A 115,343-nucleotide genomic window follows, 5' to 3' on the forward strand; every position below is an offset into this window, starting at 1 on the left:
GGCTCTGGCTCTGGCTCTGGCTCTGGCTCCGGTTCTGGGGTCGGTGTGCCGCCACCACCTCCACCGCCCCCTGTGCTTGGAGGACTGGTTACATTGAGAGTTATGGTATTAGGTGTACTATCTGTTTCATTGGTTGTACTGTCATCTTCTACTGTAAAGGTGAAAGTATCAGTACCTGTTCCACTTGGGGTGTAAACCAGATTACCGATATCAGCCAGAGCAATCCAGTCGCCGTCACTAACAGCGTTACCATTCAGTTTCAGAGCACCATTATCAATGCTCTGAACATTCACCTGTACCCGATTCAACGTGTCACCAGTGTCCACATCGGTAAAGCCAAAATCACTGGCACTAAAGGTATGGGTTTGACTGGTATTAATAGAGACAGTTTTATCCGTGCCTTCCGGGGTATCTGAAGTATTAGTCAGATTCAGTGTGTAGGTTGCTTCAGGTGATATATGACCACCTGCATCCGTTACAGTCCATTTAAAGCTGGCAGCCCCCGTGCCAGCAAGGTTCGCTGTTGGCGTGAAATCCAGTTTGCTGATATCGTCAATATTAATATGTACGGTGCCAGTGAGATTACCTGCTGTTGTGTCATAGCTGATGCTGCCAACAGTGGATGTACCTGTCGTGCCGGTAGAATCCAGCGATAAAACACCACCCGTCACCGTTGAAGTGTCTATGGTAATATACTCAATATCATCTACAGGTCCTACGTCCTGCTCAGTGGGCAGCTCAGTTGCCGATAGATCAACTTTAGCTTCCTCATTACCAGTATCCGTATAACTGGTTGCAGTTGGTTTAGTTCCATCGACAACAGTCACCGTTGAAGTAATACCTCCGGTAGACCAGGTATCGTCACCACTGTTAGCAACACCTCCAGTATCCTGCACCGAGGTAATGGTCACAACACGGGCACCTTCAGTGAAGCCAGCTGCGGTATTTTGATAGGTCATCGCATCCAACAAACCTTCAATGGTCGCTTCTGCTATGCCTGCATGGGTAATAGTTACCGTCGCGGTGCCGGATGAGACAGCCACGCTGTAGCCAAGACTACTGCCACCAGTTGTGCCATTAGTACCATCTGTCAGTACGATTGCCGTGCTATCAAGATTGATCTTCTCATCTGCACCATCCTGCAGACCACTGATGGTAAAGGTCACGGTTTTGACCTGATCACCTGTATCAGGACTGGCCACATCAATCGCCGTACTGTTAAACAGATCGGTTGCAGCACCATTAACAGAGTTTCCACCCGTTCCGGTAGCACTGACGACAGGCTCATCGTTAACCGCTGTAATATTCACTGTAATGGTTGTCGCATTGGCTTCGGTACCACCTTCACCATCATTTACAGAGATTACAGCAGTGTCCGTTGCTGTACTATTAGCAGCCCCTTTGTAGGTCACATTAGAAGCGGTATCCAGAAAAGTATTAATAGCAGCTGCCGTACCCGTCAAAGTAATCGCATTGGTACCGCTATTACCTACCACAACGCCACCGGAGTCAGAAGCAGTCAAAACGGCGGAGCCATTGGTTGCAGTCAGAGTCGCAACCACATTACCTGTAGTATCCACATCAGCAAATACAGGTGAACCGGTCACCAGATTGGTTGCGGTATCTTCCACTGCGGTAATCGTTGAGGTTACACCAGTCAGTGTTGGTGCATCTTCAACAGCAGCCAGATTGATGGTCAAAGTAGCCGATGTCGAGGCATCACCGCCTGCATCGGTCACCGTGTAAAGTACAGAGCCAGGCGTGGTGCTATTAGCCGTCGGTGTAAACTGGATATTAGCAATGTTATCAACATGAATATGCTGCCCTGCCGTAAGTGCAGCCGGCTCATCGACCAAGGTAACGCTACCAGATCCGACACTTGATGTAGTACCTGATGTAGCTGCCGTACCAGTAAAGGCAAGCGTTCCGCCAGTAATAGTGCCAAGGGTGATAAACTCTAACACATCAGTTGCATTAGCCTCTTGCACCAGCACAATCTCTGATGCAGTCATGTTGAAAGGCGTGTCTTCGGTAGCAGATTTAGTGGCATTGGTCGCCGTTGGCGTATCGCCGTTAACCACATTAATTGTCGAGGCTATCGATGCCGTAAGCGTATCATCACCTCCGTTAGCCGTCCCCCCTTCATCCTGCACCTGAGTGAGGGTAAAGACACGATTCCCCGTTGTTACTGCACCCAAAGTATTCTGATATGTCATGCCATCTAAGGCAGTTTGGAAAACGGTGTTGGCGACAGCCGCGCCCGCAGGCCCTGTAATAACAACGGTCGCAGTACCAGCATTGTGGGTAACCTGATAAGCAATATTGTTGCCTGTCGCAGTTGTCTGACCGACAGTTGTCATAAGATCAACAGTGGAACTATCAATGATCAGCTTTTCGTTGCCGGTATCCACCAGACCACTGACCGTAAAGGTTACGCTGGCAATATTTTCGGCTGTATCTACCGCACTGATCGCCGTACTGGAAAAGACAGAAACCGCCGAGCCACCACCCGCTGCCAAGCTATTATCACCAGTCGCAGAGGCTGTAGGTTCTTCATTAACATTGTCAACCGTGACTGCTAATATATCACTCTTGGTATTGCCCGCATTATCGGTCGCTAATACAGTAATGTTATGGCTTGTATTATTTTCTCTGTTTAACAGGCTGCCATCTGCTACCGTGACATTACCGGAGGAATCAATTGCAAATCGACCTCCCGCATCATCAGTTAATGAATAGCTAATGCCATCAGAACCACCACCCGAAACAGTACCGACGGCAGTTGTATTAGCGCTATTTTCATAAATAGAGAGAGACCCTGTTAATGTGCCTGGAGAGTCATTATCAACCGCCGCATTCGTGGTATCAGCGGCCATTGTGGCATTACCGGCATTATCCGTGGCAGTCACCGAAACATTGAGACTAGTACCGTCAATACTGTTGCCGCTGCCACCGTCTTCGGTAATAGTATAAGTGGCAGTCCAAGTACCACTGCTTTCACTGGCAGCGACTGCAGAGCCGCCACCAAAAGCAGAGAAATCCACCATTGCGCTGGAAATAGTATCGCCGTTATTGTCACCGCCAGCGGTATTGTTCCAGGTCACTGTGACCGTATCACCGACCTTAAAGACACCCGCAGTACCGGAGGCACCGGAAATACTGATATTGCCATCTGAGACCACAGGGGAGTCATTATCAAAGGTTGCATTGCTGGTATCAGCCGTCGTCGTAGCATTACCGGAGTTATCAGTAGCAGTCACCGAGACATTGAGGTTGGTACTATCAAGACTGCCGCCGCCATCTTCGGTGATAACATAAGTAGCAGTCCAAATACCACTGCTGTCACTGGCTGCTACCGCAGCACCACCACCAAAGGCTGAGAAATCAACTGTAGCACTGGAAATATCACCGTTATTATCGCCACTACCGGTATTGTCCCAAGTAACAGTAACGGTATCGCCTACTTTGTACGCACCAGCTGTACCAGAGGCACCGGAAATACTGATATTACCATCAGTGATTGTTGGAGGTTGGTTGTCAAGCGTCAGATTCGAGGTATCACTTGTCGTTGTTGTGTTACCGGCATTATCGGTAGCCGTCGCCGATACATTTAAACTGGTGCCATCAGTATTGCCTGCAACCACACTATAACTTGCAGTCCAAACACCACCACTTTCGGTCGCAGCCACAGCAGCACCGCCACCAAAGGCAGAAAAGTCGAAGGTTACCCCTGAGATTGTGTCAGTATTATTATCACCAGTACCGCTGTTATCCCAGGTTGCAGTGATGATATCGCCAACCACATAACTACCAGCATTAGTACCAACAGAAGTAATCGCGATATGAGAATCACTCACCACAGGGGATTGGTTATCTACCTTAGCATTCGTTGTATCAGCCGTGGTGGTCGTATTACCAGCATTATCAGTCGCCGTTAGTGATACATTCTTACCGGTGCCATCAATAGATCCTTCTTGTATCGTATACGATGCAGTCCAAGTGCCGCTACTGTTACTGGCCGCAACCGCTGCACCACCACCAAATTCAGTAAAATCAACGGTAGCCGAAGAGATGTCACTATTGTTATCGCCACCTGCGGTGTTGTTCCAGGTCACGGTAATCGTATCGCCTACTATATAGGCACCACCCGTACCGCTGGCACCGGAAATACTGATATTGCCATCCGTCACAGTTGGTACCACATTATCAGCGGTTAAATTGGTAGTGTCCGCCGTAGTTGTCGTATCACTGCCTGTAGCGCTGATAGAAACATTTAAACTGTCGCTATCAATGGAACCGCTGGTCAGCGTGTAAGACGCTGTCCACTTATCACCACTATTAATCGCAGTAACAGCCGCCCCACCACCGAATGCGGAAAAATCAGCAGTAACTCCCGTGATACCGGAATTATTATCACCAGTAGCCGAAGTATTGTCCCATTCTACCGTAACGGTATCGCCAATCTTATAGATACCACCGGCGCCAGAACCAGTTGATGTTATTGAAATATTGCCATCGGTGACGGTGGGGGCGCTGGTTGGGCTGACAAAATTCGTGATCTCCAATCCTGTCACGCCGAAGTCACTGGCGGAAATTGGGCCATTCGACGTATCAATAGCACCTGACAGTGTCAGTTCTATTGATGCCACACCCGATGTGCCGCTAAAATCACTGTTTAATTTTGATGATAAATCGACACCACCTTCAGTGGAAAGATCGTCAGCTGTATAAGTGCTAATCGTTCCCCCGTCTGTATTTTTTAATACCAAGGAAATATCGATCGTAGTGGTGCTCGAATTCAGTGTCCAAGACCGTATGGATATTTCATCTAATGTAAACGATTCTGCATTTGTACCGTCTGCTTTAATAATGTGTGTAAAGGTTGATAGATTAACTGCTGATGCATAAACAGCACCACCACCACTACTAAAAGCCTCCGCATTATTTACATATTCAAGTTGGTTACTTGTTCCTGATATGGTCTGGTAGCCGGATGTAGCTGTATCATTGCCACCAAGGTTCAAACTGGCCATATTATAAGTGGCCAACAGATGGTTATAGTGAAAGTCAGCTGCATAAAGTTTCTCGCCATCTTTTTGCCCAATCTGGCCGGATTGTACTTCTAAATCCCAGTCTCCGCCCTTATCCACAGCACCGGTTAAATCGTCGGATGCAGCTACATCCGCGCCAGTAGCTTGCGCGAGTTTGCCGATAAAAGCGGTACCGGTTTGATTGGCCGCGGCATTACAGCCATAGAGCAAAATATCACCGTCTTCAGCCAGAGCAGAACCTATCTGACTAAGTTGGACCTGGTACTGACTAAGGTTATCAGAAGAGAGCGTGGCGCTGCCCAACTGCTGAGTACTGTCTGCACCATGTCCAAGCACATGGATGGCATCATAATCGGTGTGAGACATGGCCCAATCGGCCATTACCTGAACACCATCCTGGTCCGGTGCGACCAGCACCACTGCCATGCCCTGCGGTAGAGCATCAATGAGCGTCTGGTAATCCGGCAGGCCGGTATCGATAAAGGTAACTTGTTTATGGTTTTGCGGATAAACGGGAGACATAGGGAGCCGCTCTATTAAATATTATGTAAGGTGTGTGGGCTTTAAGGCAGATTAAAAAGCATTAGAATTATCTTCTAAGCTTCTTTCACCGCAAAACAACCTGATGGTGGCTGCCATTTCTTTGGATGAGTTTATCATTACTGTAGGGGGGGAAAAATCTGAAAGTCCGGTATAAATCAGACAGAAAAAAGTGAATGAGCCTGAGATAGCTTGCAATAGGGGTATTTCACTCCACCGGTTGATTCACTATGACGCAGCTCATTAACCATGCTAGATGACTATTGCATGCGACGGTCAATCGAAATACTGTAAAAAGAGAGGGTTTAACCTGGAGGAGAAAGGCTTGCGGGATATACAGGGAGTGGAACGACTGTTTGCAGTGGTTGTGCTGAGCTTTTGCTGGCGCCACCATATAGGCTGCTTAAAATACTGAAACATGGGAGGGCAACAAATCAATCACCTTATTGCCCTCATCTACCGCAAGAAGCCTAGAGTCTGTGCCACTTCCGGCTATTTCTGAGAATTGTCCCCCTACAGAGAGACAGGTATTGTGTGTCTGTTAGCCTTGTCAGGCAAGAGCCTCAGTGTCAAAAGCTTATGTTGGATAGGTTTCATAAAATACTAAAATTAGTGGCTAATATAAGGGTTTAGAGTCTGCCATTACGATTGGAAAAAAATCCATCTATTCTGCTGCGTGGTGATCTAATGTCTTTGGCCTGTAGTGTGCTTTCCGCCTTAAAAACGGGTCAGAGAATACCCAGGTTTGTGCTATCCTTGCGTCAATTACACTTTCTTTTTATCGGGGCTTGAGCTGTTATTTCAGCCGTTATTCTTCAGGTCTTTGATTCCATTCTGTTTTTGAGGTGCACTTCTTTGTTTACCGAGCTTTCTTTGCATGAACGCCTGTTAAAGGCGTTGGATAAACTTGAATTTACCGAGCCGACACCTGCTCAGGCGGAGACTATTCCGGCTGCTATGGCGCAAAAGGACCTGTTGGTAAGTGCGGAGACCGGTAGTGGTAAAACAGCAGCGTTCTTGTTGCCGATACTGCACCATTTCTTGCAGAACCCGTCTCCAAACACCGGTGCCCGTGCGCTGATTCTAGCGCCGACCCGTGAGCTGGTGCGTCAGATCTACAAGCACTTTACCGAGCTGGCGGCTTTCACCCATGTAAAAGCGACCTGGATTATCGGTGGTGATGGCTTTAAATATCAAAAAGCCATGCTGCGTAAAAATCCTGAGATTATTATCGCCACTCCGGGCCGTCTGGCGGAGCACCTGGAGAAAGAGTCCCTTGATCTGAGTGATCTTGAATATCTGGTGTTGGATGAAGCGGACCGCATGTTGGACATGGGCTTTAAAGAGGAGCTGGAGACCATTACGGCCAGCTGTCGCCCTGAGCGCCAGACCATGTTGTTCTCTGCGACCATCAGTCATCCGGGTGTACGTAAGGTGGCTGAGGCGACCCTGAAAGAACCTGAAGTGATTATGATCAACACCGTACGTGATCAACACTCGGGTATTACCCAGAAATATCTGTTGGCCGATGACAGCAAACATAAAGATGCCATGCTGGTACGTCTGCTTAATGATCAGTCCTATGAAAAAGCGCTGATCTTTGTTAACAAGAAGACCGAGGCGGATCGCCTGGGCGGCTTCCTGCGCTATAAAGATGTGCGCTCCGTGGTACTGCATGGGGATATGGATCAGGATACCCGTAATCATGTGATGAATCTGATGCGTCGCGGCCATATCAATGTCATGGTAGCCACCGATGTGGCTGCCCGAGGTCTGGATGTGTCCGGTATTGAGCTGGTCATCAACTACGATATGGCCCGTAAAGGTGATGACTATGTGCACCGTATTGGCCGTACTGGTCGTGCGGGTGCTACAGGTATCGCGATCTCTATGATTATGCCTCAGGAGTGGAACCTGAAAGCGGCCATTGAGCGCTATCTGCAGGTAGATTTCGAACAGACTCGTGTCAAAGGCCTGGAGGGCAAATATAAAGGCCCTAAGAATGTGAAGGCCAGCGGCAAGGCAGCGGGTAAGAAGAAGCCTAAAACAGCTGCAGAGAAGAAGGCTCAGAAGGATAAAAAGAAAGGTCAGGAGAAAAAAGCAGCTAAGCGCTCTGCTCGCCGTAATGTGGAGGCTCTTGGGGATGGACCAGCCCGTCGCCGTCCGGCACCTGTTGAGCGCAAGAGTGTTGGTTTTGGCACGATTAAGAAAAGAAGCAACGAAACTTATAAGCCAGACAGTGATGAAGAGTAATCTTCTGGATGCTCTGATCTGGACTGTTTAGTCGTTAGCTGAGCAGGTGTTCAGTTCAGCTTGACTGGTTTCTTGATAAAGCCTCTTCTGGTGAAAACTGGAGGAGGTTTTTTTATGCCTGATTCGTTTATCTATCGCTCTCACGTCTTAGTGATTGGGCAAAAAAAATGCCCGATAGGAGGGGACCTATCGGGCTAGACCGTGATTAGCTTGATGAGGAGATAAACCAAAAGTAGGAAACCTGAACCCTTTAAACTTGGCTTACTCAATGCTTCTTTCAAAGCATGATCAAATGATAGTGATTATCGTTTGCTGTGTAAAGCATTATTTGAGAATTATTCTCAAATAATTTACAGATAATATTCTGCGTGACCCGTGTTGAGTGATATGGCTTCAGGATTTGGCTGTTATGGCTTGCGGTGTGGTGCTATGTGAATAGACCATGTGGTGCTATTGCTAAAGCTTGTCCATGAGGATAGGGATTCTCGCAGCAGAGAGTAAAAGTGACAGGCAAAAAAATGCCCGATAGGAGGGGACCTATCGGGCGAGACCGTGATTAGCTTGATGAGGAGATAAACCAAAACTGACGGGAACCTGAACCCTTTCTGGTTTAAATCGTGCTTAATCTCTTAAGCATGGTTAGATGTTAATGGTTCTCATTAATGATGTAAAGGGTTTTGAGAATTATTTCCATTAAGTGTTTATTTGATATAAGAATCAGTGAGTTAGCATTGCAACTAAGATTAAACCCAGTCGACAAAGTGATAGGCTTAAATAGCAGGCACTAAAAAAGCCGACTCACATCATAAGTCGGCTTTTAGTCCTGCGCTGGTCTGATTGAGTACCCCGGCTTCGTCAGGGTACCCGAATCAGGACAGCCATCGGCTTAGGCTTTAACTGCCTCCGGCATTGGCAAGCCTGGCAGGTTGTAACCGGCCAGATCAAGACAATACTGGTAGTATTCCTGGCTCTTTGCTGTATTGCCCATACTGGCATACAGACGGCTTAGTTCAGCCGCAGTGGTAGCCAGAGGGTTCTTACGGAAGCTCTGCTCCAGGTAGTCAGCGCCTTTGTCCCAATCCTGATTACGCAGGCTCAGGCGACCTGCGGTCAGTAGCAGGCTGGCGCTCTCTGGGTACTGCTCCAGCCACTTCTGAGTTTGTTTCAGGCGATGATCGTTATCACCCTTGCTGATCAGACCAAATATGACCACCAGCTCATCGGACCAGTGTTTACGCAGTCGATCTTGCAGGAAGCGCTCCAGTACCAGTTCAGCACCGCATGCCAGCAGGCTGCGGGCATAGGCTTCAGCCAGCTTATTGTTATACTTCAGTTCGCCAGGCGTCTTCTTCCAGATCGCCTGAACGGCTTCCCGACGACTGTCGTCATCCATCTCCTGAGTGTTTTTAAACATGGAGATATGCAGGGAAGTCAGCAGCTCTTTGCCTTCATCGTCACTGACGATATTGTTTTTCAGCAGCTGAGGGTACAGCTCGCTCAGACTCTGCCAGTCTTCCAGCTTGCGATACACCTTCATCAGGGTTTTCAGCACCCAGCGATGACGAGGATTCTTTTTCTGCAGGCGTAGCAGAGAAGCCAGGCACTGTTCGTACTGACCTCGCTCATACTGAATCTCTGCTTGAGAGATAGATACCGCAGTTTCGGCACTGGGTGTGCTTTCCAGTGCTTTTTGCAGCAGCTGATCGGTCTGTTCGTTACGACCCTGAGCATGTGCCGCACGGGCGGCGGCCAGATAGTTGATCAGAGGCGTACCGGAACGACCCGCACTCTTATCCAGCAGACGCTCCGCTTTACGCCACTGACCTTCGGCCAGCAGTAAGAGGCCACGTACAGTAGAGCGTAGCGCACGCTTGTCACGGTTATCACCGGACAGCAGGTTCAGCGTACGGATCGGGTGACGTACACCAGCCAGCATGCGCATCAGAATATGGAAACCGACGACCATGGCCAGAATTAGGATCAGAGCGACCCACAGGGACATCTCAACTGTGGTTTGCCCCCAGCTAAACAGCACATAACCCGGGTCTTTACGCATAATCAGGCCGGCAAACATACCGGCTGCCAGTGCGAGAACCCCAGCGATATAAAGGCGTTTCATGATTAAGACTCCTTCTTAGCTGCCGGCTTAAAGCGCTCTTGCTGCAGTTCACGCAGCAGCTGCAGAGAACCGGAGATCTCAGGTTTATCCAGCTCAATTGTCGCTTTAGACAGTTTGTCTAACTCGGCAACAACCGCCTGGGATTTATGCTGAGTCATATCGAAGTGATCTTTAATCCACTGTGAAGCCTGGGTCAGCAGGCTGGTGTACAGTTTGGTTTCACCCTTCACCATAGCGATTTGAGCCTGTTGAATGGTCAGGCGCAGGTTATGACGCAGGTACATGCTTTCTTCTGGTGGCAACAGTGGGGTAATCGCTTCGTCACGGTGACGGATAATCACCAGGCTCTTCGCTTCCTGCCAGACCGCTTTCCAAACCGGAACTTCGTCGTTGAGGGTCATATCAAAGCCATTTTTGATCTGGCTGTGGTTGCCTGGCTCCATTGGCAGAGGCAGTTGGTCCACCTGATTTTCCAGTGCGGCCAGGGCAAAGAACAGACCGCTGGTATCTACAGGGGTTACGGTCGAAACTTTCAGGCGCTCATCAGCGATCGCTTCACGTACTGCGAACAGGCTAGGGTTATCTGCTTCCATCAGACGCTTATCGGCGCTGGCCAGCAGTTTTTCTGCACCCTTGATATCGCCTTCCAGTTGCAGTCTGTGGTTCGCCAGACGCAGCAGGTATTCCGCTTCTGCTTGCAACCAGTCGCTTGGTTTAGGTGCTTGAGACTTCGCCAGTTCACCGGCCAGGTCGATCATCTGCTGGCGTTGCTTGCTCTGCTCGCTGGCCAGTTTCTGAGTCTGGGATGGCAGCTGCTTCAGGCTGTTCAGAGCGCTGATCTGCTGACCCTGCTGTTCCAGTTGGCTACGCAGCTGCTCATTGGCGTCCGCCAGTGCTTGCATCTGCTGTACGGTTTTCTCTTTCTGCAGCCAGACGGTGTAACCCGCCGCGGAAGCCGCACCCAGAGACAGAATAATAGCGATAGTGGCCAGAGTCTTAGACCCCTTACCACCGGATTGCTGTTCATTGTTTGCCTCAGGAGCAGCTGGGGCTACTGGAGCCGCTGCTTGAGGCGCTTCGGCAGGCTTTTCTGCTGCTGGCTCACTAGCCTCTTCTGCACTTTGAGCAGATTGCTGATTAGCCGGAGCTTTATTTTGTGAACGGCCTTTTTTGCCACGAGCAGGCTTTTTATTCGCAGTCGGTGTGTTATCTGCGGCTTGCTCTGGCTTGTTCTCTTCCTGCGCGGGCTCTTCGTTAGCTTGCGCTTCTTGAGCTTTCACTTCCTGAGCTTGCGCTTCTGGAGCCTGTTGCTCTTGAGGTTGAGTGTCCTGAGCCTTTTCCTGAGAAGGGGCGTCAGAGGTCTTGCTTTGTTCAGTGTTGTTCTGTGGTTCAGGATTGTTTTGCTTATCGCTCATAGCATAGCCTCATGCTTAGCTTTGACTGGCGATGGATTCCAGTGCAGCTAATTGCCAGTGAATACCCGCTCCTTTGGCCTGGACAATCTTTTTGAAACCCAAAACTCGGGCCTCTTGTCGCAGACGAGGGCTGGAAACCAGCACTATTTTTTCCAACAGCGGGCCGGTGCTGCCTGCCAGCTGTACCAAATTATTTAACGCCTCTGAACTGCTGATCATCAGCACGTCCAGTTCGGCAAATTGTAAAACGTCCCGTTCTGCGCTCAGCAGATTAGGCAGTGTTCTACGGTAAAGCAGTAGCTCTGTCAGCGATGCTCCCCGTGCAGTCAGAGTGTCGAACAGCATTGAGCGACCTCCCTCACCTTTGCAGAGCAGAATCTTGTCGCCAGAGACCTGTTGCAGCTCCGGCAGGTCCAATAATGCTTCGCTATTATCCCCATGTTTGGGGCAGAGCACAGGTAGACCAAAGGCGGCAAGGATATCCGCTGAGCCGGAACCTGGGGTAAACCAATACACCTCAACCGGAGGTTGAGGCCAGTACATATCCATGCGTTCAACAAATAGACGGGCTGCGTTGGGACTGATGCAGATCACCTTGTTGAAATGATCCAGGTTGAGCAAATGAGTGCGCTCAACCGGACTTTCTTCCCGCTCCTCAATCGCCAGCAGGGGAATATGCAATACTTCGGCACCTGCCTGCAACAGAGTCGTACGTAGTTTTTCACCCTGACCTTCGGGTCGGGTAATCACAACGCGCAGTGGCATCTGGTCAGATCGGCGCACCAGTGTATCAGGACGGAGCGGCTGATCAGGCACGATTATAGACCCGATCCAGAATCGCTTTGGCACCCTGGGCGACGAGATCTTCCGCCACGGCGACGCCTAAGGCTTCAGGATCGTTGGCCGGGCCAATCTGCTCGGCACGCAGTAGCTGGCTGCCATCCGGCTCACCCACTAATGCACGCAGACGGATATTAGCACCGTTATCGATCAGTTCGGCATAGCCACCAATAGGTACCTGACAGCCGCCTTCCAGATGACGGTTCATGGCACGCTCGGCGCGTACGGTGTTCCAGGTATCTTCATCTTTCAGTGGTGTGATCAGATCAATGATGGCCTGATCACCGGCACGGGTTTCGATGCCCAGCGCACCCTGGCCTACTGCAGGCAGGCTCAGTTCAGCAGACATCTCCTGTTTGATGCGGTCATCCATTTCCATACGCTTCAGACCCGATGTGGCCAGAATGATGGCATCAAACTCACCGGCATCCAGCTTACCCAGACGGGTCTGCACATTACCGCGCAGGCTTTTCACTACCAGGTCGGGGCGATTGGCGCGGGCCTGCAGCTCGCGACGCAGACTGGACGTGCCCAGCACTGCACCTTCCGGCAGCTCCTCAAAGCTGTTGTACTTATTGGACACAAAAGCATCCGTTGGCGCATGGCGCTGACAGATCACCGGCAGATCAAAGCCTTCCGGCAGTACCATAGGTACATCTTTCATGGAGTGCACGGCGATATCCGCACGGCCTTCCTGCATCGCCAGCTCCAGCTCTTTAACAAACAGCCCCTTACCGCCAATCTTGGCCAGAGGCGTGTCCAAGATTTTGTCACCCTGAGTGCTCATCGGCACCAGTTCAACGGTCAGATCGGGATGCAGGGCTTGCAGGCGGGCCTGAATATGCTCAGCCTGCCACATAGCCAACGGGCTTTTGCGGGTGGCGATACGGACTACTTGTGTGCTCATGAAATCAGAAACTCGGCCTAATTCAGGGCGGATCTGAGGTCAGTTTACCGAACCGCCAAACATAAGTGTGAAAAACAGGAGGGCTGATTCTATCAAAGCCGGGGCATTTAAACACCGATACTAGTGGGTAAGATAAATTTTTTGTCGGCGTCTTGCCTGAATGGGTGTCTTAATGTGCCTGTATTTGTCCATATTTCGCCATAAATGAAAGCGATGCTTATCGCTTCGGCTCTATGGGGATCAGGCAATCATGCTGTTATAATGCGCTCAACAGTGAATACGTGACGTGGTCCCGATAAAAAGATCAGCACGTAAGCTAATTTTATCAATCCAGGCAGTGTTTGCCGGGGCGATTTAAGTTTATGAGGATATGCAATGAGTGATACTAACGGTCAGGCAGAAAACACCAACCAGCAGTGGGGTGGACGTTTCAGCGAGCCTGTGGATGCTTTTGTCGCACGCTTTACCGCATCCGTTGATTTTGATCAGCGTATGGCGAACCAGGATATCCAGGGTTCCATTGCCCACGCGACCATGCTGGCTAAAGTCGATGTACTGACCGAGGAAGAGCGTGATCAGATTATTCAGGGGCTGACCGAAATCCGCGAAGAGATCGCCAAGGGTGAATTCCAGTGGTCGGTTGAGCTGGAAGATGTGCATATGAATATCGAAGCGCGTCTGACCCAGAAGATCGGTATCACAGGTAAGAAACTGCACACCGGTCGTTCCCGTAACGATCAGGTGGCGACGGATATCCGTCTTTATCTGCGTGATGAGATCGATCATATCAGCTCAGAGCTGACCCGCCTGCAGCAAGGCCTGCTGGATCTGTCGGAAAAAGAAGCCGATACCATTATGCCGGGCTTCACTCACCTGCAAACTGCACAGCCGGTGACTTTTGGTCACCACCTGATGGCGTGGTTTGAGATGCTGAGCCGTGACTATGAGCGTCTGCAGGATTGCCGTAAGCGCATCAATATTCTGCCTCTGGGTGCGGCAGCGCTGGCAGGTACGACGTATCCGATCGACCGTCATATGACCGCTGAGCTGCTGGGCTTTGAGCGTCCAACAGAGAACTCACTGGATTCCGTATCCGACCGTGATTTTGCTATCGAGTTTACCTCCGCGGCCAGTCTGATCATGATGCACCTGTCCCGTATGTCGGAAGAGCTGGTGCTGTGGACCTCGGCGCAGTTTAACTTTATCAATCTGCCGGACCGCTTCTGTACCGGTTCTTCCATTATGCCGCAGAAGAAAAACCCGGATGTGCCTGAGCTGGTGCGTGGTAAGAGTGGTCGTGTATTTGGTCACCTGTTCTCACTGCTGACCCTGATGAAGTCTCAGCCGCTGGCTTACAACAAAGATAACCAGGAAGATAAAGAGCCGCTGTTTGATACCGTGGATACGCTGCAAGGTTCTCTGCGTGCCTTTGCCGATATGATTCCGGCCATTGAGTCCCGTAAAGAAGAGATGCGTGAAGCCGCGCTGCGTGGTTTCTCTACCGCAACGGATCTGGCAGATTACCTGGTACGTAAAGGTATTCCATTCCGTGACTCTCACGAAATTGTTGGTAAATCTGTGGCTTACGGTGTTGAGACCGGTAAAGATCTGGGTGAGATGAGCCTGGAAGAGCTGCAGCAGTTCTCCGATGAGATCACTCAGGATGTGTTTGATGTCCTGACGCTGGAAGGTTCTGTTAGTGCCCGTAACCATATCGGTGGTACGGCTCCGGATCAGGTGCGTGCAGCGGTTCAGCGCGGCCGCGATGTGCTGGCACAGCGTTAAGATGATGGCTCAGATTAAAAAGGCCTTAGGCGTCGGTTTAATGGCCGGTTTCCTACTGGCTGGTTGCGGACAGAAGGGACCTTTATATCATCCTGAGGCCAAGCTTTCGGAAGCCAACACCGCTGAAGCTAAGGTCTCAGAAGCTAAGACTTCAGAAACTAAGGCTTCAGAAACTAAGGCTTCAGAAGCCGCAAGTGCTGAGTAAGCACAGCAGAATCTATACCCTATTTTGCAAGCGATCTGTGCGCAGATCGCTTGGTCTACATAAGAGCAGACAACAGCATGGATTTTTTTAATTATCAGGGTTCCAGCCTGTACGCTGAAGGTGTCGCTGTCTCCCAACTGGCAGAACAGTACGGCACCCCGCTTTACGTCTATTCACGCAAAACTCTGGAGCGTCACTACCGCGCTTATGACGATGCCCTAGCCGCACAAGATCACCTGATCTGTTATGCGGTAAAAGCCAACTCCAATCTGGCGGTACTGAATGTTCTGGCTCGCCTGGGTGCCGGTTTTGATATCGTGTCTGTCGGTGAACTGGAGCGAGTTCTGACCGCCGGTGGTGATCCGGCGAAAGTGATCTTCTCTGGTGTTGGCAAGCAGCCCGCTGAGATGCGTCGTGCATTAGAAGTGGGTATTAAGTGTTTTAACGTTGAGTCTGAAGCTGAGCTGGAACGCTTGAGCGAAGTTGCCTCTGCGATGGGCGTACAAGCCCCGGTTTCCCTGCGTGTGAACCCGGATGTGGACGCACAGACTCACCCGTATATCTCCACTGGTCTGAAAGAGAACAAGTTTGGTATCTCAATCGATCGTGCGGAAGAGGTGTACCGGAAGGCGGCGTCTCTGCCGAATCTGGATGTAAAAGGTGTGGACTGCCATATCGGTTCTCAGCTGACTCAGAGCGAACCTTTCCTTGATGCACTGGATCGTCTGCTGGTGTTGATTGATCGTTTGGCAGAGAACAATATTCAGATCACTCACCTGGATCTGGGTGGTGGTCTGGGTGTGCGTTACGATAACGAGACACCGCCAGAGCCAAGTGACTACGCGCATCTGGTTCTGGAGCGCCTGGGTGATCGTGCCTTGACGCTGATTATGGAGCCGGGGCGTTCTATTGCTGCCAATGCCGGTATCTTGCTGACCCGTGTAGAGTATCTGAAGCCAACAGAAGCGAAGAACTTTGCGATTGTGGATGCAGCTATGAACGATCTGCTGCGCCCATCACTGTACAGCGCCTGGCAGGCCATTATTCCTGCTGAGCAGCCAGCCGATGATGTGGCGGTAGAAGAGTACGATCTGGTAGGTCCTATCTGTGAGACTGGCGACTTTATCGGTAAAAATCGTAAGCTGGCGCTGAAACAGGGTGATCTGCTGGCGGTACGTTCTGCCGGTGCTTATGGTTTTGCTATGTCTTCCAACTACAACAGCCGTAACCGAGCAGCTGAGGTGATGGTGGATGAGGAACAGAGCTTCCTGGTACGCCGTCGCGAGACCTTTGAACAACAGATTGCCGGTGAGAGTGTAATTCCGGGTTAAGTACTTATGAGCGCTTAACCATTCCTGATAAGTTTCTTGGTATTAGAGTAGATTGGATAAGCGAAGCGTCATCCGACATCGTTCTCTGATACCGAGTTATTGTCGGAAGGCGCCTTGCGGCTTTTCCGACCTACAAAAATTATCTGGATAAGCTTGTGCTTGGGAACAAACATTTTTACCCGATAGAAAAGATAACCAGGCCGGTGCGCCGGTCTGGAGGAGAAAGGCAATGCTGCTGAAATTTACCAAGATGCATGGCTTGGGCAACGACTTTATGGTGGTTGACCTGGTCTCCCAACGGGCGCGCATCTTTCCTGATCAGGTGCGCAGTTTGGCTGACCGTAACTTTGGTATCGGTTTTGACCAGCTGTTGATCGTGGAGCCCCCGGGTGATCCTGATATGGATTTTCGCTACCGCATCTACAATGCCGATGGCAGCGAAGTGGAGCAATGCGGTAACGGTGCCCGCTGTTTTGCCCGTTTTGTTTATGACAAACGTCTGACCAGCAAAAAGGCCATCAAGGTGGAAACCTCCGGTGGCAATATCGAACTGCGCCTGACCGATGATGGCTGGGTGACCGTCGATATGGGCGAGCCGCGCCTGATCCCAAATCAGATTCCGTTTGATGCAGATCTGCAAGCCAGTTGTTATCCTATTCTTGTGAATGGCCAATCCTACGATATTGGTGCGGTGTCTATGGGTAATCCTCATAGCGTACTGGTGGTGGATGATGTGGATACGGCTCCGGTAGAAACGCTGGGGCCGGCCATTGAAAGCCACAAGCGTTTCCCGAATCGCGTCAACGCCGGTTTTATGCAGGTGATCAGCCGGAATGAGATCAAGCTCAGAGTCTATGAGCGCGGTGCCGGTGAAACCCTGGCCTGTGGTACCGGTGCTTGTGCAGCGGTTGTGGCAGGTCGTGTGCAAGGTTTGTTGGATGATGAGGTGAAGGTTCATCTGCCAGGTGGTACTCTAAAAATTCAATGGCAGGGCGAAGGTTATCCTGTTTTGATGACAGGCCCCGCCACCCGGGTATTTGAAGGACAAATTTATCTATGATCGACGCTCAGGCAGTAGCGGAATATCTGCAACAACACCCAGAATTTTTTCAGCAGCATGAGCACTTGCTGTTGGAGCTGACGCTCCCCCACCCCAGTGGGCGGGCGGTGTCTTTGCTGGAGCGGCAGTTAGAACTACTGCGTGATCGCCTGTCCGAGCGGGAAAGCCATCTGGACAACTTGCTGGATACTGCCCGTCATAACGATGGGCAGTTGGCCCGGGTCAGACGCCTGGTGCTGGCGTTGCTGGATAGTGAGGATCTGAATGAGCTGGCATCTACTCTGGCGGAACAGCTGAGAAATAGCTTTGGTACGGACCATTGCCGTTTGGTACTGACTAATTTACCAGACAGTGATTATATCAATACATCCCAGCTGGTTGTGCAACCGCCTAATGCCCTGGTGGCTTTGATACAAGCCCTGATGCCGGATGGCGATAAGTATTGTGGTGCGGTCTCTGCTGAACAGCTGGAGCAGCTGTTTGAATTAGGGATGGTCGCCAATGGTTCAGCGGTACTGATTGCCTTGAGCCAAGGTGCGGTTAAAGGTTACCTGTTACTGGGTAGCGAAAAGTCCGATTACTTCCAGAATGAGATGGGTACCGATTTTGCCCAATATGTGGGTGATGTGATTGCCCGTTTGCTGAATCTGCTAACGAGCTGACCCATTTCTGGTTGTGACCGCTGACATCCTCTCGAGCTGCTTGCGGGCTGTTTCTTTCTATGCTTTTTATCTTTGATTTACGGTGAGCCTTTATGTCTGTCGAGCTCTTATGGCCCTCCGTTGAGGCGTATCTGCAGGAGCTGGCCCAGCTGCGTCAGGCGTCTGTGCATACTGTCAGTAATTACCAACGGGACCTGCGTCAGTTGGTGCTGTATCTGGAGCACGAGAGTGATGTTGAGCATTGGACGGCGCTAAACCGTCAGCACCTACGTCGCTATCTGGTCTATCGTCATCAAAAGGGGATGGCCCCCCGTTCTCTGCAGCGACAATTGTCCTGTATTCGCGCCTTTCTGTTTTTCCTACAGCAGCAAAATATGATCACCGATAACCCCGCTGACGGCCTTAAAGCCCCCAAATCAGGGCAGCTATTGCCTAAGCCCGTGGATATTGATCAGCTGCACCATGCGTTGGATCATGTCGCAGATAAACAAGATGACGTAGCTGTGAGAGATAAAGCGATACTGGAGTTGTTGTATGCTACGGGGATACGACTGGCAGAGTTGGTCTCTTTGAACCTGGATCAGGTGGATTTCTCACAACGGCAAGTGAGAGTGCTGGGTAAGGGGAATAAGGAACGCATAGTACCTTTTGGCGCTAAGGCTGAAGACGCGTTGCGAGCTTGGCTAAGAGTTCGTTCCTGTTGGTTAACGCCGGTTGATGCTGGCGGGACATTAGAATATTCCGCTCTGTTTTTAGGCGTGCGCGGCAAACGCATTAATCGCGGTACCGTGCAGCAGCGTTTGGCTGAGATCGGTGTTGAACAGGGCATTCAGGATCGTTTGCACCCGCACCGTTTAAGGCATTCCTTTGCCAGTCATCTGTTGGAATCCAGTGGTGATCTCAGAGCCGTACAAGAGCTGATGGGACACGCGGACATTAGCAGCACTCAGATTTATACCCGACTGGATTATCAACATCTGGCTCAGGTTTATGATAAAGCTCATCCCAGAGCAAAACGAAAAAAACAGGGGTAGAACATAATGGCGATTAAAGCAGTAGTATTTGATCTGGACGATACCCTTTGGGATGTGAACCCTGTGATTCGACGGGCGGAGCAGGTGCATTATCAGTGGTTAAACAATCGCGCCCCTAAACTGACCGCACGTTTTACCATCCGTGAGCTAAAGGGCTATCGCATCAGTCTGGCCCAACGTCATCCCGAGTTAAGCCACTTTGTTACCCGCTCCCGTATGAAGGCGCTGCATGAGTGTTTATTGTTGTCCGGTTATAGTGAGAGCGAAACTCAGCAGATCTCAGAACAAGCCTTTGCAGTGTTCTGGCAGGCGCGTAACCAGATTGAGCCTTTCCCTTATGCTATAGAGGCGTTAGAAGGCCTAAAACGGGATTATCTGGTGGGTGCGCTGAGTAACGGTAATGCGGATGTATTCCAGACGCCTCTGGGGGAGTGGTTCGATTTTGCCTTTAGTGCGGAAGGTTTGTCTGTGGCGAAACCAGATGCCCGTGCTTTCCAGGCGGTGTTGGATCACTTGGATTGCCAACCGGATGAGATCGCTTTTGTGGGTGATAACCCCGAGCATGATATTGAAGGTGCGAAAGCGATGGGGATGAAGACCATCTGGGTGCAGGTAAAACCCTGGCTGAAACTAAAGCAGCCGGTGGAGTGTGATCAGCAGGTGGATGATCTCCAGCATCTGCATCAGGCGGTTCGAGCGCTGGATCAGGCTGTGGTTTAATTTCTTTTTATAGCGGGTAGGTTGGAAAAGCCGTAGGCGCCTTCCAACAATGGAGGCGCTGATCGATGTCGGATGACGCTTCGCTTATCCAACCTACTTCTATTACATCAGCATGTTTGTACCAGTCGCTGATATTTTTAACGGAGCTATTGATAACATAGAAGAGGGAGCAAGGCTTAAAATGAAGCCTGACTATCCCTCTTCATCCAGATCATCAAACTCTGCCAGCAGTACCGGATTGGCCAGCCACTGGTCGATCTTCTGGCGCAGCTGATCGACCCCGTCTTTTTTCAGTGATGAGAACATCTGTACGCTGACCAGATCTTCCCACTCTTTAAGAGCATTACGCACACGTATCAGCTCATTTTTGGCCGCACCACGTTTTAGCTTATCGGATTTGGTCAGCAGGATGTGTACGGGCTTACCCACTTCATCGGCCCACTCCAGCATCATCTGGTCAAATTCGGTCAGTGGATGACGGATATCCATCACCAAAACAATACCGCGCAGGCTGTTACGGGCCAGTAGGTATTCCGACAGATGACGCTGCCACTCCAGTTTGACCTTCTCTGGTACCTTGGCGAAGCCATAACCGGGTAGATCCACTAAGCGTTGATCTGTGCCGTTGTGTAGACCAAAAAAGTTGATAAGCTGCGTTCGCCCAGGGGTTTTACTGGTCCGGGCGAGACGGGAGTTGACCGTTAGGGTATTAATCGAACTGGATTTACCCGCATTGGAACGTCCAGCAAAAGCCACCTCGGCACCATCGTCACGGGGACATTGGGCCAAAGTAGGTGCGCTGATCATAAATTTAGCGGTTTGATAGTTAAGCTTGGGCGTTGCACTGGTGTCGGTCATAATTTATTCAACTAATGGGGCAAAAGATCGAATTGTATGGGGCGTTCACGTTTCGCTACGGATTAGTATATAATGCCACCACTTTTTTAATGGTAGTGTACCATCGCGCGCAATCTGGCAGAACCGGAAACCCGATTCTGGGCGTAATAAAGCGATTAGTGTGCAATGCCAGGGCTTTTCCGGCGGGAGCCTCGTCGACGGTTTCGGCTACTGAGGCAATAACAAGGTCTTTCGGTAAGCCTTAAGAAAACAACAGTAATCAATTTTAATATTAGCAAGATTGGATTAGCGATGAAGAAATTACTGGTAGGTCTGACAGTTTCTCTAAGCCTGGTAAGCTTTGCACACGCCGCTGGCAATGCAAGCGCAGGACAAGCAAAAGCTGCAGTATGTGCAGGTTGTCACGGTGTTGAAGGCATTGCGATGATTCCTAATTATCCTAGCCTGGCAGGTCAGCACGAAAGCTTCCTGGCCAAGCAGATTATGGAAATCCGTGACGGTGTACGTAAAGTGCCTGAAATGACAGGTATGGTTGCAAGCTTCTCTGATCAGGATGCTCAAGACGTAGCGGCATACTTCGCTGCCAAGCCTAAGAACCTGGGCCAGGCTGATCCTGCTCTGGTAGCGCGTGGTCAGGAACTGTACCGTGCCGGTGATATGGCTAAAGGCATTCCTGCATGTACCGCTTGTCACTCACCAAATGGTATGGGCAACGCTCAGGCGAAATACCCTGTGCTGAGTGGTCAGAACCCGGCTTACACCGAAGCGGCGCTGAAGAAGTTCCGTTCTGGTGAGCGTGCTAACGATCCAAACAACATGATGCGTGCAATCGCGGCTAAGATGAGCGACAAAGATATCCAGGCCGTATCTAACTACGTGTTTGGCCTGAACTAAGCCGAAGGCTCTGGTTCAACGCATTAAGAAAAGGGGGCCTTTGGGTCCCCTTTTCTGTTTTTATCGGGTATATCGCCGATCTTTTTATTAGCGAACCGAATAGCCCGGGGAACTTTTCCCTTTTTCCGGCGTATTGTTAGTATTAAGCAAATTTCTGTTCGAGAGACACAAGGACTTTTCTATATGTTCATGCGTACGGCAAAACGTATCAGCCAAGTGCTGGTACTGGCCCTGTTCAGCACGTTAGCGCTGGCAGAAGATTTTATTGAAGGTAAGCACTACGTTAAGCTGGCCAGCCCTGTTCCTGTATCCCAGCCGGGTAAAATCGAAGTAGCGGAGCTGTTCTGGTATGGCTGCCCGCACTGTTTTGATTTTGAGCCTTACATTGAGCCATGGAGCCACCAGTTACCGGACGATGTGCGTTTTGAACGCGTACCTGCGACTTTCAGTAAACTGTGGAAAACTCATGCTACGGCGTTCTATGCTGCTCAGGCCCTGGGTATTGGCGAGAAGCTGCACTCAGACTTCTTTAACCGTATTCATCTGAAAAATGAACGTTTATCTGATGATAACAGCATCGCTCAGTTCTTCTCGGAGTATGGTGTGACAGAAGATGAGGCGAAAAAAGCGCTGAAATCCTTTGGTGTGAAATCCAAAGTTCAGCAGGCGGGAGCCCGTGTACGTGGTTATCAATCCATGGGTGTGCCAGGCTTAGTTGTGAATGGTAAGTACCGTATTGATACCGGGAGCGCGCCGGGTGGCTGGCCGGGAATGCTGAAAGTGGCTGAATACCTGATTGAGAAAGAACGTCAGGCTCAGTAATACTACGGATTGCTTTTTAAAGCGATAAAGAAACCGGCAACTAAGCCGGTTTTTTTGTGTCTCAATGGCCGATGAAAACTTTTCTCATATTGGATACTGAAGGTATCATTAGTTCAGCTATTCTAAAGTCTGAGGTTTCCATGGTTTGGAGCCAACGAATTAAGATCTGGGCTAACAACCTGAAATAAAACTCAATAAATAATAAAAGAGGTCAACCATGACAAATGGTTCAGGCACTCTGGGACAGGTCATTAACAAAATTGATGCCCTGACAGAGTTTGTCGGACGCTCGATCGCATGGCTTACCCTAGTCATGATGGTTGTAATGTTCGCCGTTGTTGTACTGCGCTATCTATTTAATATCGGCTTTATTGCCATGCAGGAATCTGTGATGTACCTGCATGCCGCCATCTTTATGATGGCCGCCGGTTATACCCTGAAACACGATGGCCATGTGCGTGTGGATATCTTTTATAGGGAGATGTCTGAGAAAAACAAAGCACTTGTTGATCTGGTGGGTACGGTCTGTTTGCTGGTTCCTGTGATGCTATTCATGGGGTCGATCAGCCTGGACTATGTGATTAACTCCTGGCATGTGATGGAAGGTTCGCCGGAAGCGGGCGGTATTCCTGCTGTATTCCTGTTAAAAACCCTGATCCTCCTGATGGTGGGCTTACTGCTGCTGCAGGGCATCGCAGAAGGTTTACGTAATCTGTTGGTGCTATTAGGTCAGTCTGGTGGTGTAGAGCATCACATCAATGAGGAGAAAGTGTAGTGGTTGAGTTTCTTCCCCTGATTCTGTTTGCTGTTGTATGTGCGGTACTGATGCTGGGTTATCCGGTTGCTTTGTCTCTGGCGGGAACTGCATTGGTTTTTGCCTTTGGCGGGGCCGCCTTCGACGTCTTTGATATGGCCTATCTGCAGGCGTTCCCAAATCGTCTGTATGGCATTATGACCAACCAGACCTTGATTGCCGTACCTCTATTCGTCTTGATGGGGGTATTGCTGGAGAAGTCCAAAGTTGCCGAAACCCTGCTTGATGCGATGGCGCTCTTGTTTGGCTCTATTCGCGGTGGTCTGGGTATCTCCGTAGTCGTAGTGGGTATGCTGCTGGCAGCCAGTACGGGTATTGTGGGGGCGACCGTAGTGACCATGGGCCTGATTTCCCTGCCGACGATGCTAAAGCGAGGTTACTCGCCATCATTGGCGACCGGTGCGATCTGTGCTACGGGTACATTAGGTCAGATTATTCCGCCGTCTATCGCATTGGTTCTGCTGGGTGATGTACTGTCCAGTGCTTATCAGCAGGCGCAGCTGAATATGGGCGTCTTCAGTCCTAAGACTGTTTCTGTGGGTGATCTGTTTGTTGGTGCGATGATTCCAGGCTTGCTACTGGTGCTGGCGTATATTATCTATATGGCGACAGTGGCCTTCCTGAAACCTGAGTCGGCCCCTGCGGTAAGCCGTGAGCAGATCCAGGCCGACCGTCATGTGCAAGAGCCTCTGGCAGTGATCCTGCTGAAAGGCTTAGTGCCTCCAGTGGCTCTTATTGTGGCAGTGCTGGGTTCTATTCTGACCGGTGCGGCAACGCCGACGGAAGCGGCGGGTGTCGGTGCCTTTGGTGCGGCGATTCTGGCTGCGGTACAGCGTCAGCTGAGTATGAAGATGCTGGCTGAGGTGGTGCGTTCCACCACTAACGTTACCGCCATGGTGTTTATGATCCTGATTGGTGCTTCTATCTTCTCTCTGGTATTCCGGGGTTTTGGTGGTGAAGAACTGATCCACCACTGGTTCGAACAGATGCCAGGTGGTGTGGTGGGTGCCATGATCATCGTGATGCTGGTCATGTTCCTGTTGGGCTTTATTCTGGACTTTATCGAGATCACCTTCGTTGTGGTGCCGATTGTTGCGCCGATACTGATGATGATGGGGCTGGACCCCATCTGGTTAGGTATCATGATGGCGATCAACCTGCAGACCTCCTTCCTGACACCACCGTTTGGTTTTGCCCTCTTCTATCTACGAGGGGTTGCGCCACCGTCGGTGCCGACATCGGCGATCTATCGCGGTGTGATTCCGTTTATCCTGATTCAGGTGGGTATGCTGCTGGCGCTGACTATATGGCCTGAACTGGCAACCTGGTTACCAACGGTCGTTTATGGTGAGTAAGCAGCTGTGTTTAGTCACTGAGCCAGAGCGCCCGATAAGAGGGTGTGGATAAGTTATCTTTTTACCGCACTCTTATTTGGCTTGAAAGCAAAACCCCAGTCGTATGGCTGGGGTTTTGCTTTTTTGGGGTTAGCAACCCGTGTGGTATTCGAAGATGTGCTGGCTTTTGCTCTGGCTGAATCCCAGTGCCTGATAAAATAGATGGCTTTCATGACGTTTACTGTTGCAGCGTACTCGCCAGGTACCGATATGCTGTCTGATTGCGTATTCAACAAGCTGCCTGCCGATACCCTGTTGACGTTGTGTGGGGCATACGACTAGGCCTCCTATCTCATAGAAACTGGCTGAAGCCAGGCGTAGTGCTTTAAAGCAGTGAATCCAGCCGATAAGCTGTTCCTGTTGTTCCGCGACATAAACCGCTTCTCGGTCTGATTCGAGCAGGGCGGTGAGTTGTTGTTGAGTGGATGTCATTTCGATCTGACCGTAACCAAGATGCATTGACAGGCCGTTAATTTGTTTCGCGTCACCAAGTACAGCAGGACGAAAAATCAGTGTTGGGTGTGTATCGGGTTTATTGCCTTTCATCGCACTTCTCCATTGTTTCCTTGACCGTACTTTTGACACACTATACCTGCATTGCAGTGAGAGTAAGATTGTCAGGAATATCGAATAGTCTACGGGGTAAATTCCTGCTGGAGCAACTCGGTTAATTACATCACTATAGAAGTTGAACCAATTTTCTGTCTTTGTGATCAAAGTACGAGCACTTAAACCTTCCTCAGCTGGATGACAGAATGAAAAAAATACTGTTAGGTTCATCACTATTGACGCTTTTCTTTACCACGGTTCAATCTGTACAGGCCGCAGATCCGGTTTGGCTGGAAGGTAAAACTGAGCAAAGCTATGAGATTCAGGTTTATCACAGCCCTACTTGTGGCTGTTGCAAAGGCTGGGTGGATCATCTGAAGGATCACAACTTTAAGGTGGAATCCATAGAGATGCATGATGTGACGCCAATTAAGCAAAAGCTTGGCGTTCCCCAACAAGGGGCGTCCTGCCATACCGCTGTAGTGAACGGCAAAGTGATTGAAGGTCATGTGCCTGCGCAGGATATTAAACAGTTATTAAGTGCTGAATCAGATATACGCTTGTTGACCGTGCCAGGTATGCCATCCGGCGGACCGGGTATGGACTATGAGGGTGCCAGAAAAGATGCTTTTAAGGTCTTCGCGGTAACAGAGCAGGGTAAGGTCAGTACGTTTAATAAGTATCAGGACTATTAAAGGGTGACTGAGTGACTGCATAAGTCAGGTTGAACAGGTCAAAAAAGCAAAAAGCACGGGCAGAACCAGCGCTTTTTGTTTGCAGCAGGATTAATCCCGATAACAGTAGTATCGGGATTAATAGCATTAAGCGTCGATACGCTTGTACTTCACACGCTTAGGCACATCGGTGCCGACACGCTTATGGTAGTCTTCTTCATACTCGGTGTAGTTACCGGTGAAGAACTCCACTTTGGAGTCGCCTTCGTACGCCAGGATATGTGTGGCGATACGGTCCAGGAACCAACGATCGTGGGAGATCACGAACGCACAGCCCGGGAAGTTCAGCAGGGCTTCTTCCAGTGCACGCAGGGTTTCAATATCCAAGTCGTTTGACGGTTCATCCAACAGCAGTACGTTAGCGCCCTGCTTCAGGGTTTGCGCCAGGTGCAGACGACCACGCTCACCACCAGACAGGTCTTTTACGAACTTCTGCTGATCGTTGCCTTTAAAGTTAAAACGACCGGCATAGGCACGGGAAGGCACCTGGTAGCTGCCAATCGTCAGAATGTCCTGGCCATCAGAGATCTCTTCCCAAACGGTTTTGGTGCCGTCCAGATTTTCACGGCTCTGATTTACAAACGCCAGCTTAACAGTTTCACCGATTTCAACCGTACCGGAATCCGGTTGCTCTTCACCTGCAATCATCTTGAACAGGGTCGATTTACCGGCACCGTTACCACCGACGATACCCACGATAGCACCCTGAGGGATACTGAAGTCCAGGTTGTCGATCAGCAGCTTGTCGCCAAAGGATTTGGTTACGCCGTTAAAATTAACCACCTTGTCACCCAGACGTGGTCCAGGTGGAATGTAGATCTCGTTGGTTTCGTTACGAGACTGGAAGTCCTGGGACTGCATCTCTTCAAAGCGAGCCAGACGCGCCTTGCTCTTGGCATGACGGCCTTTGGCGTTTGAGCGCACCCACTCCAGCTCAGACTTCATGGACTTCTGACGGGAGGCTTCCTGCTTGGCTTCCTGCTCTAAACGGGCTTCTTTCTGCTCCAACCAGCTGGAGTAGTTGCCTTCCCATGGAATACCGTGACCACGGTCCAGTTCCAGAATCCAACCGGCTACGTTATCCAGGAAGTAACGGTCGTGGGTAATGGCCACTACAGTTCCGCTGTATTCGTGCAGGAAGCGTTCCAGCCAAGCCACGGACTCCGCATCCAGGTGGTTGGTTGGTTCGTCGAGCAGCAGCATATCCGGGCTGGACAGCAGCAGACGACACAGGGCCACACGACGACGCTCACCACCGGACAGATGTTCTACTTTGGCATCCCAGTCTGGCAAGCGCAGCGCTTCAGCGGCTACTTCGAGCTTACGCTCAAGGTTGTGGGCATCAGACGCTTCGATGATGTTTTCCAGACGCGCCTGCTCAGCGGCCAGCTTGTCAAAGTCTGCATCCGGCTCAGCATAAGCGGCATATACCAGATCCAGTTTTGCCTGTGCCTCTTTGATCTCAGACAGGGCTTCTTCAACCACTTCACGCACATTCTTGCTGTTATCCAGCTCAGGTTCCTGTGGCAGGTAGCCGACGTTGATACCCGGCTGTGCACGGGCTTCACCATTATATTCGGTGTCCACACCGGCCATAATGCGAAGTAGGGTGGATTTACCTGCACCGTTCAGACCCAGAACACCAATTTTGGCACCTGGGAAGAAAGACAGGGAGATATCTTTCAGAATTTCACGTTTCGGTGGGACAACTTTACCCACGCGATTCATGGTATAGACAAACTGAGCCATGGCAGCAGTGTGCTCCTAAGAGTTAGCGTTTAAAAATGGATAGCCAGCCGACAAAAAGCAGCTGTATTAAAGATAGGCGTAATCATACATCAGGGGGGGAAGATCACTAAGTGGTGATTGAAGACCACTTAGTGATTTTTGGAATTTTATCAGTACAGGTTAGGCTCGCCTTCCGGACGTGTTTTAAAACGGCGGTGCATCCACATATATTGATCGGGATGCAGACGAATAATCTTTTCCAATACCTCGTTAACCTGAGTGGCATCGGCCAGATCGTCACCAGTTGGATAGTTTTCCAGCGGAGGGAAAAACTCCAGCTGATATTTGTTGTCGGGTGTGCGACTGATACTTACCGGCAGAGGCACACTGCCGGTCATCTTAGCTAAGCGACTGGTGATGCTGACGGTCGCGGCTTCCACGCCAAAGAAAGGTGCAAAAATACTGACCTTGGGGCCAAAATCCTGATCCGGAGTATACCAGAGGATATTGCCTTTTCTCAGGGTGCGAATCGCTTTTTTCAAATCCTTTTTATCGATGGTATCGCGATAGATCTTCTCGCGGCAGCGAGTCATAATATGCTCAAACAATGGATTGTTGTGTTTGCGATAGAAAATATCGATATCGTAAAATAGGCTGCTGACCGCACCTGCTAAGTCCAGAGTACTGACATGAGTACCTAAAATAATGACACCTTTACCGCTATCGATCGCATCCTGCATGTAATGGCCATTTTTCACCACGGTAATATTGCGCAGAATGCTGGCCGGGCGGAACCAGGCCGTAGCGGTTTCAAACAGGCCTATCCCGTTCTGAATAAAGACATCCCGTACCAGCTGTTGTTGTGCCTGTGGGCTGAGCTCAGGGAAGCACAGCTCTATATTGCGTTCAGTAATCTTACGTCGACTCTTGGCAAAGCGACAGATCAATAGACCGACCCAAGCTCCGAGTTTATATTTTACTGACCAGGGCAGATAGGCACAAAGCCAGATGATGGCAAAGCCCAGCCAGGTCGGCCAGAAAACAGGGTGCCAGAAACTTGAGGGATAATTTTTACGGGCCATGGTTATTCCAGGTTAATGCTATGGCCACTATTTTAATCGTCATAACAGTACGAGCAAAGCGCTCGGTCAGAAAAAACGTTATTTTGCTGACAGGAGAAATAGACAAGTAGGCATACTGGATCGCCATGGGCCAGTGACGTCTTATTTGGCTCAGGTAGTCTGGTGACGTAATGCCTGAACTCTCGACGTGTAATGACGTGTAATATTTATTCTCTTGTCAGGTCGCTAAGCTATGTTATGTGATCCAATTCTTCGCCTGTAAAACAGTTGGAGTGATTCAGCTGTTAGAGACACATGTTGTCTGCAGGTAGTATGGCTACTGAGATTCTGATGGACCAGAGAATTTTTGTGGATGTTGGCTGCATAACCTGGCAGGCGACTGTATAAGGTATATAAAACAATGCAAACCTCTATCTCTATCCGTGTCTGGTCCCTATTATTGATGTTTATCCTGGGTCTGGGAGTCAATACTTACCTTGAGCAGGCCAATTCCCGTAAGGAGATTCAGGCCTGCTATGAATCCAATGTTGTTCATATGGTGGATTCTGGAAAAAGCATTCTGAGCTACTACCAACAAAAAGCAGAGCGGGGCGAGCTGCCTGAGCAGGAGGCAAAAGCCCGGGCTTTAGAGGCTATTTCTGCTATTCGCTATGATGGTGGTAACTATATCTTTATGGGCAATGCCGAAGGCGTATCGATCAGCAACGGTATTAAGGAGCTGGAAGGTACTAATATTATGGGAATGCAGGATCCGACTGGTTTGCCATTAGTAAAACGCCTGTATGAAATGGCAGCAGCCGGTGGTGGTTTTGTACATTATCAATGGCCTGATGCTACCAATAAAAGCGAGTTATTACCCAAGACCAGTTATGCCGATCTGTTCGAGCCTTGGCAGTGGACTCTGGGCACCGGGTTGAATATGGAGATGCTGCAACAGGATTTCCTGCGTGCCAAAGAAACCGGTCTAATCAATTTGACATTGGTTGTAATCAGCGTAGGTGTTGTGATTTTCTTCTTTGTGCGCCAATTGATCAGCCAAATGTCTCTGGTTGTTCGTGCGATGTCTCAGCTGGCAAAAGGGGAACATGATCTGCAGTTCCGCTTGAAGCCTAAAGGCAGTAAAGAGCTTATTGAGCTTGCTAATAGCTATAACCAGTTGGTTGAAACTTTGCAGCAACTGGCTCAGAGTGTGTACTCTGATGGTGAACGTTTACGTAAGGCTTCACAAGGTTTAGGTACTACCCAATATTCTGAGTTTCCTGATAAGCCTGCGGAGAATATTCAGGACCTGCTTCATGCTATAAAGCGAATAGCAGATCAGAACGAGCAGTTGCAGCATGCCCATATCAATTTGCGCCAGCTGGCGGAAAAAGACTCCATAACGTCATTACTCTCTATATCTGCCTTTGAGCAACAGGTGGTCTCAGGGTTGCAACAGGTAAATAATAATGTGCCTCATAGCCTCTATCTACTGGCGTTTGATCAGGATCTTGAGTTATCTACTTATGGCGCAGACTTGCTATCAGAACGCTTGAAATCAGTTGCCGCTGAACTGAAACAGCTTTTACCTCTGCATATGCGCATTTGTCGCAGCGGTGATAGCCGTTTTATGTTTTGGGGTACTCACACTGACTTCAGTGAAGGTATGAAGCTGGCGGTTAAGGTTCATCAGAAGCTACAGCAGATGATGCAGGATACTTCGATGAGTTTAGGCATAAGCTCGGTGATTGGCGAAAGCAAGCGTTATGAATTGATGCATAGTGAAGCTGAGCGAGCCTTGCTGCGAGCTCAGGCTGATGGCGGCTCTAAGGTGTATGAATACTAATAATGGCATGTTTTCGTCCTGTGGGCCTTGCGTCGGGTACAAGACGTTATAATAAGGATTCTCTGCTGAGAGTCTGCGAATCGTTGCCGTTGGGATAAAAAAGCCGGGCATTAGCCCGGCAAAATAAGTATTCAGAAGACGATAAAGAAGATGTTACGCCATGATGTGGTGGCCCGCGTCCACGTAGTGAACGCCACCAGTAATGGCTGAAGACATAGGGCTGACCAGGAAGGCAGTCATGTTGCCCACTTCATCCGGGGTACCCAGGCGGTGTAGTGGGGAATGACTTGCCGCTTCGTTCAGCAGCTCGTCAAAGTGATCAATACCAGAACCGGCACGGGTCATCATAGGGCCTGGTGATACACTGTTTACACGAATATTCTTCTCACCCAGTTCAGCGGCCAGGTAGCGCACAGAGCTTTCCAGTGCTGACTTGATTGGGCCCATCATATTGTAGTGGTCTACAACTTTCTCAGAACCGTAGTAGCTCATAGTGATGATAGAACCGCCGTTCTTCATCAGCGGCTCAGCACGTTTTGCCATACGAATCAGAGAGTGACAGGAGATATCCATCGCACGTGCAAAGCCTTCGCTGGTGGAGTCCACAACGCGGCCATGTAACTCATCCAGAGGAGACCAGGCGATCGAGTGAACCAAAAAGTCAATCTCGCCCCACTCTTCTTCAATGGTTTGGAAAACAGCGTCCAGCTCTTCCTGGCTTTCCACATTCATTGGCAGGAGCAAGCGAGCATCTAGCTCCTCAGCCAGAGGTTCAACATACTTACGGGACTTTTCGTTCAGGTAGGTCACTGCCAGCTCTGCACCAGCGGCTTTCAGCGCCTTGGCACAGCCGTAAGCAATACTGCTTTCATTAGCAATACCTACGACCAGGCCTTTTTTTCCTTCCAAAGACAGCGTCATTACATTTCTCCATTAAAATAGGTCTGTAGATTCAGACAAACAAAGATATCATTCAGTCAATGATAGTTGATGCAGTGCAGTATATCGAAGGGAATATGCCACCGCGTTGACAGATTAGAGACGGTTTAATGACAGCGTTTGTAGGGTTTTTACTTAAGAAACAAGAGCGTAAGCATAAAGAGCCGACTCCCAAGCACGATAATTAAATCAGCTGCGAGTAGGCTCTATCGATAAGGTTTGGCGCTACGACCATAGCCTGATCAGTGAGATTACGACACTGATAGCGAGTGGTCTGTCTGAAGATTGATCACTTGTATATTGCCGTTGCTGTCTGTCGGTATTTGGGCTCCTGCCCCCAGACCGTTATGGATATAGCGCTCTTTCTTGCGCTCTTTCACCTTTTCCAGGTCCACCAGAATAAAACCATCAATACAGTAGCCAAAATCCGCATCGACACTGAAATCCATAAACTGGATACCGCCTTCTTCACACAGTTCTGTATACTGCTTGTACAGGGTGGGTACTGTGACTCCCAAATGATCCAGCTGTTCCCTCAGGATCAGAAAATCCCCCTGAGCATCGTCACCGGAGAAGAGCTGATACATCTCTTTTTGTACTTCAGGTGAGAGTTGGTAAGGGGCATTGGCTTTCGCCAGACTATGCTCTGAGCCATGATAGTGGCTGTAGTAATACACAATCATATCCTTGGCAGCCTGAGGGTAACTATTACTCAGACTCACCGGGCCAAACATATAGCGAATTTCCGGGTTGTGGCGCAGATAAGCCCCAATGCCAAACCAGAGATAATCCAGGCTGCGTTTGCCCCAGTATTTGGGCTGGACAAAGCTGCGTCCCAGCTCAATCCCCTTGGTCAACTTATCTTCCAGCATCGGTGAGATGGAAAACAGTTCGTTGCAGTAGAGCGCATCCAGGCCTTCTGCCGTGATCAAGGGCCCGGCTTCGGCAATACGGTAGGCTCCGACAATCTCCAGCTCATCCTCATCCCACAGCACGATATGGCGATAGTAGCGATCATAGTTGTCCAGATCCCGTTTTTCGCCACTGCCCTCACCGACACGGCGGAATGAGATCTCGCGCAAACGCCCCAGCTCCTTCATCACAATGGAGTTTTTAGGCGCATCAAACAGGTAGATCTGTTTACCGTCCCGGGTTTCGCCCAGCAGCTGTGATTGCTTCAGTTCCCTGCGCAGAATGCGGCGATCTTCCGGGTGCGCGATACTTTTTTCGGTCTGAAAGATTGGCTTACCATTTTTGCTGAGGCGATAAACATGCTTCTTCAGTAGTTTGGCTTTATCCCGGTTTGATAAGTTATCGATATCCAGCTGAGACATCGGAATACTTTGGCCGATACGCACCGGTAAGCGCACCTGACGCTGTTTAAACATCTCCCGCAGCAGCATCAAGGTGCCCAGTGGTTTGGCCAGCGTTGACATGCTGTAAAACAAGGAGGAGTTACGCCCGCCCACATGGATCGGCAAGATAGGATTGTTGGTCTTGCGGGCAAAATGCAGGAAGCCCGCCTGCCAGCGACCATCTTTAATACCTGCAGGTCCCGCGCGGGAGACTTCTCCAGCCGGGAATACAATCACCGCTTCATCATTTTTCAGGGCATCAAGAATACGCGTCGTACTCTGCTTGTAGCCCCTTTGCGTCATATTATCCACAGGCAGTAGCAAAGGCTGCAGAGGTGCAAACTGCATCAGCACATCATTGGCTACAATACGCACATCACGACGCACGCTACGGACCAGCTTTAGCAAGGCAAGACCATCCAGAGTGCCAATCGGGTGGTTAGCAATAATCACAACCCGGCCTTCTGTCGGAATGTTTTCCCGCTCACTGTCACTGACGACCAGGCTGAAATCAAAGTAGTCTAAGACCAAATCGACAAACTCAGCGGCGTCCACATCCTGATGCTTATCGAGAAAACGGTTGATCTCCTGTTCCCGGCACAACCAACGCAGGAAACGGAATAAACCGTTTTTAACGATAGGGTTGCGACGGGAGATGGCAGGAAACTTATCATTGACCACTTGTTCGATATTTACCACGAGATCACCTGTTACTGAATGGATAGGTGTTACAACTGCACTTTTATGGCAACTCTAGGCAGTCGCCGTGACAGAAAACTGACACAGGGGTGTCAGTTTGGTGACATAAGATGATCAAGAACCCGCTTTGAACGCGGCAGGAGTACCGGTGGGGAAGAGGTATGAGGTTTGTGCGAGTGATGGATTAATCGTTAGATTAAAGGCTTTTCAGTGAGTTAGCATACAGGCCTTAGGCGAGTGTATGGCATAACAATAGGATAAAAAGGAGTCGATAAGATGAAGCAAGCGCACTTCAGCAAACTGGAAAATATGTATCTGGCAGGACGCTGTAATGACCTTTACCAGCCGACAATTCTGGTTGAAAAGGGACAGGCCACCATCAGTTTTGCAGTACAAGAGAGTTTCTTCCATGCCGCTGGGGCTGTTCACGGTTCGGTCTATTTTAAAGCCTTGGATGATGCAGCTTACTTTGCCTCAAACTCACTAGAGCCACGCTTTTTTATGGTTACTTCCAGTTTTACCACTTATTTTCTGCGCCCTGTGACTCAGGGACAGCTTAAAGCCGTAGGCAAGGTGATCAGCCGCAGTAAATCCCAGATGATTGCCGAGGCCATTGTCTATGATGACAGGGGCAAAGAGGTTGCTCGTGGCAGTGGCACCTTTATGCGCAGCACCACTGAGCTGAGTGAAGAGATCGGTTATTGCTAAAACACTCGCTATGAGGCTACAGCGGTTTTCTGAACAGCACCACATCGTTATCGACAATCTCCAGCTCAAGGCCATAGTGCCGTGCCAACCAGTGAAAGCTGGCGTCGGAGAAAAAAGTGATATGGGTCTGATCATTTTTATAATGCCAACGGGCAAAAGCGGCTTGATTAAGCACCCGCTTGGTCATAATCCCCAGGTAGCCACCGGGGTTAAGAATATTCAGTAAGCGCTCCAGTTCGGTTTTGGGGGCGGCCAGGTGCTCAAACACTTCGGTACTGGTGATAAAGTCGTAGCTTTGCTCCAGCACCCTGGGGTGATCGGCAAAGTAGAGGTCGTAGACACTCATCTCATACCCCTGCTCTTCAAGCATCAGCGACAAGGTCGGGCCAGGACCACAGCCAAAATCCAGGCCTTTACTGCCCTTGGGTAAGCGCTGTTGAATAGGCAATGCCATACGGCTGAGAAAACGACGATAGCCCTCATCGTTCGGGCTATTTTCATGCTGCTGATAGATCGCTTTCTCGTCATCACAGGACAGCTGCTGGGCTTTCGCCACAAAGACCAGATCACACTGCTGGCAATGCCAGTAATCCCGGCGTTTATCACTATGATAATGGGCGAACTCCTGCCCCTGACAGAGTGGGCATGGCGTGATAGGGGCCGGTTTCAGGGCCGGAGCGTTGTCTGGAGAGTACAAGAGCAATAACCTATTACTTGAAAGATGCCAAATCATAGCCTGAGAGCGGTGAATGCAAAACCCAACGTGGCTCTCCATCGCAACAAAAACCTGCTCTATGTAGCAGGCTGGGTATCTATTGTTATTTTATTGTCTACGGCATTGGCTTTTTGGCAGTTTCGCTTCATCACTGAAGCCTTAGCTAGAAGTGCAGTTCAAGGAGTGGTTTTTACTATCCGTATTCCCTGCAAACGGTAGCTCAGAATCAAAAGATAGATAAAAAGGCTTGAAGTACTATCTCTCCAAGCCTGTTACCGTAAGCGCTCTCCCCAAACCTGCTAACTACTGCAGTGACTGTTCCAGCTCCTGCTGTGCTTTATAGGCACGGAATTCCTCATACATGGCGCGTTCAGAGGTTGGTGTCATCTCAACCTTGGCCGCGGCCATCGCACTATCAAAAATGGCCTTGGTCTGTTGTTGGCCATAACCCACCATCACACAATACTGGTTTTTATCATTGATCTTAAAGTAGCCGCCTTCCAACACCTTGGTACCGCGTAAGTTTTGCTCCGTCACTTGCTTGGAGACACTTTCAAAGGTTGAGCCAGAGGTCATGGCCTTTTCACTTTCGGTTACTCTCTGATAGGTCTTATCCATTGCTTTGATACGGCTTTCGATAGACTGAGCGATCATGGCTCGGGAGTTGGCAATGGCGCGTTTTTTATCCAGTGTCATATTACCACTGGAGCCGACACAGGCACTCTCTGCAATGCCATCTTCTACGATGGGTTGATCGATCCAGGCGGGATAATCCCGTGGTGTCAGCGCAGGTTCAGCCGTTTCGGCGGTCGTTTCATCTTTTTTGGAAGAGCTGCCACAGGCGGATAAAACCAGAGCCAGTGATAGTGTTGTTAAGGGGAGTAAGTTTTTTTTCATGGTGCAGTTCTAATCCTAGAGAGTTGAGCTAAAGTGCAGAGTCACCCGATCTATATAGATTCCGATATTGGCAGATGTTCCGGGTCTTGAATACCGGAATAGACCGCTAATCCGTTGACCAGAACTAAGCTCAGGCTGGCAAAAAATACTCAGGGGAACATGGCATGTCTTATCCCCGCTAATGTCGCTTCTGCCGGGCAAACGTATATTCTCCCTTGAGGAGTGCCATGTCATAGCCTATTAGTTAAGGGTAGGATGGATCATAGGTTGCTGTTATGTCGGCTAAAATTGGCAATACACTTGCCCGCAGAGCGTTATGGATTTTTACCCCTCTTATTTCGTTGACCATTATCGCTGGCGTTTTGCTGCTATTTGAACATTTTTTTCTAAGTGCTCAGAGCCTCTATCTGGAACAGGTTGCTCTGTACGCTAAAGAACGTATTGCACGGGAGCGTGTGCATTTTCAGTTGGCAGAATCACATCTAAATAAAATACAGGATAGCTTTATCCAGCGTTTTAATGCATTGGATCAACCGGACTATAACGCCCGTTTTCAGCAGTTGATGCAGTTGGAGGAGGATGGTAGTTGGCGAAATGCTGTGGCTTATAACGATCTGAATGAGTACTCGGGCAACTATATTGATGATGATACACAGGTGACCGATGAGCTGAAAAAGAAGATGGTGATTTTTTCCGATCTGACTAATCAGTTTGGACCCGGCTGGCATAAAGAGTTTTCCAACTTGTTTATTATTGGCCAGGAAAACTTTATTTCTGTGTATTGGCCAGAAGTACACTGGACCCGTTTTTTGGATACGGGTGTCGATTTAACGGAACAGAAAAACTATTACCATGGGCATCACACACAGATACAGAGTCAGCCAGAAAAGGAGTCGCTGAATGTCGGGCATAAGTCGGATGATAAAGCCGAGTGGACTGGGGTTTATTACGATAATGTCGCCAGTAAATGGCTGGTCAGCAGCATAGCGCCTTTAAAGCTGAATCAGCAGCAGATTGGGACTATAGGCCATGATCTTTATCTGAATGAGATGTTCCAACGTACTTTAAATGAAAGCTATCCGGGGGCATTTAATTTTCTGTTTTCTCATACTGGAAAGGTGATTGTTTATCCGGGCTTGATGGAGCAACTGTTTATTGCTGAAGGGCAGTTGGACATTCAGGCTGTAGATCTGCCATTACTGACAGAAGCTTATGATCGGGTAAAGACGTTTGGTCATAGCTGGCATGAATACCGCTCTGATAGAGGTGACTATTTTGTTGTTCTAAGTCATCTTCCTGAGCCGGATTGGTTTTTTGCTACGGCATACCCGATGCAGGAGTTGACTGCAAAAGCCTGGAAGGAAGCTCAACTGGTGCTTTATCTGGGAGCATTCTTATTAGCCATTACCCTGGGTATGGTCTATTGGTTACTGCATTGGCAGGTAGGTAAACCTCTGCAACAGTTTATTTTTGCCACCCACGGCATTGCCCAGGGGGATCGTAATATCTATCTGGATGATGATAGAGATGATGAGCTGGGTAATCTCGCGACAAGCTTTCTTAAGATGCAAAAAGCGATTCGTGCTCAGACTTCCCAGCTTACCCGTGAAATTCATGAGAAAAACCTCGCTCAACAGCAGCTGGAAAAAGCTCACCATGAGTTGCAAGAGATCAACGACCAGCTGGAGCTCAGAGTCTTACAACGTACGGAATCCCTTAAGCTGGCTAATGATGAGTTATCTGCAGCGATGCAACAGCTGAAGGATACTCAGGTCCAGTTGGTAGAAGCTGAAAAAATGTCATCACTGGGCAGTCTGGTCGCTGGGGTTGCTCATGAGATAAACACCCCGGTAGGTATCTGCCTGACTGCAGCTTCCAGTATGCAGGATGATCTGAAGGCGTTGCAGAAGAAGTATCAAAATAAGGCGATGACAGAAACGGATTTTTCCGGTTATCTGGCACGCACCGATGATACGTTACAGATTATGATGACGAATAATCGTCGAGCCTCGGAACTGATCCGCAGTTTTAAACAGGTCGCCGTAGACCAATCCAGTGAAGAGCGGCGTCAGTTTATTCTCAAGCCTTATATTGATGAGGTGCTGCTCTCCCTGCGTCCTAATCTGAAAAAGACCCGACATAAGGTTTCGGTACACTGTGAGGATGATATCGTATTGGATTCCTACCCCGGTGCACTGTTTCAGGTGCTGACCAACCTGATTATGAACTCACTGATTCACGGCTTTGATGAACATGAGCAAGGTGAGATATCACTGGATATTCATCATAACGAGCATGAGCTGACGTTGATCTACAGCGATAATGGCAAGGGTATGAGTGAAGATGCAGTACAGAAGGTGTTCGAGCCTTTTTATACCACCAAGCGGGGCGAAGGCGGCAGCGGCCTAGGCGCACACCTGATCTACAATCTGGTCTCGCAAACCTTGGGCGGTTCGATTCGCTGTGAGAGTACTCCGGGAGAAGGAGCCTGCTTTATGATCTCAGTTCCTTTGGTCGCTTAAGAATCGGACTTATACCAAACAAGATAAGTTGTTGTAGATACCATCTCTCCAAGTCGCCTTCAGGCAATCATCTGATACCGGAGCCAATGTCGGATGGCGCTTCGCTTATCCAGTCTACTCAGATATCAAGAAACTCATCGGGAATGGTATTACAGTGAACCTGACCTTACTGGCTTTTTTCAGTGCTTTTATGATGCCAAGTAAAAAGCCCGACCAATAATGGCCGGGCTTTTTAGTGCTGCACGAGTAGAGAACTCGTTCGGTCTGTACTGTATTAGAACAGTACGCGGGCACGAATGGTGTGCTCAACAGAGCGCAGAGCATCCAGAGCCTGAGAGCTGTACTCTTTATCTACATCAACCACCACATAACCTACGTTTTCATTGGTTTGCAGGTACTGGCCAGAGATGTTAATGCCGTTGTCAGACAGCACCTTGTTGATATTGCTCATAACACCCGGCACGTTTTCGTGCAGGTGTAACAGACGGTGCTGCCCCGGGTGAGATGGCAGTGCCACTTCAGGGATATTCACCGCACTGGTTGTCGTACCGTTGTCACTGTACTTGATCAGCTTCTCGGATACTTCCACACCGATGTTTTCCTGTGCTTCCATAGTGGAGCCACCTACGTGTGGGGTCAGGATCACATTGTCGAATTCGCGCAGTGGCGAGATAAATTCGTCATCGTTAGAGCGTGGCTCAACCGGGAATACGTCGATTGCGGCCCCCAGTAACTTACCACTACGAATCACTTCTGCCAGTGCATCGATATCGACCACGGTACCACGGGCTGCGTTCAGGAAGATAGCATTTTGCTTCATCTCAGCAAACTGCTCAGGGCCCATCATCCATTTAGTCGCCGCGGTTTCCGGTACGTGCAGAGAAACCACATCCGCACGGTTCAGCAGTTCTTTCATAGAACCCACCTGGCTGGCATTACCCAGAGGCAGTTTAGTGATTACATCAAAGTAGATCACCTTCATACCCAGAGATTCAGCCAGTACAGACAGCTGGGAACCAATGCTGCCGTAACCGATAATACCCAGTGTTTTACCACGGATCTCGAAGGAGTTTTTCGCAGACTTCAGCCAGCCACCACGGTGACAAACCGCATTCTTCTCAGGGATACCACGCAGTAACATAATCGCTTCGGCCAGCACCAGTTCTGCCACGGAACGGGTGTTGGAGTATGGCGCGTTAAACACGGTGATACCGCGGGACATAGCGGCTTTCAGATCAACCTGATTGGTACCGATACAGAAGCAACCCACTGCTACCAGTCTCTCCGCAGCGGAGAAAATGTCTTCGGTCAGCTGAGTGCGGGAACGAATGCCGATAAAGTGGGCATCCTTAATAGACTCTTTTAACTGCTCTTCAGGCAGTGACGCGGCATGATACTCAATGTTGGTGTAACCCGCTGCTTTGAAGTTTTCAACTGCAGACTGGTGCACCCCTTCAAGTAGAAGGATTTTGATCTTGCTCTTGTCAAGAGACGTCGTAGCCATTGTACTGGAATCCTCTAACGGTACGGCAACTGTGCCGTGCTGAAGTAAGCTGTAGCGAACAATCTGTTGCGTAGGGGAAGGTGTTGGGGAAAGCTGGCCAATAACTGGCGTACAGAGGTTGTGCCGTCAAGCGTATTTAATAGGGTAAATTGGTAACCTCTGTCTACCACCTTCCGGTAACAACAGGGGCATTATGTTACCACAAGAAAATGTAATATCCGTTCAAGAATTACTCATTTTCATAATGAATCTACTTCATTTGAGAAGGATTTTTACCAAACCTGTGTCTGTGAAGTCTGTTTTTTCACGACTTTACCGGCGTCCCGCCGCTGCGGATCATATATCAGCTTGTTTTGGTCTTGATGTAACAAACCAAGCGGTGAAAAATCAAAAACCGTGTTCATCGGGCCAAAGTTTTTCCTTGGGTAAGCGACCACTGGCCGACACCAATAAACCTTCAGCGGTTAAGCGAGCACTTTGCTCACCGCGGCCATGAAAATCCGCCACCTTAAACTGACTGTTAACCACCCGATGCCAGGGCAGCTGAGTGCCTTCAGGAAGCTGCGATAACATACGTGCTACCTGACGGGCATGAACCCCAGGCAACATCTTCGCCAAGCGACCATAAGTGGTAAAGCGTCCCTGTGGGATCTGACTGAGCAGCAGAAAAATCTGTTCCTGAGGAGATATATCCATAGTGTTTAATTTATTTTCCGATAAATTCACCTGATTCCGGTAATTTTCGCAGTGAGATACTCGACCCCAGAGTCAGATGGGTTATAGTGCTGAGTCATAAGTATCACCTTGCTAGTACGCTGATACAAGGCAGGCGTTTATACCCTGAATCGAATCAGCCTCCCCCTAAGGTGAAATAACTGAAGATAACAAGAGAAGACCGGTGCGCGGGCGCTTTCAGAAGAGCGTCAGAAAAGTTTCTGAAGCGCTGCTAAAGAACTTCTGAAGAGTTTTTAAAGAATGCTCGCCCCAAAGGTTTTACGCTGGAGAAGCACATGCAACTGAACGCTAAGTTTAAAAAATGGGCCGCAGGTTCTCTGCTGGCCGCAGCCACTCTAACCACCAGCCTGATCGCTCAGGCGGAATCCTATGTCGCCATTACCCAGATTGTTGAGCACCCATCGCTGGATGCGATTCGTCAGGGAGTCAAAGATGAGCTGGCAGAGCGTGGTTATAATGAAGGTCAAAACCTGAAGTGGAACTACGAAAGCGCCCAGGGCAACCCGACTATTGCCGCTCAGATTGCGAAAAAGTTTGCTGGTGACGGCCCAGATGTGATTGTGGCGATTACCACGCCTTCGGCACAAACAGCTGTAGCATCGGCCCGTGGTATTCCGGTGGTTTTCTCTGCGGTAACCGATCCTGTGGGTGCTAAGCTGGTTAAGGCTCTGGATAAACCTGGCCGCTGGGTGACGGGTACTACCGATATGCTGCCAATGGGCAAACATATGGATCTGGTGAAACAGGTTGCGCCTGCGGCAAAGTCCGTGGGTGTTATCTTTAATCCCGGTGAAGCTAATGCCGTCAGCTCGGTAAAAATGGTGCATGAAACCGCACCTGAGCGCGGCATGAAAGTGGTAGAAGCCGCCGCAACGAAATCTGCCGATGTACTGGCTGCCGCCCGTTCTCTGGTGGGTAAAGTGGATGCTATCTATCTGCCAATCGATAACACTGTAATCTCCGCGCTGGAAGCGGTGCTGAAAGTGGCTGAGCAGGCGGATATTCCAGTCATTACAGGTGATACTGATTCTGTAAACCGTGGTGCCATCGCTGCGGTAGGTTTTAATTACTACCAGGTGGGGCGTCAGACCGGTGCGATGGTTGAGCGTATCCTGAAAGGCGAAAAACCAAAGAATATCCCGGTTGAGGGTATTGCAACGATGGAGTTGGTGCTGAACCCGGCTGCCGCTGAGCGTATGGGCGTGACCTTGTCTCAGGATCTGATCCAGCAAGCCAAAACCATCGTTAAATAATACCCTTCAAGATAAGTTGCTGTAGGTCGGAAAAGCCGCAAGGCGCCTTCCGACAATAGCTGAGCATCGGAGTCAGTGTCGGATGGCGCTTCGCTTATCCAGCCTACCCTGATAACAAGATATTTATCGGAAGTGATATAGGATGAGCGGTTAGCTAATATCCAGCTGACCACATCTAACTGAGTGAGTTTATCGCTGATTGGGATCACGGATCTTTCTGCCAATCTCTTACAGAATAACTAACTCAGTGACCTCTCTGCCCGTTAAGTTATCCACACCCGGTTAATCCGGCCAGGATATCCACACGGGCAGAGCCATTTTTATCCGTACGCTTTTGTTTTTCGATTTTGCCTCGCGCTTTTTGTTAAAGCCTTGCTGAAAACTGGAGACAAAGCCGCATCGGACGCTAGCCCGGGAGCTTTATCCCGAACTAACCTTAACTCAGGTAACATTAAGCGGAACTATCGTGAGTGCAATAGCCTTTTTCGGAGCCATTGAATCCGGCCTGTTATTTGGTCTGGTAGCCTTTGGTGTTTTTATCGCCTTCAGGGTGCTGGATTTTCCTGATCTGACCGTAGATGGCAGTTTTCCTCTGGGGGCTGCGGTCGCAGCAACACTGATTGTATCCGGCTGGAATCCCTGGGTGGCCACCGCTATGGCGATGGTCGCCGGTTGTATGGCTGGTGCATTAACCGCCTGGTTGAATGTGCGTCTGCAGATTATGAATCTGCTCGCCTCCATTCTGACCATGATTGCGCTTTACTCCATCAACCTGCGCATTATGGGCAAGCCCAATGTAGCCCTGCTGGGTGATGAGACGGTGCTGACGCCGTGGGAAGAACTGGATATCGCCTTCTATCTGATTTCACCGATTCTGCTGACCTTTGTGGTGCTGGCAGTATACTTCCTGCTGGTACGCTTTATGACCTCCGAAACCGGTCTGGCGATGCGTGCCACCGGTGTAAACGCCAAGATGGCCCGTGCTAACGGCGTGCATACCGGACGCTTAACCATTATGGGTGTCGCGCTGGCTAACGGTTTGGTCGGTCTGTCCGGTGCTTTGTTTGCACAAACTCAAGGTACCGCCGATGTCACCATGGGTGTGGGCACCATTGTTGTCGGTCTAGCCGCTGTCATTGGTGGTGAAGCCATTATGTCCACCCGTACCATCGCTCGTTGGCTATTCGCCTGTTTGATTGGTGCCATTCTGTATCGACTGGCCATTGCCGTAGCGCTGAATACCGATGCCTTGGGCCTGCAAGCACAGGATCTGAACCTGATCACTGCCGTACTAGTGACACTGGCGATTGTGATGCCGCGTATGAAAAAGCTGAAGCGTAGCGGAGGTGCTGCATGATCGAAGTAAAAGCACTGCATGTGACCTTTGGTGCGGGTACACCGCTGGAAAATCACGCCCTGCGTGGTATCAATCTGCAGATTCCAGAAGGTCAGTTTGTCACCGTAATCGGCAGTAACGGGGCTGGTAAATCAACGTTTCTAAACTCCCTGGCCGGTGAAGTAATCGCCGATACCGGTAGCATCGCTATTGACAATCAGGACGTCACCCGCTGGCCGACGAATAAGCGCTCTAGCTTGGTAGCACGAGTCTTTCAAGACCCATTAGCAGGCACCTGTGAATCCTTGTCTATAGAAGAAAATATGGCGCTGGCACTGAAACGCGGTCAACGCCGTGGCCTCAGTCGCTCAATGAAAAAAGAGTACAAGGAGCTGTTTCAGGAACGTTTGAGTCGTTTAGGTTTGGGACTGGAAAAGCGTCTGGGTGACCGTATGGGTTTATTATCCGGTGGTCAGCGTCAGGCGGTCAGTCTGCCGATGGCGACTCTTCAGCCGATGAAGATCCTGTTACTGGATGAGCACACCGCCGCACTGGATCCTAAAACTGCCGCGTTTGTATTGGAACTGACCCGCGATATTATCGCTGAGCAGCAGCTGACCGCGCTGATGGTCACTCATTCTATGCGTCAGGCACTGGATGTGGGCGACAGAACCCTGATGTTACATGAAGGCAATATCGCCTTTGATGTGCAGGGTGATGAGCGTGAAGGCCTGGATGTACCTGATCTGTTGGCGCTGTTCTCGCGCAATAAGGGTGAAGAACTCAGTGATGATAGCCTTTTGCTGGGCTAATTGTTAATCAGCAAGAAGTGCTTTAACTTCTTCTCCTGTCATTCTCACTCTGGTAGTTAATTCTTCTGCCAGAGTGAAAACAGATTCTCTGAACCATTCTAAGTTAACTATCTCTGAACAGCTCTTCGAGGCCTCTTTCCCTAGAACGCTCGCTGCGACTCTTCTATCTGTGCTTTCTTTTAGTGCAGAGAATTTACTTTTTCTACTTGAAAGTGGCCCTTTTGTACAAGCCCATATGTGATAACAAAAACTATCGAAGTCACCTTTTCCCTCAGGGAAAAGTTCTACTCCATCAAGATAAAAACTTTCTGCTATGTATCCTGCTCGGGTATAAATTGCCATTTTCCAGTGGAGCTCAAACCCCTCTTCTGTGTTTTTATCAGGATCTCCTAAGTCTTTTCTCTTGCAAGCATATGGATCGTTTACTTGCTCATTATCGGAGATAATTTTCAGTTTCTTATTTCTTCGGTGCTCAGGTTCTGCAGCTAAATCAACCCATACAGCCTCAATCTCAATTTTCTGGTGTAAGGCCATAACAGCATGGGCCGCTTCATGGATAAATTTTCTTTGGTCTTCAATAGGGAATGATTTCAAGTCCATTTACACCTACTCCTTGGTTTTAATAACGTTTTCTGAAGTTCTGAGCCATAACCCCTAACTGATACATCGCTTCATTCTGGCGTGCTTGTTGATGAGCGTCAGGCCTCAACAGAGCCATGAAAAGATAGATATCCGGATTGTTAAAACCCCCGTAGTAAACCAGATGGCTATCACTGGTACGATAAAACTGGAGCTTGCGAATGGGTTGCTCAAGTAAGTGGAGGTGCTTCACTTCTTCTTGCTTGAGAACAGGCAGTGTATTGGGGTGATCATAAGGCACATCCCGACCGAACAGGTCAGGTAGAACGCCTTCCTGTTTATAACGCCTGAAGTCCGTTTCAAGTTGAGTAAGTTCGGATTCGTCTATCGTTTCCCGAATAAGCTTACTTTTAAATATCCTTATCACTCTGAGAAATCATCCAGATCCTCTGGTTTTGCATTAAGAAGCTTCTCTTCGCATAGCCGGGTGATTGTTTCCATTCTGTCAGCATTGGGACGGAACGTGGACTTCACCTCAGGCATTGCTGTTTCGATGAGCTGTACCATGCGCTCATAAAGCTCTGGACTTAACATATAGCCTGCTGTCTTATTGTTTGAAAGAACCGCTACCGGCTCATCCAGAAAATAGTCATTCAGACTTTTTCTGGCTTCAGAGATTGAGACAGTTTTTTCTGCCAAGATGACATGAGTCGCCATGTGAAAGCCTCTTTCGTGCTAAATTTAATACAATATTTTGTATCAATTTGGGTTGTCTAAGAAGTGTGATCCAGTGATGAGCAACTGTCAAATAGTGGTTTGATTCATAAGGTGGTGATCTGGCCGTCGAGCAGTATCAACCTGCTTGTTGATTTTTAGCGGAAGTATATGGGGTTTTCTGTGCAGCAAAAGCGGTATGGATAAGAGCCAAAGGTATTTCAGGATCAAATACCTTTAGCTCCAAATCCTCAGCCTGCTACGGCAAACGCTGCACCAGCAGGGTTAGTAATTGCCAGAACTCTTCCACAGATCTCAGCTCCACCTTCTCTTCCGGCGAGTGTGCGCCACGGATCAGCGGACCAAAGGAGATCATATCCAGTTCAGGATATTTTGCGCCAATAATGCCGCACTCCAGCCCTGCATGAATCACCTTCACATGGGCTTCCTGACCCATCAGCTCTTTATGACAATCCTGGAAGTGTTGCAGCAGATCTGATTTGGCATTGGGTGTCCAGCCTGGGTAAGCGCCATCAAACTCAACGTTTGCACCAATCAGCTGGAAGCCACTACGAATACGTTCTGCCAGGGCTTGAGTCGCACTGTCTTTGAGAGATCGAACCAGAAGACAGGCTTCAAACTCCGCCTGATTACCATCATGTATCAGGGTGACAATGCCCAGGTTATTAGAAGTTTCCACCACACCAGCAAAACCGCTGTTGCTCATCTGCTCAACACCACAAGGAGCCGCATTCAGTACGTTGATTAGCTGTTGGGTATCACTAATAGATAACGACTGATCAGCTTGAGATTCAGTCACCTGCACGATCAACTCATGATCCGTTTCAGCCAACTCTTTATTAAATACGGCCACTTGCTGCTTTAGTGCATCGCTAAAGGCTACGTGTAGATCCGCAGCCAAAGTAATGACCGCTTCGGCTTCGCGAGGAATCGCATTACGCAGCGTACCGCCATTAAAGCTCGCCAAACGGAAAGCAAATTCAGTCTGTAGGGTATTAAGCGCACGTACTAACAGCCGATTGGCATTGCCCCGGCCTTTATCGATATCCAGGCCGGAGTGACCACCACGCAGACCGGTAAACAGGATTTTTAAAGCACCATCTGCGTTACTGTGCAGGTCAAAGTGATGGTTAACGTTGACATCGACACCACCGGCACAACCCACATACACATCACCACGATCCTCGGAATCCAGATTTAGCAGCCATTTTCCTGTCAGCCAATTTTCCTGCAGTTCCAATGCGCCACGCATGCTGCTTTCTTCTTCAATGGTCAGCAGCAGCTCAATAGGACCGTGTGGGATATCATCTGCATCCAGAATTGCCAGACCTGCAGCCACACCCAGTCCATTATCCGCGCCCAGGGTAGTGCCTGTTGCCGTTAACCAACCGTCCTGAATCTGAGTGGCAATAGGGTCGGTCAGAAAATCGTGCTCAGAATCCTGATTGGCCTGGGCCACCATATCCACATGGCCCTGAATCACAATGGTTTTGCGCTGCTCACATCCGGCTGTGGCGGGCTTTTTAATCAGCAAATTGCCCGCAGCATCGCGTTCGTGAGCAAAGCCTTTGCTGTCGGCCCAGTGTTCCAGTTTTTTGACAATAGCGGTTTCATGCTCAGAAGGACGGGGCGTGTTCGCCAGCAGTTTAAAGAAAGACCATAATGGCTGAGGTGCCAGTTCGGACAGGTGTGCGTTTATCATATCTTTGCTCGTATGCTATCTGTGGTATGCCGGGCTATTCAGCCCGCCACGACCAGGTGTTTCGGGTTCTCTATATTGTATTCAATCCTGAAAGTTTATCCGAGTGATATGTTTTTAATTGGATTGTATGCATATTTTTAATATGCTTTATTGTCTTTTGTAATCTTTTTGTTTTCTGTTTTTCTGATTATTTGACATCTAGTTCCTGTTTTATTATGCTTTTTAACAAGCTTCTTATCGTTTTTATTCGATAAGGTGAATTCTCAGTTAACGTACCTGACGTGCTTTGCAAAAAGATGATGGTAAAGGGGTTAATTGAAATATGAGTACTAAAGAGGATTATCAGAAGAAAATTGAAGCTCAGCTGCATGAGTGGAAAACTGATATTGAGCAACTTAAGGCTAAAGCAGATGCTGCCAATAGCTCTGTAAATAAAGAACTTTACGAACAGGTTGATGAGCTGAAAGCTAAGCGTGATAAGCTTTCCAGTGAAATTGATCAGCTTAAGCAATCCAGTGGTGATGCCTGGCATGATATGAAGTCAGGTGTTGAGCTGGCCCGAGAGTCCCTTTCTATCGCAATTAAATCTGCATCTGAGCGATTTGACTGACGTATCTGACAGGCTTTGTTTCTGGCAATAAAAAGATAAAACTTAACTAATAAGTTATTAAGTTTTGTTGTTTGGTGTTAATTGTCAATGTTTTAATATAAGTTATCAGGTGTTGTTATGTTTTTTAATCGTAATTTTTTATCTGCTTTTATTGTACTTTTTTCTGTCTCATCAACGGTTCTGGCTGCACAGGACGATGTCTCGGTTAAAGATATAAAACAGGAAACTAAAGATGTCATTACAACGTTACAGGCTTATACAAACGAGCAGAAGCAAGAAGCTTTGAAGACAGCTGAACAGGCGATACAAAATATTGATTCCAGAATTGATCAGCTTGAAAACCGGATGGATCAGCAATGGGATCAACTTGGCGAAGATGTCCGCTCAGAGAGTCGACAGGCGCTGAGAGAGCTTCGTAAAGATCGAATCAGACTGGCGGAATGGTATGGTGGCATGAAGGAAGGCAGTCATGATGCCTGGTCAGAGATGAAAGATGGCTTTAATGAAGCTTATCAGTCTATTGCTGACGCCTGGCAGGATGCTGAAGCGGCATTTGACCAGCAGGCCGATAACTCCTGATTACCAGGGGAGGCCTTTATTGTCTGACAATAGGGTGAAATATCAGGCCGCTATTATTGCCAATACATAACCAATGTCTTATGCCGGGGTGGGGATCTTATTCCTCACCCCGGTGCTGCCTTAATTACCGAACCTGATGCAGATAACGGTTTTCTAAGTGTTCGCGGAAATACTGTGGATTCAGCGCCTCACCACTAGCGGCTTGAACCAGTTCAGGCGTGGTCAGGAAGCTGGCTTTCTGCCAGATATTATCATTCAGCCATTGGCTGATCTGACTCAAGTCACCTGCTTCAATCTGAGTTTCGACATCACTGATCTGCTGCTGAATGCAGTGGAACCACTGCGCGGCATACATAGCCCCTAGAGTATAGCTTGGGAAGTAACCAAAGCTGCCATCGGTCCAGTGAATATCCTGCATACAACCGTCTTTAAAGTTGCCCGCCGTGTCGATGCCCAGATAAGACTGCATCTTCTGCTGCCATAGATCCGGGATATCATCCACTTCGATCTCACCCTCTACCAGCGCCTTTTCTATCTCATAACGCAGCATCACATGGGCGGGGTAAGTGACTTCATCGGCATCAACCCGAATAAAGCCAGGTTCAACCTGGGTGTACAGTTGGTACAGATTTTCTGGGCTAAAAGCGTCTTGTGCACCAAAGGTCTCGCTGATCTTAGGTGACAGGTGTTTCAGGAAGCTACGACTGCGGCCCACCTGCATCTCAAAAAACAGGCTTTGGCTTTCGTGAATACCCATGGAGCGGGCTTCACCCACCGGTTGTCCCAGCCAGTTGCGGGGCAGGTTCTGTTCGTAACGGGCATGACCGGTTTCATGGATTACGCCCATCATGCTTTCAGCAAAAGAGTCGGTGTTATAACGGGTGGTCAGGCGCACATCTTCAGGAACACCACCACAGAAGGGGTGGCTGCTGACATCCAAACGACCGGCGTCAAAATCAAAGCCCAGCAGTTCCATAGCATACTGGCCTAGCTGTTTTTGCTGCTCGATGCTAAATGGTCCTTGAGGTTTTGGCAGATCACGGGATTTCTGTTGCTCCTGCACATTCTGGATAAGGTCCGGCAGCCAGGTACGCAGATCACCAAACAGACGATCGACTTCAGCAGAGCGCATACCCGGCTCATACAGGTCCATCAGGGCATCATAGGGTGATAGGCCCGTTTTCTCGGAGCGCAGTTGCGCTTCTTCCCGGCTGAGTTTGACCACTTCTTTTAGATTTTCCGCAAAGCCAGCCCAGTCATTTTCTTTACGCTGAGTACGCCAGGCGTGCTCACACTTAGCGCCAGCCTTTGATTTGGCCAGTACCAGATCTTCCGGTAGGGCATGGGCATTTTCGATTTGACGCTTAATCTCACGCAGACTGGCTTGCTGATCAGAATCCAGCGCCTCCTGTTCAGCCGCGGCTAACCAGTCGCTGACCTCATCGGCAGTGGCTAAACGGTGGCATAAGCCACCCAGTTCTGCCATGGCATTGGCTCGGGCTTCATTACTCTTGGGTGGCATCATTGCAGCTTGGTCCCAACCGGCAATACTTAATAGATGGCTGTAGTGATGCAGTTGTTGAAAGCGTTCGGTAAGTTTTTGATAGTGATTCATAGGCGATCTCTGACAGGCAGATTATTTGTGGGCTGCCTGAAAATGGCTGGAAGACGGTACGGTTGACTATTTAACATCTGCCAAAGTTTTGCGACAAATCAGCATTTTCTGGGGATGTGTAAAAAATTAATCAATAGTGGCAGAAATATCTGTCAATGTGTGCCAGTATATGTGAACTACTTCACAAAAAACTCACTTATGGGCTAAGACTATGAAGCGTGCGGCTGCCTTACTGTCTTTATTATTACCGTTGTCTATTAATGCTTTTGCAGTCTCTGGCGAGGGTTATATGGGAGTGTTTGGTGGTGCCATGATGGCTGAAGGCCTTGAGACCAATAAGGCTGATCCACGCATTGTGACGCTGGGGCGTAAGTTGAATTCCCGCGTGTCGCTGCAGTTGGAATACTCGGATGCAGAACGTTTTAAAACCCGGGTGAGCGATGGTTCAGGAGGTGAAACCCCCTCTGATGCAGAGTTTAAATCGACCGCTGCTTATATTGTGTTGACTCAGCCTGCAGGTAGCTTAATCGATATTAATCTGAAGTTTGGCTATGTGGATATTGATTACGACTTTAATGCGGATCTCTCCCATGAGCAGCGTGAGCGTTACAGCGATCAAAGCCAATCCATCGGTGGTGGTGTGACGCTGAAAGTCAGTAAGGGTATGGTGTTAAAAACGGAATACACCCAGCTGAAGGATGATGTCTATTACCTGACAGCAGGTGTTGAGGTGGCGTTGTAAGCCAGAGTCGTGTTGTGAGGCTTAGTCTTAACGAGCAAATCCCAGAATTGATGAAAAAAGGCTTTCTTTACGAAAGCCTTTTTGGGTTTAGGGCAGGAAAACCGTATTGATAGGGCGGGGAGCAGCCACCTTTATAGTGCATCCAGCGCTTCACTCAGTTTGGTCACGCCGACCACTTCCATGCCCGGTATCTGAGCTTTTGGCATATTGGCTTTCGGCACAATCGCGCGCTGGAAACCGTGCTTGGCCGCTTCCCGAATCCGTTCCTGGCCGCTGGGCACAGGGCGAATCTCACCGGATAACCCCACCTCGCCAAAGATCACCAGATTATGAGGCAGGGGCTGATTACGTAAACTGGAGACAACGGCCAGTAACAGCGCCAAATCCGCACTGGTTTCCAGCACTTTGACACCACCGACGACGTTCACAAACACATCCTGATCACCGGTAAACAGGCCACCGTGTTTATTCAATACCGCCAACAGCATGGCCAGACGGTTATTATCCAGACCGACACTGATACGACGGGGATTGGCTAGATGAGATTCATCCACCAAGGCCTGAATCTCGACCAGTAGTGGACGGGTGCCTTCCCACACCACCATCACCACGCTGCCTGGCGCTTCCTCCTCTTCACGACTCAGGAAGATAGAGCTGGGGTTTTTCACTTCGCGCAGGCCGGTTTCCAGCATGGCAAACACGCCTAGCTCATTGACCGCACCAAAACGATTTTTCTGACCGCGCAGGGTACGGAAGCGACTGTCTTCTGAGCCTTCCAGAAGCAGGGAGGCATCAATCATATGCTCCAGCACCTTAGGACCGGCCAGAGAGCCATCTTTGGTCACATGACCTACCAGCAGCAGTACAGTGCCGGTTTGTTTGGCAAAGCGGGTCAGGGCTGCGGCACATTCCCGAACCTGGCTGACACTACCCGGTGCGGATTGAATATCATCCAGCTGCATCACCTGAATGGAATCCACCACCATCACCTTGGGTTTTATCTGCTCTGCGGTGGCGATAATGGATTCCACATTGGTTTCCGGTAGCATCTTCAGGCCCTGAGGGGGCAGGCCCAGGCGCTGGGCTCGCATCGCTACCTGCTGTAGGGATTCCTCACCGGTGATATAGAGCGCAGTCATCTGTTGCGCCAGCTGACACAGCACCTGTAATAGCAGGGTAGATTTACCGGCCCCTGGGTGACCACCGATCAAAATAGCGGAACCCGGTACCATGCCACCGCCCAGCACTCGATCAAACTCTCCGATGGTACTGGTAAAGCGGGGCAGTTCCTGCAGATTAATCTCGGATAGATCCTGAATCTGACCATCGGCGGCTCCGGCATAACCTGCCCGTCCTGTTGCTGATGAGCTGCTGCTACGACTGCTGGCCGAACCCAGGCGCACCTCTTGTACGGTATTCCAGGCTCCGCAGTGACTGCATTGTCCCTGCCACTTTTTATAGTCGGCACCACAATCGATACAGACAAAGGCGGTTTTGGCTTTGGCCATGGTTTGCTTCCAGTAGAAAAACGAAAGCTTAAGGATATGGATAAATATACATCTCTGGCAAGGTTGACGTTGAGGTAAATTCACTATTGCAGCGTGGGGCGTTCTGTATCATGCTGGACCACGGCTAACGGAGTCGTATGGGCCAGCTCCCATACGAGGATAATTAAAAAAAGATTGGACTGTTTAGAGAGGGTTGCATGAAACCGGAAACGATTGCCCTACACCATGGTTATACCGCGGACAACCAGAATTCAGTGGCGGTGCCTATCCACCAGACCACCTCCTTTTCCTTTGATGATGCCCAGCATGCGGCGGACCTGTTTGACCTGAAGGTTCAGGGCAACATCTACTCCCGTATTATGAACCCAACCTGTGATGTGCTGGAGCAGCGCGTTGCGGCACTGGAAGGTGGTATTGCAGCCCTGGCGGTCAGTTCAGGCATGGCGGCGATCACTTATACCATCCAGACACTGGCTTCTACGGGTGACAATATTGTTTCCATCAGTGAGTTGTATGGCGGGACCTACAACCTGTTCGCGCACACGCTGCCACGTCAGGGTATCGAGGTACGCTTTGCCGATAAAGACGATTTCGACAAGATCGAAAGTCTGATCGATGCCAATACCAAGGCGGTATTCTGTGAATCCATCGGTAACCCATCCGGCAGTGTGGTGGATATCGCTAAGCTGGCTGAAATTGCTCACAAACACGGTGTGCCGGTTGTGGTAGATAACACTGTGGCGACGCCTTTCCTGTGTAAGCCTTTTGAGCTGGGTGCGGATATTGTCATTCACTCTGCGACGAAGTATATCGGTGGTCACGGTACAACAATTGGCGGTGTGATTGTGGATTCCGGTAAGTTCCCTTGGGCGGACAACGCTGAGCGTTTCCCGCTGTTGAACGAGCCGGATGTATCTTATCACGGCGTAAACTACGCACAGGATGTAGGTGAGGCCGCCTTTATCGTTCGTGCCCGAGTAGTGCCGCTGCGTAATATGGGGGCGGCTCTGTCGGCTCAAAGTGCCTGGAACCTGCTGCAAGGTCTGGAAACACTGGCGCTGCGTATCGAGCGCATCTGCGAAAACACCCAGAAGGTGGCGGAATTTCTGGAAGGTCACGAGCAAGTGAGCTGGGTGAAATACGCAGGCCTTGCAAGCCATAAAGATAATGCACTGGCAAAAGAGTATATGGGCGGTAAGGCCTCAGGTATTCTGAGCTTTGGCATCAAAGGTGGCCGTGAAGCGGGGGCTAAGTTCTATGATGCCCTTCAACTGGTGCTGCGTCTGGTTAATATTGGCGATGCCAAGAGCTGTTCTGCGATTCCTGCTGCGACCACTCACCGTCAGTTAAATGATGAAGAGCTACTGGCTGCGGGAGTGAGTGCCGATATGGTTCGCCTGTCGATCGGTATTGAGCATATTGATGATCTGCTGGCAGACCTTGATCAGGCATTAGATGCCGCGAAATAGCAGGGTCAAACTGGATTGATAAAACGGGGACTTACTTAAGTCCCCGTTTTTATTTGTCTGAAAACATTAATCGAAAGGCGGCGCTGACTTATAAGTCATCTTATGCCCTTGTTTATTCAGCGTCTGCTAATTATTCTATTTGTCATACAAATAGAATAATTGCGGTTTTGTAGGAGTATGTTATGAGTCAGTTAATCAGTCGTTTCCCTGTGCCTGAGACCATTGAAAACCTGCCAGATGATTTGAAGGGGCGTATCCTGACGGTACAGGAGAAAGCCGGTTTTATTCCCAATGTATTCCTGATGCTGGCTCACCGGCCTCTGGAGGCCCGCGCCTTCTTTGATTACCACGATGCTTTGATGGAACGTGAATCCGATACATTAACACCCTCTGAGAAAGAGATGATTGTGGTGGCTACCAGTGCCCGGAATCAGTGTTTGTACTGTGTCGTGGCTCATGGTGCGATTCTGCGTATCTACAGTAAAAAGCCAACTATTGCTGATCAGGTGGCTATCAATCATAAAACAGCCGATATCAGTGAGCGTGAACGCGTAATGCTGGATTTTGCCATGTATATCTCACAGGATGTAGGCGAACTGAACAGTGAATGGGAAGAGAAGCTAAAAGCGGTCGGTTTTACTCAGGAAGATATCTGGGATATTGGCTCGATTACGGCTTTCTTTGGTTTGTCGAATCGTTTGGTTAGTTTGACGAATACACCGCCCAATGAGGAATTCTACCTAATGGGACGGATGCCTAAAGACAAAGCCTAGGTGAGCCTGCTCTGTGTACGTTTTATCATCTTTCGCGGAAAACCCCGTACTTTTAGTGCGGGGAGGATGTCAAGATTTAGGGCTTTGATGGTTGCAATATTGTGCTAACTGCTCCCATGATTCCGCTGGATCAGTGGGAGTGGTTGGTTCAAATTTTTACCAGCCTCCAGCCTCCAGCCTCCAGCCTCCAGCCTCCAGCCTCCAGCCTCCAGCCTCCAGCCTCCAGCCTCCAGCCTCCAGCCTCCAGCCTTAGGCTGTCGCCTTAAACATAATTACACCGATAAACAGCATCAGTAACATGGTGGATATCATCCAGAAGCCAAACAGGCGATCCAGACGACGGGTGAGGGTGTCGGTGCGCTGGCTCAATTTCCATGCGCGTTCATTCAGCTGAGTGGTTTGCTCAGAGCGGACATCGTCAAGGCTTTGGCGTAAGCGTTTCTGCTTATCGCCCAGTTCGGTTACCAGTTCTTTTAAATGTCGGTTTTCTTCTTCAAGGCGTACTAATCGTTCCCGTGTTTCCAGCTGTTGAGCGATAGAAAATGATTCTGTATCGATTACTCGGGTGTCTGTCAGGTTTTCTTTGGTGTCCGGCTGGATATCACTCATAACAACCTCCCTGCCAACATGGCTGATGATCTGCTAGTAGTGTACTTTCACTGAGAAGAGGGAGCGAAAGACGACGCGCTTAACACTTGGTTTGTTGCTTACAGCATAGCGTTAAATAGCAGCGTCGTCTTTAGACAAATCAAAGGATATGATTTGTAAAGGTGTTTGCTTGTGTCAGGTATTGCTTGTACCTGGTACTACTTGTGATAGCGGGCACTGAGCTCGTGTACCGCATCAACAAATACCTTGGCATGCTCTGGGTTAGCAAACTGGTTGATGCCGTGACCCAGGTTAAATACATGGCCACTGCCATAACCGTAGCTGTCCAGAATACGGCCCACTTCGGCTTTAATACCCGCAGGAGATCCAAACAGTACATTCGGGTCCATATTGCCCTGCAGAGCCACACGGCCCTTAGTACGGGCGCGTACGCTGCCCAGTTCAGTGGTCCAGTCCAGACCCACCGCATCGGCACCGGCTGCAGCGATATGCTCAATCCACTGACCGCCGTTTTTGGTGAATAGAATCACAGGTACTTTACGGCCTTCATGTTCGCGGATCAGGCCGTGTACGATCTGCTCCATATACTTCAGAGAGAACTCCATATAGGCCGGAGTGCTCAGTGCGCCACCCCAGGTATCAAAGATCTGTACCGCCTGAGCACCGCTCTTGATCTGTGCATTCAGGTAGCTGGTGACAGACTCGGCCAGTTTTTCCAGTAGTTGGTGCAGCATATCCGGCTGGCTGTACAGCATGCCTTTGATATGACGGAACTCTTTGCTGGAACCGCCTTCGACCATATAAGTCGCCAGGGTCCACGGGCTGCCGGAGAAACCGATCAGAGGCACGCGCCCATTCAGTTCCTTGCGAATGGTTTTTACCGCATTCATCACGTAACCCAGGTCTTTATCTGGATCAGGGATCGGCAGAGCGTCAACGTCGGCCTGGGTGCGTACCACTTTTTTGAATTTAGGGCCTTCGCCGGTTTCGAAGTACAGGCCCAGATCCATGGCATCCGGAATGGTCAGGATATCGGAGAACAGAATCGCCGCATCCAGATCAAAACGCTCCAGTGGCTGGATTGTTACTTCACAGGCCAGATCCGCATTCATGCACAGATCCATAAAGCTGCCCGCTTCGGCGCGTGTGGCTTTGTATTCTGGCAGATAGCGGCCCGCCTGGCGCATCATCCATACTGGGGTTACATCTACAGGCTGGCGCATCAGGGCGCGCAGAAAGCGGTCATTTTTCAGTTCTGTCATGATCTCTAAACCGGGTCAGTCAAATTAAGGGCTTGGGCTGTTATCGTGAGGCTGGTCTGTCTACCAGCGTGTTCAGCAGGCGTTAGACCTCGTAACAGCCAACAAATTGCCTGTATTGTACCGGAGAGTGCCGCTGCCGATAAAATAAAAGTCACATTATATCGTCTTAGTGAATAGTTTTTTTCTATGTAAATAACTATTTAGCAGCGTCTTAAATGATGACATTATGGTCTTCGCTGTTAGAATAGTTGCCCTCTTGATTTCCGGCAGAGGTGAATCGTGTCCGTAAAGTTTGTTGCATCATCCCGTTTGCCCACGCCATGGGGTGTTTTTACCATGTATGGTTTTGAAGATCCTGAGACAGGAAAAGACCATGTGGCGCTGACCATGGGGGATGTGGCCAGCGGTGAACCTGTGCTTGCCCGAGTACATTCCGAATGTCTGACTGGCGATGCTCTGTTCAGTATGCGTTGTGACTGTGGTTACCAGCTGCAGGAAGCGCTGAAGCGTATTGCCGAAGAAGGTCGTGGCGTCTTGTTATACCTGCGTCAGGAAGGCCGTGGCATTGGTCTGTTAAATAAAATTCGTGCGTATCACCTGCAGGATGCTGGGGCAGACACGGTAGAGGCCAATGAGCAATTGGGCTTTGGTGCTGATATGCGTGAGTACACCATGTGTCAGCCGATGCTGAATCATGTCGGTGTGACGTCGGTGCGTCTGATGACCAATAACCCGCGTAAGGTCAAAGCCCTGAGCAACTATGGTGTTGAAGTGGCCGAACGCGTGGCGATCCAAACCGGCATGAACCCGCACAATGAAGATTACCTGGCGACAAAAGCCGGTAAACTGGGTCATATGATGGATCTGGATGGTTTTACTCAGGCGGCGGATGTGGATATCAATCGCACTAAGCCTGAATAGAAGCACTGTTCTCTTGCGTTAATCTATTCGACGTTTCTCTATGCGCAGGCGCTATTTAAGACTTTTTCTGGCTTAAGTTTTAAAAAGTGCCTGCGCATTGATCTACTCAATACTGCTTCAGTTAAGCATTACACGATCTTTGCCCAGAAACTCAGGGGCTTGCACGGACAGTACCTTCAATGGCTTATCCGACGTTACGGTAACCGCATGAGGGGTACCCTCCGGGATTCTGATGTAATCACCCTTCGAAATCACCATGGTTTTATCGCCTATGCGGAAATCTCCCTGTCCCTCCAGTACGTATAGTGTTTCCGTGTGGTAGTTATGTTTGTGCAGTGGAACTTTCTTCTTCACGAAAATCACAAAATCTGTCGAATGAGCATCAGTAGACAGCTTTACTACGTGGATATTCTTCAGATCGGCCGGTGCCTGGATTTTACTGACATCCTGTTGTTCGGCAAAAGCCTGACCGGATAACAGTGCAGAAGTGACGGCTACAGCCGCTGATAGGTGTTTAAGATAAGTTTTCAACAGTGTATCTCCTTTTACAGTGTCGGGATGGTGTGAGTCACTGATGGTGCTACACCCGATTCCCAATGAAAGGAGATGGTATATCCGCTTGGCAATTATCACATTGAGCTGATAAAGCTGCTTATTCGGAGGTCCATCTCCTGAATTAATCCTTTGTGTTTCTGTTACTGTCCCAACTTGGCCAGATAATCCTGAATGCTTTGCTCGATACCTTCGGCATCCAGCCCGCATTCGGCCAGCAGTTGCTGATGACTGCCCTGATCGACCCAGCGATCCGGCAGTCCCAGATTCAGTACGGGTTTGATCAGTGCATTTTGCATCAAGAGTTCGTTAATACCGCTACCGGCACCACCGGCGATGGCATTCTCTTCTATGGTAACCAGCAGATCGTACTCTTTGGCCGCTTCAATAATAGCTTGTTGATCCAGTGGTTTAACAAAGCGCATATTCAACAGGCCGTAACCGAGCTTTTCAGCAACTTCCTGTGCAGGTGCCACCATGGAACCGAAGGCCATAATCATCACTTTTTGACCGGTTTGCTTTAGCTCGGCTTTACCAATGGGTAGTTCGGCCATCTGTTGCTGTATCTCAACACCGGGGCCTGTGCCACGGGGATAGCGTACTGCGGCAGGGCCAGAATACTGATAACCGGTGTAAAGCATCTGACGGGTTTCATTCTCATCGGATGGGGCCATAATCACCATATCCGGCACGCAACGCAGATAACTGAGGTCCAGCGTACCATGGTGAGTTGGGCCATCTTCACCCACCAGCCCTGCACGGTCGATGGCAAACAACACATCCAGATTTTGTACTGCCACATCGTGAATCAGCTGATCGTAACCCCGTTGCAGGAAGGTTGAGTAGATCGCCACGACGGGTTTCATGCCATCACAGGCCATACCTGCTGCCAGAGTTACCGCGTGCTGTTCCGCAATGGCGACATCAAAGTAACGTTCCGGGTAGTCTTTGGAGAATTGAATCAGATCTGAACCTTCGCGCATGGCAGGGGTGATGCCGATCAGGCGTTCATCCTGCGCGGCCATATCGCATAGCCATTGACCAAAGACGTTGGAATACTTAGGTCTGCTCTTTTTCTTCGCTGGAGTTGGAGCCGGTTTTGCATCCTGAGCGTTGTCTTTGCTCTCTTGAGATATCTTCCCGGGCTTGGACTCTTTCTCCAGTTTGGTAATGGCGTGATAACCAATGGGGTCGGCTTCTGCTGGCGCAAAGCGTTTGCCCTTTTTGGTGATCACATGCAGGAACTGAGGACCGCTCAGATCCTTAATATTATTCAGTGTAGTGACCAGAGAGTGGATATCGTGACCATCGATAGGGCCAATATAGTGGAAGCCCATCTCCTCAAACAGAGTGCTGGGGGACACCATACCTTTAAAGTGTTCTTCGGTTTTACGGGCCAGTTCCCAGGCTTTAGGCAGTTTGGACAGCACTTTTTTGCTGCCTTCACGCATCCGGGTATAGGCTTGGCTGGACAGTATCTTAGCCAGATAGGTGGCAAAACCGCCGACGTTCTCTGAAATCGACATCTCGTTGTCGTTCAGAATGACCAGCATGTTGGCATCCACATGAGCGGCGTGAGATAGCGCTTCAAAAGCCATGCCTGCTGTCATTGCACCATCACCGATAATGGCGGCAACATGGCGTTTCAGGTTTTGCTCGCGGGCAGCAACAGCCATCCCCAGAGCCGCACTGATTGAGGTGCTGGAGTGGCCTACACCAAAGGTGTCAAACTCGGATTCGCCGCGTTTAGGGAAAGCGGCAATACCGTCATATTGGCGGATGGTGGTCATTTGCTCACGACGACCCGTGAGGATCTTATGGGGGTAGGCTTGGTGGCCTACGTCCCATACCAGGCGATCATCCGGGGTGTTAAACACATAATGCAGGGCGACAGTCAGTTCAACGACGCCCAGTCCGGCACCAAAGTGCCCACCGGTTTGGCCCACGCTGTAAAGCAGATATTCACGCAGTTCATTGGCCAGCTGAGGCAGCTGCTCCTCCTCCAGCTGGCGCATGTCCGCCGGTAGCTGAACCTGATCCAGCAGTGGTGTTTCAGGGCGTGAGACAGGTATTTCTTGGTACAGCGTATATTCAGACATAGGCGATTATCGTATCCGGGCACTAGTGATCACGTTCAATCACATAGCGGGCCAGCTCTCTTAACAGATCAGCTTCAGGGCCAAAGTCATTCAGGGATTGTTCGGCATTTTCTACCAGTAAGCGGGCTTTTTCTTTTGCCTGCTCTAATCCCAGAAGAGAAACATAGGTCGGTTTATTCAGCGCGATATCTGCGCCCTGTTGTTTGCCGAGAGTCTCGGTGTCACTTTCCACATCCAGAATGTCATCCTGAACCTGGAAGGCCAGTCCCAGTGCTTCCGCATACTGAGTTAATGCATTCAATTGTTGTGAATCAGCACCACCAGCTATAGCTCCCATACGGACACTGGCGCGTATCAGAGCACCGGTTTTATGACGATGCATATTCTCCAGCTCTGCCAGAGACAGGCTCTTGCCTACCGATGCCAGGTCAATCATCTGGCCCGCCACCATACCCAGGCTACCGCTGGCTTGTACCAGCTCCTGCAGTAACTGTAGCTGGCCTGGCTGATTCTTGGCATCCGTCAGTGCCGCAAAGGCAGAGGTCTGAAGGGCATCTCCGGCCAGAATCGCAGTGGCTTCATCATATTGGATATGACAGGTCGGCTTACCTCTGCGCAAATTGTCGTCATCCATAGCCGGCAGATCATCATGGATCAGAGAATAAGCATGAATCATTTCCACAGCTGCAGCGGGTGCATCACAGTATTGCGCAGGACAGTTTAGTGCCTGGCCTGCGGCATATACCAGTACGGGACGAATACGCTTGCCGCCATTAAATATGCTGTAACGCATGGCTGTTAACAGTTGTTCTGACGAGGAGTGTGTATCAGACAACAAAAGATTCAGTTGCTGATCCGAGCGCTCAATAAGCGGCTGAAGTTTCTGTTTGATTGCCACGGTCTGTATTTTTATTCCGTATGGGTGTTTCCGGCCACAGGCTGTTGTTTCAATGCGCCGTTATCTTCCAGTAGCTGGCTGACTTTCTGCTCGGCGGACTGCAGTCGGTTCTGGCAGTCTCTGATCAGGCGTATGCCATTCTCAAAGGCCTTCAGTGACTCTTCCAGAGAGAGATCACCACTTTCAAGCTGGGTTACCAGGCTTTCCAGTTCGGTCATTTTACCGGCAAAATCTTTTGCTTTGGTAGTGGCCATAGATATCTCCGAAAATAAACCGGGAGACGTTACCGGAGAAAGGGTAGAGGTTCAATAGTTAAAACAGATAAAGCGAGCGTAAAAAGTGAACTCTTTGTAAATCATCTGCTTAACAGAGGGTTTTTTTGTCAATCTTAATCTCTAACTCTGTTCTATGATGTAAACAAGCGCTAAAGTAGCGTATGAAACCCATTCAACCCATGCGGAAAAGTCGCTATTATACGTGTTGAAATAAAAATATCGCATAATGTTACATAAGTGGTGAAACAGTTGTCACTGCTTATGTAAAATAGTGCGTCGTGGATTTAAGGAACCAAGGAGTTCTAGAGTGGATATCGCAACCCTGCTTGGTATTATCGGAGCGATCGGTATTGTAGCTATGGCTATGGTGCTTGGTGGTGACCCGCTGATCTTCATTAACCCGCCTTCTCTGCTGATTGTAATCGGTGGCTCCATGTTTGTTGTGCTGTCAAAGTTCAGCCTGGGACAGTTTTTAGGTGCTATTAAAGTAGCGGCCAAAGCCTTTGCTTTTAAGCTGGAATCACCAGAAGAAATCATCGGTGTTCTGGTTGATGTGGCTCAGGTCGCCCGTAAAGGTGGTTTGCTGGCGTTGGAAGAGAAAGAGGTTGATAATAAATTCTTGAAAAATGGTATGCAGCTGCTGGTAGATGGTCAGGACCGTGAAGTGGTGCGTACCATGCTCAGTAAAGACCGTGCGATGACTCTGGAGCGTCACAAATGGGGGGCTAAAGTGTTCAGCGCTCTGGGTGATGTAGGTCCTGCGATGGGTATGATAGGAACGTTGATCGGTCTGGTACAGATGCTGTCCAATATGGATGATCCTAAATCGATTGGTCCTGCGATGGCGGTAGCGCTTTTGACAACGCTATATGGTGCGATGTTGGCAACTATGATCTGTCTGCCTATCGCCGATAAGCTTGACCTGCGTATGACAGAAGAAGCCCGTATTCAATCGATTATTATTGATGCTCTGCTGGCGATTCAGGCGGGCCAGAATCCTCGTGTAATTGAAGATATGTTGCGTACCTACTTGCCTGCCGGCACCCGGGATGATGCAAGTTTTGATCAGCCAGCGGCCGGGTGACGTTGATAAGACTATTTATGGATGGGCCAGAGTATCGCTCTGGCTCTGTCATTTAGGTACAGGGTTGTATAGATCGGTAAGTCCTTCAAGTTGATCCCCCCTGTTGAGTGATTTGTTATAGGAGCAGTTTATGTCCGATGAAGCAGAAGAGTGCGAATGCCCCGCAGGGATACCTGCCTGGGTAATGACCTTTGCTGACTTGATGTCGCTGCTGATGTGTTTCTTCGTGCTTCTGTTGTCTTTTTCTGAGATGGACATCATTAAATTTAAGCGTCTGGCAGGTGAAATGAGAAATGCTTATGGTGTTCAGAAGCAGGTGCGTGTAGAAGCTGTGCCCATGGGTACCAGTATCATTATGCAAAACTACACACCGGGTAAACCTGAGCCAAACCCTTTGGAGATGATTCAGCAAAAATCTACGGAGCAGGAACCCAATTTACGCACGGAAAGTGTAAATACAGTGACTGAGAAGGAGCAGCAGACAGAAGCAGATGCAGAGGCGATTGCTCGTATTCTGAAAGAAGAGATTGAAGAAGGTAAGATTCAGGTTGAAAGTCGGCGCCGTAACATCATTATTCGTGTAGAAGAGAAAGGCTCTTTCTCTCCGGGTAGCGCTGTGTTATCAGAGCAGTTCGAACTGATAATGGATAAGATTCGTAAGGCACTGGCTGCAACGCCGGGTAAGATTACGATTGAAGGCCATACCGACGATATTCCGATTAATACTGAGCGTTTTCGTTCAAACTGGGATCTGTCCTCTGCTCGTGCGGCATCGGTCGCTTATGAGTTGGAACTCGATGATCTGGTTACGCCCGACCGTATGAAGGTTATAGGATATGCGGATACCAAGCCTATTGTGCCTAATGAGAACCGTGAGAACCGGGCAAAAAACCGTCGGGTAGAAATTATCGTCGACCAGGGTGAAAGCGAAGAAAATGATGCGATTAGCTTCCTGGATAAAGAAAATAAAGACGCCGTTGAGAAAGGTGAAACCGAGATCAATATGGAAATTGAAGAGCGGGTCTTTGAGCTGAAACCTGATGAGGTGTTCTAGATTGTTTTAATTGAGTCTGGAATCTGATCATATCTTATATTGTTGCTTAATAGAGAGCCTGGGTGGTTTGGCTGCCCGGGCTTTTTTATATCTGTTCTCTTGCAAACCGTGATGGTGTCTATGGCTTTTCAGGGTTGTGCTGCGAGCAGGGGCGGTAGAGATAATTTCGGTGTCGCCCAATGTTGCGCTGATAAAGGGCGGGTAATGCAAGGAGGTGGATATCGTCTGCGTTTTATATTACTTGTCTAAAGCCAGAGGAAATAGGTGATAGTCTGGTAGTGGTAGTATTGCCATTTTCAATCAGGCTTACTGGAGGTTCGTAGGGGAGTTCAATGCTAAAGGTGCTGCCCTTATTGACTTCACTTTGCACGCGAATTTTGCCGGCAAGCAATTGAATCAGGCGCAGGCAAATGGATAGGCCGAGGCCATTGCCCTCAATGTTGTATTTGTCAGTGTGTGCTCGGGTAAAGGGATCAAACAAGCTATCCAGGCGGTCCGGTGGTATGCCAACGCCGGTATCGCATATATCAATGCATATCTTATCGGCCTGAGGTGTGATGTTGATATTAAGCTGACCATTGGGTTTATTGTATTTGATTCCGTTGCTGATCAGATTGATCAAAATCTGCTTCAGGCGATGAGGGTCGGTTAGTATCTTGTCACTGTTGGGTTCGGATAGCTCGGATAGGGTTAGCATAATGTTTTGTTTGTCAGCCAGGCTTTGTAGCATGCTGCAGGTATCAGAGGCTAGTTGATGTACGTTTACTGGGCCTAGGTGTAATTCAATATTGCCGGATTCAATATGGCTCAGATCCAGTACTTCGTTGATCAGGTGTAGCAAATGGCCGCTGGCATGATCAATCTCATCAATACAGTCTCGCTGTTCCTCATTCAGTCCATCATCGGTGGCGAGTAATTGGCTAAAGCCTATGATGGCATTAAGCGGGGTTCGAAGTTCATGGCTGATGCGGGACAGGAAGTAAGATTTTGCTTCGTTTGCTCTTTGGGCTTCAATGCGGGCCTTCTCCGTCTGGTTGAACTGATCCTGTAGCTTAAGGCTGTTGCGTATACGAAGTAATAGTTCTTCGTGATCAATGGGCTTCAGGAGAAAGTCATTGGCCCCTGATTTGATCATGCGTGCAGCAATGCTTTTTTCGTTAAATGCTGAGATGGAGATAATGGGCAGGCTGTTTGCGTCTCGAATTTTGCGAATTCTGGGGATCAGTTGGCTGCCATCTAAATCAGGTAAGATATAGTCGATCAATGTCAGAGTGATATCTGTCTGTTCTTTGATGATATCGATCGCTTCAGAGGCAGTGTTGCAGGTAGATACCCGGTAGTTCTGACTGGAGAGTAAGCGATGAGCAAAGCCGCAAAAAGCAGGGGAGTCATCAATAATCAGGATTTTGTGCCGGTTGTTGTCTTTGAGTTGATCGATCAGGCCTGCAACGTCTGAGAAGCAGTTTACGTCTTTGGGGAAATAATCGACGATATTAAGCTGAAGGGCTCTTTCTCTGTCTGAATCGGTTGCAGTGGATGTCAGTACAATAACGGGGATATTATGCCTGAGTGTATCCTTGATCAGTTCACCGCGAGTGGCATCAGGAAGTTCATAACCGCTTACCACAACAAGCCAGTCCTGGCTGTGTTCAATGTAATAATTGGCTTCGGCTCGGCTGCTGGCTGTGAGAATTTCAGCTTCAAAATTACACTTGGCCTGAATCGCTTCTCTGAGAATATTCAGAAAAAATGGTGAGTTATCAACCAGTAGGATTCGATTGGATTGAGCCATAGCCAGGTGCGCAGCCGTCAAGGAGTCGTTGGGTTTTATAGTTTATGTAATGAATATAGGCTTTAAAAGCATTTATTGCTCAGCTTTGAAAAGCTTAGGGTGTCGTTGTTGTGATAAGTAATAAAACAAGGTGAGGATTGCATCGGGGAGATGTGGTGCCGGCACCAGGAATTGAACCCGGGACCTACTGATTACAAGTCAGTTGCTCTACCTACTGAGCTATACCGGCAGGATATTCTGCAATTTAAAGCAAGGGGTGACGCAAGAGAAATGGTGCCGGCACCAGGAGTTGAACCCGGGACCTACTGATTACAAGTCAGTTGCTCTACCGACTGAGCTATACCGGCCCATTAAGAGATGGCTGGGGTACCAGGATTCGAACCTGGGAATGCCGATACCAAAAACCGGTGCCTTACCGCTTGGCGATACCCCAACATCTTAAATGGTGCCCGGAGACAGAATCGAACTGCCGACACGGGGATTTTCAATCCCCTGCTCTACCGACTGAGCTATCCGGGCGACGGGGCGTATTAAACAATAAGGCCGGTTTTCCGTCAACATTTTTTTTAAAAAAAATTAAGTTTTTTTCAAAACAATTCAGCAGCTTATTGTTAGCTCGCGTTTTCTGGTGGTACGTAACCCTCTACAGGCTCCAGATCATCCGCATTTGCGAAAAACTTCTCCATTTCCGCGCTTAAGAAAGCCCGGGCTTCCGGGCTCATCATATTCAGGCGTTTCTCATTGATCAGCATGGTTTGATATTTTTGCCACTCCTGCCAGGCCTGTTTCGATACGCTGGATACAATCTCCTGACCCTTAGCGCCAGGAAAAGGAGGAAAGTCGAGTGCTTCCATCTCTTTTTGATATTTTTTGCAAAATACGCTGTTGCTCATTGTGATGCCCTTAATGTTATTGGTCTTGTCATTTTTCCCGCAGCGAGTACAAGTATGGCTCTGCGGGTTTTGATTTGTACCGTGCGTTAAAAAAGTTGATTTAAAAACTGATCGGAGTGTAGCAGTTTATGTATGGGGCCTGGCAAACCGATCTCATCCGGTTGATTGGGGTTGTACCAGCAGCTCTGTCCGTCCTGGAGCAGATTGATATCCGTTAAGGTGTTTTGATAGATCTCCGCTTGCAGGGTGAAGTGCGAGAATTGATGGGTTAGCTTGCCGTGCAGCAGATAGTCTTCAGGTTGTTCGTGTGGAAACAGCTGCTGGAGCCGTTCTTTTTCTGGCAGACTCCATAATCCTCCCCAAATGCCTGTGGCCGGTCTCTGTTCCAGAAAGATTTCACCCTGTTTATTTTGCAGGATATAAAGCTTTACGCTGCGGACAGGGCGTTCCTTTTTCGGCTTTGGTGCCGGGAAGTCATGCTGACTGGCAGTGCGCTTGGCAGCGCAGAAAGGCTCTAAGGGGCATTGATCACAGAGCGGGTTTCTGCGGGTGCAGACAATCGCTCCGAGATCCATCACTGCCTGGGTATAATCTGCACAGCGAGTTTCAGGCGTATAGTGTTCTGCCAGCTGCCAAAGCTGTTTCTGAACACGAGTTGTGCCGGGCCAGCCCGGTATGCAATGTAAGCGAGCCAGAAAGCGTTTTACATTACCGTCCAGAATCGGTGCATAGCGGTTCTGGGATATAGATAGGATAGCCCCAGCGGTGGAGCGCCCAATGCCTGGCAGGTCGGCTAAGGCATCCACTTCGGCTGGAAACTTCCCTTGATACTGTTCACACACCCTTTGCGCGCATTTATGCAGATTGCGAGCCCGAGCGTAATAGCCTAATCCGGTCCATAGGTGCAGCACTTCGTCAATATCAGCGGCGGCCAGGTCTTCGACTTTAGGAAAGCGCTCAGTGAAGCGTTCAAAGTAGGGAATGACAGTGGCAACCTGGGTCTGTTGCAGCATCACCTCGGATAACCAGACCCGATAAGCGCTGCGTTCAAACTGCCAAGGCAGGTTTTTACGCCCGTGTTGATCAAACCAGCTTAAAATCGCTGAAGAGATCTGTTCTGAAGGATAAAATTGCAGGTTTGCGTTATCAGTATTCACAGTCTTTATAAGGTTTTTATGGGTGATAAAAAAGGCCAGTCTGATACGACTGGCCTTTTGTTTTACGTCTTGTTTTGCATTTTAGAGAGTCACGTAACTTAAATAGTTTGTGCAGCAGTAAAGACGCATGAGTGCTGTTATTGTGCGTTGAAAGCGGCCTTAGTTAAAGAGTCCTTTAAAGGCTTTCTCCAGCTCTTTTTTGGCTTTGTCTTCCAGCTTTTGCTCAGCCTTTTCTGTTTCCTCTTTTAGCTTGGCTTTCAGCTTGGCTTCCTCTTTTTTCAAGGCTGCTTTGGCTTCTGCTTCGGCAATATTGGCTAAAGAATCACCAATAGAGGAAGCATCCAGACCACAGCTCATATCAAAAGGTTCGCCATAGTGGCCTTTACAGGCGACGGGCCAGCGTACGGATTTCAGATTTTTATCCACGATACAGATCTTATCGTGCGCATCGGTAATCTGAGCGCCCAGATTATAGTCAAACAAGCTCTTAGGCAGGTTCACAGTACCAAACCCCGTCATTTTGATGCCGGGAATGGCCACCGTCATATTCTCATTATTGCCGACACCCTGAGTGAAACGCATATTGCCTGAGATTGAGGAGAACTGAGTGTCTGCAGGCCAGGTCTCAAGTTGAGCTTTCCCACTTAAGGCGTCGCATAGCTCCCGTGAAATATTTACTCCCAGAAATGCGCCATTCAGAATATTAAAGTTCGCATCGCCATTCAGATTGGCCAGGATAGTACTCATCCGGTTAGTCTGTGTGGTCATATCGGCTTTAAAGTGCGCGGCCCCGGCCATCTGGCTAAACTCCGCTGCTGTTGTGAGCAGTGGGTTAAGCTGAATGCCATCAGTACGGTTACTGAACTGCATCTGAATCGGTGTTTTATTCAGGTTTAACTGCGCCGTATTTTTGATCTTACCTTTATACAGCTCTGCATTGGCAGCTTTTAGCTTGATCAGACCTTTGTTGGCATCCAGATCCAGCAGGATATTGCTGATAGGGTGTTTTTTTACCACCAGATTGCCCACAGTGATCTTAGCTTTTGCCTGCAGCGGTTTTAAAGCATCCACAGGAATCAGGTCGCTTTCTTCTGTAGAAGGGGGTTGAGGAGTGGGTTGGTCTGTTTTTTCCGTTTCAGGAGCCTCTGAAACGGGAGGTAGATAACGGTCCAGATCAATTTGATCCAGGTTCAGGGTGGCAAACATCGCTTGGGTATTCAGATTGATACCCGTTTGACCGGTCAACAGGCTTTGATCCGCTGCCAGTTGGATATCTTGCAAGCTGGCGACGTTATTGTTTAGCGACAAGTTGGTGGTAAGAGCGAAATGATTCAAAACACTGTTGTCTGCCATCTCGGGCAACTGAATATTTAACCGTTGCAGCAACTCTTTCGGGCTAAAGGATGTGATTTGCAGTTGCCCAGTCGCCTTAGGGTTATCTAATAGCTGTTTGATTGTGGCTTGTACGCCGATATTAATCTCTGCCAAGCTGATTTGGGTGTTGTTCAAGACAGCTTGTTGCTTCTGTAAATCAGCACTGGCGCTTGAACTGAGCTGTAGGTTGAGCGGCTGGTCACCGGTTAGCTGAGATTTTACGCTGCCATTGGCGATCAGTTTGCTGAGTTGATAAATCTGCTGGTTAAGATTTAGCGCTGCATCGGCTTGCAGGGTCATATCAATCTGAGCGTTATCATTCTCTGCCAGTGGATAACTGAGACCGTTCAGTGTAATGCCCAGGTCGGAAACCTGAATATCACCACTTTGCATCTGTGCCTTGATATTACTTTGTAACTGCACATTAAATGGCTCTGGACTCACCAGTGGTGTTTGCGCATTCAGGTCTAACTGAAGCTGCTCCAATTGATAGATCTGTTGTGCCAGATTGAGGTAAACCTGACTACTCAGTTGAAGCTTTGCGTTCAAATCGGGGTTTGAACTACTGATCTCGGTGCTCAGTGTGACAGGAAAAGCCTGGCCTAAAGTAATACGGTCGCTATGCAGGTCCAGCTGTTTGATCTGAGCCGATAGGTTTTGACTGTGATCGGTATAGTTCAGCCGGGTATTGGTGATATCGATGCCTGCGACTGCTAGCGCAAATGCTGGCGGTGCTGAACCGTCTGTATCTTGTGGTGTTTCGGTTTGTGGTGTTGATTGGTCCTGAGTCGATTTCTGTGGATCAGCAGGGGCAGGAATAAAGGCCTGCCAGTTACCCCGGCCATTTTTATCCACTTCCAGATCGGCGTATAGACCATCCAGAACGATACGATCTACTTCTACGTTGCCACTCAATAGCGGCATAAGCTTCAGTTTTACACCGGCTTGGTTGACTTCAGCAAAGGGCTGCTGAGCATCTCTGTTATCAGGGTGAAGTACTTTTACGCCTTCGATACTGGCACCAAGCCAGGGAAATACAGTGACTTCAATATCACCATTCAGCTGCAAAGGCACACCGGCCTTTTCCGCTTGCTCAATAATCAGCGGTTTATAGCTATTAGCATCAAAAAACTGGGTCAGATAGACTATCACCAGTGCCAAAATAGCGATCAGGCCTATCAATATATAAGCCAGAGGTTTTAACAGAGTTCGCACAGCAATCCCTTCCTTGCTTGATGTTCTTGCTTAGCTCTTTATTGTCTCAGTGCTTGTGCTGAATACCAGGCTGGCATAGAGCCAAAAAAGAGCGGCTGAAAGCTAGGCTGATGTAGTCAGCTGATAATAGTCATCTTGCTCGTTTAACTGATAGCCCATCCGTTGCAAAATAATATGATCCGGAGCTACCAGATCCTGTTTGGCGGCAATCAGGTTTTGTTGTTGCTCTTTGCCTTTTAGCGCAATCAACTCCAGTAAACGGCTGCCGACACGGCGGCGGCGGGTGACCTTGCGTACACAGAAGTGAGACAGCGACCAGACATTATCTTGCTGCCCAATCACAACAGCACCAATCAGGCGTTCATTAAACAATGCACAATAAAAACTATAGGTCGGATTATCCAATATAGCCTGGACAAACTGCGCAGGAAGCAGTGGTGACTCCTGATGTTGATCCAGAGCAGCCGGCAGTTTAAGACGCTCTGGTTGAGCATCCTGATAAATCTTTTCCAGTTGTTCAATCAGGGCTGGATCTGACGTTTCAGCAACCACTTGCAGCAATACGGGCATAACAATCTCCAAAACATAGGCACAAATATACGTTTTATCTGTGCTAACTGGTGTTGCATTGTAGCGGATAGACACCAGTATTCTCTATAATTCCCCTTTCAATTTGATAATAGCCATCGAAACAAACGCATTTCGATCTCCTCTATCCGTGATTAGAGTATATCGACAGTGACCCGCTGAGCCATTTGTTTCGGTGCTTAAGCATCCTCCGGAGATCATAATGGCGGAGCGTACCGCAAGCGTAGAGCGTAACACCCTGGAGACCCAGATTAAGGTTTCCGTGAATCTTGATGGCACAGGTCAACTGAATATTGATACTGGCGTGCCTTTTCTTGAGCATATGATCGACCAGATTGCCCGTCATGGCCTGATCGATATGGACATTGTTGCCAAAGGTGACAACCATATTGATGATCACCATACCGTAGAAGATCTGGGCATTACCCTGGGTCAGGCATTTGCCAAAGCCGTAGGCGATAAAAAAGGCATGACCCGTTATGGTCATGCCTATGTGCCTCTGGATGAAGCCCTGTCTCGTGTCGTGATCGACTTCTCCGGTCGTCCGGGCCTGTTTATGGATGTGGAGTACACCCGTGCCAGTATCGGTAGATTTGATACCCAACTGTTTTCAGAATTCTTCCATGGCTTTGTTAATCACGCCGGTGTAACCATGCATATTGATAACCTGAAGGGTTACAACGCGCACCATCAGGCGGAAACCATCTTTAAAGCCTTTGGTCGTGCCCTGCGCATGGCGCTGGCGGAAGATCCTCGTATGGCCGGTATGATGCCATCGACCAAAGGCAGCCTGTAAGGCTGTCTCTGACACTGTGTAATACAGGACAAAGCAATGAAAACAATTGCAGTAATTGACTACGGTATGGGCAATCTGCACTCCGTATCCAAAGCGCTGGAGCACGTGGCCAACGATCAGCAGGTGATCGTGACTTCTGACCCGGAAGTGATCCGCAATGCTGAACACGTAGTACTGCCGGGTGTGGGCGCGATCCGCGACTGTATGGCTGAAATCCGTCGTTTAGGCGTTGATAAAGTCGTACAGGAAAATATCGCTTCCGGTAAACCTTTCCTGGGCATCTGTGTTGGTTATCAGGCACTGATGCAGGACAGTGAAGAGAACGGTGGTGTGGATTGCCTGGGTCAGTTTGATGGCCATGTCCGCTTCTTTGGTGAATCTCTGGTGGATGAAGCCGGTGAGAAACTGAAAGTACCTCACATGGGTTGGAACAAAGTCAAACAGACCCGCAGCCATCCTCTGTGGCAAGGCATTGAAGACGATGCCCGCTTCTATTTTGTGCATAGCTACTATGTTGAAGCCGGTCAGAGTGATCAGGTGATTGGCGAAACGGTTTATGGCAAAACCTGCCATGTGGCTCTGGCACACGATAACGTGGTTGCCGTGCAGTTCCACCCTGAGAAAAGTCACCATGCCGGTTTGCAGCTGCTGAAGAACTTTGCCGAATGGGATGGAAAGTTGGATGGCAAGCTGTAAGCACTGATATCAAGTGACAATAGCGCAAGTTGAGTAAGCTGAAGGTTCTGTAGAAAATTAGTCAGGCCTAAAGCAAGCGCAAAAACATGTGCCTATGGGCCAGCACTGACTTTACCGGGTCAGACAGATTCATCCCTGAATCTATCTCTGACCCACCGCCATCCCTGGCGGTTACCGGTAAAGTCAGTACTGTCCCAGGCCGAGAATTCATCTGAACTGCAGCACTAGTATTGTGAGTATATTGTGAGTCATGCAGGTCATTGAGAGTAGCAGGAGCCTGAGATGGCACTGGCAAAACGTATTATTCCATGTCTGGATGTGGATAAAGGTCGCGTGGTAAAAGGCGTGAACTTTGTTGATATCCGTGATGCCGGTAACCCGGTTGAGGTTGCCAAACGTTATAACGAACAGGGTGCGGATGAGATCACCTTCCTGGATATCACCGCCAGTAATGAAGACCGTGAAACCACGGTGCATATGGTGGAAGAGATCGCCAGCGAGGTATTTATCCCGCTGACAGTAGGTGGCGGTATTCGCACCTGTGAAGATATTCGTCGCATGTTGAATGCGGGCGCGGATAAAGTGGGTATCAACACCGCAGCAGTATTTAACCCGGATTTTGTGCGTGAAGCCGCAGAGCGCTTTGGTAGCCAATGTATCGTGGTGGCTATTGATTGCAAGCGTGTTAGCGAAGAAGGTGAGCCGGGTCGTTGGGAGATTTTTACCCACGGTGGCCGTAAACCAACGGGTCTTGATGCCGTTGAGTGGGCAGTAAAAATGACCGAATACGGTGCCGGTGAGATCCTGCTGACCAGCATGGATCGTGATGGCACTAAAAACGGCTTTGACCTGGAAGTGACCCGTGCCATCAGTGATGCGGTTCAGGTTCCGGTGATTGCCTCTGGTGGTGTGGGTAACCTGCAGCATCTGGCTGACGGTGTCACTCAAGGCCATGCAGATGCGGTGCTGGCTGCGAGTATCTTCCACTTTGGTGAGTACACCGTACCCGAAGCGAAGGCCTTTATGGCAGCTCAAGGTATTGAGATGCGTCTGTAACGACTTGATTTAAAGAGAAGCTTACAGAACTGACAGAATTCGGTAGAGAATACTCTGTTATCAAGAAAACCTCCTGCGGGAGGTTTTCTTGTTTTTATGGTCTGAGTGAGCAGTGATTTAAATTAGCGGTAGACTGAATTAGATAACCGATCTGATTTATGGCAAGTTATACCAAACCAGATAAGTTGTTGTCGGTCGAAAAAGCCGCAAGGCGCCTTCCGACAATCATCTGTGTCGGATGGCGCTGCGCTTATCCAAGCTCGGATATCAATAGACTTATTGGGAATGGTATTACTGAGTTTCAATTGTGTCGTAAAAAGGAAGTAGAGATGCGTTTTGGCCGAATATTGCTGATTAGTTTATTGGTGATTGTTTCTCTACCTTTTGTGCTCTGGTTTAGTCGTGATGTCTGGCTATTACCTACTGCTCAGAGGCTGCTTACGTATATACAAGTGGAGCAGAACCTGGCGGAGAAAGGGGTGCCTGAGATCTATCTGCGTGAGCTGGAACTCCGCTTCCCAACACATATCCGCAAGTTGTCTGTGAGTATTGCCGGTGTTGGTGATATCTCATTGGATTCTGTGCGTTACCAAGCTAAAGCTCAGGCTGTACTGATTCAGAGTCTTGAACTGAAAGGTGACTTCTTAGCTCTGGCGGCAAGTCAGGCTCAAGAGGATAGCGACAGCTCTGAGTCAATTGATCCCTTCTTACAGCTAAAGGGGTTGCAGCGCAGTTTAGAACAGTTAGAGAAACCGCTGTTAGATTTAAGAGGGCAGCTAAATCACTGGTCCCAACAGTTAGGTATCATTCTGTTTACTGTTGAGCAGATCCAAATTGCCGACAATAGCCAACCCCAATTACCGCTGATTTTTAATGCAACGTTCAAGCAGGTTGAGGCAGGGATTGATAAACAGTCATCTGTTGAGCAAAAAAGTGGATATAAACAGGGTTGGGCGCTGGTAAGTGAGTTTAAGCAGCCTGTTCAGGCACGGCTGAATGTCGCTCTGGAAGAGAAACTCACTGTTGATCTGCAAATAACACCCGATGAGCTGCCTGAGCCAGTGTTAGATTTGATCTCCGACTGGTTAGAAGTATCACCGCTTCAGGCTTATCCGATAAGTCAGACTCTAGTGCAGCAGGATTTTTGGCAACAAACAGCACTAAGCTGGAACGCTGAACTGGATTGGGCTGGACAGGGTTCTGAGGCGAAAGAGGGGGCGCCTTTGTTAACGGGGGCGTTCAGTCTGGCCCTGCCGAAGCGTTGGTTACCGCTCAAAGAGAGCTGTCAGATCTTTATGTCGCCTATCAAGGCTATGGATAACAAGGATGTTCAGGCCAAACCTGAAACCTTTCATCTTACGTATCAGCTGACCCGCCCTCAGTCTGGCAAGTCTGGCTTACGGCTTAGCCCTGAACTGCCGGGAATAAAATACCGAGGAGACTGTCTCAATACTTGGCTGAAAGCAGAGCAGAAAGTGTTTGCTAACAGGGACGGTAGCGCAAAGTTGGTATCCACCCACTGGTTACTGAATCTGGATAAGAGGTCTGTAAGTGCTGGCTCTTTGACTGCGAAGGCCGATTTTTCACCGATGGTGTGTAAAAAGCAGATTTCAGAAAGTGGTCATGTAAAGAGAGACCCTGTCTCAGGGGGGGCTCAAAGCTGCCAGGGGCAGCCCGTAAAACCAAAACAGCTTACTGTGAAGCTTAAGCAATTTAGCTGGCGGCATGACAATAGCGTTGCCCAGGTTGATATCAATACGGCGCTTAAGGGGAGTTATCATCTTGGGTCAGCGCCTGGAACCGGTTTACCTGCACAAAACCTGTTGTTAGAGCTCTCTCTTTCGGGGCAACTGAGGTCTGATCTGAAAGAGGTCAGCTTTAGTGGCTTTGGAGAAAAGGCGCTGGGTTTAAAGCTGGCTCAGTTGATATTGCCAGGTGACCGAGAAGTATCAGGCAGTGAGTTATATCTGAAGCCCAAGGCAACGTTTAATCTCTCCACAGGAAATTGGCAGCTTAAAGGCCCCTGGCGTTGGCAAGGAACAGTACAGGACCCGCTGTTAAAACAGGCTGAGGCATTGGCGTTTAATGGTTTGTTAACAGCAGATACTAAAAAACAATCGGTAACGATGAAGAGTCAGCAGGATTGGCTACCTGTGACGCTGGCATTGAACCATCGTCTGTCGGGATCGGCTTCAGCTGGCGTTCAGGTTCAGGGTTTACAATCTGCTCAGCTGGACTTTTCACTGGATAGCCGCGAGCCCTTTTCGCTGCTTGGTGTGGCTAATAAGCTTGTATTGCCAAAAGTGTTGGAGCTTAAGGGCGGGCAGGTTGCGTTTAGCTTTAAAGGTTCGGGGCAGAGTGATAAGAAGACGCAAGGCAAGCATAACAGTAAAATAAGTGAGCAGAGTGGGCCCTTTGATCACTTAGGTGTACAGGGGCAGGTGGATATTCAGCAGTTGGCTGCAGCATACCAAGGCTTTCAGCTGAGAGGGCTTTCTGCAGCTTTACCGATATCAGCGAATCTTGGCTCGGAAGGGATAAACGCTAAACTTCAGCCAACCAGAGTTAATATTCCTTATGCCTTCACCGGTGTCGAATTGACCGATATTCAGTTTGGTCTATCCGGTGGTTTTGGCTTTGAGGGGCTTTATGGTGAGGTTTCTCAGCTAACGGGTTATCTGTTTGACGGCAGCTTGGCGCTGGATCAATTGAATTATCCACTGAGAGGACAGACCAGTCAGTTAGTGCTGAATAGCCTGGATCTTCAACAATTAGTCGATTTGGATGAGTCTCAGCAGATCTCGATTACAGGACGGGTATCAGGGCAAATGCCGTTGATATTTTTTGATGATAGTGTCGAGGTCCAGAAAGGCCGGGTGTATGCCGATGTGCCGGGAGAGATCAACCTTAGCCAGAATCAGGCCTGGCAAGCGATGTTATTGCAAAATGAAGCCTTGTCAGCAAGCCTGAGGCACTTGAATTATCTACATTACTCCTTAATGGAGGGTGAACTGGATATGGCCCGGCAAGGTCAATTAAGTATGAAGATAAAGGTTCAGGGAGAGAATAGGGCAGAGCGTCAACCGGTAAATCTGAACTTTACTAGCGAACAGAATATTTTTACGCTGCTAAAAGCGTTAAGGTTAAGCGAACAGATCAGCCGTACGCTGGATCAGTCGATACAAAGGAAATATTAATATGCACAGATTACTTATCGGCATACTGGCTCTGGGCTGGTTAACTGCCTGTACGCCAAAAATTGAAGTGGCGGCTAAGGAGCCGATTACGATTAACCTGAATGTCAAAATTGACCATGAGATCCGGGTTAAAGTGGACAAAGAACTGGATGATCTGTTCAGTGAAGATAGTGACCTGTTTTAAGGAGCAAGAAGATGAAATTAGTTAAGCAGTTCATCCAAGTGTTTTTGATTACTCTGGCATTGATGCAAGGTGCCTGGGCGCTGTCTCTGGATGAAGCAAAGGCCAGTGGCTGGGTTGGTGAGCGCTATACCGGTTATCTGGGGATTGTAAGTAATCAAAATCAAGTCACAAACCTAGTAAAAACCGTTAATAGCAAGCGGAAACAGCAGTACAGTAAATTAGCGGTAGATAACGGTATCCCCCTGGCAGAGGTAGAAAAACTCGCAGGTAAGAAAGTGATCAGTAAAACCCAAAAAGGTCATTATATTGACTTGGGAAATGGTTGGGTGAAGAAGTAACGGGTGATCTTAGATAGCGGGATGTCAGATAGTGACAAACTGACGAAATAGCAGGCATCAGAAGGGGCGGGTTAATAACCTGCCCCTTCCTGTCTATTATCCCGGATCAAAGCGTTAGAATAAGCGTCCGCTTAATCCGCAGATAAACCAAGGCAGCTGACACCTTCGTTTTGTGCCATCAGGCGCAGTTCTTTCAGGGCAGCTTTATTTGGATGCGTTAGCTTTTGCAGGAGATCTAGAACCTCATCCTGAAACTCACGATCAAACTGCATTAGCTCATGATCATTCAGCGCTTTTCTATGCAGATTATCATCTTCTGGTAGCTCTTCCGTGGCTTCAATAAAGCTGATGATGGTTTGACGCATCAAACGGCTGATACGGGTCACTTCCTCCGGTTGAGTGCCCATCGCCAGCTCCATAGTGGTATGCACAGCCATCGCAGCATCAATCGCGGGATATACACCATACATATCAAAGTCAGCGGCATCAGGGATCTGTTCGGCAATTTTTTCCAGTTGCACTTCGAAGTTGATCTTGCTGTCCTTGCTGCTGAGGGTTTCCCAGATCAGCATCAGGCTGTTTTTCAGCTGTTGGCTATCGCCACTGTCTGTCGCCTGGCAGAACAGCGCATAGTTGGGCAGCATGCGCTCTGCCATTGCTGCAGCATAGGCGGTTTGTTGCCAGGGTTTTAATGTTTTCAATTGCTGAAAAAAATTACTCATACACTTGTGTCTGCTTAATGCTCTTTTACGGGGACTGTCCAGTTTTGCACTGGTGGCAGGTCCATGACGTTGGGTTCTTTCACTTGCTGGAAGATAAAAGGTTTCTGTTCAGGGCTATAGTCGTCGTTCTTGGTCAGAGCGTCCGGGTTAGCTGAGCTTTTTGAGCGGGAACCGCCAATGCTTATAATGGAATCCGGGTCAGAGGCTTTCAGAGTGACGACACGCTCATTTTTCATCGGTGCAGCTGAGCGGTTTTCGTAGTCAGCTGCTGCTTTGTCTGTCAGTTGACCTGCCGCATTTTGATTCAGTTTAGGTGCTGCTGATGGTCGGGGCTGGCTTGTTGTTGTCTCCAACGGTGCCACTGTGAGCTCGGCGATCATTTGAGCTTGGGGATTATTGGCATAGGACCGGCCTTCTGCAATCAGCTGGCTGGGGACTGAGATCAGCTTGATACCCTGTTGTTCCAGTTCTGGCAGACGCTTTTCCAGCACATCCATGGTAACGGTGTATGGGTGAGCAATGGCATTCATGTTGCCGTAATGTTTTGCTTTGAGAACCATAGTATCAAAGGCTTTATTCACGGCTTCTTCGGTACGGATATGATCCAGGAAAATATCACGACTAATAGCCGGAATTCCGGCTTTGCGTGCTTCTTTTTCTGCCACAGATTTCGCTGTGGTTCGGCTATCGACAAAGAATAACTGGCGTTTGTAAACCTCTTCCATTACCCACTGCATACGGGTGGTATCCTGGGTGAGCTTACTACCCATATGGTTATTAACCCCTTCAACGTAAGGCACTGAATCCAGCGCTTTACGAAATATCTGCATAAACTGAGCCTTTTCCATTTCAGTGGTTAAAGTGCCGGGGCCAGGCGCTTTATCCAATATATTGGTCATGGGGGCATGCAGCATCACAGTTTTGCCCTTTTTATAAGACAAATTAGCCAGGTGTTTGCTGTAAGGTGTATGAGGCAGAATCGCCATGGTGACATCGCCTGGCAGATTGACTGCGCGCTCACCATTCACCTTGCTATAGCCCAGGTCATCAATAATCAAAGTGATGACAGGGGCTTCTTTATCGGCGAGAGCCGGTTGCATAACGCCTGCGCTGACAAAGCCCAGTATCAGTAAAAAAAGGCGTAGCCGTTGTGTTTTCATGGCTGTATCAATCGTTATCCGGTTGCAGTATGTGGATGCCTTTAAGCAGGCTGAGTGCTTCAAACAGTTGATAATCCTGTTTGGCCAGATCACTGTTACTGGCTTTTTTCTTACTCTCTTTTTTGTTCTGGCCATTTTCCAGATGGCCTTCAAGATCCGCTTCTTTAATCTGCAGTGTATCTTCCAGTGGGGTCAGGCGGGCAGGCTTTACTTCAATATCGGGGGACACACCCTGAGCCTGAATCGAACGGCCTGAAGGGGTATAGTATAGTGCAGTGGTCAGCTTAAGCGCCCGATCGCTGGCTAAAGGCAGTACAGTCTGTACTGAGCCTTTGCCAAAGCTTTGGGTACCCATAATCACAGCGCGTTTATGATCCTGCAGTGCGCCAGAGACAATTTCGGAAGCAGAAGCGGTACCTTCATTGATCAGAATAACGACAGGCACGCCCTGGCTCGGGTTGTTCTCGGTTGCCGTAAATCTGAGCTCTGAATTACTTAGACGCCCCTCGGTGTAGACAATCAGCCCCTCGGTAATAAAGGCATCTACGACCTCTACCGCTGCTTGCAGTACGCCGCCTGGATTATTGCGCAGATCCAGGACCAGGCCATGCAGTTTCCCTTCTGTCTGCTCATACAGGGCTCCCAGGCTCTTTTCGACCTCTTCACCGGTATGCAGCTGGAACTGGGTGATGCGGATATAACCGTAGTTATCTTCAAGTAGTTGGTGTTTTACACTGGTGACGCGGATCAGAGCGCGGGTTAGGGTGACCTCAAAGGGGCCATCGACACCATCACGCACAATGGTCAGGCGGATATCGGTATCCGGTTTGCCGCGCATCATCTCGATCGCCTTGTTCAGCGACAGGCCTTTAACCGGGGTATCATCCAGTTTGATAATCAGGTCGTGAGGCTTGATACCCGCACGAGCGGCCGGGGTGTCATCAATGGGGGTAATCACCTTGATAAACCCGTTTTCGGAGCCCACTTCCAGGCCTAAACCACCAAACTCACCCTGTGTACTTTCCTGTAGCTCGGAGAACTCTTCCGGCCCCAGGTAAGCAGAGTGCGGATCTAAGCCAGACAGCATGCCGCGAATGGCATTCTTCAGTAGGGTTTTATCATCCACATCATGCACATAGGCACGCTTGATACGCTCAAACACCTCTCCAAAGGATTTTAACTCCTCAAGCGGCAGATCTTTGGGTGTTTCTTCGGCCAGCAAAGGAGAGGATAAGCTCAAACCCAATATGGCGGGGGCAATCAGCCGAGCCATGCGGGTTAACGGCTTGCGGGTTGAACTCATCATGTTCTCCTTTCTTATCTCTTAAGCATGGGCCTTAAACAAAGGCGGTCTCAAATTATGGTTGGTATCAAATATGAGCGCTAAAGCCGGGAATGACTTAGCCCCGCCTCTTTTTATTTAACCAGACGAGCGGGTCAAGCGGCTCGCCCTTTTGACGGATCTCAAAGTAGAGACCACTCCTGCTTTGGCCGCCACTGCTGCCTGCCGTCGCAATCACTTCTCCGGCATGAATCCAGTCGCCAGGTTCTTTCAAAACAGCCTGATTGTAGCCATACAGGCTCATATAACCGCCGCCGTGATCCAGAATCAGCAGGACGCCATAGCCTCTTAGCCAGTCTGCAAACACGACGCGCCCTGAGTGTATCGCTTTTACATCCTGACCTTCATTGGCGATCAGCACCATGCCATTACGCTTCAGTTTACCCCTGATCTGTTCACTGCCATAAGTATGACATACCCTGTTTTGGCCTGTTAGTGGCCAGGGAAGCTGACGTTTCATTTTTTTGAATGGGCGGGTATCTTTGGGGACAGGAATATTGATAATTGCCGCCTGAACCTCTTTTAATAGCTTCTCCAAACGGGCTCTGTCCTGGGACAGTTGTTTCAGTTCGTCACCTTTACCCTTGATTTCTATATCCAGCTGGGCTACCAGATTCTGGTGATTCTGCTGCTCATCTTTTAAGCGATCACGCTTTTCTTCCAGTCTGCCGCGCAGCGCCTGCAAAGTGAAATCTTTCTGAACAATCTCTTTTTCAACCAGACTTTTTTGCTTGGCAATTGCCAGATATTCATCAATATGTCGGCTACGCTCTCGATTGATATAGTCGTAGTAGCGTAACACCCGCGATACCTGGTCCGGTTGCTGCTGGTTTAACAGGACTTTAAGGTATTCCTGGCGGCCCATGGCATATGCGGCGCGAATCTGTTTTTCAAGATAATACTTTTGTTGATCCTGTTTGCGGGATAGGTCACGCTGTTCCTGGCGTAATTTGTCCAGCTGCTTCTGCAGCTTTTTACTGGTATTGATATTCTCCCTGATGCCCCGGGCAGTCTGGGCAATCAGTTTTTCCGATTGCTTAACTTTCTTTACTGCTTCTGTGCGATCCCCTTTTACTTGGTTCAGGGATTGTTCCAGGGTCTTAATGCGCTTATTTAATGCTTCCAGTTGTTGGGCCGATGCCTTTTCATTAGCCGCGACGGATTGTACGACAAAAAGGACCAGGCAGATGATACCTAGCAGGTATCGGATGTAGGAGGTATTAAATAAAAGCACAGGCAATTTGATCATCAATGATTCATGGGTTCCAAGCAGGGGACAAAACACGTTGCCCCCTGATTTTATAGACTTGGCTGTACTCTACCAGAGCTTCGCCAGTCATCTCTTGTGGTTGTTCCAGCCCCATGATTTTTAACAGGGTTGGCGCAATATCGCAAAGACGACCGTCAGATAATTTGATCTGTTGCTCGCGTTGGGTGAAATAAACCAAAGGTACCGGGAAGGTGGTGTGGGCGGTTTGAGCTTGACCGGATTCAGGATTTACCATCTGCTCGGCATTACCGTGGTCGGCGGTGATCAGGCATTCGCCTCCGACTTCTGCCAATGCCTCCGTGACTTTGCCCAGACTCTCATCCAGCGCTTCTACTGCTTTAACTGCGGCATCGTATTGGCCAGTATGACCCACCATATCGCCATTAGCGTAGTTACACACGATAAGGTCGTAGTCACCGCTCTTAATGGCCGCAACCAGCTTGTCGGTCACTTCCGGTGCACTCATTTCTGGTTGCAGATCGTAAGTGGCGACTTGAGGGGATGGCACCAGAACACGGGTTTCGCCCTCGTACTCGTCTTCACGACCACCGCTAAAGAAGAAGGTGACGTGAGCGTACTTTTCTGTCTCAGCAATACGCAGCTGAGTTTTGCCCTGACTGGCCATAAACTCACCCAACGTATTCACCAGTTTGTTTGGTGGGAAGGCAGTGCTGGTATCGATATCTGCCGCATACTCGGTCAGCATCACGAAGTCGGCCAGATTACGTACTACAGAGCGATCAAAACCGGAGAAGTTACCTTCCACAAAACTGCGGGTGATCTCACGGGCTCGGTCGGCACGGAAGTTCATAAATAGCAGAGTGTCGCCATCTTCAATCTGAACGCTGTCACCGTTTGGACGGATACTGCTGGCGGCGACAAACTCATCGTTTTCGTCACGTTCGTAAGCGGCGTGCAGTGCGCTGAGAGCATCTTCAAACACATGTTCTGCCTGGGCCTGAGTCAGCAGGTTATAAGCCGCTTCTACACGCTCCCAGCGGTTATCACGATCCATGGCGTAGTAGCGACCAATAAGAGACGCAACAAAGCCGACACCCAGCTCTTTTAGCAGGGCATCGGTTTTTGCGATGGAAGGCTCTGCGCTACGGGGTGGCATATCACGACCGTCCAGGAAACCGTGAACATAGACCTTTTTCGCACCACGCTCAGCGGCCAGCTTACAGGCTGCCAGAATATGATCTTCATGGCTGTGTACACCACCCGGTGACAACAGGCCCATCAGGTGGACTGCTTTATCTGCAGCCACCGCTTTATCAATGGCGGAGACTAAAGCATCATTGGAGAAGAAATCACCATCGGCAATGGATTTGGTGATACGGGTGAATTCCTGATACACGGTGCGACCGGCACCCAGATTCATGTGGCCTACTTCTGAGTTACCCATCTGGCCTTCAGGCAGACCCACTGCCATACCAGAGGTTTCTACCAGAGCTTTCGGTTGGTTTTGCCACAACTGGTCCCAAACCGGGGTGTTCGCATTGTGGATAGCGTTATGTTCAGCGGTTTCGCTGTAACCAAAACCGTCAAGGATAATCAGTGCAGTAGGAGTACGTTTAGACATGAGGTAATGAGGTCGCCGTTATAGGGTTGATCTCTAGGGATATCGGATAAGCGCTCCATAATACCGTAGTTTACCCAGAGCGCCCATACTCTTGGCGGACTCTTTCGCCGTAGATCGGCCATTAGAAAAGGTTTTTTGTCACAGATTAAGTCGTTATCGTGCACCGAAAAAGTGCCAGGCCCGGTAAAAAGCAGAGAAAAGATTCGGTCGACAGGAAAAAAATCAACGGAAAACAAAAAAGCTGGCTATCAAGGGCGGTAAAAAGCCGTTGAGGTTGTGTATACTTACTGCCCGAAAAATCGGGCGGGCTAAGCTCGATTTCATCATGAAGCAAAGGTAGTGATCTGTGTGCAGCCCAATATGCCAGGAAAATGGCATCTTTTGCGCCGGTGGCGTTTGTTTTGTGACTTATACCAAACAAGATAAGTTGTTGTAGGTCGGAAAAGCCGCAAGGCGTCTTCCGACAATCATCAGGTACCGGACAAATGTCGGATGGCGCTTCGCTTATCCAACCTACTCTGATATCAAGAAACTTATCGGGAATGCTATTAGGTTTTTAATCAGGCCAACGAGGAAATACCTTGGAACAGTTTATTGAGTTTGCGACCAACCACTGGGAGCTGGCAGGCACGTTTGTCATCTTATTGATCCTGTGGTTGGTATATGAATTTACCAGTGGTACCAAATCACTGAGCAGTCATGAAGCCACCATGCTGGTGAACCGTGAAGACGGTGTTTTTCTGGATATTCGTGACCGTAACGACTTTAAAAAGGGCCACATCGCTGGCGCGGTAAATATCGCTCTGGCCAGCTTGAAAGATCGTACTGGTGAACTGGAAAAATACCGTAATAAGCCTGTGATTGTCGTGTGTAAAATGGGTACTACAGCCAGCACCGCAGTGAGCATGCTGCAAAAAGAAGGTTTTGAAAATGCCCGTGCTTTGCGTGGTGGCATGAGTCAGTGGCAGGGTGATAGTCTGCCGGTTGTGACTAAGTAGCAGGCACAAGGTTTTAAGTAGCAGGCACAAGGTTTAGCGGGGATGCTAGACCGTACAGCGACTGGCAGTGAGCTTATTTGATAGTGAGTAAACTGCCGGCAAACAAAAATATTTCTCTAGTGAAAATAGAGCACCTTAATTAAAGGAATACTCATGAGCGAACAACAACCTCAATTCTCTCTGCAACGTATCTACGTTAAAGATCTGTCTTTTGAAGCTCCAGGCTCCCCTTTTATCTTCCAGCAGGATTGGGCGCCTAAGGTAAACCTGGATCTGAACTCTAACAGCCAGCAGATCGCTGAAGATCTGTATGAGGTGGTGGTTTCTCTGACGGTTACCGTGACCAATCAGGAAGAAGGTCAGGAAGAGCCAAAAACAGCGTTCCTGGTAGAAGTACAGCAAGCGGGCCTGTTCCACATTGCCGGTCTGGAAGAAGCGCAACTGCACCACACTCTGGGCGCTTTCTGCCCGAACGTACTGTTCCCATACGCCCGTGAAGCGATCGACAATGCCGTTAACCGTGGTAGCTTCCCCGCACTGATGCTGGCACCGGTAAACTTTGACGCTCTGTACGCAGAAGCGATGCAGCGTCAGGCTGCAGAAGCTGGCAACGCTTAATTTATGGCGACACCGCGTATCTATACCCGACAGCCACTGGTTGTCAGGCAGGTCATCGAACTGGATGATGCTGCGGCCCGCCATGTGGGCCTGGTACTGCGTATGAAAGCCGGACAGCCGCTAACGCTTTTTAATGGCGAAGGCGGCTGTTTTTCAGCCAGTATTGTACAGTCCAGTAAGCGCTCTGTTTCTGTTGAGCTGCTTGAACACTTCCCCGATGAGAAAGAATCTCCGCTTAAGGTGCATCTGGCGCAATCGATCTCCAAAGGCGATCGCATGGAATACGCCATTCAAAAAGCCACCGAGCTGGGAATTTCTGAAATCACCCCCATCTATAGCGAACATGGTGATGTGCGCTTAAAAGCCGACCGGGCAGAAAAGAAGCAGCAGCATTGGCAGCAGGTGGCGATCAGTGCCTGTGAACAATGTCAGCGTAACCGCGTGCCAGTGGTACATGCCCCTGTATCTTTAGAGCAGTGGCTGCAACAGACACAAGCGGATCTCAAGTTGGTGCTGCATCATAGAACCGAGCAGAAGCTGAGTGGTTATGATCAACCGCAAACCGTGGCTTTGTTGATCGGGCCGGAAGGTGGACTGTCTGCCGCTGAAATTGCTTTGGCGGAGCAGCAGAATTTTAAGGCGCTGGCTCTGGGTCCCAGAGTGCTGCGAACTGAAACGGCACCTGTGGTAGCTATGAGCGTCTTACAGTATTGCTGGGGCGACTTTTAATACGTGCTGGAGTTTTGACTTCCAAGCAAAAAATGCCCCCTAAATTTTTATCTCTAGTGCTGGAGAGTGACGATGACGATCAAACTGGGTGTGGTGATGGATCCTATCGAAGGGATCAACTTTAAAAAAGACACCACGCTGGCCATGTTATGGGCGGCTCAGGACCGTGGCTGGGAACTGTTTTATATGCGTCAGGATGATCTGTTCCTGCAGCAAGGCAAGGCTATGGCGGCGATGAAACCGTTGAAAGTCTCCCGTGACCCGGACAACTTTTACGAGCTGGGTGACGAGCAGATCGGCAGCATGGCCGAGCTGGATACTGTGCTGATGCGCAAAGACCCTCCGTTTGATACCGAATTTTTGAACGCCACCTATCTGCTGGAACAGGCAGAGCGTGAGGGCGTTTTAGTGGTGAACAAACCACAAAGTCTGCGTGACTGTAATGAAAAACTGTTTGCCCAGCAGTTCCCAGAGTGCTGTCCGCCGACGGTGGTCAGCCGTCGTCAGGATATTTTGCGTGCGTTTCACGCCGAGCATAAAGATGTGATCTTTAAGCCTCTGGATGGTATGGGCGGTACGGGTATCTTCCGTGTAAAAGAAGATGGACTCAATATGGGCGCGATTCTGGAAACCCTGACCAAAATGGGTCAGGAACAGATTATGGCGCAGAAGTATCTGCCTGAGATTGTTGAGGGTGATACCCGAATTCTAATGGTCGATGGCAAGCCGGTATCTTACGGTCTGGCGCGTATTCCAACCAAGGGCGAGGTACGGGGTAACCTGGCGGCTGGTGGTTCCGGTGTCGGTCGCCCTCTGACCGATCGCGATTACTGGCTGTGTGAACAAGTGGCTCCGGTCGTTAAAGAGAAAGGTCTGCTGTTTGTGGGGCTGGATGTGATTGGCGGGTATATGACCGAGTTGAATGTCACCAGTCCAACTTGTGTCCGTGAACTCAATGATCAGTTTGGTCTGGATATCGCAGCCGATCTGATGAATGTCATTGCCGAGAAACTGGCTGCCCGTTAAGGGAACCTGATTGCTGGTTCGAAACTCTGATCATTTGTAATGACTGATTTAAACACCATCACTCACCCGGATAGCCAGGTCTCCGCTCTGGACCGGTTAGCCTTTACCCTGTTATTGGCGCTGGTGGTGCACTTTCTGATCTGGGCAGGCTGGGATATGGCCTGGCCGGTCAACGAGGAACAGTCAAAAGCGAAGGTCATCAGCACTCTGCATGTGACACTATCGCAAGGTCCGGCTGAAGTCGTGACAGAACCCGTAAAACATATTGCTGAACAAGATCAGCAGGGCAGTGGTCAAACAGATTTAGAGCAGGTGCCGGTACAGGCTGCAACGCCACCACCTGTCGAGACTAAAACCACTGACAAGCCGTTAGAGAAAACGCCAGCAGAAGCACCTGCTAAACTAAAAGAGGTTGAGCCAGTTCAGGTCGCAGAGGTGAAATCTGAGCAAAAATCTCAGCCCAAACCCGAGCCCATACCGGTAGCCAGGCAAGAGCCGCTAAAAGCCAATCAACCGGTCAAGTCGAGTGAAAATGTTAAAGCCCAGCAGCCCCCCAGTGTTGAAGCGGAAATCAATGCTCAGGCTCTGCTGGAGCGCAGTTTAGAGATTGCCCGCCTGGAGGCGGAGCAGCAGGCGCTGGTGAATCAGTATGCCCAGCGGCCGAAGATCAGAGCGATCTCGACTCAAACCGCCAAAGCCTCTGATGATGCCTTTTATCTGCGTCAGTGGCAGGAGCGGATCGAACGTATGGGGAATCTGAACTATCCTGAGCGTGCAAGAGCAGAGAAGTTGTCAGGCCGCCTCAGGGTGCTGGTATCGCTGGAACCGGATGGTAACCTGCGTGATGTAAGGGTTTTGGAAACCTCAGGTCATGATGTTTTAGATCGGGCGGCAATCAATATTGTTCGTCTGTCAGCACCCTTTGCGCCTTTTCCCCCTTCGATTCGGGAGCGCACAGATATCCTCGAAATTATCCGTACCTGGCAGTTCGGGGATGCTAACTAAGTTGGTGATGAAGGTTTACTGAACATAAATCGCCATAAAGAAAGGTCAATTGATGAGTCAATTCCAAAGTTTGCGTAACCATTTTCTGATTGCGATGCCTCATCTGGAAGATTCCAACTTTTCCGGCACCGTAACCTATATCTGTGAGCACAATGAAGATGGTGCCCTGGGTATAGTGATCAATAAACCTCTGGAGCAACTGGAAGTGGCCGAACTGTTTGCTCAGTTGGAGCTACCTAATCCAAACAGCGGTTTGTCTGAGTACGAAGAAGTGGTCAGCCACATCTATGAAGGTGGCCCTGTACATCATGAAAGGGGCTTTATTGTTCATACCGGCGGTGCTGACTGGGATTCCAGTCTGCAGGTGAGTGATGAACTGTCGCTGACCACCTCGGTGGATATTCTGGACGCGATTGCCAATCGTCGTGGCCCACAGCAGTTTCTGATTGCGTTGGGCTGTGCTGGTTGGGAAGGCGGTCAGCTGGAAAAGGAGCTGCAGGAAAATACCTGGCTGACCTGTCCCGCTAACAGTGCGGTGCTGTTTGATAGTCCATACGAAGGTAAGCTGCAGGCAGCCGCAGGGCTGCTAGGTATTGATATCAACTTGCTGAGCAGTCAGGCCGGACACGCATGAGTCAGAACCCAGGACAACGTACTATTCTTGCCTTTGATTTTGGCACTACACGGATAGGTGTTGCGGTCGGCCAGGAGATGCTGGGCACCTCGACCGCACTGACGCCTATTCCGGCCCGTGATGGCATCCCTAATAAAGAAGAACTGAAGCGTTTGATTGATGACTGGCAACCCGATGCCTTTGTCGTCGGTATCCCGCTCAATATGGATGGCTCCGAAAGTGAAATGAGCCTTCGGGCGCGTAAATTTGGTAATCGTCTCTATGGCCAGTACGGTAAACCCTTTTTTGGCATGGACGAGCGTGGTACAACAAAACAAGCCAAAGCGATTGCCAAAGATCTGGGTCATAAGGGCAGCTATAAAGATAACCCTGTGGACGGTATCGCCGCGCAATTGATTCTGGATTCCTGGTTTGAGCTCCAGGCTCAAGCCTGATTTTTCGTGCCTGAAAAAGGATGGTTAAGGGTAGACCTATGACACAAATCACGACTTTACCCGAGGTCGAGCAGTTGATCGCCCAGCTGGCCGATCAGCTTAAGCAGTATATCTCTGACAAACAGCTGGATCATATCGCTATGGTGGGTATCCACTCCGGTGGCGTTTGGATCGCCGAGCGACTGCATCAGCTGCTGCAACACGATGAAGCTCTCGGTGCACTGGATATCTCTTTTTACCGCGATGATTATACCCGTGTGGGCTTAAACCCCAATGTGAAACCGTCTAATCTGCCATTTGCCACTGAAGATCGCCATATCGTACTGGTGGATGATGTGGTTATGAGTGGTCGTACTATTCGAGCCGCAATGAATGAATTGTTTGATTACGGTCGCCCTGCATCCATCACGCTAGTGACGTTGTTGGATCTGCCGGGCCGTGAGCTGCCAATTCAACCGGATCTGTGCGCGCAGACTCTGAATCTGGCACCGGGTGAGCGCATCAAGCTGACCGGCCCGGAGAATATGGCGCTGGAGCTGCAAAGCTCGGAATAAGCTTTTATTTCTCAGCTGCTTGCTTCTAAAATTTTTGTTTCTAAGCTCATTGCGCTTAAGTACACATTTTAAGATAGGGTCCGCGTCCGTGGTCCCTACAAGTTGTAATAACCCGAATCCTTAACCCTGTAACGCTGGTGAGTACCGCCCCATGACGTCGACGACAAATACAGGTCCTGTCTCTGATCCCAGGCATGTTCAGCTTACCGAAGACGGTAAACTCCGCCACTTTTTGACCATCGGTGGTCTGACAAAAGAGGTGTTGGAAGAGATTCTTGATACCGCTGACTCCTTTGTCAATATGGGCGAGCAGTCGGTGAAAAAAGTACCTCTGTTAAGAGGTAAAACCGTGGTGAATCTGTTTTTTGAAAACAGTACCCGCACCCGTTCCACCTTTGAGCTGGCAGCGCAACGTCTGTCCGCTGACGTATTGAATCTGGATATCAGTAAGTCGGCGACTGCCAAGGGTGAAACCCTGATGGATACCCTGCAGAACCTGGAGGCGATGGGCAGTGATATGTTTGTCATTCGCCATGCAGACAGTGGCGCGCAGCACTTTATCGCCAGTCAGGTCGCGCCTAACGTCGCTATTATTAATGCCGGTGACGGTCGCCATGCGCACCCGACCCAGGCGATGCTGGATATGTACACTATCCGCAAACACAAAGGCGACTTCTCTAAACTGAAGGTCGCGATTGTCGGCGATATTCTGCACTCCCGAGTGGCCCGTTCACAGGTGCAGGCGCTGAATATCCTGGGGGCTGAGGAAGTGCGTCTGATCGGTCCTAAGACTCTGTTGCCAGAAACACTGAAGGGCTTAGGTGCCAAGCTTTACACCCGCATGGAAGATGGTCTGAAAGATGTGGATGTGGTGATCATGCTGCGTCTGCAGAAAGAGCGTATGGATGGTGCTCTATTACCCAGTGAAGGTGAGTTCTATCGCTTGTATGGTCTGACGACTGAGAAGCTGAACTACGCGCGTCCTGATGCCATTGTGATGCACCCCGGCCCAATCAACCGCGGTGTTGAGATTGAATCTGCGGTAGCTGATGGTCCCCAATCGCTGATTCTGAATCAGGTGAGCTACGGTATCGCCATTCGTATGGCGGTGATGTCTATGGCAGTCAGCGGCCAGACTCAGCAAAAAGCTCAGCTTAATCAGGAGCAGGCTCAAGAGCCGCAAGATAATCAAAACGCGCAGACTAACGAGGAGACCTCCCGATGAAACTAACCATTTGTGGTGGTCGTCTGATCGATCCGGCGCAGCAGATTGATGAGCAGATCGATATCCATATCGCCGATGGTCGTGTACTGGCGTTGGGGCAGGCCCCGGCAGGCTTCAACCCCGAGCGTACGATTCATGCGGAAGGTCTGGTGGTTACACCGGGTTTTATCGATATTGGTGCTCATCTGCGTGAGCCGGGCCCGAGCTATAAGGGTAACCTACGCTCCGAAACCAAGGCGGCTCTGGCCGGCGGTTACACGACAATTTGCTGTCGCCCGGATACTTCGCCCTGTATCGACTCCTCTGCGGTGGTACAGCAGATTCAGGATAAGGTTGAGCTGCTTTCTCAAGCCAAGGTGATGCCGATTGGAGCCCTGACTCAAGGCCTGAAGGGAACTCACCTGAGTAATATGGCGGGTTTGCAGCATACCGGTTGTGTCGCGGTATCCAATATGCGTCAGCCGATTGAAAGCTCTCTGGTACTGCGCCGCTGTCTGGAATACGCCTCCACCTTTGATCTGCAGGTCGTGTTCTACCCGGAAGATCATTGGCTGAAAGCCGATGGTTGTGCCAATGAGGGCGCGCTGGCCAGCCGTTTAGGTCTGGGTGGAATCCCGGCTTCTGCAGAAGCCATTGGTCTGTCACGGGTGCTGCATCTGATCGAAACCACAGGCGTAAAAGCGCACTTTGGTATGCTGTCTACGGCTCGTGCTGTTGAGATGGTATCCAATGCTCAGAAACGGGGTTTACCGGTTACGGCCGATGTAGACATCGCGCACCTGATCTATACCGAAGCCGAGATCGATGGTTACAACAGCCAGTTCTATGTTGAACCACCACTGCGTAGCGCCACGGATCGTGATGCGTTGCGTCAGGGGGTGAAGGATGGCGTATTAAGCGTAATCTCTTCTGCGCACTTGCCGCACGAAGAAGCGGCGAAGATGGCGCCGTTTGCGGCAGCTGAACCGGGTATGGCGACACTGGAAACCACGCTGTCTCAAGGTTTGGTACTGGTTGAGGAAGGCCTGTTAACTCTACCTCAGCTGATTGAGCGTCTGACCGATGGCCCAGCGAAAGCATTGGGGCTTTCGGTTGGGGGCTTAAGCGTTGGTCAACCGGCTGATCTGTGTCTGTTTGATGCGGGTATCGAGTGGCAAGTGACTCATGACAGTCTGTTTACCGCCGGTGAGAATACACCGCTGATGGGGCAGAGCGTTAAAGGTCAGGTACAGTTTGCCATCGTTGATGGTGAAGTGGCTTTTGAACGTGCTTAAGTTATAGCGCATACCTCATCTATAGCGGAGCGGGCACAGCGTTGTATAAGCGTTTTGCCCGCAACGTCTCTCAAATAATTACGCCTGAGATCTGCGGGATCTTTCTATTTGCTAGTGAGCGATTGTTTTATCTTCAGAGTGCGAAGTGTCGCTAAAACGCAGCTATTAATTTATCCACAAGACATTGTTTTAAAAGCGGTTGTGGATAAATAGTGTGAATATCCTCACTTCTGTTACGTATATCTATTTGCTTATTCCTGCTTTTAGGCGCAAAATCAAGCGTTAAATTTTGTAAGTGCTACTAGTTTCTGGATTACTTAAGAGGGAGCTTGTGAACGCGGTCGCTGATGAAAAGCAGAAAATTCTGTTGGAAAGTGGTACCAACGAACTGGAAATCATCGAGTTTCAGCTGCGCAAGCTGTTGCCGGGCGGCAGTGAAAAGGTATCTCACTACGGCATTAATGTTGCCAAAGTACGTGAGGTGATTCGAGTACCGGAAACCACCGATTATCCTAATCCTCAACCTCACTTAGTGGGTGTTTTCTCCCTGCGTGACAGTTTAATTCCTCTGGTGGATCTGGCCGGTTGGCTAGGCGTGAAAAGTGCGGGTGAGTTTGAACGCAAAAACGTGATTGTGACCGACTTTAACCGTATGTCTAACGGCTTTCTGGTCGATGGTGTTAGTCGTATTCATCGCATCTCCTGGAGTGAGGTTGAATCGCCCAGCCAGTTCCTGGAAAGTGGTGAGCAGGATTGTGTTGTTGCCGTAGTTCGCCGTGAAGATCGCCTGATTATGATTCTGGATTTCGAGAAAATCATCTCGGACATCAACCCGGAACTGAGTATGGAAAAATACGACGTTAAAGAAGACCGTAAGGTTCTGATTGATGATCGTATGACTGCCAAACGCCAGGCGAATACTCTTTTGGTTGTTGATGACTCCGCTTTTATTCGTAAGTTGATTGAAACCACTCTGCGCACTGCAGGCTATAATGTCATTGCTGCAAAAGATGGTCAGGATGCTTGGGAAATCCTATCTGAATTTGAACGGGTTGCAGAGGAAGAGAACATGCCGGTCAGTGACCTGGTCAGTATGGTGATTTCTGACGTAGAGATGCCGCGTATGGATGGTCTGCACCTGGTCAAACGTCTACGTGAAGGTAAAACTTACGCCAATACCCCAATTATGATGTTCTCCTCGATTATGAGTGATGATAACCGTCAGAAAGCTCTGGCATTGGGAGCCAATGAGACCATGACCAAGCCTGAAATTGGTCGTATGGTCGGAGCGGTGGATGGTTTTCTTCTGTAAGGTGCCTACCCCTTCGAGGCGGTAGTCTGATATAAGCCTGATGTGCCTGTGAGTGCTTGATATTATGTGGCCTGTCTGATAAGGCCTCCATGAGTTTCATGGGGGTGAAGTATGTATTGAAAAAAACGGGTATAAGTTTTTTTTGTTTTGGTATATACCATTGGTGTATTAATGTCTTCTTGTGCTGAATGCAAAAATTTAGATATGTGGGAGTCATGATGTGTCGCTTCTGCTTTTGATCAATATAAGTACCCGTACATAAATATTCCGATATTTTCCGGCCGAAGCGGCCGGAAAATACAGGCTTTATGCGAGGAAAAGTACTGTATACCTACTTAGAAGCGACATAAAATTTGAACACTACCTTTTGCCGATAAGCCGGTCAGTAAAATCTTTTGACTGTTGCACTGTATCCATCTCCGCTGTGACATCTTGCACAGCCATTCTGGCTGCTACTTTTAATTGATCGCGACCCCATGACATGCTCTTGGTTTGTTCCGAAAAATACATGGCAGCCTGTATCTTATTATTCAGCACCATAGAGTCGCTATTTAAGGTTGAGGGTTCAGCTATAAAATCTCGATTTTTTGCTGTGAGTAGCCCGGTTGCCAGTTCTGCAAGACTCAGTGAGCCATTGTTAAGCCCTGTTTGCCAAACATTCTGTTCCAATGCATCGGGAGCTCTGTTAAGAATATTCTGGTAAAGCTGATGTGCTGATTGCTGGCTGTCCAGATTACTGTAAAGGCCTGTAAATTCAGGCTGATCTGGTGCAGAGAGTACGCTGCTAATATCACGGAGTGTCTGCTTACCCTCTTGGAGTTGCTGAAGCCAATATTCCAATCCTGCCCAGTCTGCGGCCCGACCATAAAGCGTGATATATAACCCCTGAATTTTGGCCTTGTTATCAGGCTGAAGGCCTGATGGTTGTACTCCAGGTAGGTCTAATGGCGCTTGAGGAGAAAAGTCAGCACTGAGTAGATCTTCAAATAATGTGGGATTGAACTGGGCACAGCGCCTGCCGCTCATCTGTGCAAACTCAAGTGAGTTATGGTGTTTATCAAAGCTAAAAGGTATTCCATTCTGAGTGCTTGATAAGCAGGATGAGGCCTCTGAATTTGTACATAAAAAGTGCATGCGGTTTATCGCAAAGGTAAACAGGTGCTTATAGCTAGGGTAGAGCTCCTGGCTAGCAACATCAGGATTATATGCAATATTGCTGTCTGCAAAACAAGGTGCCATATCGCCCGTATCATTGAGAATATTGACGCAGGGTGTGTGCGTTTCAAGATAGTCACTAATCACAAGGACTCTGACTGTTTTATTCTGAGCCTTAATATCACCGATCATCTTCAGACTGTTCTCATTCCACGATTTAAAGGTGTGGTGTTCGGATAATACGATAAGATCCAGATTGTGGATAAAGTCATCCTGAAAGAGTTGATCCAAACGAGCCTGGCACGATGAATTACTGCTTTGCCAACCAGAGGCTGTTCTTGATAAGTGGCTGCACTCATTAACGGTACCGAAATTAACAGTATTGAGTGTATCCATCTCTGTTGGATAGCCCGCACGCATAAAGTTATAGCCATCGGGTTCATGAGAGTTGCCAAAAAATAGCACGGTAGCGTTGGCTGAGTTTTTACACTTTCCCTGTGAAGGCCACTGTAATATTTGGCAGTCCGCTAAATAGTGGCTAACTCTGGACTCGAAGGCTGCGTTAATGGCCTCCCTGGAATAGATCATATTTGGAAAACGCCAGCTCCAGCCAGAGTTGACCCAGGCGTGGCTTGAGATTAATGCGATCAGTAAACCATAGGCCAGAGTTGCCCAGGTGAGTTTATGGCGGCTACTTGGGTTAGCAGGTTTTACCTTTGCTGAAAATCGGTGGTTATAAAACCGCTTTTCGACGCCATAGTGCAGCATTGCAGCAGCCATAAATATTACACAGGTGAGGAGGGTAAGTTCCAGAGCCGTAAATTCATATCCAGTAGCGTGCCGGTATAGCACAATAATCGGCCAATGGACTAGGTAAAGTGAGTAAGAAATCTTGCCTATCCAGACCAGCAGTTGCTGTTCAAGAAGTGCCTTGCCCCATCGGCCCTGGCCATTTTGATGTGATCCTGCAGCAATGATTAACAGGGTGCCTAGAGTGGGAATAATACTGTAAGCGCCAGGGTATAGATGCTCGTCATTCAATGCCCAGGCGCTGACCAGCAGTATTGTGACCCCTAAGGTAAAGAGAGTGCTTCTCAGTGCTTCTGATTTGAGATGATGCTGAAAATATATCGCAGGGATCATTGCTAACACCCCCCCCTGCTGAGAATTGGAAAACCCTGGCTGGCAAAAGGTAGAAGGCCCCAGATAGATCAAACTGAGAGTAAAAATAGCTCAGTAAAAACCCCAGAGCCGTTATTGCTGTGAGAATCCGTAGAACAGGAAGCTTAAGTCGTATCAGCACAAGCAGTAATACAGGCCAGACTAAGTAGAATTGTTCCTCAACCCCCAGGGACCAGGTGTGAAGGAGAGGTTTGCTTTCTGAGGCAATATCCCAGTAGCCGGATTCGGCCCAAAACAGGACGTTAGAAAGTGAAAAGATTGCTGCTATGGCTGAGCGGGCAAACTGTTCAAAATTATTCGGCAGCAGGATAAAAGCTGCAGCAATAAAGGTGAGTAACACCGTGGTATAGAGGGCAGGAAATAGGCGTTGAATTCTACGCAGGTAAAACTGGCGGATAGAAAACTGATTCTGGGATATCTGCTCAACTAGTATTGATGTAATTAGAAAGCCTGATAAGACAAAAAAAGCATCGACACCGATATGGCCGCCGGAGATCAACTCAAGGTTCAGGTGAAAGCCCAGCACCAACAATACAGCAAGAGCCCTGAGGCCATCAATATCGAGACGATATGAGTTTAGTTTCATAATAGAATTACCAGTAATATATTGGTAGGACTTACGCATGAGATATGATCATTTCTGGTGTATGGAAAAAAGGAAGGTTGGTAGCGTATCCTGCTAGTTGATCCTGCAAGATCAGCAACCAACAGGAAACACCACCATGCACAATGATAATGTGATTGCTCTGGCAAAACCAGAACCCAAAGATGCTTTACAGGAAGTCCTTAACAAGGTGCCCAACAGCTACTGATGCAGGCCGTTGAAGCCGAGCTACAGGCCTTGCTGAACGAACATCTGAAGATGGCAAGAAAGGCCTTGTTCGCAACGTTTACTTACCTGAACGCACTGTGCAGACAGGTCTTGGGGATATCACGGTTAAAGTGCCTAAGGTACGTGATCGTACAGGCTCTGGTATTAAGTTTAACTCAGCACTGTTACCCTACTTGAAACGCACCAAGTCTGTAGAGGAGTTATTGCCCTGGCTGTACCTGAGAGGGATCTCAACAGGTGATTTTTCTGAAGCCCTACACAGCCTATTGGGTCATGGTGCCCCCGGCTTGTCTGCCGCAACCATAAGTCGGCTAAAAAAGGACTGGATTGAAGACTATCACCAGTGGCGGCAGAGAGACCTGTCTGACAAGCAGTATGCCTATGTTTGGGCTGATGGGGTTCATACGAATGTGCGTCAGGATGACAGGCTCTGTTTACTTGTGATGATAGGAGCAACAGCTGACGGTAAAAAAGAGTTGCTGAGCTTAACGGATGGTTTCCGAGAGTCTTCTGATAGCTGGAAAGAACTGGTTCACGCACTTCATCAGCAAGGACTGAAGAAGCCACCTAAGCTTGTGATTGGTGATGGCGGTCTGGGTCTTTGGAAAGCCGTAAATGAAGAATGGCCTCAGGCTAAGCAGCAGCGTTGCTGGGTACATAAGGTCGGCAACATCATGACACATTTACCGAAATCGATGCAGCCAAAGGTGAAAGAATCGCTAAAAGATATCTGGATGGCAGAAACGAAGGAAGCTGCAGAAAAGGCTTTTGACAGTTGCCTCAAACGCTATCAGGTGAAGTACCCAAAGGCAATGGAAACCTTGAGTAAAAATAAAGCTGAAATGTTGGCTTTTTATGATTTCCCAGCAGAGCACTGGTGCCATATTAGGACCAGTAATCCGATAGAATCAGCGTTTGCGACGGTTAGGCTGAGAGGTAAGCGAACGAAGAACTGCGGTAGTCGAGAGACGACACTCAGTATGGTCTTTAAGCTTATGGAAACAGCACAGAAGAAATGGCAACGCTTAAGGGGCTACAAGAAGCTGGCAGATGTGGTTAAAGGTGTCATTTTCACAAATGGCGAACATCAACAGAAAGATGATGAATCAACAGCAGAGGCAGCGTGATCAACCTACTGATACACCAGATTTGACAATAACTCGAATCTGGCAATACTGAGGCATATGGCACTTCACTTAATCAAACAGGATGAAACGATTAAGGGTGGCATAGCAAGAAAGCTCAAATTAGCGAGAGTCGATGATAGATATCTGGAAAGTATCCTATTTAAGACGACCTAAAATTTAGATGCGTTTACCCTGGCACCTACGGCTTTTCCGACAACAACTTATCTGGTTTGATATAAGCTATCGTATCAAGCTAAGCTTGGCTGGCACGGGCAATTCTATTTTTAAGCCAGTTTAATATCCGACCAAGAATGGGCAGCTTGCTATAGAAGTGCTCACTGGCATCCCAATAGTCGATATGATGACTGATCCTGCCTTGGCTATCCTGAGTGATCTCACTGACCCCGGGAAACTGCCAATCGCCAATGCCTTGTAACTGTCCGCTAAAGTGCCACTTCACCAGCCATTTGATTTCGTTACCGCTGTTTAGGCCGGTTTTTTTGTTTTGGCCGGAGCCTGTGTTGTGGTCTTGGCTTAAAGCTTGATGGTTTGGTAGCGGGCATACCGCTTCGATCTCAAAACAAGCGTTTTGAACATTATGATGGAAGTGTTTCAGTAGCTTACAAAAGGCTTCTGTGCCCTGAATCTGTTGAAATGGATCTTTAAAGATAATCTCATGAGCGATTAAATCGGCGACTTGATCGGCCTGCTGCTCTATTGACGTTTGTTTTCCTTCTGTAGCCGATAAGGCCTTTTTAGTGGGATTCTGAGATGAACAGGGAGAAAGGGACGCAGATGGATAACGGGGGGAAGAGCGTGCAGAGCCTTGCTGAAATAGTTGAAAGTAACGCTCCAGCTTGGCTTGATATTCTGAACCGAGGATAGGGTCAGGTGAGTGTTCAGTTTGATCTTCCAGCGTATTCATAAGCGGACTTCCTTAATAGCCGTTGTTATCTTGAGGCTGACGTCTCATTTAAGTTTAGCGATGACCGGTACTGCGGTTGATCAGTGGAAAAAATACGCGATCCGGCAACCATTTAAGCAGCTTCATCGACCAGGCCATTTTTCTTGGGAAGACTATTTCAAAATGCTTGCCAGCCAGCCCTTTGATGATATTGTGCGCGGCTTGTTCGGCGCTGATCAGGAAGGGCATCTCGAAGTCATTTTTATCGGTCAGCGGGGTTTTCACAAAACCGGGGTTGATCAGACGAATATCAATATCACTGCTGTAGAGCTCGGCTCTTAAGGACTCGGCCAGATTAATCACAGCGGCTTTGCTGGCACCATAACAGCTGGCAGTCGGTAAGCCGCGATACCCGGCGACAGATGCGACCAAGGCAACCTGTTTGAGTTGAGGTGCAGGGCCACCTGCATTCAAGTTGTTTATTGAGTCCAAAGAGGATGTTGAATCTTTGTTAGCAAACACCAACTCTCGCTGGCTTTCTGATCGCTTGGCATTGGAATGATCTAGTCCTGCATAACGAGGCAATAACTCTTCCAGCAGATAACCGATACCCAGCAGATTCACCTGTACCAGCTGTTGTAATACCTGGGCGCTGAACTGTCGGGCTTCTACCGGTTGGTGGGTACCTGCGTTCAGGATAACCCGATCCGGTAAGCGATAACTCGCGATCAAAAAAGTCACCACTTGTTTTACTTGCTGTTGATCCGTGACGTCCAGCAATAGCGGGATCAACTCACCGCTTAGCTTTTGCTCCTGCCCTTGCTGGCAAACTTCATCCAGTTTTTTACGATTACGGGCGCTGATAATCACTTTAGCCCCTTGAGCGGCATAGGCCAGCGCTAACGCTTTACCGATACCTTGGCTGGCACCAGTAATCCAGATCAGCTCTTGATGGGCTTTAGCCATAGATCACCTCACTATACTTTGTATTGTTCCGTTGTAGTGAGCGGCTCTCTGTACGAAGTGATAGATCGGACTCACTACTCCGTGCAGAGTTAGCTTCGATCAGCTTTTTATCTGGGGGGGTATCTTTATCGTAGAAATTAGGAATAGAAGGATTAGATTGCTGGTCCGGTGAGCAACGCAGGCAGTTAAACTGAATTTCAGAACCGTCTTCGGCAATAAAGCGCAGCCTTAGCCAACGCCCTTTAGCGTCATACCACACCCAGGTATCCTCCAGGTCGCCAGAGTATTGATAGCGCTGGCTGATGACCATTTTCTGACCATCGAACACCTCCTCCTCTCCTTGGGCGATGAGCTGAATCTGATTTTCTTTACCGCTTAACGAGTTAAACAATCGGCTTTCACGAATGATATTGGCATTATAGTGATTGCTGAGTGCGATAGGCCCGGATAGCTGAAACTCTCCCGTAAGGCCCGACACCTGATATAGCAGACGTTGTGCCGCCTCAGAGTTAGAAACATCAGGTTGAGATCGTGCTGTTTTAACCTGCTCGCTTTGCCTAATCAGCTGGTTCTTCTGCTTTTTACCGTTGCGATCAATACGACTTTCAAAGCTCAGTAACTGCTGATTTTGCCACTGTTCAATAGCCTGATAGCGAAAGCGATAGCTGAAAAAGACCAGCAGATCGAATTTCATCTGCATATCGGTTTTGACCGTCCACAGGTCTGGACTGTTGTTGACCGGAACAAAGTCCAGTTGGTAGTCGCCGACAGCTTTACCATCGCGGGTAATTTCAAAACGGACTTGTGGACCATAGAGCTGCTGCCAATACTGCAAATCATGGAATCGGGGCTCTGTATCTGACGCAGTAGCATTATCTAAAACGGTAGCATTAGCTGAAACAGTAGCTTTCTCCTGTGCAACGGCCTGGTCACAGAATGGCAAGACGCTCAATGTAGCGATGATTAGTCCCGCCGAAAGCACAGTGCTATGCCACAGCGACCGAGATGCCGGCTTGCGGGCTATTGCTTGATCAACCAGATCGGACAAGTCTGAAATAGAGATAGCGTCTAAAATAGAGTGCGGTGGGTTAGGCGTGAACATGGCCTTACTCTCTGAAAAAATCATAGGGACGCTTATGGAAACAGAGCACCACATCGCCGATATGAAAGCCCAGCTTGCTTACTTTGGCATGACCAAGCAGGCAGCCATCTGGCATCAGCTGCAGGCAATCATCAAACTTCAGAATAATTTCCCTTTTACCGACGGGGACAATCAGTTTGTACTGCCATGAACACGTGGTGCCGACAATCTCGCCCTGGGCTTCACCAACGATGTCCTCAGCTGAGCCGGTATAACGGCCACCCCCGAGTGGTGTAATACGCCAGGTGCGTTCCTGTTGCTGTTTGCCTTGGTGCTCTTGTTGAGACGCCCCCTTTTGCGCCTCACTTCGTGAAACTTTCAGAGAGATGCTTTCCTGCTCCTCGTTGTGCTGTGCCTCGTTGTGCTGTGCTTCATTGGCTGTCGCATCATCCCGATAGATAAAGCGCTCGTGCAGATACAGGCAGCCATCCTGCCACTCACCCAGGGCATGCACCCGAAATTCCTGTTTGAGGTTGCCATAGCGATCCCTGAACATGCCCCAACCGGTAGTTTCGCCCAGAAAATACTCTTCCAGACGCAACTGTTCGGGAAACATTAGTTCCGACGCCGTTAGCTGTGACTGGTAAGCGGTATTCATAACGCAGTGCCTGTCGCCTGTTCCGAATGAGACTGATCGGATAAAGGCTTGTCCAGTTTGAACAGATACACATCGATACTGTTATGACGGAAACCGCTTTCGCAATAACACAGGTAATAGCGCCAGAGGCGACGAAAGCGCTCGTCGAAGCTTTTCTCCAGTTCAAGGCTTTCGATCTCAGGCCAGGCGTGTTCAAAGCGATCGCGCCACTGTTTTAAGGTCGTAGCATAATCCTGACCAAAGGCTTCGCTATGGCTGAAACATAAACCCGCTCGCTCGGCTTGCTGCTGAACGATCTCAGGTGTAGGCAGCATACCGCCAGGGAACACATGGCGTTGAATAAAGTCGGCGTTGTTGCTGTACTGCTCAAAACGTTCCGGTGCGATGGTGATCACCTGCAGCACAGCGCTGCCACCCGGAGCCAATCGTTGATACAGGGTCTCGAAATAGGTCGGCCAATGCTTTTCGCCTACCGCTTCCAGCATCTCAATGGAAGCGATGCGATCATACTGACCCTGAATCTCACGATAGTCGGTCAGTGTTGCTGCGGCTTTCAGCACTTTATTGTCTTGAGCTTGCTCATGTTGAGCTGAGGCGAGCTGTAAACAAGGGTTATGCAAACGCTCCTGCGTCCAGGCCAGCTGCTCTTCAGACAGAGTGACACCGTGATAATCCGACTCAGGGTACAGCTGCAGTAAACGCTCGGCAAAACCACCCCAGCCACAGCCGATCTCCAATACTCGGGAGTGGCTGTCTGGCGCTAACAACTCCAGAATACGATCGTATTTCTGTTGTTGAGCTTGCGACAGGCTGTCGTCCGGGCTGTTATAGAGCGCTGATGAATAGGTCATACCTTCATCAAGCCATAAGCGATAGAAATCATTGCCCAAATCGTAGTGGGCGGAGATATTACGGCGGCTGCCGTTTAGGGTGTTGTCATTCAAGCGGTGCAGTAGACGATGCAGCCAGCGACCACTGCCACTACCAGCAAAGGTGGTCTCCAGAGCTTCAGCATTGTGCATCGCCCATTCGGTCACCTGAATCAGATCCGGCGTATCCCAGTCGCCATCCACATAGGCTTCACCCCAGCCTAACACACCGGAAAAAGCCGCTTTGCGCACCACCGCCAGTCGGATCAGTTCAACGGTGGGTGCCGGAATATCTGCTTTAGCCTCACCGAGAGTGATCGCTTGGCGATTGGGCAATACCAAGGTGATGCGGCTTAAACCGGCATTGGCCAGTTTGTTGACTAACCAGCGCCATAGAGGATTACCGATTTGAGCGTGATTAGACTGAGAGTCAGATTCAGCCGCCGATGTGCTTAACCCACTATTTGGATTATTCGCTGATTTACTTGCCGAAGGGGCTGAAGGCGTTGGATTCAGCATGTCTTATTCCTCATTTGTGCTCACGGCCATAGACTGGCCTCTGCTGATCAGTGCAGGCTCTTTAACGTGATGACGATTGACCAGAGGGACTTTTTTCAACCATAACCGCAGGGCCTCCCAATGAATTCCCGCGATCACCTTGTAGGTAAACAGGGGACGCCGCAGGCATAGGGTAATCAGGGCTTTGCTGTTCAATGGGGTGCTTTTACCGGTCAGGGTGGCGTTTAATAACAGACCTTCGCTGTCCTGCTGACGAATCAGTACCTTGAGAACTTCACCAGGAGGGCTGATTTTAAAGCGATACTGGCAGTCCATATCGATAAACGGCGAGACAAAGAACACCTTATCGGCCTGATGATTCAAGCGTTGTGACTTAGGTTCAGGCTTAGACAGCTGCTGATCTTGAGTATGCTCATTTCCACCCTCCACCAGATAGATATGTTTCTGACCAAAGGTATTACTGACCTGATACAGGGTGGCATAGAGCTGATTTTCACCGTTGTAACAGAAGAAAATACACAACGGATTAAAGCCGTAACCCAGGTTTCTGGGCATGCATAACAGCTCAATTCTCTGAGCCTCTTCGCAGCCCTGCTCAAACAACAGGTGCTGGGCGTGCTGCTTTAAGCTGTGCCCTTCGGTGGTGACATAATCCTTGTCGTAAACGCTGAATAAGCCTGCCCGGTTATAACTAAAGCCGGTCAAATATTTATCCATATGGTCCAGCTCATCCAGGTCCAGTAAAAAACTGCCCACCTGATAGGTAAAGCGATGGACCTTAGGCTTAAACCTATGGTGCATCACAGTGCTGTAATATAGACGGCTGTTAAGTGCAGAAGTCATCGTATTCTCTCCCGCTTAACTTAACGGCTGAACCGGTTGATTGGGTCGGCCTGTAGCCACTGGGTCAGTTTTAGCGTTATTTTCAATCTCAGTGTTAGCTTCAACGGCAGTGTTCGCTTCAACGGCTGTGTTTGCTTCAACGGCAGTGTTTCCATGGCCGGGCCAATAAATACGCCCGGATTCTTCAGCAACGTTCCAGGGCCGTTTCGGAGCACCCAGGGCTTCCGCAACCGCTAAACCGGATTGCAGGCCGTCCTCATGGAAGCCGTAACCAAAGTAGCTGCCACAGAACCAGGTACGATTCCGCCCCTGTAGTTTGTGCAACTCCTGCTGGGCGCTGATGGCATTTTCGCTAAAGACCGGGTGATCGTATAAGAAGCTGCAGTGGATACTGCCCTCTTCCGGCTCGATTGGTGGGTTCAACGTCACGATCAAAGGTTGCTCGGTCGCCAGAGGCTGTAACTTGTTCATCCAGTAGCTCACCGCCAGACTGCCTTCCTGAGCACTATCATCACGATTCTCCTGGCTCATATAGTTCCAGCTGGACCATACCTTACGGTTACGGGGCATCAGGCGGGTATCACCGTGCAGGATGGCGCGGTTTCTCTGATATTCAAAGGCACCCAGTAACAACTGTTCCTGCTCACTGGCATCAGACAGTAGCGCTAATGCCTGATCCGCATGACAGGCGAGGACCACTTCATCAAAGTGCCGCTGCTCGCCCCGGCTGTCGATCAGCTCGATGCCCTCTTTCCGGCGAATAATCCGGCGTACGCCTCGATTGCAGATGGCCGATGGTTGAATCTGAGCGATCAGCTTGCGCACATACTCACGACTACCGCCCTTCACCGTATGCCATTGCGGGCGGTCATTGACTTGCAGCAGCCCATGGTTTTGACAAAAGCGCAGGAAGCTTAACGCGGGGTATTCCAGCATCTGACTGGCCGGGGTGGACCAGATCGCCGCCCCCATGGGGATCAGGTGCAGATCGCGCAGCTCATCGGAAAAGCCTTTTTGCTCTAACAGCTGACCCAGCGTGGTCTGTTCACTGATCTGATCAGGCCAATGTTTGCACTCACGATAAAAGCGCAATACATCCACCAGCATACGCCATACCCGAGGATTAAACAGGTTGGACCAGGAGGCAAAAATACCGCCCAGGCCATTACCGTTATACTCGATCTTGCCCTGTTCGGCAGAGACGGCAAATGACATATCCGTCGCTACAGTATCGACACCAATATGTTGGAATAGTGCGGTCAGATTGGGATAATTCACCGGGTTATAGACAATAAAGCCGGTATCTACGGGGATAGGGCCATCTTGTGTATTGACCACCACGGTGTTGGAGTGACCTCCGAAGCGATCATCTTTCTCAAACAGTGTCACTGAATATTTCTGGCTTAACAACCAGGCGGCTGACAGACCGGATATGCCCGAGCCCACCACTGCAATATGTTTATCCGCTGGTTTGTTCATGGTTTATCTCCGCACTTTTTATGTTCCGTTTGCGCTCTTTACGGCCGTGATTTTTAACTGGATCACAGCAGGGCTGGGTGAGAGGTCACGCTATAGTTGAGCTATACGCTGATAGCCATGCACTATACTGTTATACCCTTCACGACAATTTTTCTGATATTAGGGGCGGTTGGATAAGCGAAGTACCATCCGACAGAGGTCGGAAGGCACCTACGGCTGTTTCGGCCTACAACAACTTATCTGGATTGGTCTTACTCAATTGAACCTGACTCTTATTTGAAAAAAATAAGAGCGTCTAAAAACGCCAAGATACAAGGCACCTGAAGAAAGCTTAGACATCCGAAAAAAATTGAAGCCGGCATGATCCACTACAAATACCCGAGCGTATAGCTTGGCAGAATATATTGTTCTAAACAGTTCAGAAGCACTTATCACTGACATCAAGACGTTAACATTGATAGTTCAAATGATAGAGAAAGCCGGTTTACTTATAAGCCACTGTTTAGACACAGAGGAGTGATTGGATGGAAAACGTGCAATCTGTGTCCAAAAACTGGAATCAGATCCTGACAGAGATCGGCAAGCAGCGTGATCGCGAGCAATACTTCGATCTTTATCAGTATTTTGCCCCCAGAGTGAAAACCTATCTCACACGGTTTACCGCATCGGAAGCGCAAGCAGATGAGCTGGCTCAGGAAGCCCTGTTACAAGTGTGGCGTAAGGCGGAGCAGTATCATGCGGAAAAGGCTGCTGCATCGACATGGATCTTCTGTATTGCCCGTAACCTGTTTATTGATCAACAGCGTTCTGGTCGAGGTCAGCTGGAGCAACGAACGGACTCCTACCACGAGCATGAGCAGTTATTGAATCAACAAACTCAGGAAGAGGGTTTTGATCAGGGCGTATCCAATCGTAAGTTACACCAGGCATTAAAAGAGCTTCCCCTGATGCAGGCACAGTTAGTTTATAAATCTTACTTCGAAGGTAAGAGTCACAGTGAAATTGCTGGCGATCTGGATATCCCTATCGGCAGTGTAAAATCCGGCCTGAGACTGGCATTTAACAAACTCAGAGCCTTTATTATTCCACCCCACGGGGAGGATTCCTTATGATGCCTAAACACCATCCTGATGATGCCACCCTGATGAGCTACAGTGCTGGCAGCTTGCCTCTGGGCGCACACCTGTTAGTCGAATGCCATCTGGCTTGCTGTGAACATTGCCGTCAACGTGTTACTGAAGGCGATGCCTTAGGCGGCGCCTTGCTGGAACGCTTACCGGGCGCGGGTATGAGTATGGATAAGCAAGCAATCCTGACACTACTTGATCAGATCGAATCTGATCAGGCGCAGGCAGGCTTGGTGCGATCTGAAAAACAGGGCGCTTTGGACAGCCGCTGGTCGGCTAAGAACCCACTGCCCTTTGATCTGCCTGACTGGGCGGAGCCGATTAAACAGTGGTTCCACGATAATCAAATAGACGCAGATAGCGTGCAATGGCAGAAAGTGGCACCGGGTATCAGCCAGATTAAGCTGGAATCGGCTAGTTTTCATAGAGAGAAAGCGGTGCGCCTGTTAAAAATCGCCCCTGGAACTTGTATGCCGACTCACGGTCATACAGGAGGCGAGCTTACCCTGATATTGCAGGGCTCCTATAGCGATGAAGCAGGGCGTTTCTGTATCGGTGATGTGGCGGATCTTGATCCTTCAATAAAACATCAACCCATTGCAGACCGTGATCAGGATTGTATCTGCTTTATTGTAACGGACGCCCCGCTCAGGTTTGAGGGTTGGATTCCTAAACTGATGCAACCCTTCTTTGGCTTGTGACCTGTACTTTTTCTTATGCGTTCTTTTTCCTTGATCATTCAAGTGTCGAACCGGTGCCCATGGGCACCGGATTTTTTTGCCCACTTGATTAAAACAAAGTGATGCACTACCTCTAATGGATAGGCATTACATGCTTTTCTACGTAGTAATACCGATATAAGAATTGCAATAGCAACCATTATCATTAAACATATACATCTTTACCGCATACCCCAAACGCAAGGATTCACTATGTCATACTCACTTTATTGGGCGGATAGGAAAAGCACCCCATGGTCTTTAGGCAAGATTGTGTGTGTTGGCCGTAACTATGCCGAGCATGCCAAAGAGCTGAATAACCCCATTCCCACAGAACCCCTGTTATTTATTAAGCCCGCAACGGCTGCAGTCGATATCGAAAAACCTTTCAGCCTGCCTAAAGATAAAGGCGAGTGCCATCACGAGGCTGAAATCGCAATTCTGGTGGGTGATACGATATCTAAGGTTGCACCGGAGAATGCCATGGATAAGGTCGTCGGTGCGGGTATTGCGCTGGACCTGACACTGCGTGACCTGCAATCCAAGTTAAAAGAGAAAGGTCACCCATGGGAAGTAGCAAAAGCCTTTGATGCCTCTGCCCCTCTATCTGGCTTTGTCCCCTGTGAAATAATGGGCGATGAGCCTATCGGTATCGAATTTGAGGTTAACGGAGAGCTGCGCCAGAAGGGCGATACAAGCATGATGCTGACCTCCATTCCCGAGCTGATCAGCTATATCAGTCATATCTTTACCCTGGAAGCCGGTGATGTCATTCTGACAGGAACGCCTGCAGGGGTCGGACCGCTAAAAGAGGGTGATGAGTTCCGCGCTAATCTGTTGGGCAGAGATGGAGAGACACGCCTAACCGTAACAGGATGTATCCAGAGCTGATCCTGATCAACAGAACAGCAAAGAAACCCTTACTGAGCTGGTAGTAAGGGTTTTTCTCTTATATTGATTGAGCTTCCACCAAATAATAATAATGATTGGGGGCATCTTCAGTGCAATATTTTCCAAGCCATTGGCAGGGATTTCAGCAACAAACGTCACTGGAAGGTAAACTTCTGGCGTTGTCAGAGCAGCTGCAACGGGTTTGTCCTGCTGTAGATCGCTTTTCCATCGCCCTGCATGACGAAAAAACCGATCTGTTAAGTACCTTCTTCAGCACCAGTGAATCGGATGAGGCTATTACCCGTCATCAGATACGCCTGCATGAGGTACCGTCGTTAAAGCAGATTGAACTGGCAGGTACATCACGGGTAATCAATGATCTGGCTTGCTTAAAGCAGCAGGACAGCTTCCATAGCCAAACCCTGTTAAAACAGGGCTGGCGTTCCAGTTATACCATCCCCATGCGCTACTCCGATTGCTTTCTGGGCTTTCTGTTCTTTAATTCCAAACAAGCCAATGTTTTTATGGGGGAATCCTTTAGTCAGCTGGAGTTGTTAGCCCAGCTGATCACCATGGCGGTGTATGAGGAGCATAAGCAGGCCAAAACCTTAAGGGCCGCCGTACAATCAGCACTGTCACTATCCTGTGGCCGGGATGCGGAAACGGGTCAGCATCTGGAGCGGATGGGCTATTACTCGCGCATAGTCGCCCATCAGGTTGCCGATCGCCACGGTTATGGCGATCAGTTTGTGGATAAAGTGTTTCAGTTTGCGCCGGTTCATGACCTCGGTAAGATCGCGATCCCTGACTATATACTGCTGAAACCCGGTAAGCTCACGGATGAAGAGTATGAATTGATGAAATCTCATACCCTGAAAGGTGCCGAGATGCTAACGGATATTCTGGAGCATCATGGTTTAGCAAGCGATAGATCCAGTCAGATTCTGCGCAATATCGTGTTGTTTCACCATGAGATGCTGGATGGCTCCGGCTATCCCTGTGGCCTGATTGGAGAAGATATCCCCCTGGAAGCCCGCATCGTGGCGGTGGCGGATATCTTTGACGCCCTGACTTCCAAGCGTCCTTACAAAAAAGCCTGGAGTAACCCGCAAGCGATAGACACCCTGCATACCATGGCCCAGGACGGCAAGTTATGTGTGGAGTGCGTTGACGCGCTGGATGCTCAGTTATCGGAAGTTGAAGTGATTCAGGCGCTTTATCGTGAGAGCAATATTTAGAGACTTGAGTGAGATAAGCACCGGGAAGTTTAAAGAGTGCCGAGAGGCTTCAAGGGTGCAGAGAGATTTAAAGAGTATCGGGAGGTTTAAAGAGTATTGAGAGGTTTAAAGCTATAAAAAACGGACATTCTGATTCTCTTCTAAGTACCCGAACATAAATATTCCGATACTTTCCGGCCGAAGCGGCCGGAAAATACGGGCTTTATGTAGGGAAAAGTACTGTATGCCTACTTACTTTAAGAATGGCTCTTTAAGCACATCAGAAAATTAAAATGTCCGTCTAAGCTTCAGCCGCTTACGCTTGGCTCAGATCACTAAATCTGACCGAAGGACTTGTGCCATTCCCGATAAGTTTCTTGGTATCAGAGTCGATTGGATAAGCGAAGCGCCATCCGACACTGACTCCGATACCGGATGATTGTCGGAAGGCGCCTTGCGGCTTTTCCGACCTACAACAACTTATCTGGTTTTGGTATTAGCTGGCTTTAACGCTTTTCACACCATCACTACAACCTAACAGTAGCAGGTCGGCAGGACGCAGTGCGAACAGGCCGTTTGTGACGACACCTGTGATATTGTTGATCTTCTTCTCGATTGAGGTTGGATCATCAATCGGGAAATTGTACAGATCCAGAATCACATTGCCGTTATCGGTCACGAAGTCTTCACGGTAAACTGGGTTAGCGCCCATTTTTACCAACTCACGGGCGACATAGCTGCGCGCCATAGGAATCACTTCTACCGGCAGCGGGAAGCTACCCAGAATATCCACCTGCTTGCTTTCATCCGCAATACAGATAAATTTAGTGGAGGCTGCGCCAATGATCTTTTCACGGGTCAGAGCACCGCCACCGCCTTTCACCATATGCAGATGTTCGTTGACCTCATCGGCCCCATCCACATAAACCGGCAGTGTGCCTACGCCGTTCAGGTCGTAAACATTGATACCATGTGCCTGCAGACGCTCACGAGTGGCTTCTGAACTGGCTACGGCACCATCAAAATCCAGCTTGATACTGGCCAGGGCGTCAATAAAGAAGTTAGCTGTAGAGCCGGTGCCTACGCCGATAATGCTGTCTTTATCGATAATCTTTTTAACTTCTTCCAGTGCCGCTTCAGCCACTGCTTTTTTCAGTTCATCTTGTGTCATGAGGAATCTGAGCCTGAGTAGGTGTTTAAAACAAAATAAGATGCCCGCGTATTATACGGACTCTGACGGTTAAGCTGTAGACGTTATCTTACCTGAAAGCATATGATAGTCGGTTTACTACAAAAGACCCTATTTAATAGCCGATTGGGCCGTTTTTACTGGTAACAAACATGTAAAAATCCAGTAACCGTGCTGATATTGGCGCAATGATGTTGTTCAAGAGCGAAGCAAGAGCATGTTGGAAAGATACGTTAAACGCATATTACAGGCCAAAGTGTACGATGTGGCCAAAGAAACGCCTTTGAGTGAGGCCCGTTTTCTCTCCAAGCGACTGAACAACACGATTTACATTAAGCGTGAAGATCTGCAGCCGGTGTACTCCTTTAAGCTGCGCGGTGCCTATAACGCCATGGCTCAGCTGACCGAAGAGCAGAAAGCCCGTGGTGTGGTGACCGCCTCTGCCGGTAACCATGCTCAGGGTCTGGCGATGTCGGCAAAACAGATGGGGGTCAAAGCGACCATCGTTATGCCAAAGATCACGCCGGATATTAAAGTGGCTTCGGCCAAGGCCCGCGGTGCCAAAGTCGTGCTGAAAGGCGATGCCTTTGATGAAGCCTTGAAGTACGCCTATCAACTAGTGGAAGAGAAGGGTTATACCTATATCCCACCCTACGACCATCCTGAGGTGATTGCGGGGCAGGGCACCATTGCCATGGAGATGCTGCGCCAGCATCCCGGTGATATCGATGCCATCTTTGTGCCCGTGGGCGGCGGCGGTCTGATCGCCGGTATTGCGGTGTATGTAAAATACCTGCGCCCCGAGATCAAGGTGATCGGTGTTGAAGCGGAAGACTCAGCCTGCCTGAAAGCCGCTTTGGATGCCGGTGAGCGTGTGGTACTGGATCAAGTGGGTATCTTCGCCGAAGGTGTTGCTGTGGCACAGATCGGTGAAGAACCGTTTCGTATCGCTCAGCATTTTGTGGATGATGTGATCACGGTGAATACCGATGAGATCTGTGCTGCGGTAAAAGATGTGTTTGATGATACCCGTGCGGTCTCTGAGCCTTCTGGTGCCTTGTCTCTGGCCGGTTTGAAAAAATATGTCCAGCAAACCGGAGCCGAAAATGAGACCCTGATATGTATTAACAGCGGGGCTAATACCAACTTTGATCGTCTGCAGCATATCGCTGAACGTGCAGAGTTAGGTGAGCAGCGTGAAGCGATTCTGGCGGTCACCATCCCTGAACATCCAGGCAGCTTTGAACAGTTCTGTAAGGCGGTTGGTCGTCGTATGGTGACGGAGTTTAACTACCGTTACGCCGACGATACAGATGCGCAAATTTTTGTCGGCATCCAGTTAAAAGATACCAATGACAGGAAAGAGCTGATCAGCTCTCTGGTGGATCAGGGTTATCCCGTGATCGATCTCAGCGATGATGAGATGGCCAAACTGCATATCCGTCATTTAGGCGGGGGGCGCAACAGCAATATTGAAAATGAACAGCTGTTCCGTTTTGAGTTCCCGGAGCGTCCAGGGGCCTTGCTGAACTTCCTGAAAAACCTGGGTCTGAACTGGAATATCTCCCTGTTCCATTACCGTAATCATGGTGCGGCATATGGGCGTGTTCTGATCGGCATGCAGGTGCCGGAAGCGGACAAAGGCAAGGTCGCAGAATACCTGGATCGCATCGGTTATCGCTACTGGGATGAGAGCGAAAATCCTGCTTACCACTTGTTTTTAAGGTAGTTTTTCATTGCTTGTTTTTTATTTTTTGGTATTGGCATAGATATTTCAGGTAATGATTGCAAAGCCGGAGGCAACTGATTAAATTAGCCAATGACTTTTCGAGTTCCTGGCCATTTGCCAGGGTGACGCTAGCAACATGATTTGCAAGCAAAGGAATTAGCAATGAGAAAAAAACGCTTTGATCTGGTAACAGCACTGATCATGGTATTTGGATTCGGTGTGGTCGTAACAAGTTATGCTCAAGGACTGTTATAGCAGCTTGTTTAAAACGCGTTACCGATAATAGGAAAGCCTCATCAGATGATGAGGCTTTTTATTTTTCTGCCACCTTCCACTCAGTATTTCAGGGCGCTTAATGCATTTCAGGGTGTAAGGTACATGTCAGGGGGTAAGATACAGCGCCTTGTCCGTCACTACACCCGCTAATGGAATATCCCAGCTGGCAATTGGCAACTCAGCCACTTTTTGACATTCATGGGCCAAACCGATCAATGCCGGTTTGGCGGAGCATTTGTGACGGGTAAAAGCAAAGGTCCTGTCATAAAAACCACCGCCCATCCCCATACGGCCACCCTGCTCATCAAAGGCCACCAGAGGTAATAACACCAGATCAAGGTCCGAAGCTTTACTGCGGTTACGGGCATTATCTGCAAAGCGTTTAATACGTGGTTCAGGAATACCAAAACGATTATGCGTCATCGGCGTTTTATGGTCGTAACGCACAAACCATAACCGATTAACCACCAATGGCTGCAGCACCGGCAGATAGCAGGTTTTGCCCATCTTACGCGCTTGTTCGATCAGCAGGCTTGGATCAATCTCACCATCATTGGGTAGATATACCGCGATACGTTTAGCCCGTAGGAATTGAGGTATCTTCAGTAACTGGCTGCGCAGAGATAAGGCGGCTTGTTTTTGCTGAGCAGGAGTTAAAGCACGGCGTCTGTGACGCATCTCCCGACGCAGTTGATTGCGATTTAAATGCAGGGTATCTGTCATTGTCTTGAAGGAAACTATCGGGAGGCAGGTAGAGAAATTCCCGGTGGTGCCGCTGTCGCCATGGCCCTTGAACCAAAAGGTTCAAGGTGGGTAATTATCGAGATGCCTAAGGCTTTCCGTCACGCGGACATGCACACGGGCACCTACGGACAACTCCCTGGGTACACAATTAGGCTCGAGGACGTTAGCGACTGGCAAACACCCCAGGAACGTCAAACAATTATATCTGAAAAATACTTATGCCGCGTCTGTTTTTTCATCTTGCTGACGCAAGGCATGGATGGCGGCAGACAGCTTTTGGTTAATACGCTGTAACTGATCGTGAGACTCCGTCTCTTCCGCGTGACCATGTAGCATTTCATAGGTGATATTCAAGGCGGCCATAATAGCAATACGCTCCGTACCGATCACTTTGCCGCTTTCTCGGATTTCACGCATTTTCTTGTCCAGGTATTTAGCTGAACGAATCAGCTCACCCTGTTTCTCTTCCGGGCAGCCGACAGTATAGCTGCGCTCCAGAATTTTTACTTCTAAGCTTTGATTATTGTGTTCACTCATGATCCGGCTCCACTGGCCCTAAGCTCGAAAGAAGACGGCCTACCTTGCCTTCAATTTGCGTTTTTTGCTGTTCCAGATCGTTAATCTGCTCGGTTTTTTGCTTCAGCTGTTTTCGCAGCGCATCATTTTCTTCACGCAGGTCGGCGCAAATCAGAATTAATTCATGCAGATGGCGCTCCAACTGATCAAGATCATCAGTGTCCATAAACTCAACTTTCGCTTGGGATATCCGTACTATAGAACCGGGATTGTAACCGGTCAATTGACGCGAATGAATACTGACTTCCTGACAAACGCATATTTTCTGTTCAAAATAGAGACGTAGTTGTCATTTGTTAAGTTATTTATCGTAAATTTCTGCTTCGTTAGGAAAAAAGGCACCCAATATGACTGATTATCAACAGCCGAGTTTTGCCATCATCAGTGATCTGTTTTTGCGTAACGGTTGCCTGCATTCTCCGGCAGAGCTGCACGGCGATCTATGCGGCCAACTGTGTGCCGGTCGACATCCTGATCTGGATGCCTGGCTGCTGCAATCGGCGCAGTTTATGGAAGTGGATGCACTGGATAGCCCGGACTCCAAAGTGGAGTTGGCCGAAGTACTGGAGCAAACCGAGATTGGCCTGCAAGATCCGGAACTGGGTTTTGACCTGTTGATCGCGGATGAAGACTACTCCCTCAACGAACGCATGCAGACTTTACTGGAATGGTGTGAAGGTTTTCTTTCAGCTCTGGCGGATAATCAGCAATTTAAAGACGGCTCCCTGTCTGATGAGCTGAAAGAGGCGATTCAGGATCTGGAACAGATTGCGGATATCGGCGAGGCCCTGGAAGATGATGAGCAGAACGAACAGGACTTCTTTGCGGTCAGTGAATATGTACGTATGACCGCCATGATGCTGTACACCGAATGCAATCCGACTCAGCCTCAGGTCGATACGGATGTGTCAGGTTCTGCGTTACAGTAATGCTCGACTGCATTCCCCCTTTTAGCGGATTAGGATTCTGTTGATGATAAGCAACAAACCTGTGTCACAGGACGAGTATGATCAGCGTCGCCAACGCCTGGTCGCTCAACTGCCTGATAATAGCGTAGTCGTGATTCCGGCGGCGACGGTCAGCTATCGTAACAACGATGCCGACTACGCCTTTCGTCAGAACAGCGATTTCTTTTATCTGACCGGCTTTCCCGAGCCGGATGCCTGGCTGGTGCTGACACCGGGCCATGATAAAGGCGACAGTCATCTGTTTGTGTTGCCAAAAGACCGGGCTCAGGAGATCTGGACCGGCTTTCGGGTCGGTACTCAGCAAGCGGTGGATCATTACGGCATGGCTCAGGCCTATGAGCTGGATCAGTTGGAACAGGTGATGCCAACGCTATTGGATCAGCGGGAGCATCTGTTTTACCCCATGTCGGGCGATAACGACCTGAGCCAACAGATTAATACCTGGTGTCAGGGTCTACGGCAAAAAGCCCGTGCAGGCCATTTAGCGCCGGAGCAGCAGCATAATCTGCTGCCACTGCTGCATGAGATGCGATTGAAAAAGAGTGAACAGGAGCTGGCCATTATGGCCCGGGCGGCTGAGATCTCATCCGAGGCCCACTGCAAAGCGATGCAGGTGTGTCAGCCCGGTATGATGGAGTATCAGCTGGAAGCGGAGTTTATCTACCACTTTATGCGCTCCGGCAGTCGCGCAGCGGCGTATAACACCATTGTCGGTGGCGGTGCCAATGCTTGTGTGTTGCACTATGTGGAAAATAATCAGCCGTTACAGGCCGGTGATCTGGTGTTGATTGATGCCGGTTGTGAGCTGCACAGCTACGCGGCCGATATCACCCGCACTTTCCCGGTTAATGGTCGCTTTAGCGAAGAGCAGGCGATTCTGTATCAACTGGTGCTGGATGCACAGTTGGCCGCCATTGCCCAGGTGAAACCGGGGCTGGATTGCCATGCGCCCCATCGTGCGGCGGTGCGGGTACTGACGGAAGGTCTGCTGGACCTGGGCCTGCTCTCCGGCAGTCTGGACAAGCAGATTGAAAGCGAAGGCTACCGTCAGTTCTATATGCACGGCACCGGCCACTGGTTAGGTCTGGATGTGCATGATGCCGGACGCTATAAGATAGATGGCCAGTCACGACCGTTAGAGCCGGGCATGGTGACAACCATCGAGCCGGGTCTCTATATCGCGCCGGATGATGACAGTGTGGATGCCCGTTGGCGGGGGATCGGCATTCGTATCGAAGATAATGTCGTAGTGACCGAAACAGGTCATCATGTGCTGACCGATGGCGTGCCGAAAACCATCAGTGATATTGAACAGCTGATGGCGGGTTAAGCTGGCGCTCGATGAGTTATACTTTTCCCAATCAATACCTTGCTGTAGGCGTAGGTTGGATCAGCGAAGCGCCATCCGACACAGGGCTGGATATCTGCATATTGTTGGAAGGCGGCTACGGCTTTTCCAACCTACAGTCACTTATCTGGGGATTGATGACTCATAGACGTGCAATAGCAGCCGCAAAATAACAACCGTAAACCAGACTGGCGATACAGACTGATAAACCTGAGACAGAATAGAGATCACAACTGCATGAGTGCGGAACAGTACGATATTGCCATCATAGGCGGTGGTTTAGTGGGGGCCAGTCTGGCCTGTGCCTTAGAAGGATTTGCCCGGGATCATCACTGGTCTATCGCGGTGATTGAAGCGGTGCCCATGCCGGAAGACAGTGAGCAGGATATCCCGTTTCAGCCCAGCTATGATGCTCGCTCGACTGCGCTTTCCTGGGGCGCCCGTCAGATCTATCAGCAGATGGGGCTCTGGTCTGATCTCGCCCCTCATGCGGCAGCGATCAAACATATTCATGTCTCCGATAAAGGTCATCTGGGCGCCACCCGTTTGGCGGCCAGTGATCATAATGTCGAAGCGCTGGGTTATGTCGCGCCCAATCAAGGGTTAGGGC

At 49.3% G+C, this 115,343-nt stretch carries 101 protein-coding genes, 4 tRNA genes, 1 other RNA gene and 3 pseudogenes (1 of these 109 running past the window's edge); 54 read left to right on the top strand and 55 right to left on the bottom strand.

The window, feature by feature from the left end; genetic code table 11:
- Positions 1-5,573, bottom strand: a 5,573-nt coding sequence (locus tag H579_RS27130; RefSeq protein ID WP_036567231.1) for a DUF4347 domain-containing protein, incomplete at its 3' end; no start/stop codon positions are given.
- A 264-nt stretch (positions 5,574-5,837) separates the two neighbouring features.
- Between H579_RS27130 and H579_RS30190 the strand changes: the two are divergent.
- Both H579_RS30190 and H579_RS27135 read left to right on the top strand, forming a co-directional pair.
- A pseudogene (locus tag H579_RS30190) lies at positions 5,838-6,093 on the top strand (IS4 family transposase); the annotation flags it as partial.
- A gap of 353 nt (positions 6,094-6,446) precedes the next feature.
- On the top strand, positions 6,447-7,844 hold the full coding sequence (locus H579_RS27135; RefSeq protein ID WP_084624289.1) for a DEAD/DEAH box helicase: 1,398 nt from the start codon (positions 6,447-6,449) through the stop codon (positions 7,842-7,844).
- Between the two features lie 886 nt (positions 7,845-8,730).
- Here H579_RS27135 and H579_RS0122145 read toward each other — a convergent pair.
- The 4 genes from H579_RS0122145 to hemC are packed head-to-tail and all read right to left on the bottom strand — an operon-like array spanning position 8,731 to position 13,125.
- On the bottom strand, positions 8,731-9,963 hold the full coding sequence (locus tag H579_RS0122145) for a heme biosynthesis HemY N-terminal domain-containing protein (RefSeq protein ID WP_028302472.1): 1,233 nt from the start codon (positions 9,961-9,963) through the stop codon (positions 8,731-8,733).
- 2 nt (positions 9,964-9,965) lie between these two features.
- Positions 9,966-11,378 carry a uroporphyrinogen-III C-methyltransferase gene (locus H579_RS0122150; RefSeq protein WP_028302473.1) on the bottom strand — a complete coding sequence of 471 codons (1,413 nt, stop codon included), beginning with the start codon at positions 11,376-11,378 and terminating at the stop codon, positions 9,966-9,968.
- Positions 11,379-11,393: 15 nt separating this feature from the next.
- The gene (locus tag H579_RS0122155; RefSeq protein WP_051228216.1) at positions 11,394-12,194 is read right to left on the bottom strand and encodes a uroporphyrinogen-III synthase; all 801 of its coding nucleotides are present in this window, start codon (positions 12,192-12,194) and stop codon (positions 11,394-11,396) included.
- Positions 12,187-13,125, bottom strand: a complete 939-nt coding sequence (gene hemC / locus H579_RS0122160) for a hydroxymethylbilane synthase (RefSeq protein WP_028302475.1) — start codon at positions 13,123-13,125, stop codon at positions 12,187-12,189. The genes H579_RS0122155 and hemC overlap by 8 nt, the downstream gene beginning before the upstream one ends.
- A gap of 375 nt (positions 13,126-13,500) precedes the next feature.
- Here hemC and argH point away from each other — a divergent pair, with 375 nt between their 5' ends.
- The 7 genes from argH to H579_RS27140 all read left to right on the top strand — a co-directional run bounded on the left by argH (position 13,501) and on the right by H579_RS27140 (position 19,922).
- Positions 13,501-14,910, top strand: a complete 1,410-nt coding sequence (gene argH, locus H579_RS0122165) for an argininosuccinate lyase (protein ID WP_028302476.1) — start codon at positions 13,501-13,503, stop codon at positions 14,908-14,910.
- A gap of 1 nt (position 14,911) precedes the next feature.
- Entirely contained in the window at positions 14,912-15,115 is a 204-nt protein-coding gene (gene lptM / locus H579_RS0122170) for an LPS translocon maturation chaperone LptM (protein WP_036567234.1), read from the top strand.
- 77 nt (positions 15,116-15,192) lie between these two features.
- Positions 15,193-16,446: a diaminopimelate decarboxylase gene (lysA, locus tag H579_RS0122175; RefSeq protein ID WP_028302478.1), complete on the top strand. Its 1,254-nt coding sequence runs from the start codon at positions 15,193-15,195 to the stop codon at positions 16,444-16,446.
- Between the two features lie 229 nt (positions 16,447-16,675).
- Entirely contained in the window at positions 16,676-17,506 is an 831-nt protein-coding gene (gene dapF, locus H579_RS0122180) for a diaminopimelate epimerase (protein WP_028302479.1), read from the top strand.
- Positions 17,503-18,168 (top strand): DUF484 family protein, encoded by a 666-nt coding sequence (locus H579_RS0122185; RefSeq protein ID WP_028302480.1) that lies wholly within the window; start codon positions 17,503-17,505, stop codon positions 18,166-18,168. The genes dapF and H579_RS0122185 overlap by 4 nt, the downstream gene beginning before the upstream one ends.
- Before the next feature lie 92 nt (positions 18,169-18,260).
- Positions 18,261-19,202, top strand: a complete 942-nt coding sequence (gene xerC / locus H579_RS0122190) for a tyrosine recombinase XerC (RefSeq protein ID WP_028302481.1) — start codon at positions 18,261-18,263, stop codon at positions 19,200-19,202.
- Between the two features lie 6 nt (positions 19,203-19,208).
- Complete coding sequence (locus H579_RS27140; protein WP_036567235.1) at positions 19,209-19,922, top strand: HAD family hydrolase; 714 nt, start codon at positions 19,209-19,211, stop codon at positions 19,920-19,922.
- Between the two features lie 192 nt (positions 19,923-20,114).
- Here the strand turns inward: H579_RS27140 and yihA are convergent, their stop codons facing one another.
- Positions 20,115-20,780, bottom strand: a complete 666-nt coding sequence (yihA, locus tag H579_RS0122200; protein WP_028302482.1) for a ribosome biogenesis GTP-binding protein YihA/YsxC — start codon at positions 20,778-20,780, stop codon at positions 20,115-20,117.
- 291 nt (positions 20,781-21,071) lie between these two features.
- Here yihA and H579_RS0122205 point away from each other — a divergent pair, with 291 nt between their 5' ends.
- The 4 genes from H579_RS0122205 to H579_RS0122220 all read left to right on the top strand — a co-directional run bounded on the left by H579_RS0122205 (position 21,072) and on the right by H579_RS0122220 (position 24,665).
- The gene (locus tag H579_RS0122205) at positions 21,072-21,674 is read left to right on the top strand and encodes a c-type cytochrome (protein WP_028302483.1); all 603 of its coding nucleotides are present in this window, start codon (positions 21,072-21,074) and stop codon (positions 21,672-21,674) included.
- Positions 21,675-21,857: 183 nt separating this feature from the next.
- A complete protein-coding gene (locus tag H579_RS0122210; RefSeq protein WP_245583347.1) occupies positions 21,858-22,496 on the top strand; it encodes a thiol:disulfide interchange protein DsbA/DsbL in 639 nt (212 codons plus the stop codon).
- 217 nt (positions 22,497-22,713) lie between these two features.
- Positions 22,714-23,271 carry a TRAP transporter small permease subunit gene (locus H579_RS27145; RefSeq protein WP_036567237.1) on the top strand — a complete coding sequence of 186 codons (558 nt, stop codon included), beginning with the start codon at positions 22,714-22,716 and terminating at the stop codon, positions 23,269-23,271.
- Positions 23,271-24,665 carry a TRAP transporter large permease gene (locus H579_RS0122220; RefSeq protein WP_028302485.1) on the top strand — a complete coding sequence of 465 codons (1,395 nt, stop codon included), beginning with the start codon at positions 23,271-23,273 and terminating at the stop codon, positions 24,663-24,665. Before H579_RS27145 ends, H579_RS0122220 begins: the two co-directional genes overlap by 1 nt.
- 129 nt (positions 24,666-24,794) lie before the next feature.
- On the opposite strand, the gene H579_RS0122225 is transcribed toward H579_RS0122220, so the two are convergent.
- A complete protein-coding gene (locus H579_RS0122225; protein WP_084624292.1) occupies positions 24,795-25,250 on the bottom strand; it encodes a GNAT family N-acetyltransferase in 456 nt (151 codons plus the stop codon).
- A gap of 209 nt (positions 25,251-25,459) precedes the next feature.
- Here H579_RS0122225 and H579_RS0122230 point away from each other — a divergent pair, with 209 nt between their 5' ends.
- Positions 25,460-25,948: a DUF411 domain-containing protein gene (locus tag H579_RS0122230; RefSeq protein ID WP_028302487.1), complete on the top strand. Its 489-nt coding sequence runs from the start codon at positions 25,460-25,462 to the stop codon at positions 25,946-25,948.
- Between the two features lie 126 nt (positions 25,949-26,074).
- Here H579_RS0122230 and ettA read toward each other — a convergent pair whose 3' ends face one another.
- Together ettA and lpxL are read right to left on the bottom strand one after the other, a co-directional pair.
- Complete coding sequence (gene ettA, locus H579_RS0122235; RefSeq protein WP_028302488.1) at positions 26,075-27,736, bottom strand: energy-dependent translational throttle protein EttA; 1,662 nt, start codon at positions 27,734-27,736, stop codon at positions 26,075-26,077.
- A 149-nt stretch (positions 27,737-27,885) separates the two neighbouring features.
- Positions 27,886-28,797, bottom strand: a complete 912-nt coding sequence (gene lpxL, locus H579_RS0122240) for an LpxL/LpxP family Kdo(2)-lipid IV(A) lauroyl/palmitoleoyl acyltransferase (protein WP_028302489.1) — start codon at positions 28,795-28,797, stop codon at positions 27,886-27,888.
- A 400-nt stretch (positions 28,798-29,197) separates the two neighbouring features.
- Here lpxL and H579_RS28265 point away from each other — a divergent pair, with 400 nt between their 5' ends.
- On the top strand, positions 29,198-30,622 hold the full coding sequence (locus H579_RS28265) for a cache domain-containing protein (protein WP_028302490.1): 1,425 nt from the start codon (positions 29,198-29,200) through the stop codon (positions 30,620-30,622).
- 153 nt (positions 30,623-30,775) lie between these two features.
- Here the strand turns inward: H579_RS28265 and fabI are convergent, their stop codons facing one another.
- On the bottom strand, positions 30,776-31,543 hold the full coding sequence (fabI, locus tag H579_RS0122250; protein WP_028302491.1) for an enoyl-ACP reductase FabI: 768 nt from the start codon (positions 31,541-31,543) through the stop codon (positions 30,776-30,778).
- 269 nt (positions 31,544-31,812) lie between these two features.
- On the bottom strand, positions 31,813-33,615 hold the full coding sequence (olsF, locus tag H579_RS27155; RefSeq protein ID WP_084624293.1) for a bifunctional ornithine lipid synthase OlsF: 1,803 nt from the start codon (positions 33,613-33,615) through the stop codon (positions 31,813-31,815).
- Positions 33,616-33,891: 276 nt separating this feature from the next.
- On the opposite strand from olsF, the gene H579_RS0122260 reads away from it, so the two are divergent.
- Positions 33,892-34,323, top strand: coding sequence for a PaaI family thioesterase (locus H579_RS0122260; RefSeq protein WP_028302492.1), 432 nt, complete (start codon positions 33,892-33,894; stop codon positions 34,321-34,323).
- 16 nt (positions 34,324-34,339) lie between these two features.
- On the opposite strand, the gene H579_RS0122265 is transcribed toward H579_RS0122260, so the two are convergent.
- Both H579_RS0122265 and H579_RS0122270 read right to left on the bottom strand, forming a co-directional pair.
- Positions 34,340-35,020 carry a class I SAM-dependent methyltransferase gene (locus H579_RS0122265; protein ID WP_245583348.1) on the bottom strand — a complete coding sequence of 227 codons (681 nt, stop codon included), beginning with the start codon at positions 35,018-35,020 and terminating at the stop codon, positions 34,340-34,342.
- A 321-nt stretch (positions 35,021-35,341) separates the two neighbouring features.
- Positions 35,342-35,935 carry an LPP20 family lipoprotein gene (locus H579_RS0122270; protein WP_028302494.1) on the bottom strand — a complete coding sequence of 198 codons (594 nt, stop codon included), beginning with the start codon at positions 35,933-35,935 and terminating at the stop codon, positions 35,342-35,344.
- 275 nt (positions 35,936-36,210) lie between these two features.
- On the opposite strand from H579_RS0122270, the gene H579_RS28270 reads away from it, so the two are divergent.
- Positions 36,211-38,457: an ATP-binding protein gene (locus tag H579_RS28270; protein ID WP_051228218.1), complete on the top strand. Its 2,247-nt coding sequence runs from the start codon at positions 36,211-36,213 to the stop codon at positions 38,455-38,457.
- 274 nt (positions 38,458-38,731) lie between these two features.
- Here H579_RS28270 and serA read toward each other — a convergent pair whose 3' ends face one another.
- Both serA and H579_RS0122285 read right to left on the bottom strand, forming a co-directional pair.
- Positions 38,732-39,961, bottom strand: coding sequence for a phosphoglycerate dehydrogenase (gene serA / locus H579_RS0122280; protein ID WP_028302495.1), 1,230 nt, complete (start codon positions 39,959-39,961; stop codon positions 38,732-38,734).
- A gap of 387 nt (positions 39,962-40,348) precedes the next feature.
- The gene (locus tag H579_RS0122285; RefSeq protein WP_245583349.1) at positions 40,349-40,687 is read right to left on the bottom strand and encodes an MGMT family protein; all 339 of its coding nucleotides are present in this window, start codon (positions 40,685-40,687) and stop codon (positions 40,349-40,351) included.
- 284 nt (positions 40,688-40,971) lie between these two features.
- On the opposite strand from H579_RS0122285, the gene H579_RS0122290 reads away from it, so the two are divergent.
- The 3 genes from H579_RS0122290 to H579_RS0122300 all read left to right on the top strand — a co-directional run bounded on the left by H579_RS0122290 (position 40,972) and on the right by H579_RS0122300 (position 44,097).
- Entirely contained in the window at positions 40,972-41,949 is a 978-nt protein-coding gene (locus H579_RS0122290) for an ABC transporter substrate-binding protein (RefSeq protein ID WP_051228220.1), read from the top strand.
- 466 nt (positions 41,950-42,415) lie between these two features.
- Positions 42,416-43,306, top strand: a complete 891-nt coding sequence (locus H579_RS0122295) for an ABC transporter permease (RefSeq protein ID WP_211224785.1) — start codon at positions 42,416-42,418, stop codon at positions 43,304-43,306.
- Positions 43,303-44,097, top strand: a complete 795-nt coding sequence (locus H579_RS0122300) for an ABC transporter ATP-binding protein (RefSeq protein WP_028302499.1) — start codon at positions 43,303-43,305, stop codon at positions 44,095-44,097. The genes H579_RS0122295 and H579_RS0122300 overlap by 4 nt, the downstream gene beginning before the upstream one ends.
- Positions 44,098-44,100: 3 nt before the next feature.
- Here the strand turns inward: H579_RS0122300 and H579_RS0122305 are convergent, their stop codons facing one another.
- The 4 genes from H579_RS0122305 to H579_RS0122320 form a co-directional block, all read right to left on the bottom strand.
- A complete protein-coding gene (locus H579_RS0122305; protein ID WP_028302500.1) occupies positions 44,101-44,697 on the bottom strand; it encodes a hypothetical protein in 597 nt (198 codons plus the stop codon).
- A gap of 19 nt (positions 44,698-44,716) precedes the next feature.
- Entirely contained in the window at positions 44,717-45,103 is a 387-nt protein-coding gene (locus H579_RS0122310; protein ID WP_036567239.1) for a type II toxin-antitoxin system YafO family toxin, read from the bottom strand.
- Entirely contained in the window at positions 45,100-45,393 is a 294-nt protein-coding gene (yafN, locus tag H579_RS0122315; protein WP_028302502.1) for a type I toxin-antitoxin system antitoxin YafN, read from the bottom strand. Before yafN ends, H579_RS0122310 begins: the two co-directional genes overlap by 4 nt.
- Positions 45,394-45,649: 256 nt before the next feature.
- On the bottom strand, positions 45,650-47,110 hold the full coding sequence (locus H579_RS0122320) for an aminoacyl-histidine dipeptidase (protein WP_028302503.1): 1,461 nt from the start codon (positions 47,108-47,110) through the stop codon (positions 45,650-45,652).
- A gap of 325 nt (positions 47,111-47,435) precedes the next feature.
- Between H579_RS0122320 and H579_RS0122325 the strand changes: the two genes are divergently transcribed.
- Together H579_RS0122325 and H579_RS27165 are read left to right on the top strand one after the other, a co-directional pair.
- A complete protein-coding gene (locus tag H579_RS0122325; RefSeq protein ID WP_028302504.1) occupies positions 47,436-47,723 on the top strand; it encodes a sll1863 family stress response protein in 288 nt (95 codons plus the stop codon).
- Positions 47,724-47,840: 117 nt separating this feature from the next.
- Complete coding sequence (locus H579_RS27165; protein WP_051228222.1) at positions 47,841-48,302, top strand: sll1863 family stress response protein; 462 nt, start codon at positions 47,841-47,843, stop codon at positions 48,300-48,302.
- Between the two features lie 124 nt (positions 48,303-48,426).
- On the opposite strand, the gene H579_RS0122335 is transcribed toward H579_RS27165, so the two are convergent.
- On the bottom strand, positions 48,427-49,917 hold the full coding sequence (locus tag H579_RS0122335) for a carboxypeptidase M32 (RefSeq protein WP_028302505.1): 1,491 nt from the start codon (positions 49,915-49,917) through the stop codon (positions 48,427-48,429).
- Positions 49,918-50,128: 211 nt separating this feature from the next.
- Between H579_RS0122335 and H579_RS0122340 the strand changes: the two genes are divergently transcribed.
- Positions 50,129-50,659, top strand: a complete 531-nt coding sequence (locus tag H579_RS0122340; RefSeq protein ID WP_028302506.1) for a hypothetical protein — start codon at positions 50,129-50,131, stop codon at positions 50,657-50,659.
- Between the two features lie 131 nt (positions 50,660-50,790).
- On the opposite strand, the gene radA is transcribed toward H579_RS0122340, so the two are convergent.
- The gene (gene radA, locus H579_RS0122345; protein ID WP_028302507.1) at positions 50,791-52,167 is read right to left on the bottom strand and encodes a DNA repair protein RadA; all 1,377 of its coding nucleotides are present in this window, start codon (positions 52,165-52,167) and stop codon (positions 50,791-50,793) included.
- A gap of 197 nt (positions 52,168-52,364) precedes the next feature.
- On the opposite strand from radA, the gene H579_RS0122350 reads away from it, so the two are divergent.
- Together H579_RS0122350 and H579_RS0122355 are read left to right on the top strand one after the other, a co-directional pair.
- Positions 52,365-53,636 (top strand): O-acetylhomoserine aminocarboxypropyltransferase/cysteine synthase family protein, encoded by a 1,272-nt coding sequence (locus tag H579_RS0122350; protein ID WP_028302508.1) that lies wholly within the window; start codon positions 52,365-52,367, stop codon positions 53,634-53,636.
- 182 nt (positions 53,637-53,818) lie between these two features.
- A complete protein-coding gene (locus H579_RS0122355; RefSeq protein WP_028302509.1) occupies positions 53,819-54,409 on the top strand; it encodes a peroxidase-related enzyme in 591 nt (196 codons plus the stop codon).
- A 249-nt stretch (positions 54,410-54,658) separates the two neighbouring features.
- Here H579_RS0122355 and H579_RS0122360 read toward each other — a convergent pair whose 3' ends face one another.
- Together H579_RS0122360 and hemE are read right to left on the bottom strand one after the other, a co-directional pair.
- Positions 54,659-55,018 (bottom strand): hypothetical protein, encoded by a 360-nt coding sequence (locus H579_RS0122360; protein ID WP_028302510.1) that lies wholly within the window; start codon positions 55,016-55,018, stop codon positions 54,659-54,661.
- Positions 55,019-55,215: 197 nt separating this feature from the next.
- Positions 55,216-56,280 (bottom strand): uroporphyrinogen decarboxylase, encoded by a 1,065-nt coding sequence (gene hemE / locus H579_RS0122365; RefSeq protein WP_028302511.1) that lies wholly within the window; start codon positions 56,278-56,280, stop codon positions 55,216-55,218.
- A gap of 279 nt (positions 56,281-56,559) precedes the next feature.
- Between hemE and ribA the strand changes: the two genes are divergently transcribed.
- On the top strand, positions 56,560-57,201 hold the full coding sequence (ribA, locus tag H579_RS0122370; RefSeq protein WP_028302512.1) for a GTP cyclohydrolase II: 642 nt from the start codon (positions 56,560-56,562) through the stop codon (positions 57,199-57,201).
- Between the two features lie 117 nt (positions 57,202-57,318).
- On the opposite strand, the gene H579_RS29255 is transcribed toward ribA, so the two are convergent.
- The 4 genes from H579_RS29255 to H579_RS0122390 all read right to left on the bottom strand — a co-directional run bounded on the left by H579_RS29255 (position 57,319) and on the right by H579_RS0122390 (position 61,004).
- A complete protein-coding gene (locus H579_RS29255) occupies positions 57,319-57,732 on the bottom strand; it encodes a cupin domain-containing protein (RefSeq protein WP_051228225.1) in 414 nt (137 codons plus the stop codon).
- A 164-nt stretch (positions 57,733-57,896) separates the two neighbouring features.
- Positions 57,897-59,852 carry a 1-deoxy-D-xylulose-5-phosphate synthase gene (dxs, locus tag H579_RS0122380; RefSeq protein WP_028302513.1) on the bottom strand — a complete coding sequence of 652 codons (1,956 nt, stop codon included), beginning with the start codon at positions 59,850-59,852 and terminating at the stop codon, positions 57,897-57,899.
- 22 nt (positions 59,853-59,874) lie between these two features.
- Positions 59,875-60,750 (bottom strand): (2E,6E)-farnesyl diphosphate synthase, encoded by an 876-nt coding sequence (gene ispA / locus H579_RS0122385; RefSeq protein WP_028302514.1) that lies wholly within the window; start codon positions 60,748-60,750, stop codon positions 59,875-59,877.
- Between the two features lie 11 nt (positions 60,751-60,761).
- On the bottom strand, positions 60,762-61,004 hold the full coding sequence (locus H579_RS0122390) for an exodeoxyribonuclease VII small subunit (protein ID WP_028302515.1): 243 nt from the start codon (positions 61,002-61,004) through the stop codon (positions 60,762-60,764).
- A gap of 328 nt (positions 61,005-61,332) precedes the next feature.
- Between H579_RS0122390 and pomA the strand changes: the two genes are divergently transcribed.
- Together pomA and H579_RS0122400 are read left to right on the top strand one after the other, a co-directional pair.
- A complete protein-coding gene (pomA, locus tag H579_RS0122395; RefSeq protein WP_028302516.1) occupies positions 61,333-62,109 on the top strand; it encodes a flagellar motor protein PomA in 777 nt (258 codons plus the stop codon).
- Between the two features lie 130 nt (positions 62,110-62,239).
- A complete protein-coding gene (locus tag H579_RS0122400) occupies positions 62,240-63,163 on the top strand; it encodes a flagellar motor protein MotB (protein WP_028302517.1) in 924 nt (307 codons plus the stop codon).
- A 232-nt stretch (positions 63,164-63,395) separates the two neighbouring features.
- Here H579_RS0122400 and H579_RS28280 read toward each other — a convergent pair whose 3' ends face one another.
- From H579_RS28280 to H579_RS28285, 9 genes are all read right to left on the bottom strand, one after another.
- A complete protein-coding gene (locus H579_RS28280; RefSeq protein WP_028302518.1) occupies positions 63,396-64,955 on the bottom strand; it encodes a response regulator in 1,560 nt (519 codons plus the stop codon).
- Positions 64,956-65,108: 153 nt separating this feature from the next.
- Positions 65,109-65,184 (bottom strand) — tRNA-Thr (locus tag H579_RS0122410).
- Between the two features lie 42 nt (positions 65,185-65,226).
- Positions 65,227-65,302, bottom strand: a tRNA-Thr gene (locus tag H579_RS0122415).
- 11 nt (positions 65,303-65,313) lie between these two features.
- A tRNA-Gln gene (locus tag H579_RS0122420) sits at positions 65,314-65,388 on the bottom strand.
- A 10-nt stretch (positions 65,389-65,398) separates the two neighbouring features.
- Positions 65,399-65,474: transfer RNA gene (locus tag H579_RS0122425), tRNA-Phe, on the bottom strand.
- 92 nt (positions 65,475-65,566) lie between these two features.
- Positions 65,567-65,848 carry an oxidative damage protection protein gene (locus H579_RS0122430; RefSeq protein WP_028302519.1) on the bottom strand — a complete coding sequence of 94 codons (282 nt, stop codon included), beginning with the start codon at positions 65,846-65,848 and terminating at the stop codon, positions 65,567-65,569.
- A gap of 86 nt (positions 65,849-65,934) precedes the next feature.
- The gene (gene mutY, locus H579_RS27180) at positions 65,935-67,005 is read right to left on the bottom strand and encodes an A/G-specific adenine glycosylase (protein WP_245583350.1); all 1,071 of its coding nucleotides are present in this window, start codon (positions 67,003-67,005) and stop codon (positions 65,935-65,937) included.
- 159 nt (positions 67,006-67,164) lie between these two features.
- Positions 67,165-69,594 carry an AsmA family protein gene (locus tag H579_RS0122440; protein ID WP_028302520.1) on the bottom strand — a complete coding sequence of 810 codons (2,430 nt, stop codon included), beginning with the start codon at positions 69,592-69,594 and terminating at the stop codon, positions 67,165-67,167.
- A 102-nt stretch (positions 69,595-69,696) separates the two neighbouring features.
- Entirely contained in the window at positions 69,697-70,164 is a 468-nt protein-coding gene (locus tag H579_RS28285; RefSeq protein ID WP_051228227.1) for an acetyl-CoA sensor PanZ family protein, read from the bottom strand.
- A gap of 220 nt (positions 70,165-70,384) precedes the next feature.
- On the opposite strand from H579_RS28285, the gene hisB reads away from it, so the two are divergent.
- From hisB to H579_RS0122475, 6 genes are all read left to right on the top strand, one after another.
- On the top strand, positions 70,385-70,978 hold the full coding sequence (gene hisB / locus H579_RS0122450) for an imidazoleglycerol-phosphate dehydratase HisB (protein WP_028302521.1): 594 nt from the start codon (positions 70,385-70,387) through the stop codon (positions 70,976-70,978).
- A gap of 36 nt (positions 70,979-71,014) precedes the next feature.
- On the top strand, positions 71,015-71,674 hold the full coding sequence (hisH, locus tag H579_RS0122455) for an imidazole glycerol phosphate synthase subunit HisH (protein ID WP_028302522.1): 660 nt from the start codon (positions 71,015-71,017) through the stop codon (positions 71,672-71,674).
- A 282-nt stretch (positions 71,675-71,956) separates the two neighbouring features.
- The gene (gene hisF / locus H579_RS0122460) at positions 71,957-72,730 is read left to right on the top strand and encodes an imidazole glycerol phosphate synthase subunit HisF (RefSeq protein WP_028302523.1); all 774 of its coding nucleotides are present in this window, start codon (positions 71,957-71,959) and stop codon (positions 72,728-72,730) included.
- Positions 72,731-73,059: 329 nt separating this feature from the next.
- Positions 73,060-75,927, top strand: coding sequence for an intermembrane phospholipid transport protein YdbH family protein (locus H579_RS0122465; protein WP_028302524.1), 2,868 nt, complete (start codon positions 73,060-73,062; stop codon positions 75,925-75,927).
- Position 75,928: 1 nt separating this feature from the next.
- Complete coding sequence (locus H579_RS0122470) at positions 75,929-76,111, top strand: YnbE family lipoprotein (protein ID WP_028302525.1); 183 nt, start codon at positions 75,929-75,931, stop codon at positions 76,109-76,111.
- Between the two features lie 11 nt (positions 76,112-76,122).
- Positions 76,123-76,449, top strand: coding sequence for a YdbL family probable chaperone protein (locus H579_RS0122475; RefSeq protein ID WP_028302526.1), 327 nt, complete (start codon positions 76,123-76,125; stop codon positions 76,447-76,449).
- Between the two features lie 131 nt (positions 76,450-76,580).
- On the opposite strand, the gene H579_RS0122480 is transcribed toward H579_RS0122475, so the two are convergent.
- From H579_RS0122480 to gpmI, 5 genes are all read right to left on the bottom strand, one after another.
- Positions 76,581-77,171: a YjaG family protein gene (locus H579_RS0122480; protein WP_028302527.1), complete on the bottom strand. Its 591-nt coding sequence runs from the start codon at positions 77,169-77,171 to the stop codon at positions 76,581-76,583.
- Positions 77,172-77,185: 14 nt separating this feature from the next.
- Positions 77,186-78,331 (bottom strand): divergent polysaccharide deacetylase family protein, encoded by a 1,146-nt coding sequence (locus H579_RS28290; protein WP_051228229.1) that lies wholly within the window; start codon positions 78,329-78,331, stop codon positions 77,186-77,188.
- A gap of 7 nt (positions 78,332-78,338) precedes the next feature.
- The gene (locus H579_RS0122490; protein WP_245583351.1) at positions 78,339-79,634 is read right to left on the bottom strand and encodes a S41 family peptidase; all 1,296 of its coding nucleotides are present in this window, start codon (positions 79,632-79,634) and stop codon (positions 78,339-78,341) included.
- A gap of 97 nt (positions 79,635-79,731) precedes the next feature.
- Positions 79,732-80,922, bottom strand: a complete 1,191-nt coding sequence (locus H579_RS27195; protein ID WP_036567240.1) for a murein hydrolase activator EnvC family protein — start codon at positions 80,920-80,922, stop codon at positions 79,732-79,734.
- Positions 80,923-80,929: 7 nt separating this feature from the next.
- Positions 80,930-82,525, bottom strand: a complete 1,596-nt coding sequence (gene gpmI, locus H579_RS27200; protein ID WP_051228231.1) for a 2,3-bisphosphoglycerate-independent phosphoglycerate mutase — start codon at positions 82,523-82,525, stop codon at positions 80,930-80,932.
- Between the two features lie 581 nt (positions 82,526-83,106).
- Between gpmI and H579_RS0122505 the strand changes: the two genes are divergently transcribed.
- The 11 genes from H579_RS0122505 to H579_RS0122555 all read left to right on the top strand — a co-directional run bounded on the left by H579_RS0122505 (position 83,107) and on the right by H579_RS0122555 (position 92,334).
- Positions 83,107-83,523: a rhodanese-like domain-containing protein gene (locus H579_RS0122505; RefSeq protein ID WP_028302529.1), complete on the top strand. Its 417-nt coding sequence runs from the start codon at positions 83,107-83,109 to the stop codon at positions 83,521-83,523.
- Between the two features lie 153 nt (positions 83,524-83,676).
- On the top strand, positions 83,677-84,141 hold the full coding sequence (gene secB / locus H579_RS0122510) for a protein-export chaperone SecB (RefSeq protein ID WP_051228234.1): 465 nt from the start codon (positions 83,677-83,679) through the stop codon (positions 84,139-84,141).
- Between the two features lie 3 nt (positions 84,142-84,144).
- Positions 84,145-84,870, top strand: coding sequence for a 16S rRNA (uracil(1498)-N(3))-methyltransferase (locus H579_RS0122515; protein ID WP_028302531.1), 726 nt, complete (start codon positions 84,145-84,147; stop codon positions 84,868-84,870).
- 72 nt (positions 84,871-84,942) lie between these two features.
- Positions 84,943-85,896: a glutathione synthase gene (gshB, locus tag H579_RS0122520; RefSeq protein ID WP_028302532.1), complete on the top strand. Its 954-nt coding sequence runs from the start codon at positions 84,943-84,945 to the stop codon at positions 85,894-85,896.
- Between the two features lie 39 nt (positions 85,897-85,935).
- Entirely contained in the window at positions 85,936-86,901 is a 966-nt protein-coding gene (locus tag H579_RS0122525) for an energy transducer TonB (RefSeq protein WP_028302533.1), read from the top strand.
- A 52-nt stretch (positions 86,902-86,953) separates the two neighbouring features.
- Positions 86,954-87,535 carry a YqgE/AlgH family protein gene (locus H579_RS0122530; protein WP_028302534.1) on the top strand — a complete coding sequence of 194 codons (582 nt, stop codon included), beginning with the start codon at positions 86,954-86,956 and terminating at the stop codon, positions 87,533-87,535.
- Positions 87,532-87,969 carry a Holliday junction resolvase RuvX gene (gene ruvX / locus H579_RS0122535; protein WP_028302535.1) on the top strand — a complete coding sequence of 146 codons (438 nt, stop codon included), beginning with the start codon at positions 87,532-87,534 and terminating at the stop codon, positions 87,967-87,969. The genes H579_RS0122530 and ruvX overlap by 4 nt, the downstream gene beginning before the upstream one ends.
- Before the next feature lie 38 nt (positions 87,970-88,007).
- Positions 88,008-88,523 (top strand): bifunctional pyr operon transcriptional regulator/uracil phosphoribosyltransferase PyrR, encoded by a 516-nt coding sequence (pyrR, locus tag H579_RS0122540; protein WP_036567243.1) that lies wholly within the window; start codon positions 88,008-88,010, stop codon positions 88,521-88,523.
- A gap of 151 nt (positions 88,524-88,674) precedes the next feature.
- Positions 88,675-89,748 (top strand): aspartate carbamoyltransferase catalytic subunit, encoded by a 1,074-nt coding sequence (locus H579_RS27205; protein ID WP_051228236.1) that lies wholly within the window; start codon positions 88,675-88,677, stop codon positions 89,746-89,748.
- On the top strand, positions 89,745-91,022 hold the full coding sequence (locus H579_RS0122550) for a dihydroorotase (RefSeq protein WP_028302537.1): 1,278 nt from the start codon (positions 89,745-89,747) through the stop codon (positions 91,020-91,022). Before H579_RS27205 ends, H579_RS0122550 begins: the two co-directional genes overlap by 4 nt.
- A gap of 331 nt (positions 91,023-91,353) precedes the next feature.
- A complete protein-coding gene (locus H579_RS0122555; RefSeq protein ID WP_028302538.1) occupies positions 91,354-92,334 on the top strand; it encodes a chemotaxis protein in 981 nt (326 codons plus the stop codon).
- 360 nt (positions 92,335-92,694) lie between these two features.
- Here the strand turns inward: H579_RS0122555 and H579_RS28295 are convergent, their stop codons facing one another.
- Positions 92,695-94,632, bottom strand: coding sequence for a DUF4214 domain-containing protein (locus tag H579_RS28295; protein WP_084624301.1), 1,938 nt, complete (start codon positions 94,630-94,632; stop codon positions 92,695-92,697).
- Positions 94,523-95,296, bottom strand: coding sequence for an acyltransferase family protein (locus H579_RS27210; protein WP_028302540.1), 774 nt, complete (start codon positions 95,294-95,296; stop codon positions 94,523-94,525). Before H579_RS27210 ends, H579_RS28295 begins: the two co-directional genes overlap by 110 nt.
- A gap of 97 nt (positions 95,297-95,393) precedes the next feature.
- Between H579_RS27210 and H579_RS27215 the strand changes: the two are divergent.
- Positions 95,394-96,630: pseudogene (locus H579_RS27215) on the top strand (IS256 family transposase).
- A 253-nt stretch (positions 96,631-96,883) separates the two neighbouring features.
- On the opposite strand, the gene H579_RS28300 reads toward H579_RS27215, so the two are convergent.
- The 7 genes from H579_RS28300 to H579_RS27235 are packed head-to-tail and all read right to left on the bottom strand — an operon-like array spanning position 96,884 to position 103,949.
- Positions 96,884-97,555 (bottom strand): nuclear transport factor 2 family protein, encoded by a 672-nt coding sequence (locus H579_RS28300; protein WP_051228238.1) that lies wholly within the window; start codon positions 97,553-97,555, stop codon positions 96,884-96,886.
- A 54-nt stretch (positions 97,556-97,609) separates the two neighbouring features.
- Entirely contained in the window at positions 97,610-98,500 is an 891-nt protein-coding gene (locus H579_RS0122585) for an SDR family NAD(P)-dependent oxidoreductase (RefSeq protein WP_028302541.1), read from the bottom strand.
- The gene (locus H579_RS0122590) at positions 98,493-99,602 is read right to left on the bottom strand and encodes a DUF6134 family protein (RefSeq protein ID WP_157834693.1); all 1,110 of its coding nucleotides are present in this window, start codon (positions 99,600-99,602) and stop codon (positions 98,493-98,495) included. Before H579_RS0122590 ends, H579_RS0122585 begins: the two co-directional genes overlap by 8 nt.
- A 4-nt stretch (positions 99,603-99,606) precedes the next feature.
- On the bottom strand, positions 99,607-100,239 hold the full coding sequence (locus H579_RS0122595) for a DUF3833 family protein (RefSeq protein WP_028302543.1): 633 nt from the start codon (positions 100,237-100,239) through the stop codon (positions 99,607-99,609).
- Complete coding sequence (locus tag H579_RS27225; RefSeq protein ID WP_051228240.1) at positions 100,236-101,627, bottom strand: SAM-dependent methyltransferase; 1,392 nt, start codon at positions 101,625-101,627, stop codon at positions 100,236-100,238. The genes H579_RS0122595 and H579_RS27225 overlap by 4 nt, the downstream gene beginning before the upstream one ends.
- Before the next feature lie 3 nt (positions 101,628-101,630).
- The gene (locus H579_RS27230) at positions 101,631-102,470 is read right to left on the bottom strand and encodes a DUF1365 domain-containing protein (protein WP_051228242.1); all 840 of its coding nucleotides are present in this window, start codon (positions 102,468-102,470) and stop codon (positions 101,631-101,633) included.
- A 15-nt stretch (positions 102,471-102,485) separates the two neighbouring features.
- Complete coding sequence (locus H579_RS27235) at positions 102,486-103,949, bottom strand: NAD(P)/FAD-dependent oxidoreductase (protein WP_084624303.1); 1,464 nt, start codon at positions 103,947-103,949, stop codon at positions 102,486-102,488.
- 524 nt (positions 103,950-104,473) lie between these two features.
- Between H579_RS27235 and H579_RS0122615 the strand changes: the two genes are divergently transcribed.
- The 4 genes from H579_RS0122615 (at position 104,474) to H579_RS0122630 (ending at position 107,924) form a co-directional block, all read left to right on the top strand.
- Positions 104,474-105,061: a sigma-70 family RNA polymerase sigma factor gene (locus H579_RS0122615; RefSeq protein WP_028302544.1), complete on the top strand. Its 588-nt coding sequence runs from the start codon at positions 104,474-104,476 to the stop codon at positions 105,059-105,061.
- Positions 105,058-105,777, top strand: a complete 720-nt coding sequence (locus tag H579_RS0122620; protein WP_028302545.1) for a ChrR family anti-sigma-E factor — start codon at positions 105,058-105,060, stop codon at positions 105,775-105,777. Before H579_RS0122615 ends, H579_RS0122620 begins: the two co-directional genes overlap by 4 nt.
- A gap of 231 nt (positions 105,778-106,008) precedes the next feature.
- Positions 106,009-106,686: a fumarylacetoacetate hydrolase family protein gene (locus H579_RS0122625; RefSeq protein WP_028302546.1), complete on the top strand. Its 678-nt coding sequence runs from the start codon at positions 106,009-106,011 to the stop codon at positions 106,684-106,686.
- A gap of 110 nt (positions 106,687-106,796) precedes the next feature.
- On the top strand, positions 106,797-107,924 hold the full coding sequence (locus H579_RS0122630) for an HD-GYP domain-containing protein (protein ID WP_036567245.1): 1,128 nt from the start codon (positions 106,797-106,799) through the stop codon (positions 107,922-107,924).
- A 475-nt stretch (positions 107,925-108,399) separates the two neighbouring features.
- On the opposite strand, the gene rpiA is transcribed toward H579_RS0122630, so the two are convergent.
- On the bottom strand, positions 108,400-109,074 hold the full coding sequence (rpiA, locus tag H579_RS0122635; protein WP_028302548.1) for a ribose-5-phosphate isomerase RpiA: 675 nt from the start codon (positions 109,072-109,074) through the stop codon (positions 108,400-108,402).
- A gap of 229 nt (positions 109,075-109,303) precedes the next feature.
- Here rpiA and ilvA point away from each other — a divergent pair.
- A pseudogene (ilvA, locus tag H579_RS0122640) lies at positions 109,304-110,821 on the top strand (threonine ammonia-lyase, biosynthetic); the annotation flags it as partial.
- A 381-nt stretch (positions 110,822-111,202) separates the two neighbouring features.
- Here the strand turns inward: ilvA and H579_RS0122650 are convergent.
- The 4 genes from H579_RS0122650 to H579_RS27240 all read right to left on the bottom strand — a co-directional run bounded on the left by H579_RS0122650 (position 111,203) and on the right by H579_RS27240 (position 112,583).
- Positions 111,203-111,820 (bottom strand): 5-formyltetrahydrofolate cyclo-ligase, encoded by a 618-nt coding sequence (locus H579_RS0122650; RefSeq protein ID WP_028302550.1) that lies wholly within the window; start codon positions 111,818-111,820, stop codon positions 111,203-111,205.
- Between the two features lie 33 nt (positions 111,821-111,853).
- Positions 111,854-112,033, bottom strand: a non-coding RNA gene (gene ssrS / locus H579_RS28810) — 6S RNA.
- Between the two features lie 24 nt (positions 112,034-112,057).
- Positions 112,058-112,378, bottom strand: coding sequence for a cell division protein ZapA (locus tag H579_RS0122655; protein ID WP_028302551.1), 321 nt, complete (start codon positions 112,376-112,378; stop codon positions 112,058-112,060).
- On the bottom strand, positions 112,371-112,583 hold the full coding sequence (locus H579_RS27240) for a hypothetical protein (RefSeq protein WP_036567247.1): 213 nt from the start codon (positions 112,581-112,583) through the stop codon (positions 112,371-112,373). Before H579_RS27240 ends, H579_RS0122655 begins: the two co-directional genes overlap by 8 nt.
- A gap of 181 nt (positions 112,584-112,764) precedes the next feature.
- Here H579_RS27240 and H579_RS27245 point away from each other — a divergent pair, with 181 nt between their 5' ends.
- The 3 genes from H579_RS27245 to ubiH all read left to right on the top strand — a co-directional run.
- Positions 112,765-113,346: a UPF0149 family protein gene (locus tag H579_RS27245; RefSeq protein WP_051228244.1), complete on the top strand. Its 582-nt coding sequence runs from the start codon at positions 112,765-112,767 to the stop codon at positions 113,344-113,346.
- Positions 113,347-113,389: 43 nt separating this feature from the next.
- Positions 113,390-114,715 carry a Xaa-Pro aminopeptidase gene (pepP, locus tag H579_RS0122670; RefSeq protein WP_036567249.1) on the top strand — a complete coding sequence of 442 codons (1,326 nt, stop codon included), beginning with the start codon at positions 113,390-113,392 and terminating at the stop codon, positions 114,713-114,715.
- 255 nt (positions 114,716-114,970) lie between these two features.
- On the top strand, positions 114,971-115,343 hold the 5' end (the start) of the coding sequence (gene ubiH, locus H579_RS0122675; RefSeq protein WP_028302554.1) for a 2-octaprenyl-6-methoxyphenyl hydroxylase. The gene runs 887 nt beyond the window's last position; only the first 373 of its 1,260 coding nucleotides appear in the window; its start codon is at positions 114,971-114,973; its stop codon lies off the right edge, out of view.

Origin of the sequence: Oceanospirillum beijerinckii DSM 7166 (assembly GCF_000422425.1) — a bacterium.
In the GTDB taxonomy this organism is placed as follows: Bacteria; Pseudomonadota; Gammaproteobacteria; order Pseudomonadales; family Halomonadaceae; genus Oceanospirillum; species Oceanospirillum beijerinckii.

What these genes read in the sequence shown, in the direction of transcription:
- H579_RS0122145 (WP_028302472.1), bottom strand. Translation starts at nt 9,963, where the DNA reads ATGAAACGCCTTTATATCGCTGGGGTTCTCGCACTGGCAGCCGGTATG.
- H579_RS0122150 (WP_028302473.1), bottom strand. Translation starts at nt 11,378, where the DNA reads ATGAGCGATAAGCAAAACAATCCTGAACCACAGAACAACACTGAACAA.
- hemC (WP_028302475.1), bottom strand. Translation starts at nt 13,125, where the DNA reads ATGAGCACACAAGTAGTCCGTATCGCCACCCGCAAAAGCCCGTTGGCT.
- argH (WP_028302476.1), top strand. Translation starts at nt 13,501, where the DNA reads ATGAGTGATACTAACGGTCAGGCAGAAAACACCAACCAGCAGTGGGGT.
- lptM (WP_036567234.1), top strand. Translation starts at nt 14,912, where the DNA reads ATGATGGCTCAGATTAAAAAGGCCTTAGGCGTCGGTTTAATGGCCGGT.
- lysA (WP_028302478.1), top strand. Translation starts at nt 15,193, where the DNA reads ATGGATTTTTTTAATTATCAGGGTTCCAGCCTGTACGCTGAAGGTGTC.
- dapF (WP_028302479.1), top strand. Translation starts at nt 16,676, where the DNA reads ATGCTGCTGAAATTTACCAAGATGCATGGCTTGGGCAACGACTTTATG.
- H579_RS0122185 (WP_028302480.1), top strand. Translation starts at nt 17,503, where the DNA reads ATGATCGACGCTCAGGCAGTAGCGGAATATCTGCAACAACACCCAGAA.
- xerC (WP_028302481.1), top strand. Translation starts at nt 18,261, where the DNA reads ATGTCTGTCGAGCTCTTATGGCCCTCCGTTGAGGCGTATCTGCAGGAG.
- H579_RS27140 (WP_036567235.1), top strand. Translation starts at nt 19,209, where the DNA reads ATGGCGATTAAAGCAGTAGTATTTGATCTGGACGATACCCTTTGGGAT.
- yihA (WP_028302482.1), bottom strand. Translation starts at nt 20,780, where the DNA reads ATGACCGACACCAGTGCAACGCCCAAGCTTAACTATCAAACCGCTAAA.
- H579_RS0122205 (WP_028302483.1), top strand. Translation starts at nt 21,072, where the DNA reads ATGAAGAAATTACTGGTAGGTCTGACAGTTTCTCTAAGCCTGGTAAGC.
- H579_RS0122210 (WP_245583347.1), top strand. Translation starts at nt 21,858, where the DNA reads ATGTTCATGCGTACGGCAAAACGTATCAGCCAAGTGCTGGTACTGGCC.
- H579_RS27145 (WP_036567237.1), top strand. Translation starts at nt 22,714, where the DNA reads ATGACAAATGGTTCAGGCACTCTGGGACAGGTCATTAACAAAATTGAT.
- H579_RS0122225 (WP_084624292.1), bottom strand. Translation starts at nt 25,250, where the DNA reads ATGAAAGGCAATAAACCCGATACACACCCAACACTGATTTTTCGTCCT.
- H579_RS0122230 (WP_028302487.1), top strand. Translation starts at nt 25,460, where the DNA reads ATGAAAAAAATACTGTTAGGTTCATCACTATTGACGCTTTTCTTTACC.
- ettA (WP_028302488.1), bottom strand. Translation starts at nt 27,736, where the DNA reads ATGGCTCAGTTTGTCTATACCATGAATCGCGTGGGTAAAGTTGTCCCA.
- lpxL (WP_028302489.1), bottom strand. Translation starts at nt 28,797, where the DNA reads ATGGCCCGTAAAAATTATCCCTCAAGTTTCTGGCACCCTGTTTTCTGG.
- H579_RS28265 (WP_028302490.1), top strand. Translation starts at nt 29,198, where the DNA reads ATGCAAACCTCTATCTCTATCCGTGTCTGGTCCCTATTATTGATGTTT.
- fabI (WP_028302491.1), bottom strand. Translation starts at nt 31,543, where the DNA reads ATGACGCTGTCTTTGGAAGGAAAAAAAGGCCTGGTCGTAGGTATTGCT.
- H579_RS0122260 (WP_028302492.1), top strand. Translation starts at nt 33,892, where the DNA reads ATGAAGCAAGCGCACTTCAGCAAACTGGAAAATATGTATCTGGCAGGA.
- H579_RS0122270 (WP_028302494.1), bottom strand. Translation starts at nt 35,935, where the DNA reads ATGAAAAAAAACTTACTCCCCTTAACAACACTATCACTGGCTCTGGTT.
- H579_RS28270 (WP_051228218.1), top strand. Translation starts at nt 36,211, where the DNA reads ATGTCGGCTAAAATTGGCAATACACTTGCCCGCAGAGCGTTATGGATT.
- serA (WP_028302495.1), bottom strand. Translation starts at nt 39,961, where the DNA reads ATGGCTACGACGTCTCTTGACAAGAGCAAGATCAAAATCCTTCTACTT.
- H579_RS0122290 (WP_051228220.1), top strand. Translation starts at nt 40,972, where the DNA reads ATGCAACTGAACGCTAAGTTTAAAAAATGGGCCGCAGGTTCTCTGCTG.
- H579_RS0122300 (WP_028302499.1), top strand. Translation starts at nt 43,303, where the DNA reads ATGATCGAAGTAAAAGCACTGCATGTGACCTTTGGTGCGGGTACACCG.
- H579_RS0122305 (WP_028302500.1), bottom strand. Translation starts at nt 44,697, where the DNA reads ATGGACTTGAAATCATTCCCTATTGAAGACCAAAGAAAATTTATCCAT.
- yafN (WP_028302502.1), bottom strand. Translation starts at nt 45,393, where the DNA reads ATGGCGACTCATGTCATCTTGGCAGAAAAAACTGTCTCAATCTCTGAA.
- H579_RS0122325 (WP_028302504.1), top strand. Translation starts at nt 47,436, where the DNA reads ATGAGTACTAAAGAGGATTATCAGAAGAAAATTGAAGCTCAGCTGCAT.
- H579_RS27165 (WP_051228222.1), top strand. Translation starts at nt 47,841, where the DNA reads ATGTTTTTTAATCGTAATTTTTTATCTGCTTTTATTGTACTTTTTTCT.
- H579_RS0122335 (WP_028302505.1), bottom strand. Translation starts at nt 49,917, where the DNA reads ATGAATCACTATCAAAAACTTACCGAACGCTTTCAACAACTGCATCAC.
- H579_RS0122340 (WP_028302506.1), top strand. Translation starts at nt 50,129, where the DNA reads ATGAAGCGTGCGGCTGCCTTACTGTCTTTATTATTACCGTTGTCTATT.
- radA (WP_028302507.1), bottom strand. Translation starts at nt 52,167, where the DNA reads ATGGCCAAAGCCAAAACCGCCTTTGTCTGTATCGATTGTGGTGCCGAC.
- H579_RS0122350 (WP_028302508.1), top strand. Translation starts at nt 52,365, where the DNA reads ATGAAACCGGAAACGATTGCCCTACACCATGGTTATACCGCGGACAAC.
- H579_RS0122355 (WP_028302509.1), top strand. Translation starts at nt 53,819, where the DNA reads ATGAGTCAGTTAATCAGTCGTTTCCCTGTGCCTGAGACCATTGAAAAC.
- H579_RS0122360 (WP_028302510.1), bottom strand. Translation starts at nt 55,018, where the DNA reads ATGAGTGATATCCAGCCGGACACCAAAGAAAACCTGACAGACACCCGA.
- hemE (WP_028302511.1), bottom strand. Translation starts at nt 56,280, where the DNA reads ATGACAGAACTGAAAAATGACCGCTTTCTGCGCGCCCTGATGCGCCAG.
- dxs (WP_028302513.1), bottom strand. Translation starts at nt 59,852, where the DNA reads ATGTCTGAATATACGCTGTACCAAGAAATACCTGTCTCACGCCCTGAA.
- H579_RS0122390 (WP_028302515.1), bottom strand. Translation starts at nt 61,004, where the DNA reads ATGGCCACTACCAAAGCAAAAGATTTTGCCGGTAAAATGACCGAACTG.
- H579_RS0122400 (WP_028302517.1), top strand. Translation starts at nt 62,240, where the DNA reads ATGTCCGATGAAGCAGAAGAGTGCGAATGCCCCGCAGGGATACCTGCC.
- H579_RS28280 (WP_028302518.1), bottom strand. Translation starts at nt 64,955, where the DNA reads ATGGCTCAATCCAATCGAATCCTACTGGTTGATAACTCACCATTTTTT.
- H579_RS0122430 (WP_028302519.1), bottom strand. Translation starts at nt 65,848, where the DNA reads ATGAGCAACAGCGTATTTTGCAAAAAATATCAAAAAGAGATGGAAGCA.
- H579_RS28285 (WP_051228227.1), bottom strand. Translation starts at nt 70,164, where the DNA reads ATGCCCGTATTGCTGCAAGTGGTTGCTGAAACGTCAGATCCAGCCCTG.
- hisB (WP_028302521.1), top strand. Translation starts at nt 70,385, where the DNA reads ATGGCGGAGCGTACCGCAAGCGTAGAGCGTAACACCCTGGAGACCCAG.
- hisH (WP_028302522.1), top strand. Translation starts at nt 71,015, where the DNA reads ATGAAAACAATTGCAGTAATTGACTACGGTATGGGCAATCTGCACTCC.
- hisF (WP_028302523.1), top strand. Translation starts at nt 71,957, where the DNA reads ATGGCACTGGCAAAACGTATTATTCCATGTCTGGATGTGGATAAAGGT.
- H579_RS0122465 (WP_028302524.1), top strand. Translation starts at nt 73,060, where the DNA reads ATGCGTTTTGGCCGAATATTGCTGATTAGTTTATTGGTGATTGTTTCT.
- H579_RS0122470 (WP_028302525.1), top strand. Translation starts at nt 75,929, where the DNA reads ATGCACAGATTACTTATCGGCATACTGGCTCTGGGCTGGTTAACTGCC.
- H579_RS0122475 (WP_028302526.1), top strand. Translation starts at nt 76,123, where the DNA reads ATGAAATTAGTTAAGCAGTTCATCCAAGTGTTTTTGATTACTCTGGCA.
- H579_RS0122480 (WP_028302527.1), bottom strand. Translation starts at nt 77,171, where the DNA reads ATGAGTAATTTTTTTCAGCAATTGAAAACATTAAAACCCTGGCAACAA.
- H579_RS28290 (WP_051228229.1), bottom strand. Translation starts at nt 78,331, where the DNA reads ATGAAAACACAACGGCTACGCCTTTTTTTACTGATACTGGGCTTTGTC.
- H579_RS0122490 (WP_245583351.1), bottom strand. Translation starts at nt 79,634, where the DNA reads ATGAGTTCAACCCGCAAGCCGTTAACCCGCATGGCTCGGCTGATTGCC.
- H579_RS27195 (WP_036567240.1), bottom strand. Translation starts at nt 80,922, where the DNA reads ATGATCAAATTGCCTGTGCTTTTATTTAATACCTCCTACATCCGATAC.
- gpmI (WP_051228231.1), bottom strand. Translation starts at nt 82,525, where the DNA reads ATGTCTAAACGTACTCCTACTGCACTGATTATCCTTGACGGTTTTGGT.
- secB (WP_051228234.1), top strand. Translation starts at nt 83,677, where the DNA reads ATGAGCGAACAACAACCTCAATTCTCTCTGCAACGTATCTACGTTAAA.
- H579_RS0122515 (WP_028302531.1), top strand. Translation starts at nt 84,145, where the DNA reads ATGGCGACACCGCGTATCTATACCCGACAGCCACTGGTTGTCAGGCAG.
- gshB (WP_028302532.1), top strand. Translation starts at nt 84,943, where the DNA reads ATGACGATCAAACTGGGTGTGGTGATGGATCCTATCGAAGGGATCAAC.
- H579_RS0122525 (WP_028302533.1), top strand. Translation starts at nt 85,936, where the DNA reads ATGACTGATTTAAACACCATCACTCACCCGGATAGCCAGGTCTCCGCT.
- H579_RS0122530 (WP_028302534.1), top strand. Translation starts at nt 86,954, where the DNA reads ATGAGTCAATTCCAAAGTTTGCGTAACCATTTTCTGATTGCGATGCCT.
- ruvX (WP_028302535.1), top strand. Translation starts at nt 87,532, where the DNA reads ATGAGTCAGAACCCAGGACAACGTACTATTCTTGCCTTTGATTTTGGC.
- pyrR (WP_036567243.1), top strand. Translation starts at nt 88,008, where the DNA reads ATGACACAAATCACGACTTTACCCGAGGTCGAGCAGTTGATCGCCCAG.
- H579_RS27205 (WP_051228236.1), top strand. Translation starts at nt 88,675, where the DNA reads ATGACGTCGACGACAAATACAGGTCCTGTCTCTGATCCCAGGCATGTT.
- H579_RS0122550 (WP_028302537.1), top strand. Translation starts at nt 89,745, where the DNA reads ATGAAACTAACCATTTGTGGTGGTCGTCTGATCGATCCGGCGCAGCAG.
- H579_RS28295 (WP_084624301.1), bottom strand. Translation starts at nt 94,632, where the DNA reads ATGATCCCTGCGATATATTTTCAGCATCATCTCAAATCAGAAGCACTG.
- H579_RS27210 (WP_028302540.1), bottom strand. Translation starts at nt 95,296, where the DNA reads ATGCGTAAGTCCTACCAATATATTACTGGTAATTCTATTATGAAACTA.
- H579_RS28300 (WP_051228238.1), bottom strand. Translation starts at nt 97,555, where the DNA reads ATGAATACGCTGGAAGATCAAACTGAACACTCACCTGACCCTATCCTC.
- H579_RS0122585 (WP_028302541.1), bottom strand. Translation starts at nt 98,500, where the DNA reads ATGGCTAAAGCCCATCAAGAGCTGATCTGGATTACTGGTGCCAGCCAA.
- H579_RS0122590 (WP_157834693.1), bottom strand. Translation starts at nt 99,602, where the DNA reads ATGTTCACGCCTAACCCACCGCACTCTATTTTAGACGCTATCTCTATT.
- H579_RS0122595 (WP_028302543.1), bottom strand. Translation starts at nt 100,239, where the DNA reads ATGAATACCGCTTACCAGTCACAGCTAACGGCGTCGGAACTAATGTTT.
- H579_RS27225 (WP_051228240.1), bottom strand. Translation starts at nt 101,627, where the DNA reads ATGCTGAATCCAACGCCTTCAGCCCCTTCGGCAAGTAAATCAGCGAAT.
- H579_RS27230 (WP_051228242.1), bottom strand. Translation starts at nt 102,470, where the DNA reads ATGACTTCTGCACTTAACAGCCGTCTATATTACAGCACTGTGATGCAC.
- H579_RS27235 (WP_084624303.1), bottom strand. Translation starts at nt 103,949, where the DNA reads ATGAACAAACCAGCGGATAAACATATTGCAGTGGTGGGCTCGGGCATA.
- H579_RS0122615 (WP_028302544.1), top strand. Translation starts at nt 104,474, where the DNA reads ATGGAAAACGTGCAATCTGTGTCCAAAAACTGGAATCAGATCCTGACA.
- H579_RS0122620 (WP_028302545.1), top strand. Translation starts at nt 105,058, where the DNA reads ATGATGCCTAAACACCATCCTGATGATGCCACCCTGATGAGCTACAGT.
- H579_RS0122625 (WP_028302546.1), top strand. Translation starts at nt 106,009, where the DNA reads ATGTCATACTCACTTTATTGGGCGGATAGGAAAAGCACCCCATGGTCT.
- rpiA (WP_028302548.1), bottom strand. Translation starts at nt 109,074, where the DNA reads ATGACACAAGATGAACTGAAAAAAGCAGTGGCTGAAGCGGCACTGGAA.
- H579_RS0122650 (WP_028302550.1), bottom strand. Translation starts at nt 111,820, where the DNA reads ATGACAGATACCCTGCATTTAAATCGCAATCAACTGCGTCGGGAGATG.
- H579_RS0122655 (WP_028302551.1), bottom strand. Translation starts at nt 112,378, where the DNA reads ATGAGTGAACACAATAATCAAAGCTTAGAAGTAAAAATTCTGGAGCGC.
- H579_RS27240 (WP_036567247.1), bottom strand. Translation starts at nt 112,583, where the DNA reads ATGGACACTGATGATCTTGATCAGTTGGAGCGCCATCTGCATGAATTA.
- H579_RS27245 (WP_051228244.1), top strand. Translation starts at nt 112,765, where the DNA reads ATGACTGATTATCAACAGCCGAGTTTTGCCATCATCAGTGATCTGTTT.
- pepP (WP_036567249.1), top strand. Translation starts at nt 113,390, where the DNA reads ATGATAAGCAACAAACCTGTGTCACAGGACGAGTATGATCAGCGTCGC.